The sequence below is a fragment of the Paraburkholderia sp. LEh10 genome (genome assembly GCF_017814945.1).
In the GTDB taxonomy this organism is placed as follows: Bacteria; Pseudomonadota; Gammaproteobacteria; order Burkholderiales; family Burkholderiaceae; genus Paraburkholderia.
Genome location: NZ_JAGIPX010000010.1, coordinates 55968 through 170601 on the forward strand (window position 1 = coordinate 55968; position 114634 = coordinate 170601).

General features: G+C 61.6%; 102 protein-coding genes, 5 pseudogenes and 1 riboswitch (2 of these 108 only partly in view). Of the genes and pseudogenes, 54 read left to right on the forward strand and 53 right to left on the reverse strand.

Going from position 1 to position 114634, the window contains the following annotated elements; translation table 11 throughout:
- The 4 genes in view from J8I87_RS10900 to dhaK are tightly spaced (at most 14 nt apart) and all read left to right on the forward strand, a layout consistent with a single transcriptional unit that may run on beyond the window.
- Positions 1 to 201: the end of an ABC transporter ATP-binding protein gene (locus J8I87_RS10900; protein ID WP_209931464.1), read on the forward strand. It extends 915 nt beyond the left edge of the window; 201 of the gene's 1116 nt are visible here — the last part of the coding sequence; its start codon lies off the left edge, out of view; it ends in the stop codon at positions 199 to 201.
- Positions 194 to 1213: an ABC transporter ATP-binding protein gene (locus J8I87_RS10905; protein WP_209931465.1), complete on the forward strand. Its 1020-nt coding sequence runs from the start codon at positions 194 to 196 to the stop codon at positions 1211 to 1213. Before J8I87_RS10900 ends, J8I87_RS10905 begins: the two co-directional genes overlap by 8 nt.
- The gene (gene dhaL / locus J8I87_RS10910) at positions 1210 to 1848 is read left to right on the forward strand and encodes a dihydroxyacetone kinase subunit DhaL (protein ID WP_209931466.1); all 639 of its coding nucleotides are present in this window, start codon (positions 1210 to 1212) and stop codon (positions 1846 to 1848) included. The genes J8I87_RS10905 and dhaL overlap by 4 nt, the downstream gene beginning before the upstream one ends.
- A 14-nt stretch (positions 1849 to 1862) precedes the next feature.
- Positions 1863 to 2852 carry a dihydroxyacetone kinase subunit DhaK gene (dhaK, locus tag J8I87_RS10915; RefSeq protein WP_209931467.1) on the forward strand — a complete coding sequence of 330 codons (990 nt, stop codon included), beginning with the start codon at positions 1863 to 1865 and terminating at the stop codon, positions 2850 to 2852.
- An 81-nt stretch (positions 2853 to 2933) separates the two neighbouring features.
- Here dhaK and J8I87_RS10920 read toward each other — a convergent pair whose 3' ends face one another.
- Complete coding sequence (locus J8I87_RS10920) at positions 2934 to 3887, reverse strand: LysR substrate-binding domain-containing protein (RefSeq protein ID WP_209931468.1); 954 nt, start codon at positions 3885 to 3887, stop codon at positions 2934 to 2936.
- A 351-nt stretch (positions 3888 to 4238) separates the two neighbouring features.
- Between J8I87_RS10920 and J8I87_RS10925 the strand changes: the two genes are divergently transcribed.
- The 7 genes and pseudogenes from J8I87_RS10925 to J8I87_RS10955 all read left to right on the forward strand — a co-directional run bounded on the left by J8I87_RS10925 (position 4239) and on the right by J8I87_RS10955 (position 8025).
- A complete protein-coding gene (locus tag J8I87_RS10925; protein WP_209931572.1) occupies positions 4239 to 5291 on the forward strand; it encodes a Gfo/Idh/MocA family protein in 1053 nt (350 codons plus the stop codon).
- Between the two features lie 25 nt (positions 5292 to 5316).
- Entirely contained in the window at positions 5317 to 5766 is a 450-nt protein-coding gene (gene aroQ, locus J8I87_RS10930; protein WP_209931573.1) for a type II 3-dehydroquinate dehydratase, read from the forward strand.
- 111 nt (positions 5767 to 5877) lie between these two features.
- A pseudogene (locus J8I87_RS10935) lies at positions 5878 to 6443 on the forward strand (IS630 family transposase); the annotation flags it as partial.
- The gene (locus J8I87_RS10940; protein ID WP_209931469.1) at positions 6440 to 6682 is read left to right on the forward strand and encodes a DUF6429 family protein; all 243 of its coding nucleotides are present in this window, start codon (positions 6440 to 6442) and stop codon (positions 6680 to 6682) included. The pseudogene J8I87_RS10935 and the gene J8I87_RS10940, both read left to right, overlap by 4 nt.
- 130 nt (positions 6683 to 6812) lie before the next feature.
- The gene (locus J8I87_RS10945; protein ID WP_209931470.1) at positions 6813 to 6965 is read left to right on the forward strand and encodes a hypothetical protein; all 153 of its coding nucleotides are present in this window, start codon (positions 6813 to 6815) and stop codon (positions 6963 to 6965) included.
- Between the two features lie 347 nt (positions 6966 to 7312).
- Positions 7313 to 7465: pseudogene (locus tag J8I87_RS10950) on the forward strand (hypothetical protein); the annotation flags it as partial.
- A 113-nt stretch (positions 7466 to 7578) separates the two neighbouring features.
- On the forward strand, positions 7579 to 8025 hold the full coding sequence (locus J8I87_RS10955; RefSeq protein ID WP_209931471.1) for an SRPBCC family protein: 447 nt from the start codon (positions 7579 to 7581) through the stop codon (positions 8023 to 8025).
- 68 nt (positions 8026 to 8093) lie between these two features.
- Here the strand turns inward: J8I87_RS10955 and J8I87_RS10960 are convergent, their stop codons facing one another.
- On the reverse strand, positions 8094 to 9032 hold the full coding sequence (locus J8I87_RS10960) for a PLP-dependent cysteine synthase family protein (RefSeq protein WP_209931472.1): 939 nt from the start codon (positions 9030 to 9032) through the stop codon (positions 8094 to 8096).
- Between the two features lie 310 nt (positions 9033 to 9342).
- A complete protein-coding gene (locus J8I87_RS10965; protein WP_209931473.1) occupies positions 9343 to 10377 on the reverse strand; it encodes a hypothetical protein in 1035 nt (344 codons plus the stop codon).
- 612 nt (positions 10378 to 10989) lie between these two features.
- On the opposite strand from J8I87_RS10965, the gene J8I87_RS10970 reads away from it, so the two are divergent.
- Together J8I87_RS10970 and J8I87_RS44630 are read left to right on the forward strand one after the other, a co-directional pair.
- Positions 10990 to 11955: a hypothetical protein gene (locus J8I87_RS10970; RefSeq protein ID WP_209931474.1), complete on the forward strand. Its 966-nt coding sequence runs from the start codon at positions 10990 to 10992 to the stop codon at positions 11953 to 11955.
- A gap of 6 nt (positions 11956 to 11961) precedes the next feature.
- A complete protein-coding gene (locus tag J8I87_RS44630; protein WP_245253849.1) occupies positions 11962 to 12252 on the forward strand; it encodes a hypothetical protein in 291 nt (96 codons plus the stop codon).
- A gap of 229 nt (positions 12253 to 12481) precedes the next feature.
- Here J8I87_RS44630 and J8I87_RS10985 read toward each other — a convergent pair whose 3' ends face one another.
- The 4 genes from J8I87_RS10985 to J8I87_RS11000 all read right to left on the reverse strand — a co-directional run bounded on the left by J8I87_RS10985 (position 12482) and on the right by J8I87_RS11000 (position 16607).
- Positions 12482 to 14173, reverse strand: a complete 1692-nt coding sequence (locus J8I87_RS10985) for a peroxidase family protein (RefSeq protein WP_209931475.1) — start codon at positions 14171 to 14173, stop codon at positions 12482 to 12484.
- Positions 14174 to 14658: 485 nt separating this feature from the next.
- A complete protein-coding gene (locus tag J8I87_RS10990) occupies positions 14659 to 15402 on the reverse strand; it encodes an SDR family NAD(P)-dependent oxidoreductase (protein WP_209931476.1) in 744 nt (247 codons plus the stop codon).
- Positions 15403 to 15411: 9 nt separating this feature from the next.
- Positions 15412 to 15810 carry a DUF427 domain-containing protein gene (locus J8I87_RS10995; RefSeq protein WP_209931477.1) on the reverse strand — a complete coding sequence of 133 codons (399 nt, stop codon included), beginning with the start codon at positions 15808 to 15810 and terminating at the stop codon, positions 15412 to 15414.
- Positions 15811 to 15860: 50 nt separating this feature from the next.
- Positions 15861 to 16607: an SDR family NAD(P)-dependent oxidoreductase gene (locus J8I87_RS11000; protein ID WP_209931478.1), complete on the reverse strand. Its 747-nt coding sequence runs from the start codon at positions 16605 to 16607 to the stop codon at positions 15861 to 15863.
- Positions 16608 to 16800: 193 nt separating this feature from the next.
- Between J8I87_RS11000 and J8I87_RS11005 the strand changes: the two genes are divergently transcribed.
- The 3 genes from J8I87_RS11005 to J8I87_RS11015 all read left to right on the forward strand — a co-directional run bounded on the left by J8I87_RS11005 (position 16801) and on the right by J8I87_RS11015 (position 21082).
- Entirely contained in the window at positions 16801 to 17682 is an 882-nt protein-coding gene (locus J8I87_RS11005) for a LysR family transcriptional regulator (protein WP_209931479.1), read from the forward strand.
- A gap of 296 nt (positions 17683 to 17978) precedes the next feature.
- A complete protein-coding gene (locus J8I87_RS11010; protein WP_209931480.1) occupies positions 17979 to 19601 on the forward strand; it encodes a hypothetical protein in 1623 nt (540 codons plus the stop codon).
- Between the two features lie 353 nt (positions 19602 to 19954).
- Positions 19955 to 21082: a YbdK family carboxylate-amine ligase gene (locus J8I87_RS11015; RefSeq protein WP_209931481.1), complete on the forward strand. Its 1128-nt coding sequence runs from the start codon at positions 19955 to 19957 to the stop codon at positions 21080 to 21082.
- A 96-nt stretch (positions 21083 to 21178) separates the two neighbouring features.
- Here J8I87_RS11015 and J8I87_RS11020 read toward each other — a convergent pair whose 3' ends face one another.
- The gene (locus J8I87_RS11020; protein WP_209931482.1) at positions 21179 to 21511 is read right to left on the reverse strand and encodes a hypothetical protein; all 333 of its coding nucleotides are present in this window, start codon (positions 21509 to 21511) and stop codon (positions 21179 to 21181) included.
- Positions 21512 to 21653: 142 nt separating this feature from the next.
- On the opposite strand from J8I87_RS11020, the gene J8I87_RS11025 reads away from it, so the two are divergent.
- From J8I87_RS11025 to J8I87_RS11035, 3 genes are all read left to right on the forward strand, one after another.
- On the forward strand, positions 21654 to 21818 hold the full coding sequence (locus tag J8I87_RS11025) for a hypothetical protein (RefSeq protein WP_209931483.1): 165 nt from the start codon (positions 21654 to 21656) through the stop codon (positions 21816 to 21818).
- A 498-nt stretch (positions 21819 to 22316) separates the two neighbouring features.
- Positions 22317 to 22595: an HU family DNA-binding protein gene (locus tag J8I87_RS11030; RefSeq protein WP_209931484.1), complete on the forward strand. Its 279-nt coding sequence runs from the start codon at positions 22317 to 22319 to the stop codon at positions 22593 to 22595.
- A 130-nt stretch (positions 22596 to 22725) separates the two neighbouring features.
- Positions 22726 to 23601 (forward strand): VOC family protein, encoded by an 876-nt coding sequence (locus J8I87_RS11035; protein ID WP_209931485.1) that lies wholly within the window; start codon positions 22726 to 22728, stop codon positions 23599 to 23601.
- Between the two features lie 227 nt (positions 23602 to 23828).
- Here the strand turns inward: J8I87_RS11035 and J8I87_RS11040 are convergent, their stop codons facing one another.
- Positions 23829 to 24080, reverse strand: a complete 252-nt coding sequence (locus tag J8I87_RS11040) for a hypothetical protein (protein WP_209931486.1) — start codon at positions 24078 to 24080, stop codon at positions 23829 to 23831.
- Positions 24081 to 24755: 675 nt separating this feature from the next.
- Between J8I87_RS11040 and J8I87_RS11045 the strand changes: the two genes are divergently transcribed.
- On the forward strand, positions 24756 to 25784 hold the full coding sequence (locus tag J8I87_RS11045; protein WP_209931487.1) for a LuxR C-terminal-related transcriptional regulator: 1029 nt from the start codon (positions 24756 to 24758) through the stop codon (positions 25782 to 25784).
- 65 nt (positions 25785 to 25849) lie between these two features.
- Here the strand turns inward: J8I87_RS11045 and J8I87_RS11050 are convergent, their stop codons facing one another.
- The gene (locus J8I87_RS11050; protein ID WP_209931488.1) at positions 25850 to 26272 is read right to left on the reverse strand and encodes a hypothetical protein; all 423 of its coding nucleotides are present in this window, start codon (positions 26270 to 26272) and stop codon (positions 25850 to 25852) included.
- Positions 26269 to 27018, reverse strand: coding sequence for a hemopexin repeat-containing protein (locus J8I87_RS45955; RefSeq protein ID WP_209931489.1), 750 nt, complete (start codon positions 27016 to 27018; stop codon positions 26269 to 26271). Before J8I87_RS45955 ends, J8I87_RS11050 begins: the two co-directional genes overlap by 4 nt.
- 428 nt (positions 27019 to 27446) lie before the next feature.
- Between J8I87_RS45955 and J8I87_RS11060 the strand changes: the two genes are divergently transcribed.
- Positions 27447 to 28271 (forward strand): helix-turn-helix transcriptional regulator, encoded by an 825-nt coding sequence (locus J8I87_RS11060; RefSeq protein WP_209931490.1) that lies wholly within the window; start codon positions 27447 to 27449, stop codon positions 28269 to 28271.
- Between the two features lie 191 nt (positions 28272 to 28462).
- Here the strand turns inward: J8I87_RS11060 and J8I87_RS11065 are convergent, their stop codons facing one another.
- The 4 genes from J8I87_RS11065 to J8I87_RS11080 all read right to left on the reverse strand — a co-directional run bounded on the left by J8I87_RS11065 (position 28463) and on the right by J8I87_RS11080 (position 32242).
- Entirely contained in the window at positions 28463 to 29164 is a 702-nt protein-coding gene (locus J8I87_RS11065; RefSeq protein ID WP_209931491.1) for a hypothetical protein, read from the reverse strand.
- Positions 29164 to 29646 (reverse strand): glycoside hydrolase family 108 protein, encoded by a 483-nt coding sequence (locus J8I87_RS11070; RefSeq protein WP_209931492.1) that lies wholly within the window; start codon positions 29644 to 29646, stop codon positions 29164 to 29166. The genes J8I87_RS11065 and J8I87_RS11070 overlap by 1 nt, the downstream gene beginning before the upstream one ends.
- 239 nt (positions 29647 to 29885) lie before the next feature.
- A complete protein-coding gene (locus J8I87_RS11075; RefSeq protein ID WP_209931493.1) occupies positions 29886 to 30326 on the reverse strand; it encodes a MarR family winged helix-turn-helix transcriptional regulator in 441 nt (146 codons plus the stop codon).
- A gap of 20 nt (positions 30327 to 30346) precedes the next feature.
- A complete protein-coding gene (locus J8I87_RS11080; protein WP_209931494.1) occupies positions 30347 to 32242 on the reverse strand; it encodes an FAD-binding monooxygenase in 1896 nt (631 codons plus the stop codon).
- A 279-nt stretch (positions 32243 to 32521) separates the two neighbouring features.
- Here J8I87_RS11080 and J8I87_RS11085 point away from each other — a divergent pair, with 279 nt between their 5' ends.
- The 3 genes from J8I87_RS11085 to J8I87_RS11095 all read left to right on the forward strand — a co-directional run bounded on the left by J8I87_RS11085 (position 32522) and on the right by J8I87_RS11095 (position 34596).
- On the forward strand, positions 32522 to 32824 hold the full coding sequence (locus J8I87_RS11085; RefSeq protein ID WP_209931495.1) for a DUF1330 domain-containing protein: 303 nt from the start codon (positions 32522 to 32524) through the stop codon (positions 32822 to 32824).
- A 135-nt stretch (positions 32825 to 32959) separates the two neighbouring features.
- Entirely contained in the window at positions 32960 to 33331 is a 372-nt protein-coding gene (locus tag J8I87_RS11090; protein WP_209931496.1) for a YciI family protein, read from the forward strand.
- On the forward strand, positions 33328 to 34596 hold the full coding sequence (locus J8I87_RS11095) for an RNA polymerase sigma factor (protein ID WP_209931497.1): 1269 nt from the start codon (positions 33328 to 33330) through the stop codon (positions 34594 to 34596). The genes J8I87_RS11090 and J8I87_RS11095 overlap by 4 nt, the downstream gene beginning before the upstream one ends.
- A gap of 290 nt (positions 34597 to 34886) precedes the next feature.
- On the opposite strand, the gene J8I87_RS11100 is transcribed toward J8I87_RS11095, so the two are convergent.
- Positions 34887 to 36293, reverse strand: a complete 1407-nt coding sequence (locus tag J8I87_RS11100; RefSeq protein WP_209931498.1) for a sugar porter family MFS transporter — start codon at positions 36291 to 36293, stop codon at positions 34887 to 34889.
- A 585-nt stretch (positions 36294 to 36878) separates the two neighbouring features.
- Here J8I87_RS11100 and J8I87_RS11105 point away from each other — a divergent pair.
- The 4 genes and pseudogenes from J8I87_RS11105 to J8I87_RS11120 all read left to right on the forward strand — a co-directional run.
- Complete coding sequence (locus J8I87_RS11105) at positions 36879 to 37367, forward strand: cache domain-containing protein (RefSeq protein WP_209931499.1); 489 nt, start codon at positions 36879 to 36881, stop codon at positions 37365 to 37367.
- Between the two features lie 9 nt (positions 37368 to 37376).
- Positions 37377 to 37883, forward strand: a complete 507-nt coding sequence (locus J8I87_RS46285; RefSeq protein WP_209931500.1) for a hypothetical protein — start codon at positions 37377 to 37379, stop codon at positions 37881 to 37883.
- Between the two features lie 47 nt (positions 37884 to 37930).
- Complete coding sequence (locus J8I87_RS11115; RefSeq protein ID WP_209931501.1) at positions 37931 to 38203, forward strand: hypothetical protein; 273 nt, start codon at positions 37931 to 37933, stop codon at positions 38201 to 38203.
- Between the two features lie 406 nt (positions 38204 to 38609).
- Positions 38610 to 38837, forward strand: a pseudogene (locus tag J8I87_RS11120) (DUF3300 domain-containing protein); the annotation flags it as partial.
- Positions 38838 to 38874: 37 nt separating this feature from the next.
- On the opposite strand, the pseudogene J8I87_RS45960 reads toward J8I87_RS11120, so the two are convergent.
- From J8I87_RS45960 to J8I87_RS11140, 4 genes and pseudogenes are all read right to left on the reverse strand, one after another.
- Positions 38875 to 38994 (reverse strand): annotated as a pseudogene (locus J8I87_RS45960) (hypothetical protein); the annotation flags it as partial.
- A gap of 333 nt (positions 38995 to 39327) precedes the next feature.
- Positions 39328 to 40572 carry an NADH-quinone oxidoreductase subunit F gene (locus tag J8I87_RS11130; protein ID WP_209931502.1) on the reverse strand — a complete coding sequence of 415 codons (1245 nt, stop codon included), beginning with the start codon at positions 40570 to 40572 and terminating at the stop codon, positions 39328 to 39330.
- Between the two features lie 19 nt (positions 40573 to 40591).
- Positions 40592 to 42241: an FAD-binding protein gene (locus J8I87_RS11135; RefSeq protein ID WP_209931503.1), complete on the reverse strand. Its 1650-nt coding sequence runs from the start codon at positions 42239 to 42241 to the stop codon at positions 40592 to 40594.
- Positions 42242 to 42256: 15 nt separating this feature from the next.
- Positions 42257 to 42895, reverse strand: a complete 639-nt coding sequence (locus J8I87_RS11140) for a 4Fe-4S dicluster domain-containing protein (protein ID WP_209931504.1) — start codon at positions 42893 to 42895, stop codon at positions 42257 to 42259.
- Here J8I87_RS11140 and J8I87_RS11145 point away from each other — a divergent pair.
- A complete protein-coding gene (locus J8I87_RS11145) occupies positions 42879 to 43256 on the forward strand; it encodes an anion permease (protein WP_245253851.1) in 378 nt (125 codons plus the stop codon). The genes J8I87_RS11140 and J8I87_RS11145 overlap by 17 nt on opposite strands.
- Positions 43257 to 43288: 32 nt before the next feature.
- On the opposite strand, the gene ptsG is transcribed toward J8I87_RS11145, so the two are convergent.
- Positions 43289 to 45058: a PTS glucose transporter subunit IIBC gene (gene ptsG, locus J8I87_RS11150; RefSeq protein ID WP_209931505.1), complete on the reverse strand. Its 1770-nt coding sequence runs from the start codon at positions 45056 to 45058 to the stop codon at positions 43289 to 43291.
- A 23-nt stretch (positions 45059 to 45081) separates the two neighbouring features.
- The gene (ptsP, locus tag J8I87_RS11155) at positions 45082 to 48096 is read right to left on the reverse strand and encodes a phosphoenolpyruvate--protein phosphotransferase (RefSeq protein WP_245253852.1); all 3015 of its coding nucleotides are present in this window, start codon (positions 48094 to 48096) and stop codon (positions 45082 to 45084) included.
- Between the two features lie 260 nt (positions 48097 to 48356).
- Positions 48357 to 48454: riboswitch (glycine riboswitch) on the forward strand.
- Between the two features lie 148 nt (positions 48455 to 48602).
- On the opposite strand from ptsP, the gene J8I87_RS11160 reads away from it, so the two are divergent.
- Positions 48603 to 49856, forward strand: coding sequence for a D-amino acid dehydrogenase (locus tag J8I87_RS11160; protein ID WP_209931506.1), 1254 nt, complete (start codon positions 48603 to 48605; stop codon positions 49854 to 49856).
- 97 nt (positions 49857 to 49953) lie between these two features.
- Here J8I87_RS11160 and J8I87_RS11165 read toward each other — a convergent pair whose 3' ends face one another.
- Complete coding sequence (locus J8I87_RS11165) at positions 49954 to 50868, reverse strand: LysR family transcriptional regulator (RefSeq protein ID WP_209931507.1); 915 nt, start codon at positions 50866 to 50868, stop codon at positions 49954 to 49956.
- Positions 50869 to 51017: 149 nt separating this feature from the next.
- On the opposite strand from J8I87_RS11165, the gene speB reads away from it, so the two are divergent.
- From speB to J8I87_RS11190, 5 genes are all read left to right on the forward strand, one after another.
- The gene (gene speB, locus J8I87_RS11170; RefSeq protein WP_209931508.1) at positions 51018 to 51992 is read left to right on the forward strand and encodes an agmatinase; all 975 of its coding nucleotides are present in this window, start codon (positions 51018 to 51020) and stop codon (positions 51990 to 51992) included.
- Positions 51993 to 52104: 112 nt separating this feature from the next.
- The gene (locus J8I87_RS11175; RefSeq protein WP_209931509.1) at positions 52105 to 53613 is read left to right on the forward strand and encodes an aldehyde dehydrogenase family protein; all 1509 of its coding nucleotides are present in this window, start codon (positions 52105 to 52107) and stop codon (positions 53611 to 53613) included.
- Between the two features lie 83 nt (positions 53614 to 53696).
- Positions 53697 to 55217 (forward strand): cytosine permease, encoded by a 1521-nt coding sequence (locus J8I87_RS11180; RefSeq protein WP_209931510.1) that lies wholly within the window; start codon positions 53697 to 53699, stop codon positions 55215 to 55217.
- A 58-nt stretch (positions 55218 to 55275) separates the two neighbouring features.
- Positions 55276 to 56988, forward strand: a complete 1713-nt coding sequence (gene betA / locus J8I87_RS11185; RefSeq protein ID WP_209931511.1) for a choline dehydrogenase — start codon at positions 55276 to 55278, stop codon at positions 56986 to 56988.
- A 492-nt stretch (positions 56989 to 57480) separates the two neighbouring features.
- Positions 57481 to 58002: a hypothetical protein gene (locus J8I87_RS11190; protein WP_209931512.1), complete on the forward strand. Its 522-nt coding sequence runs from the start codon at positions 57481 to 57483 to the stop codon at positions 58000 to 58002.
- A gap of 160 nt (positions 58003 to 58162) precedes the next feature.
- Here J8I87_RS11190 and J8I87_RS11195 read toward each other — a convergent pair whose 3' ends face one another.
- From J8I87_RS11195 to J8I87_RS11210, 4 genes are read right to left on the reverse strand one after another with little or no spacing between them, the layout of a single operon-like run.
- On the reverse strand, positions 58163 to 58912 hold the full coding sequence (locus J8I87_RS11195) for an amino acid ABC transporter ATP-binding protein (protein ID WP_209931513.1): 750 nt from the start codon (positions 58910 to 58912) through the stop codon (positions 58163 to 58165).
- Positions 58913 to 58915: 3 nt separating this feature from the next.
- Positions 58916 to 59608, reverse strand: a complete 693-nt coding sequence (locus J8I87_RS11200; protein ID WP_209931514.1) for an amino acid ABC transporter permease — start codon at positions 59606 to 59608, stop codon at positions 58916 to 58918.
- A 2-nt stretch (positions 59609 to 59610) separates the two neighbouring features.
- Positions 59611 to 60306 (reverse strand): amino acid ABC transporter permease, encoded by a 696-nt coding sequence (locus J8I87_RS11205; RefSeq protein ID WP_209931515.1) that lies wholly within the window; start codon positions 60304 to 60306, stop codon positions 59611 to 59613.
- 47 nt (positions 60307 to 60353) lie between these two features.
- Complete coding sequence (locus J8I87_RS11210) at positions 60354 to 61199, reverse strand: ABC transporter substrate-binding protein (protein WP_209931516.1); 846 nt, start codon at positions 61197 to 61199, stop codon at positions 60354 to 60356.
- A 967-nt stretch (positions 61200 to 62166) separates the two neighbouring features.
- Here J8I87_RS11210 and J8I87_RS11215 point away from each other — a divergent pair.
- On the forward strand, positions 62167 to 62997 hold the full coding sequence (locus tag J8I87_RS11215; RefSeq protein ID WP_245253853.1) for a phytochelatin synthase family protein: 831 nt from the start codon (positions 62167 to 62169) through the stop codon (positions 62995 to 62997).
- Positions 62998 to 63320: 323 nt separating this feature from the next.
- Positions 63321 to 63506: pseudogene (locus tag J8I87_RS11220) on the forward strand (MFS transporter); the annotation flags it as partial.
- A 294-nt stretch (positions 63507 to 63800) separates the two neighbouring features.
- Here J8I87_RS11220 and J8I87_RS11225 read toward each other — a convergent pair.
- From J8I87_RS11225 to J8I87_RS11235, 3 genes are all read right to left on the reverse strand, one after another.
- On the reverse strand, positions 63801 to 64193 hold the full coding sequence (locus tag J8I87_RS11225) for a hypothetical protein (RefSeq protein ID WP_209931517.1): 393 nt from the start codon (positions 64191 to 64193) through the stop codon (positions 63801 to 63803).
- 513 nt (positions 64194 to 64706) lie between these two features.
- Entirely contained in the window at positions 64707 to 65348 is a 642-nt protein-coding gene (locus tag J8I87_RS11230; RefSeq protein WP_209931518.1) for a DUF1109 domain-containing protein, read from the reverse strand.
- Positions 65345 to 65977 carry a sigma-70 family RNA polymerase sigma factor gene (locus J8I87_RS11235; protein WP_409518746.1) on the reverse strand — a complete coding sequence of 211 codons (633 nt, stop codon included), beginning with the start codon at positions 65975 to 65977 and terminating at the stop codon, positions 65345 to 65347. The genes J8I87_RS11230 and J8I87_RS11235 overlap by 4 nt, the downstream gene beginning before the upstream one ends.
- A gap of 244 nt (positions 65978 to 66221) precedes the next feature.
- Between J8I87_RS11235 and J8I87_RS11240 the strand changes: the two genes are divergently transcribed.
- From J8I87_RS11240 to J8I87_RS11255, 4 genes are all read left to right on the forward strand, one after another.
- The gene (locus J8I87_RS11240) at positions 66222 to 66860 is read left to right on the forward strand and encodes a cytochrome b/b6 domain-containing protein (protein WP_209931519.1); all 639 of its coding nucleotides are present in this window, start codon (positions 66222 to 66224) and stop codon (positions 66858 to 66860) included.
- A 20-nt stretch (positions 66861 to 66880) separates the two neighbouring features.
- Positions 66881 to 67657, forward strand: a complete 777-nt coding sequence (locus J8I87_RS11245) for a molybdopterin-dependent oxidoreductase (RefSeq protein ID WP_209931520.1) — start codon at positions 66881 to 66883, stop codon at positions 67655 to 67657.
- 68 nt (positions 67658 to 67725) lie between these two features.
- Positions 67726 to 67959 (forward strand): pentapeptide MXKDX repeat protein, encoded by a 234-nt coding sequence (locus tag J8I87_RS11250; RefSeq protein WP_209931521.1) that lies wholly within the window; start codon positions 67726 to 67728, stop codon positions 67957 to 67959.
- Between the two features lie 292 nt (positions 67960 to 68251).
- Positions 68252 to 71545: an adenylate/guanylate cyclase domain-containing protein gene (locus J8I87_RS11255; RefSeq protein ID WP_209931522.1), complete on the forward strand. Its 3294-nt coding sequence runs from the start codon at positions 68252 to 68254 to the stop codon at positions 71543 to 71545.
- 290 nt (positions 71546 to 71835) lie between these two features.
- Here the strand turns inward: J8I87_RS11255 and J8I87_RS11260 are convergent, their stop codons facing one another.
- On the reverse strand, positions 71836 to 72837 hold the full coding sequence (locus tag J8I87_RS11260) for an SDR family oxidoreductase (protein WP_209931523.1): 1002 nt from the start codon (positions 72835 to 72837) through the stop codon (positions 71836 to 71838).
- Between the two features lie 341 nt (positions 72838 to 73178).
- On the opposite strand from J8I87_RS11260, the gene J8I87_RS11265 reads away from it, so the two are divergent.
- Positions 73179 to 74978 (forward strand): thiamine pyrophosphate-requiring protein, encoded by a 1800-nt coding sequence (locus tag J8I87_RS11265; protein WP_209931524.1) that lies wholly within the window; start codon positions 73179 to 73181, stop codon positions 74976 to 74978.
- A gap of 176 nt (positions 74979 to 75154) precedes the next feature.
- Here J8I87_RS11265 and J8I87_RS11270 read toward each other — a convergent pair whose 3' ends face one another.
- The 11 genes from J8I87_RS11270 to J8I87_RS11320 all read right to left on the reverse strand — a co-directional run bounded on the left by J8I87_RS11270 (position 75155) and on the right by J8I87_RS11320 (position 86282).
- Complete coding sequence (locus J8I87_RS11270) at positions 75155 to 75940, reverse strand: SDR family NAD(P)-dependent oxidoreductase (protein WP_209931525.1); 786 nt, start codon at positions 75938 to 75940, stop codon at positions 75155 to 75157.
- Between the two features lie 17 nt (positions 75941 to 75957).
- Positions 75958 to 76128 (reverse strand): hypothetical protein, encoded by a 171-nt coding sequence (locus J8I87_RS11275; RefSeq protein ID WP_209931526.1) that lies wholly within the window; start codon positions 76126 to 76128, stop codon positions 75958 to 75960.
- Between the two features lie 168 nt (positions 76129 to 76296).
- Complete coding sequence (locus tag J8I87_RS11280) at positions 76297 to 76539, reverse strand: hypothetical protein (protein ID WP_209931527.1); 243 nt, start codon at positions 76537 to 76539, stop codon at positions 76297 to 76299.
- Positions 76540 to 77182: 643 nt separating this feature from the next.
- Positions 77183 to 78205, reverse strand: coding sequence for a UDP-glucuronic acid decarboxylase family protein (locus tag J8I87_RS11285; RefSeq protein WP_245253854.1), 1023 nt, complete (start codon positions 78203 to 78205; stop codon positions 77183 to 77185).
- Positions 78206 to 78226: 21 nt separating this feature from the next.
- Positions 78227 to 79183 (reverse strand): glycosyltransferase family 4 protein, encoded by a 957-nt coding sequence (locus J8I87_RS11290; RefSeq protein ID WP_209931528.1) that lies wholly within the window; start codon positions 79181 to 79183, stop codon positions 78227 to 78229.
- Positions 79173 to 80315, reverse strand: a complete 1143-nt coding sequence (locus J8I87_RS11295) for a glycosyltransferase family 9 protein (protein WP_409518745.1) — start codon at positions 80313 to 80315, stop codon at positions 79173 to 79175. The genes J8I87_RS11290 and J8I87_RS11295 overlap by 11 nt, the downstream gene beginning before the upstream one ends.
- Positions 80312 to 81289: a glycosyltransferase family 2 protein gene (locus J8I87_RS11300; RefSeq protein WP_245253864.1), complete on the reverse strand. Its 978-nt coding sequence runs from the start codon at positions 81287 to 81289 to the stop codon at positions 80312 to 80314. Before J8I87_RS11300 ends, J8I87_RS11295 begins: the two co-directional genes overlap by 4 nt.
- 65 nt (positions 81290 to 81354) lie before the next feature.
- On the reverse strand, positions 81355 to 83121 hold the full coding sequence (locus J8I87_RS11305; protein WP_209931531.1) for a carbamoyltransferase: 1767 nt from the start codon (positions 83119 to 83121) through the stop codon (positions 81355 to 81357).
- Between the two features lie 5 nt (positions 83122 to 83126).
- Positions 83127 to 84323 carry a glycosyltransferase family 9 protein gene (locus J8I87_RS11310; protein WP_209931577.1) on the reverse strand — a complete coding sequence of 399 codons (1197 nt, stop codon included), beginning with the start codon at positions 84321 to 84323 and terminating at the stop codon, positions 83127 to 83129.
- Positions 84323 to 84955 carry an HAD-IIIA family hydrolase gene (locus J8I87_RS11315; protein ID WP_209931532.1) on the reverse strand — a complete coding sequence of 211 codons (633 nt, stop codon included), beginning with the start codon at positions 84953 to 84955 and terminating at the stop codon, positions 84323 to 84325. The genes J8I87_RS11310 and J8I87_RS11315 overlap by 1 nt, the downstream gene beginning before the upstream one ends.
- Before the next feature lie 34 nt (positions 84956 to 84989).
- Positions 84990 to 86282 carry a glycosyltransferase family 4 protein gene (locus J8I87_RS11320; protein ID WP_209931533.1) on the reverse strand — a complete coding sequence of 431 codons (1293 nt, stop codon included), beginning with the start codon at positions 86280 to 86282 and terminating at the stop codon, positions 84990 to 84992.
- A gap of 370 nt (positions 86283 to 86652) precedes the next feature.
- Here J8I87_RS11320 and J8I87_RS11325 point away from each other — a divergent pair, with 370 nt between their 5' ends.
- On the forward strand, positions 86653 to 89343 hold the full coding sequence (locus J8I87_RS11325; protein ID WP_209931534.1) for an ATP-binding cassette domain-containing protein: 2691 nt from the start codon (positions 86653 to 86655) through the stop codon (positions 89341 to 89343).
- On the opposite strand, the gene J8I87_RS11330 is transcribed toward J8I87_RS11325, so the two are convergent.
- Both J8I87_RS11330 and J8I87_RS11335 read right to left on the reverse strand, forming a co-directional pair.
- Positions 89275 to 90318: a glycosyltransferase family 2 protein gene (locus tag J8I87_RS11330; protein ID WP_209931535.1), complete on the reverse strand. Its 1044-nt coding sequence runs from the start codon at positions 90316 to 90318 to the stop codon at positions 89275 to 89277. The two genes, J8I87_RS11325 and J8I87_RS11330, sit on opposite strands and share 69 nt — an antisense overlap.
- 124 nt (positions 90319 to 90442) lie before the next feature.
- Positions 90443 to 90991 (reverse strand): DUF4142 domain-containing protein, encoded by a 549-nt coding sequence (locus tag J8I87_RS11335; protein ID WP_209931536.1) that lies wholly within the window; start codon positions 90989 to 90991, stop codon positions 90443 to 90445.
- 961 nt (positions 90992 to 91952) lie between these two features.
- Here J8I87_RS11335 and J8I87_RS11340 point away from each other — a divergent pair.
- Positions 91953 to 92195, forward strand: a complete 243-nt coding sequence (locus J8I87_RS11340; protein WP_209931537.1) for a hypothetical protein — start codon at positions 91953 to 91955, stop codon at positions 92193 to 92195.
- A gap of 166 nt (positions 92196 to 92361) precedes the next feature.
- A complete protein-coding gene (locus J8I87_RS11345; RefSeq protein ID WP_209931538.1) occupies positions 92362 to 92616 on the forward strand; it encodes a hypothetical protein in 255 nt (84 codons plus the stop codon).
- Positions 92617 to 92710: 94 nt separating this feature from the next.
- On the opposite strand, the gene phoU is transcribed toward J8I87_RS11345, so the two are convergent.
- The 5 genes from phoU to J8I87_RS11370 form a co-directional block, all read right to left on the reverse strand.
- Positions 92711 to 93418 (reverse strand): phosphate signaling complex protein PhoU, encoded by a 708-nt coding sequence (gene phoU / locus J8I87_RS11350; RefSeq protein WP_209931539.1) that lies wholly within the window; start codon positions 93416 to 93418, stop codon positions 92711 to 92713.
- 637 nt (positions 93419 to 94055) lie between these two features.
- Entirely contained in the window at positions 94056 to 95270 is a 1215-nt protein-coding gene (gene hmpA / locus J8I87_RS11355) for an NO-inducible flavohemoprotein (RefSeq protein WP_209931540.1), read from the reverse strand.
- Positions 95271 to 95470: 200 nt separating this feature from the next.
- Positions 95471 to 96103, reverse strand: a complete 633-nt coding sequence (locus J8I87_RS11360) for a membrane integrity-associated transporter subunit PqiC (RefSeq protein ID WP_209931541.1) — start codon at positions 96101 to 96103, stop codon at positions 95471 to 95473.
- Entirely contained in the window at positions 96100 to 97395 is a 1296-nt protein-coding gene (locus tag J8I87_RS11365; protein WP_209931542.1) for an MlaD family protein, read from the reverse strand. The genes J8I87_RS11360 and J8I87_RS11365 overlap by 4 nt, the downstream gene beginning before the upstream one ends.
- Positions 97392 to 98597 carry a paraquat-inducible protein A gene (locus tag J8I87_RS11370; protein WP_209931543.1) on the reverse strand — a complete coding sequence of 402 codons (1206 nt, stop codon included), beginning with the start codon at positions 98595 to 98597 and terminating at the stop codon, positions 97392 to 97394. Before J8I87_RS11370 ends, J8I87_RS11365 begins: the two co-directional genes overlap by 4 nt.
- Positions 98598 to 99090: 493 nt before the next feature.
- Here J8I87_RS11370 and J8I87_RS11375 point away from each other — a divergent pair, with 493 nt between their 5' ends.
- A complete protein-coding gene (locus J8I87_RS11375; protein WP_209931578.1) occupies positions 99091 to 100125 on the forward strand; it encodes a flavodoxin family protein in 1035 nt (344 codons plus the stop codon).
- 459 nt (positions 100126 to 100584) lie between these two features.
- Here J8I87_RS11375 and J8I87_RS11380 read toward each other — a convergent pair whose 3' ends face one another.
- The 4 genes from J8I87_RS11380 to J8I87_RS11395 form a co-directional block, all read right to left on the reverse strand.
- Positions 100585 to 101196: a recombinase family protein gene (locus J8I87_RS11380; RefSeq protein WP_245253855.1), complete on the reverse strand. Its 612-nt coding sequence runs from the start codon at positions 101194 to 101196 to the stop codon at positions 100585 to 100587.
- Positions 101197 to 101357: 161 nt separating this feature from the next.
- Positions 101358 to 102788, reverse strand: a complete 1431-nt coding sequence (locus tag J8I87_RS11385; RefSeq protein ID WP_209931544.1) for a serine/threonine-protein kinase — start codon at positions 102786 to 102788, stop codon at positions 101358 to 101360.
- A 26-nt stretch (positions 102789 to 102814) separates the two neighbouring features.
- Positions 102815 to 103705, reverse strand: coding sequence for a DUF3365 domain-containing protein (locus J8I87_RS11390; RefSeq protein WP_209931545.1), 891 nt, complete (start codon positions 103703 to 103705; stop codon positions 102815 to 102817).
- Positions 103702 to 104649 carry a hypothetical protein gene (locus J8I87_RS11395; RefSeq protein WP_209931546.1) on the reverse strand — a complete coding sequence of 316 codons (948 nt, stop codon included), beginning with the start codon at positions 104647 to 104649 and terminating at the stop codon, positions 103702 to 103704. The genes J8I87_RS11390 and J8I87_RS11395 overlap by 4 nt, the downstream gene beginning before the upstream one ends.
- Before the next feature lie 454 nt (positions 104650 to 105103).
- Here J8I87_RS11395 and tssB point away from each other — a divergent pair, with 454 nt between their 5' ends.
- The 8 genes from tssB to J8I87_RS11435 all read left to right on the forward strand — a co-directional run.
- On the forward strand, positions 105104 to 105649 hold the full coding sequence (gene tssB / locus J8I87_RS11400; protein ID WP_209931547.1) for a type VI secretion system contractile sheath small subunit: 546 nt from the start codon (positions 105104 to 105106) through the stop codon (positions 105647 to 105649).
- A gap of 8 nt (positions 105650 to 105657) precedes the next feature.
- Positions 105658 to 107151 (forward strand): type VI secretion system contractile sheath large subunit, encoded by a 1494-nt coding sequence (gene tssC, locus J8I87_RS11405; protein WP_209931548.1) that lies wholly within the window; start codon positions 105658 to 105660, stop codon positions 107149 to 107151.
- 109 nt (positions 107152 to 107260) lie between these two features.
- Positions 107261 to 107764, forward strand: coding sequence for an Hcp family type VI secretion system effector (locus J8I87_RS11410; RefSeq protein WP_209931549.1), 504 nt, complete (start codon positions 107261 to 107263; stop codon positions 107762 to 107764).
- A 167-nt stretch (positions 107765 to 107931) separates the two neighbouring features.
- Positions 107932 to 108435, forward strand: a complete 504-nt coding sequence (tssE, locus tag J8I87_RS11415; RefSeq protein WP_209931550.1) for a type VI secretion system baseplate subunit TssE — start codon at positions 107932 to 107934, stop codon at positions 108433 to 108435.
- 5 nt (positions 108436 to 108440) lie between these two features.
- Positions 108441 to 110330 (forward strand): type VI secretion system baseplate subunit TssF, encoded by a 1890-nt coding sequence (tssF, locus tag J8I87_RS11420; protein WP_209931551.1) that lies wholly within the window; start codon positions 108441 to 108443, stop codon positions 110328 to 110330.
- Positions 110294 to 111310 carry a type VI secretion system baseplate subunit TssG gene (tssG, locus tag J8I87_RS11425; protein ID WP_209931552.1) on the forward strand — a complete coding sequence of 339 codons (1017 nt, stop codon included), beginning with the start codon at positions 110294 to 110296 and terminating at the stop codon, positions 111308 to 111310. Before tssF ends, tssG begins: the two co-directional genes overlap by 37 nt.
- 84 nt (positions 111311 to 111394) lie before the next feature.
- Positions 111395 to 114193, forward strand: a complete 2799-nt coding sequence (gene tssH / locus J8I87_RS11430; RefSeq protein WP_209931553.1) for a type VI secretion system ATPase TssH — start codon at positions 111395 to 111397, stop codon at positions 114191 to 114193.
- 82 nt (positions 114194 to 114275) lie between these two features.
- Positions 114276 to 114634, forward strand: the 5' portion of a protein-coding gene (locus tag J8I87_RS11435) for a hypothetical protein (protein WP_209931554.1). Its footprint extends 235 nt past the window's final position; 359 of the gene's 594 nt are visible here — the first part of the coding sequence; it begins with the start codon at positions 114276 to 114278; the stop codon falls past the right edge of the window.

Sequence of the window (114634 nt, forward strand, 5' to 3'; positions counted from 1 at the left end):
ATCCTCGTCGTCGAGACGCCGCTTGGCATCGTGCGCGTGAGGGTTGGCAAGGACGAAGGGCGCGCGGCCGGCTCGCAGGTCGGTCTGTCGTTTCGCAGGGAACGCACGCTGCTTTATGACGCAGCCAGCGGCAAACTGCTTCCGGGCGCCGCGCTTCAAATGGCCGTCAACGGAAACGGCAAAGGGGGCGCGTATGTCTGACATTCGCTTGCAGCATGTGACGAAGCGCTTCGGCGATATCGTTGCCGTCGACGATGTATCGATCGACGTGAAGGAGGGGGAGTTCGTCGTGTTGCTCGGACCGAGCGGCGCAGGCAAGACGACGACGCTGCGGCTGATCGCCGGCCTTGAGCGGCCGGACGCGGGCGGGATATTCATCGATGGGGAAGCGGCGACGGATTCGCATCCGGCCGATCGCGACGTCGCGTTTATTTTTCAGCAGTATTCGCTGTATCCCCACCTCACCGTATTCGGCAATCTCGCCTTTCCATTGCGTTCGCCGCGACGGCGCGTGAGCGAGGCGGAAGTGACGGCGCGCGTGCAAGAGGTGGCGCAGATGCTGCACATGGAGTCCAAGCTCGGCAACATGGCGACGCATCTGTCGGGCGGCGAAATGCAGCGCGTGGCGATCGGCCGCGCGCTCGTGCGTCAGCCGAAGGTCTTCCTGATGGACGAGCCGCTGTCGTCGCTCGACGCGAAGCTGCGCGAAGAACTGCGGATCGAATTGAAGCGGCTGCATCGCACGATCGGCGCGACGATCATCTACGTCACGCACGATCAGGTCGAAGCGACGACGCTCGCGGATCGCATCGGCATACTCGAACATGGCCGCATCGTGCAGATAGGCACGCCGCGCGAAGTGTACGGCAACCCTGCGTCGCTCAGCGCCGCGCAACGTCTCGGCTCGCCGCCCATCAACCTGCTGCCGCCCGCACTGTTCGATCCGGCAGCGATGCCGGCGGGCACCTCGACGGTCGCGATCCGTCCTGAAGACATTGTTCTGCACACGCCCGATACGCGCGACGTGCTCAACCTTCGCGTGCTCGAGTACTCGCCGCTCAGGCATCTATTGATTCTCGACCGCGACGGCACCGCGATCGTCGCGACAACGATGACCGAGCGCAATTTCGCGCCAGGGCAAACGGTCGGCGTGTCGCTGCCGCCGCGCAGCCTTCTCTATTTCCGCTCCGACGGCAGGAGGATTCCGGCATGAACGGCAAAACGGTCATGGCGTGCATCGAGGCTGCGCGTGCCACGCTGAAGGAACACACGGATGAAATCGCAGCGCTTGATCAACAGATCGGCGACGGAGATCATATCTTCAACCTGCTTCGCGGTGCCGATGCGCTGCTTGCAATGCGCGCCGATATCGAGGCTGAGGCGTTCGCACCCGCGTTGGACCTCGCAGCGTCGAAACTGCTGTCGACGGTTGGCGGTTCGTCGGGGCCGCTGTTCTTTTCGTTGCTGCACGGCATGGCGAAGGCCGGCGCGCAAAGCGCGGACGCGCTGAGCGTCGGGGACGCGGCGCGGATGTTCGCGGCAGGTGTCGATGCCGTTGCACAGCGCGGCAAGGCCGGCATCGGCAGCAAGACGATGATGGACGTGCTCATTCCCGTGGCATCGCGCTTTGCCGAACTGGCCGACAGCGAAGCCGCGCCGGAGGTCGTACTCGATGTATTGCCCCAGGTCGCCGAAGCGGGCATGCTCGCCACCCGCGACATGCTTGCGACCAAGGGGCGCGCGTCGTTTCTCGGCGAGCGCTCGCGTGGTCACATCGATCCCGGCGCGCGATCGAGCCAGTTGATGATCGATGCAGTGTGCGCGCGGCTCGCGCAGGACAGAGAATGAAAGGAGCGTAGGCCATGAAGAAATTTATCAACCACGTCGACGATTTTCTGACCGAGAGCCTCGCCGGGTTCGCCGCCGCGCACAGCGATCTTGTCGTGCTCAATCAGGAACCCGTATTCGTGCGGCGCAAGACACTGAAGCCGGGCAAGGTCGCGTTGATCTCGGGCGGCGGCTCGGGACACGAGCCTTTGCATAGCGGCTTTGTTGGCTACGGGATGCTCGATGCAGCATGCCCGGGCCAGGTCTTCACGTCGCCGACCCCCGACCAGATGATGGCTGCGGCAAAGGCCGTCGATACGGGCGCGGGAACACTCTTCATCGTGAAGAACTATTCTGGCGATCTGATGAACTTCGAAATGGCCTCGGAGATGTCGGAGTTGCCGAATGCGATGGTGTTGATCAACGACGATGTCGCCGTCGAAAACTCCAGCTACACGACGGGGCGACGCGGCGTGGCGGGTGCCGTGATCGTCGAGAAACTGGTGGGCAGTCTTGCCGAAAGCGGCGCCGACCTCGAACAATGCAAGGCGTTCGGCGACCGGATCAACAAGAATACGGCGTCGATGGGCGTTGCGTTTTCGAGTTGCACGGTGCCCGCAGCGGGCACCTCGACGTTCAAGATCGGCGACGATGAAATCGAAGTCGGCGTGGGAATTCATGGCGAGCCGGGGCGGCGGCGCGCGCGCTTTGCAGCGGCCGATGCGATTGCGGGAGAACTGCTGACGGCCATTGTCGCCGATCTCAAACCGGGCGCGGATTCGGAATTGCTGGTCCTGATCAACGGGCTGGGTGGCACGCCGCTTGGTGAACTTTATCTGCTGTTCAATTCCACGCGCTCATGGCTGCAACAGCGCGACCTGAAGATCGCGCGCGTGCAGGTCGGTTCGCTTACGACCTCGCTGGAAATGGCGGGTGCATCGATCACCTTATGTGTGATGGACGACGACATGATGCGGCATTGGGATAGCCCCGTGCATACGCCGTCGCTGAGGTGGGGGATGTAGCAGTATCGAACGCTGTGCCGGTTGTTGTTTACTCCAGACGTACGCCACGCCACCTTCGCGGCTTCACGAGCCTTTGAGAACTCAGCGAATCGACGTGTCGAGAGCGTATGGACCTTTGCGCAAGCGCTTGACGATAAATTGCGTGCATGCGCGCAATTTCGGAGAGGTCTGCAGCTTGGCGGCAGTGACCGCCCAGACATTGGCTTCCTGCCGGTATTCGGGCAGCACCCGCTGGAGCTGGCCGGACTTCAGTGCGTGAGCGACATCCCAGCCGGAAAGAAGAATGATGCCGTTCCCCGCCAGCGCCCAGTTGCTCGCAATATCGCTGTGGTTTGAACCGATTGATCCCGTTACCTTGACCGACTCGATTCCTTGAGGACCTTGTAGTCGCCACACGCCAAACGTCTGATGTCGCTCCCTGTAGAGAAGACAATCGTGGTTCGCCAGCTCGGCCACCGTCCTCGGCACGCCACGCCGCGCCAGGTATTCGGGCGCGGCGCAAAGCACCCGCGCATTCTCGACAACGAGATGAGTGACGAGATGCGGCTCGGAGACTTCGCCCATCCGTATATCGATGTCAAATCCCTCAGCTAGCAGGTCGACACTCCGGTCCATCAGTTCCAGCCATATTTCCAGATCGGGATGCTCGCGATGCAGTTCCGCCAGGATCGGGGAAAGGTGATTGCGCCCGAGCCGCAGACTCGAGCTGATGCGCAACTGGCCAGACAGGCGAGTGTCCGTTCGCGACACGCTGTCGTTCAGTCCTTCCACCGCGTCGAGCACCTTGCGCGCCCATGCATAGGCCGCTTCGCCGGCATCACTGATTCGCACATGGCGAGTCGTGCGATGAAACAGCGTCACGCCCAGCGCGCGCTCCAGATCTGCTACGCGCTTGCTGACGTAGGCAGGTGAAATGCCCAGATCCGTCGCGGCCGCGACGAAGCTCGAGCGCCGGGCGACCTGGCAGAAGACACGAAGGTCGACGAGATCCCAATCATTATTCACGATCTGGAAGGATTGAAGTGAACGATGCATGCATTGTAAGTGCAACAGTTGCCTTTAATCTCTGCTGATACGAGGCTGCGCGTCGAGAGTCCGCGCGCAAATAAACAGGAGACGGGTAATGGAGCATCAGGCAAGCAACGCAGCCCGCAACGGGCAAGCCGCGAGACAGCGGCGCTGGGCTGCTGCACGCGGATGGATAGGTTCAATGCTCGACTACAACGACTCCTTGATCTATGCGACGGCTGCGTCGCTCATCGTTCTTTTTTCCCCTATGGCAATTCCGACGTTGCCTTCGCGGTTTCGCTCGCGCTGAGTGCCCAAACATCCGCCAGTTCTTGCGCGAGCACGTGCGTGAACGCATTCATTGAGGAGCAGCAAAGCATGAGCAAGACTCGAATCGCCGTCGCGGGAGCCGGCTACATTGGACAGGCGCATATCGGCGCGGCAGCCGCAAGCAGTACCTGCACGCTTTCGGCTATCGTCGACCCGTCGCCGGCTGCGAAGGACGTCGCGGAAAAGGCGAACGTCCCGCTTTACGCAACGCTGGACGAACTGTTCACGAAAGACAAGCCGGACGGCATTGTGCTTGCGACGCCAAATCAACTTCACGTCGCGCACGCAAAGCAATCGCTTGAAGCAGGTGTGCCGATGCTGCTGGAGAAGCCGATCGCGCCGACTGTCGCCGACGCCGAGGCACTGGTGCATGCCGTGGAGGACGCGGATGTGCCTATTTTGATTGGCCATCATCGTGCGCATAGTCCGATCATGGCGAAGGCCCGCCAGGTCGTCGAGTCTGGCGTGCTCGGACGTCTCGTCGCCGTGACGGGGACGGCGATGTACCTGAAGCCGGATCACTATTTCGCCGATGCGCCCTGGCGTCGGGAGATTGGGGCCGGTCCGATCCTGCTGAACATGATTCATGAGGTGCACAATCTTCGCATGCTCTGTGGCGACATCGTCGCAGTACAGGCGTTCAAATCGCATGCGACGAGAGGATTTGCCGTCGAGGATACCGTCGCTATCAATCTTCGATTCGAAAGTGGCGTGCTCGGTACCTTCCTGCTTTCGGACACGGCCGCCAGCGCGCGCAGTTGGGAGCAGACGTCGCAGGAAAACAAGGCCTATCCGACATATGATGACGAGGACTGTTACCTCATCGCAGGTACGAACGGAAGCCTGGGTATTCCGACCATGCGGCTGAAGACGTATCCTCGCCGCGAGGACCGGTCATGGTGGAAGCCGTTCGAGGTCGGCGTGGTCGGCATGGTTCGGGACGACCCCATCAAACATCAGATGGAGCATTTTGCTGCGGTTGCACGAGGTGAGGTTGCGCCTTTAGTGTCTGCGCGCGACGGTCTCAAGAACTTGCGCGTCACGGAAGCGATTGTCACTGCGGCAACGTCGGGCACTGTCGTCGAAATACCGCGTGACTGAAACTCAATATTGGAGAGAGACGGAAATGAAAGTACTCATGCTTCATGGCATCAACCACAATATGTTCGGCAAGCGCGACCCGGTTCAGTATGGAACGGTCACGCTCGCCGAGATCGACGCAAAGCTGCAGGCGTTGGGCCGCGAGCTTGGTGCGGAAGTCGAGAGTTTCCAGACCAATCACGAAGGCGAAATGTGCGAGCGTATCCATCAGGCTTTTATCGACGGTGTGGACGCTGTGCTGATCAACGCTGGCGCCTGGACGCATTACAGCTACGGTATTCGCGATGCACTGGCGATTTTGACCGTGCCTGTGATCGAGGTTCACATGTCCAACATCCACGCACGCGAGGCATTCCGGCATCTTTCCGTATTCGCCGAAATCGTGAAAGGGCAGATCTGCGGATTGGGCGTGGACAGCTATCTGCTCGCGCTGCGCGCCGCAGTGAGTGCGGTAACGGAGAAGAAGAAAGCTTGACGATTGAAGCTTCTGGTGTGCTGAGTTAAAAATTCATTGAATGATGTCGAGCACGTACTAAAGTGTTCTGTGTGGCGCTCGATACGAGGAGGCATCGGTGAGCGGACGTCCCAGAAGAGCCAGATTCAGGCGCTGGACCGCACGCAACCCATGTTGCCGCTGGCACCCGGCATCCCTGAGCGACGCACGCACGATTACATGCGCCACGGCGCGCGACTGCGCTGTTCGCAGCGCTGGTTATTGCGACTGATGAAGTGATCGCCGAGGTACATCGGCGCCATTGCAGCAGCGAATTCCTGCGCTTTCTGCGTACCATCGAAGCCAGCGTGCCGTCTTACCTGGATGTGCATCTGGTGATGGATAACTATGGCACGCACAAAACGCCCTCGATCAAAGCCGGGTTCGCTCGTCGTCCTCGCTTCCATGTTCACTTCGCGCCTACCTCGGCGTCGTGGCTTAACCAGGTCGGACGCTGGTTTGCCGCGCTCACTGAAAAATATCTTCGACGCGGCACGCATCGGTCGACACGCCAACTCGAAGACTCGATCCGTCATTACCTGGACATCTATAACACCAATCCCCAACCGTTTATCTGGAGCAAGTCGGCTGATGAAATCGTGGCGAGCCTCGAACGGTTTTGTGCGCGGGTCCGAAGCGCTACGGCAGGAGCATCATGAATATCAATACCGATGCAATCGATGAAGTCGTCCTGGCACTTCTCTACCTGACCCTGCACGACCGATACCGCGCATGGAAGGGATTTGACTGGGATGTACTGAACCGGCTCTACGAGCGAGGCTTCATCGAAGATCCCGTCAACAAGACGAAGTCCGTGATCTTTACCGAAGAAGGATTGCGCGAATCCGAGCGGCTCTTTAATGAGCACTTCGTCATTCCGGAGGCAACAGGAAATTGATTCAACGAACTTCTAACTCACGAAACTAGTTCACGAATGGTATCTGACGCGGACGGGGGGATATACACGGCACGTTACGCCTACATGGAAAATCGGATGATACTGCTAACAACTATTCCGAACTTCTGACATGACGTTACTTGCCGAGCGGACGTACTACGATTCTGAAAAGCCAACGCTCGCATGGGCGAAAGACAAACTTTTCTACGGCTCTGAAGATAGCGACGCGATCAGTCTTCCCCCGACGCTTTGGGATCGCCTTTCAGTGCTGCGCGTGCGATGACGCCACCCCGTCAATGAACAGGTCAACGGCCCTGATTCAGCTCGCGCAAGCGGTCGGAAAGCGTCGATTGATGGTCAGACAGTGACACGCCGCCGTGCCAGCCTGTGTCCAATATGCTGTTGCTATCGCCTTCGATATAGCGAACGTGCAACCGTGCAACCAGGTACTCGTCATGGTGGCGCTCTCCATGCGCGGACAAGAATAGAATCAGGCCTTTAATGTAGGCCAGTGTCAATCAGGAACGAGAGCCTCTGGTTTGTCCGACACCGCTGCTCACCCACCCCTGCACATGATCCGCACAGATGCGAGCGTTTGAAAAATCAGATACAGGGTAAGGCGCGGGCTATGTAACTCAGAGCGCATGGTGGAGGGCCGGTTTCCTGATGGGCGTCATCTACATCGTTGTCTGGCTGGTCGTCGGTCCGCTCTGGTGGAAGCTGCTTGCTCCCGGCGGCTCCCGGCTCGCGCCCGTAGCCGGGACAGATTTCCCGACTAAGTGAATAACCTGGCCTGGCTACGTGGGGTTTTCCCTTGTTTCGCCCAATGTCGATTCTGGCTTCGATGCATCGTCGTAGAGGTGTGTCCAATTTCTCCAGTAAAAGGTGAGCACATCATGACTACCGGCACTGTCAATCTCCAACGGGTCGTGCGCGCGACTCCCGAACGCATCTATCGCGCGTTCCTCGAGCCCGATGCGATAGCAAAATGGCTGCCGCCTTACGGGTTCACCTGTCAGGTCCACCACATGGATGCGCGCACGGGCGGTACTCACAAGATGTCCTTTCGCAACTTCGGCACGGGTAACAGCCACTCGTTCGGCGGCGAGTATATCGAGCTGGTGCCGTTCGAGAAGATCCGCTACTCCGACCGCTTCGACGACCCGAATCTGCCTGGCGAGATGCAGGTTACCGTCTCATTGCGGCAGGTGTCCTGTGGAACCGAACTCACCATTGTGCAGGAGGGCGTGCCCGAAGTCATACCCGTGGAAATGTGCTATCTCGGCTGGCAGGAGTCGCTGGTTCAGCTGGCAAGACTGGTCGAGCCCGAAATCCCTGACTGACGACGCCGGCCCGTGGCTCGGGTAGTTGCCCACGCAGACATCTGCGCGAAGGCCGCATTGCGATGGCACTAGTCCAGCGATTGCGCAAACGTCTTCATGTACTTCATTCCGGTGTCGCACATGATCGTGACGATGGTGGCCTTTGGCCCAAGTCGTTCGGCGAGGCGCAGTGCGCCTGTCACGTTAGCGCCAGTGGACATGCCGCAGAATAGGCCCTCTTCGGCAGCCAGTCGAAACGCCATCGCCCTGGCTTCGTCAGTGGAGACACACTCGAGTTCGTCGGCGATCCCATCGTGCCATAGCGGCACGACGTAGCCTGCACCGATTCCGTCGATCTTGTGTGCGCCCGTCGCGCCGCCCGATAACACCGCGGACTCCGCCGGCTCGACGCCGACGACGCGAATCCGCGGATCGTGCTCGCGCAAGCGCTGAGAGATTCCGCGAATCGACGCCGCCGTGCCGACGCTTTGGACGAAGCCGTCCATATGACCGCCCGTTTGATCCCAGATTTCGTCGGCCATCTTCGTATAGGCTTCGAGTTGGTCCGTGTTTTCCATCTGCGCGGTGATGTACGCATCCATATCGCCGGCTATCCGATGTGCTTCGCGGATCATGTCCTTTGTCAGTTTTTCCGTTTGCTTGCCATTGTCGCTTGGGACGATAGTGAGCTTCGCCCCCAGCAGACGCATGTGGTCGAGTTTCTCTTTCGAGAATGCATCGGACGACACGAGATGTAGCGGGTGTCGCTTGACGGAGCAAACGAGCGCCAACGACACGCCCGTGCTGCCGCCCGTGTATTCGACCACGGCGCCTCCGGGCTTGAGACGTCCGTCGCGTTCCGGCGCTTCGATCATCGCGAGTGCGATGCGATCCTTCATGCTTCCCGTTGGATTCTGGCTTTCCAATTTGACGAAAATCCGCGCGCCATTGGACGGCGCGACATGGCGCAACTGCAGCAGCGACGTGTTGCCGATCGTGTCGAGAATAGTGTTGGGAGAACGGTTCATAGGTGCCTCGCGAGTAGACATGCGAATGGATTCAGGCGCTTCGCGGCTAGCTCGACTGACTGAGCAATACGAAGCGCGGATTTGCCACGCAGTCTAGACCAGGCGAGGGGGCGGCACCAGAGTCACAAATGCCATTAATAGCGACATTTGCGACATTTCGCACGCGATGAAACTGATTTTCCTGGTCCCACAGGGCAGTTAGCCCGAGCGGCCGTTGTGGGGCGAGCAGGTTATCGATGCCTCAGGTAAAAGTACTCATGCCCGAGGCATCGTCCATTATTCGTTGTCGGGCCGCAGCGCTGAGGCGATTTTATTGAGGCGACTTAGCCAAACCTGCATTCTCGCCAGCGGGCAACGAGCGATAGAGATCGCGCCATCTTTGCAGGCTCCCGTTCGAAGCTGGATCCATCTCTTTTGCCGGTCCGGTAGCCGAAGCCACCATCGCGGCGTTAGAGTCGCTAAAAACTCGCAGTTCCCGCTTCTCCGCAGGTGAAGCCACAAATGCAGCGAATCCTGACAGGTCCTCGGAATACTCACGCCGGATAGTGTCGAGTGAGTCGCCTTGTGCCGTTGCAACGGCCACCATCATGATGCCGGTCACGGTCGCCGCGCTAGTGTCGCGTCCCGCACTTCGCTCATCTTCTGCGGTTGCGATCTGTGTAGCGAATAAACTCGAAAGCTGGAGCAAGGCAACCCGATCCTTCAGAACGCTGATCGGGGGCTTGTCGCCATTGCGTGATGCGTCCGCGCCGAAAGCCTTACCCATCCCGAATCCGATAGTACGTGAGAGACGCGCCTGAAAATCAAGGAAACGGCGGCCTTCGTTGGACGTGTAATATCCAATCAAGGCGTCTGCATCGGCCGTCGAGAGTCGGGAACGGTAGCCATAAGCGAGCGAATCGCGCAGCGCAGAGTTCATGGCAGGCAATACCTGCTTGAGGATACGATCGTGTTGCGCGACGCAATCCTGGCCGATTGCGTCGCTGACGGCGGCCCAACGCGGATCGCTAGTGTTCCATGCCGGATTGCCGGGGTCGACATTGCGGATATTGCGGGCGACGCAATCCGACACGTCAGCCTTAGCGCCCGATTTCGGCGCAGTGCGAAACTGCCATTGTTGAAAGCCGACCAGTTGAGTTACTTGTGCTTCCGTCGCTCGGGGCCCGCCACTGGGCGTAGCACTCGAACGCAACACGCTGCTGTCCGACGTCGGGTAAGCTGCATTTTGACTTCGAGTTGAAGTCGCCGCAATGATATGGTCCCCAACGGCTTGAGCCGAGTTCGCGTGAACGATACAAGCAGGGGCAAAAAGAATTGAAGCGAGACCCAAGACGAATAAACGCATATTGCCTCCCAGTGATATCTATTCTTCTCCCTGCATACGACGCTCGCGTAGTTCACGCGTGCGTTTGATCGGAATTCGTGTCGCTGCCTAAGCGTCGCTTAGACGTCTTAATCGGGGCGCTTGCGCAGGCAACACGATATAGAGTGAGGCAAGGAGGCGTGTGCCAAACCTCATCGGCGCAAAGAGGTTAAACATACTCGCGTCCTTCTTCTGTTTGGAACTCGTGGACATCGAATACCAGCATAAGTTGTCGCCGCGGAATCCGCAACAGCCTATGGTTGCGCCGGATAACACTTGCGCCATAGTTCGGCAAAAATGCGTGGCTCCCATTTCCGCACTGCTTGGACGATGAAAGTCTTCCGCAAGAAAATTCTGTCGCCGTGCGCGCGGAAAAATCGGCGGATGGGACCATCCGGCAGCCGGGCGAAATCGCGCGCGACCTTTAGGCTGATTCGATTGCCGGCAACAACACGCAAACTGTCTGCTACCTAACAAAGCGGCCTCGGAAATTATTACGCGACCTGTTGCGGGATGCTAATCTTGCGTCACATTTACCGTAGCCGCTGCACCGTAAGAACAATCCAATAAGCCTAAATTCATTCGGGATCGCCCATGCTGCGAAAGGTGGTCGAGCGTGTAAGACGATTTCGGCGCAGTGAAGGATTCAAGCATTCCCTCGCCACGCCAATTCGTTTTTCGCTGCATGCGCGGCAGCGACTGAACCGCGATATATTCGCTATCGAAATCAGGGAAACCTCTGGTTTCTTTTCCGTCATGCAGATGGTGCTCTTCGTCCTCGTGCATTGCGAAGAAAAGCGGCTGACTCCGCGAATCTCCGCGCGCGGTGGTCTGTACGGCGATTCAGAAGGCAAGATCGACTGGTTCGCGGCGCTTTTCGAAAGCGTTCGGCCGTCGATGGGCGCAACGCTGCCGCGCAGGGTTCGGACATCCATCGTGCGCGACCTGGAACAATTGGGCTTCCGGCGACGCTATGAAGCGGGCCTTCGCCTGCAAAGCGCGAGCGAGTTGTTTCGCTCGTACTACCGGCCTGCCGCGTCTGTCCGCAATGAAGTCGCTTCAGCATGCGCAAGACTCAATATCTCCGCATCTACTCTGGGCGTGCATTTCAGAGGCACGGATAAAAAGTTCGAAGCGTTGACGCTGCCCTGGGTCGATTTCTGCCGGCTCGTCGAACAGGTGCTCGCACTGAATCCGCATTTGACCAACATCTTCGTTTCAAGTGACGAGCAGGCTTTCATTGATTTCTTCTGCGAGTGGCCTTTTAACCGCCCGATTGGTGTGGCGCCCGCACGATTGCTAGCCAAAGGTGATACGGCGGTGCACTTCAGCGGCTATCCGGGGTTGCAAATCGGGCGCGAGGCACTGGTGTCGAGCTTGTTGCTTTCAAATTGCGGCCATCTTGTGAAAACGCCGTCTTACTTGTCCGCGTGGTCGAAAATATTCAATCCCGATCTACCTGTTACGTTGGCTATGCCGCCCAGGCCCGACGCGTTCTGGTTTCCCGACAGTCAGATCTGGCTCGCGCAGGAGCAGGCGATGGGCGGCAAGGCGGCCTGAAGCGCGATGGATGAAGTCGAGGCGGGAGGCTCGGCGAGCACGGTCGTCGCCGATTTGACGCGCGAAGCCGATGTGATTCGCCTGTTCGAGATCGCGATGGAGTCAGACACGATTCTCTATGACAGCGCAAGCATCATCGAGTACCTTCACGAAGAGGTCGGCGCCGGGCGCGCGCTGCTGGCGCCATCGGGCGCTGAACGGCGCGACGCGTTGCAGTTCGTCGGCATTGCCTCTGCGATCTATGGAAAGCTCAGTGGTCTTCACGGGTCAGTCCGCGTCGCTGGCGATGATGCCTGACGTCGTGAATGCACACGCATATCCCAAGCTCGCCCGACTGGCTGCGCGCGCGATGGAGTGGGAGGCATTCGACAGTACGCTGCCATTCCGGCAAGCATGAATGCACGTGAAGAACCAGGCAACGGGCGATTCAAAGCCAAATGAAACGTATGCCAATGCGGCCGAGAATGTCCCTGCAAACGGACATTCTCGTGCAACTGTACATCGCGACCATCGCGACCATCGCGGCTCAGCGCGCCGGATTCACAGCAGACGCAGCATCGGGCCTCATCCCACGAGGTACTATAGCGTTGCGCCTGTGGTGCGGTGCGGATGCCACGGGCGGCGACCCTTGAATAAAGACGTGCTGCTGTAGTGCTTGCGTGTCGCTGTTACGCAAGATGATATCGGCAAGTGTCGTGTTCTGAATCATATTGCTGGTCGCAGAATCGAAACCCTGGTTGAGCCAGAAGTATCGATCGCCAGCACGCAGCGCTGAAAACTGTTTGCCGATGATTCTCTGAAACGTTGGCCCGACAACCGCGCCAGTCGCATGCGGTTCAGCGAGCCCGCCAATGAAAAGGTCCACCTGATCGATATTGCCGTAGACGGTCTTCAACCGGGCTTGCAGCGCGGAGTCGCTAGTCAATGCAGCGAACGACTGATACGGCGCGAAGCCTAACGCGCGGCGGACCTGGTTCAGGGTGCCCACGCCCAGGTCGCGTTCGCGCTGGATGTCGATCGCGATCAGATCGATCAGATCGACTCCGCCGCCCACGAGACTGGCGGCCAGCAGATTGCGCAACGTCGCGACCACGTAGACGTCCGTTGCCTGCGCGAAATCCAGACTGAAGGAGCGCAGCAGCGGATCGACCCCGTTCGCCATATCGGCTTGAGGTGAATTGAAGAACGCATCGCTGAGCGCTTCACTGAAGGTGGTGACGCCAGCGTTGTCCACGCCTTCTTGCGTATCCGAGATCTGCGAATGGCCGACGCGGAATGCGGCGGCAGAAAATTCCTGCGAGACCTGCGCGTTTTGCGACGAGTCATACCCGTTGTATGGGCCTACCACTGGGCCGATCAATACCGGCAAATACTCTGAATAGACGATGTTCTCGTATTCGGCCGTGGTGATGGCCCGCGCCATTTCGTAGAGCTGGTCGCCTGACCACGCGGGATGCTGTGTCTTGAGCTGACCCACCCAGCTATTGTGCTCTCGCATGAAAAGCGTCGTGACGGCTGTGAGCTCGGGATTCTCCATCACGCGCGGATCGCCGCTCTCAAAGACGCCCCCGACAATCGGCAGCCAGTGTCCATCGGGCGACGATTTCATGGTGCCATCCGCATTGCGCAAGCTGTCAGCTATTTCGTTTGTCGAGCCGTAAAGCTGCGACAGATCGAGATACCCTGCGGACGTGTTGATGATCGTATTGGTTGCCCGGCTGCGGACCGCGCGGTTCATCGCGATCACTGTGCCGGGCGTCACGTCGGGATCATTCGGGGGAATGGTGATATTGATCGCGTCGGTGGTGGTCGGCGTAAATTCGAGGCTCAGATCGTGATCGACGAACTGCCCCCACACATAGAGCCACGCAGAGGCGACGGAATCGGCACTCTGCCCATCTTGTCCCTGAGCGCCCGTGCCGCCTGAAATCAGGTTCGAAATGGTCCGCGGGTTCGGCCCTCGTATCAAGCCGTCGGCCGTGCCGGGCGCGAAGTTCAACGGCGCCAGGTGCTGTTCCGGGCTACCGGGTGTGGCATTGAAGCCGGGATTATCGAGATTATTACCAGTACCACCAATCGGTCGAAACGACTGCAACAGGGGAATCAGATGAGTGACGGAAGGACTGCGCTGATTGCCGGCTAAAGCCCTCACTGGAAAGACCGTTACGCAGATTAAAAAGGCAAAAAGCCACACCTGCACATGCCGATGGATGCGCATTTTGATTCTCCTCGATGTATCCAATCGAACGGCATTAGCCGTCCCGCCCGCGTTTGCAGGCGGGAGACATGTCGATCGTCGTCGTTGAGACCTCTTCGTTAAAACGGAACCAAGGCGTAACGCACGATGCAGCGAAGAGAAGTGAATTTCAATTGCAAATAATATTACGTTGCGTTGCGCGTGATTTGTTTTGACTATGCAAATGGCGCCACGCGTTTTGTACGACTTTATATGCCGCAATGTTTTTATTGGATTGACTTGAGAAGAAGGCGAAGAGCCTTAATTGGTTGCGACCTATTTGTTTTAACTTAACGGTGGCAGGCCGTCGATAGAAATATATTAAAAAGCTTTGGTTGAATGGTAATGGAGTCTAAACCACAGCGATCATTCGTCAAAAAACCCGACCGGCGTTTACTTCTTTAACTTCATTCGGGCTATAAGTCATCGTTAAAAGCGTTTAATCATGAGCGTCACGCTCAGTGAAATCACCCCGCCGTCCTGCCGCCGTTCACACGCAGCACTTCACCTGTCATAAAGCTTGCTGATGCCACGTACACGATCGCATCGGCGATTTCCTCGGGCGTGCCGGCGCGTTTGAGAGGCACGGTGTCGAGAAACGCGGCCTTGCGTTCGGGCGTTTGCGTGAGGCGGTCGAGCATCGGCGTTTGCACAGGGCCGGGCGCGACGGCATTCACGCGCACGCCGAACGCAGCCGCTTCCAGCGCCGCCGACTTCGTCAGCCCTTCGACGGCGTGCTTGCTCGCGACGTAAAGCGACGCGCCCGCCGCGCCGCGCGCGCCCATCGTCGATGAAACGTTGACGATGCTGCCGCTGCGTTGCGCCGACATGACGCGCAGTTCGTGTTTCATCGCGAGCAAGGTGCCGAGCACGTTCGCGTCGAACACGGCTGCATAGTGTTCGGATGTCTGCTCGATGACGGGCGCCGACTCGCCTTCCGTGCCCGCCGCATTCACGGCGATATCGAGCGTTGCGAAGCGTGCGACGGTTTGTTCGACGAGCGCCTGTACATCGCTTTCCGCGCGCACATCCGCGTGAATGAAATCGGCGTCAGCGCCAAGCGAGCGAAGCGTTGCAGCAAGCGCTTGTCCTTCATCATGGCGCCGGCCCGAGACTACGACGCGCGCTTTCGTGCGAGCGAAGGCGAGTGCGGTAGCGCGACCGATGCCGCTCAACGCGCCAGTGACGAGTACGACGGGTGATGCGTTCATGCCAATTCCTTATTCATGTTCTTCGATCGAGTCGACGCGGTCTGTGTAGAACGCGAGGTGATCGCGGATCGCCCCGACTGCCGGATACGGCGACTCATAACTCCAGATCGCGTTGAAGGCGCGCTCGCCGCCCGTGGGAATCGAAAAGTACGAGGCGTCGCCTTTATATGGGCAGTATGTCGAATGGTCCGTTCGTTCGAGCTTCGTCATATCGACATCCTTTCGCGGGACGTAGAACACGGCGGGATACCTCGCCTCGCTTAAGGTCAGCGCATCGCGCGTGTCGGCGATAACCTCGCCCGCGACTATGACCACGACACGCGAAGCATTGCGCCCGATGGTGATCGGATGATCGGGGCCGGGAAGCTTCACGGTACGCGTCTTATCCTGAAGGTTGATGGTGGACATGGTGTTGCTCCTTGCATGGTTTAAGCGAATACGTGCTGAGACATATAGGTCTAGAGCTTCGAGCCGCCGTCGACGCGCAACGTGTCGCCTGTGATCCAGCCTGCGTTATCCGATGCGAGGAATGTCACGGCGCCCGCGATATCGTCGGGCTGCGCGACGCGCTTCAACGCCTGAAGGCTCAGCGTATAGTCGCGGCCTTCATCCGTGGTCGCGAAGCTCGACATATCCGTTGCGACGACGCCCGGCGCGACGGCATTCACTCGCACGCCGCGCTCGCCTAGCGCGGACGCGAAGTGACGCACGAGCGTATCGACCGCGCCTTTCGTCGCGGCGTAAGCGGCCAGTTCGCCAACCGATGCGCGCGCGGCCAGCGACGACAGCAACACGACGCTGCTGCCCGTGCGCAGCATCGGCAGAAGCTGCTGCACGAGGAAGAAGGGCGCCCGAACGTTGACGGCGAACAGGTCGTCGAAATCGTCAACCGTGGTGTCCTCGATGCTCACGGCCTTCGCGATGCCTGCGTTCGCGACGAGCACATCGAGCCGTTCGCCGACCACGGCGCGCACGCGCTTTGCCAGAAGGTGTGGACCGTCGGCCGTGCGCAGATCGGCGGCCACCTTTTGCGCATGGCCGCCACTCGCGACGATCTCTGCGACGCTCACATCGGCGGCTGCTTCGTTGCTGCTGTAGTGCACCAGTACCCGCGCGCCGGCGCGGCCCAGCGCGAGAGCGACGGCGCGGCCGATGCCGCGTGATGCGCCCGTGACAAGCGCGGTTTTTCCAGTAAGGTCGTTCATCGCATAACTCCTGTTGAATGATCGGCGGGACGGCGAAGCGATAGCAATGAGGTATGGCCCCGGCGGTTGCGACTTGCGCGATGTCCCTGCTGACGGCTAATTTAGCGTCCGCTTGCGCGAAGGAAAAAGACTTTGTAGGCTGGCCCGTATGCTTCGAAAGCATGGCCGGGAACCTGCGGAGAAAGGAGGGAATATGGAGCTGCGCCATTTGCGCTATTTCGTCGCCGTCGCGGAAACGGGCAGCCTGACGGTCGCCGCCGAACAGCGATTGCACACGTCACAACCGTCGCTGAGCCGGCAAATCCGCGATCTCGAAGATGAAGTGCACGCGGAACTGTTCAGCCGCAGCGCGCGCGGCGTCGAACTGACGGCATCGGGCAAGGTGTTTCTCGATCATGCGCGGCTCGCGCTCGCGCAGGTCGATGCCGCGGTCGAAGCAGCGCGCCGTGCGGCGCGTCCAGCCAAGCAGGTATTTGCGCTCGGTTTTCTGACCGGTCAGGAAATGACATGGCTGCCGCGCGCGATGCAGGTACTGTGCGACGAATTGCCGAACATCGACGTGACGGTGTCGAGCGGCTACTCGCCGGATCTCGCCGATGCCGTGGCGCGCGGGAAGCTCGATCTCGCATTCGTGCGCGCGGAGCCGGGGCTGGACCTCGACTACCGTGTCGTGCATCGCGAGAAACTCGTCGTGCTGATGCCGAGCGATCATCGTCTGACGGCGAGGAAAGCGATTCGCCCATCGGATCTCAAAGGCGAGACGTTCATCATGGCGTCGAACAAGGCGCGCGTGCTGCATGACGTCGTCGCACGGTATCTGGAGCAAAACGGTCTCGATGTGAAGGCTGAACACGGCGTCGATAACCTTGCGATGGCGATGTCGCTCGTTGCATCGACACGCGCCCTTTCGCTGATGCCGGAGTACGCGAATAACCTGCTGCCCTGGTCGGTGGTGAGCCGGCCGCTCGCAGGCGAGGCGCCCACCGTCGATCTCGCGATCGGGTACAGCCGCGCGAATACATCAACCGTGCTGCAACTGTTCTTGTCAAGGGCGGACCAGTTGATTGCCGCCTGAGGGAAGGGGCGCTACATGATGTCATCGGCACGGGAACCGGCGAAATAAGGGATGACGCTCTTTCCAGATTGAAATGGTTCGGCGAATTGGCGCAAGGGGATGTTTAAAACCCGCAATTGCACTGAAAAAAGCCGGCCTCACTCTCGTTTTTATAGCTGTACGCTGCACGTACGCGCTCCCTTTCTCAACGAACGGGATTGTTTCCGGTCGCGAACCGTTGAAGGCGCTGTACGCAGTTTATGAAAAAAAGCAGCGCTCACGGGGTAGGCCGTTGAATCATGGCAGCGGAGGTTCCTATGAGTACTGCGTCTTCAGTGGAAGGAACGAACGGCGGTGCGCAGGATAGTGACACGCCAGCCCCGAATTTGAAGAGCGACATTGCGTGCTGCGAGATGTGCATCTCGCTTGCGGCGCGCGCTGGCGTGCGCATTCCTGAATACATGCTCCGCGCCGTCAAGGCCGCACATGCAGAATTGGAAGCGGCCAAGGTCAGCCCGGAAACAGAATCCGCTTTCTATAACGCGATGGCGTATATCGTGGCGCATGCGCCTTATCCGAGCGCGAAAGTTGCGGATGACCTGAGGCATTGTGAGGAAGTCGTGTCGCACGCGGGTCTCGTCGGCAAGCCGATCTCAAGGGCCGATATCGAGGCGCTGTCCGTCGCACGTCAGGCGCAGAGGGATTTCACGTGGTCCGCCACGGTCGAAGTGCCGTTCTACGATGCGATGAGCCGGATGACCCATGCCGTTGCGCCCGTCGTTGGGGAGACGGTCGGCGAAGAAGCGCGCAAAGGCGCGCGCAGGTCGATCAAAAACTATTCGGTCTCCGCGGCGGCACTCACGTTCTTCGTACTGGTTCTATCGTGCCTGTTGTTCGTTATCAAGGAGATATCGGACGACGTCAAGGATGTGATTCAGAAGAACGATCCCATCGCCCTCATGATGCACAACCAGTTGCAGGCCTATGCCGCGGCGCTCACGAAAGCCAATGGGAATTCGTCGGAAGACGTGCTGGCGCAGATGCAGAATTCACCGGAAGCCGTTGCAATCAAAGATACGCTGCAGAAGTTCGCCACCAACAACCGCCAGCTCTATTCCGACATCCAGCGAACGAAAACCATCAGCAGACTGTTCTTCTGGGTGCCCAATTCCATTGGAGAGCAAGTATTTGCCTTCTTTGGGCAACCGTGGGGCGAGGACTGGGGCATGGTGCCCAGCCAGTATGCGAAGGACTGCGGCAAACCGGAAATTGCCGGTGTGCCCGACGACAGCTTTAACTTCTCTAATGGCTTGAAGTACGGATTCCGTTTGCTCTGGCCCACCCCGCCTCCCGCCGCCGATTGGGAATGCACGATCGACTCCGTGCGTCATGCGCTGGAAATCGATTTGCCGCTTTTCGACATTGGCATGACACCGGATAAAAAGGCCATGATTCCCGATGACACGGTAAAACAAGGCTTTCAGAAAATCGCGATCTATCAGCAGATTCGCGCGACCGCGAACTATGCGCGGGACAACATTCTAACGTTCGTCGGAATGACGACGGGCTTTATTCTGCCGATCTTGTACGCATGGCTTGGCGCGACGGCCGCCATTCTCCGCAAGTTGCGCGACGACACCGCCGCCTGCCTCTTTCACCCGGAATATTCGAAAGTCGCCAACCGGTCGCATGTGACCACGGCCGTCATCGTCGGTATTTCCATCGGTTTGTTCAGCGATCTGGTGCACGGCGGAAAAGAACTGTCTCCACTCGCGATTGCGTTCGTCGCGGGATATGCTTCCGACAGGTTTTTCCAGTTCGTCGATCGTCTGGTGCAGGCGTTGTTTCCCTCGGACGCCGGCCAGAAACTGAAGTCGACCGAGCAAAAGCGTGATGGGCAGACGCGCCCGGGCGGCGCTCCTCGACCCGTACAGTCTTGAGCGGGATTCTCGTCCCGCGGAGCATGCCGTGCGCCAGGCTGTGGCGTGACAGGTGAAACAATGGGCGACGGTGTGCTTGAAAAGTGGCGCACCGCGCCGCCATTGCAAGCCTTTGGACAGGATCAAGATCCATCTTGTCAAAGTCGCTTTCGCGACCTATCTTGAATCGAACCTTTCTATGTGATTACACGTGCAACGGCACCGCATCTCTGTAGGCGGCGCGGTTGTTGTTCCTGTTCACATTCAGCCTGCGAAACAACTACGATAGTGTTTCTTCCACGATAGCGTGGATAGCGCCATCTCACACATCAAGGCTCGGCGTGAGCGAGCATCGTCGTGCAACAGGACATCCCATGCTGCAGCCATTTGCGTCATCAGATCCGTTCACGATTGGAGTCGAACTCGAAGTTCAGGTCGTCAACACCCACGACTACAATCTGACGAAGGCGGCGACGGAGCTGCTGAATCGGGTCAGAGAGCGGGACTTTGCGGGCGCGATCAAGCCGGAGACAACAGAGGGGATGATCGAGCTGGCGACAGGCGTATGCGAGAATTTCGACCAGGCGAGGAATCAATTGCTGGTCCTTCGCGATACGCTGGTCCGGGCAGCCGACTTTCTGAATGTCGGGGTTTGCGGCGGAGGTACAAATTCCTTTCAGAACTGGTACGACCAGCGCTCGGATGGGCGCGAACGATCCGAATACCTGATGGGGCTATATGGGGCGCTATATCAGCAATTCACGATTTTTGGCCAGCACGTGCATGTAGGCTGCCCGGATGCTGACTCGGCGCTCGTTCTACTGCATTCGCTTTCGCGTTACGTTCCCCACTTCATCGCGCTGGCTGCTTCGTCGCCGTATGTACAGGGAACCGATACGCAATTCCAGTGCGCCCGACTGAATTCCGTCGCTCCATTTCCTTTGTCGGGGCAAGCGCCTTTCGTGACCAGGTGGTCCGAGTTCGAACAATATTTCGAACGCATGGAGGGCACGGGCCTCGTCCATAGCCTGAAAGACTTTTACTGGGATATACGACCCAGCCCCGGGTACGGCACGATTGAAATACGAGTAATGGACACACCACTACGCGTTGAGTGGGCCGCCGCGATCGCCGCTTATATTCAATCTGTCGCGCGTTATTTGCTAGTTGATGAGCCTGTGCACCTTAGTGAGCGGGATTATGAAGTGTACCGGGCGAACCGCTTCATGGCCTGCCGCTTTGGGCTGGATGGAAATTGCCTGAACCCGGAGACCGGGCATCGCGGTCCGATTCGAGCCGAAATCCTTGCCACGCTGGAAGCAATCGCTGGCCATGCGCGAATACTGGGCGCGGAGGAAGGCCTTGAAATCATCAGGCGGACGGTGACCGATGGTTTAAGCGACGCCATGTGGTTGCGCCGTATTTACCGTGTGCATGATTCGTTGCACGAAGTTGCTCGCCAGCAATGTCAGATCTGGCGTGGTGCGCAAATTCCCGAGTAGAGGTTGGATTTTTTTGAGCCCGGCAGTTCATTGTCGGCTTATCGGCGTGTGCGTTTGTGCGTGCGCTGCCGGGCCCCGTCATGTGTCGGCCATCTTTCAGCCTCCCCATAGTCGTGCCAAGTCGGAATCCGCATAACTTCCGATAGTAAGAACCTGCTGCTTTTCTGAGTCGTAGCTAACGACCCCGCATAGTACATCTCCAAGCTGAGGTCCATAAGCGACGTAGGAGCTCATGGCAGTAAGCTCGACATCGGTCAGGTCAGGCTGCGACGGGACAAGGCTAAATTTCAGGCCAGGATTGTTTTTAAGGAATGAGATGATCTGCTCTGACGTAGAAAAATACCTTGGTGTCACGTCACACTTATCGATGAGGTTAAGGAAAGCAAGCTTCACTTCGTAAAGCTTATTGTTAACCACGTGCAGAATCATGAAAGAGCTCCCGTAGAAAACACGCGCACTTATTTGTCGCGGATTTCGCTCGTTACTCCAGGCGCAGGGCCTGATTCTGCGAGATCCAACATGCAGACTAGTTGCGCTGGCCGCAAGTGCTCGTCGAAAGCTGCGCCAATGTGTGCGTTATCGCACACTCACGCAGACGCCTGAAGCCGTGCTTGATGGGGTGAACTCGTCCGGCATCGCGGCCGTGATCTATCGCAACGTGTGCGACGCTTACGACAACACGCCGGACTTCGAGGCGGGCGTCGATCACTTTATCTTCAGGCGGAGGGAGGAGTAAGCCGGGTACACGCAGGCTGCGCAAGCGTCGTCCACACCTGTTCGGATGAACAGCCCCATAGTTGTCGGACCATGACGGTGCCGCAACACTCACAACGGTAATGTTCAATTGCTGTGACGCCCTCGCACTCACCAATTCCGATTAACGTCATTCCGTCCACGCGGGCGACACCGGCGGGGCGTCCCTGCAGACTCGTGCATACAGTGCAATTGTCCATTGATTCCGCCCCTCATGGCGAACTGCGGGCTAAGTGCGGCTTGCCCGACACGAAGCGGGCGCGTTCAGTATCGCGCAACATTTTTTCGGATGCAGCAGTTATCTGGCCGCTAGCGAGGGAAATAATTGGCGCCGAACCAGAATGGTGCAGATCACGCAAGCGAACGGTGGTGCGAAATCGCTGAACGCGCGCGGCGTCAGCGGGCCGGGTTGCAATTTACTGTTCGCCTGCGGTAGGGTGACCGTCATTCCGCTATTCGCGGACGTTAAAGGAGCACACAAGTGAACAAGCAGGAACTGATTGATGCCGTTGCGGCGGGCACGGGCGAAAGCAAGGCAAGCACGGGTGCAGCTATCGATGCCATTCTTGAGACCGTGACGGCTGCCGTGACGCGTGGCGATACCGTCCAGCTGATCGGCTTCGGTTCGTTTTCGACGGGCGCCCGGGCCGAGCGCGCGGGTCGCAATCCGTCAACGGGCGAGACCATCACAATTCCGGCCGCGAAAACCGTGAAGTTCACGGCTGGAAAAGCGTTCAAGGACGCTGTGAATGGCGCATGAATGACGTATGAATGGCGCACGGATGGTGCATGTCTGCAGCCCGGCACGTGTGTTTCGTGACCAATCTGACAGGCGGCGGCCCTTTGCGGATCTGTACAATTAACGCGTCAAACCCTCGGAAGGTGGTCAGATGCAACGTCCCGATTACGCTCAGGACGACGTAGGCAATCTGGTGCTGCTCGAGCACGTCAATGTCACGGTACCGGACCAGCGCCTCGCGACTGCGTTTTATGTCAGCGGACTCGGGCTCACTCGCGATCCCTATCTGATGACAGGCGTGACCAACATGTGGATCAATATCGGCCGATCACAGATTCACTTGCCGGAGGGCGACCCTCAGCGTCTGCGCGGGCATGTCGGGCTGGTCGTGGGCAAGCGCCAGTCGCTGGTCGCGCGGCTTCGCGCAGTTCAGCCCGTGCTCGATGGAACCGCATTCGGGTGGGCCGAGCGCGACGATCGCCTGGAGGTCACCTGTCCTTGGGGAAACCGTTACGCCTGTCTCGATCCGGATGCGCGCGATGCAGGCGCGCCGTGGTCGGATATCGATCTTGGCATCGCATTTGTGCAGCTCGATGTGCCCGTCGGCAGCGCAGCGCCAATTGCGGGCTTCTATCGCGAGTTGCTCGATGCGTCCGTCGAACTCCGCGACCGCGAAGGTTCGCGGCAGGCGGTCATTGCGATTGGTACGCACCAGCAACTGATCTATGCGGAAACGCCTGCGGCAAGCGTGGAATACGACGGGCATCATATCCAGATCTATGTCTCAAACTTCTCGGAGTCGTACACACGGCTCGCAGCGCGCGGGCTGACTTACGGTGAGGAGCTTCATCAATACCGCTTCGCCGACATCGTCGACCCTGCGAACGGTGCGCGCTGCTTCAGGCTCGAACATGAAGTACGTAGCCTGCGTCATCCGCTTTACGCGCGACCGCTGGTCAACCGGAATCCGGAGCAAAGCAACCGCACTTACCGGATGGGCGCGGACGCGCGCAATGGCGTGTTCTAGACGGTGTGCGCGATTGCGGCATGCTACCTGTTTGAGGTGCAACGTGCCGCAACGGGTCAAGGCTACTTTCCGTTCGCCAGGGAAATCGACTGCCGCTCGCAATTGAAATCGGATTGCCTTGGGTTCCGGTTTATACCCGTGAATGGGGAAGGCGACGCGTGAATTGTCGAAGTGGAAATGTTGATGTGAATTGTTGACCTGCACGCGTCTGCGACGCGTTGGGCCGCTCACGCAGCACAATGCTCGACAGTCATCTGCGGAATGTTGGGCAATGCGGGGAACACCCGCCAGCAGCCGTCGTGGTGATGAAAGAAGAAGAGCACATGGGCATTTACGGAATGGCTGGATGAAACGCACACATAGCGCCTTCCGTCCGAGACGGTCCGGCTGAAGTGCGTAACGTGCACGCGTCTCTTTGTCGTCGGCGCCAGCCATTTTTCGACCTGGTAACGAAGTGACTGCTCTTTAGCGGCTTTCATTTCAAACCTCGAATTAGCGGGTTCTCAATGGCACTCATATTCGTGTGCTCGGCGCACCGTTCGAGACGCTTTCAGAGTAGGACTGCGTGAAGCGCACGCCAATCGGCCAGGCGAACTACATCGAATGTCGGGCGAAGCCGCTTTTAAAGCCACGGACTCGTGCGCTGTGCCGTAACGTCTAATTCGAAGGTCGTAGATCACGCTGCGGGCGGCGCGCGCACCGTGCGCTTCGAGGCAAAATTCACGCTTGATCCTGCTATCAGAAGTGCCGTGCGCTGGGCCGCGCTTCGCGGGAAACGCTCCTTGATAAATGGGCATCGAATTAGTACGTTACCTGTTGTGGCACCCGGGCGATCCTGTCGCGATGCGACAGGGCCAGGACGCCCGGTGCGAACTCTGCACGATCCACCCATACCCTTGTTCCCCGTATCGACGAGGATCGCCTGCTGCATTCGTGAACTCAACAAATCGATCATGCCGCGGGACTGGCCGGTCGACGCGCCGACAACTGTCAAAGAGAGTGCAAAAGCGCTTGCTGAATTCCTGCCGGCAGGCGTCATGTTCTGAGGCGGCGTGATCGCTTGCCGGGCCGGCGGCCCGTATAACATTTCGAAGCGAACGAGCAAGATCCGGCGCGAGCGCGATGCGTGGCGGAAAGTTGCGAGACGAGACAGCATGTATATTTTGCTTACGGGACCGGCGGGACTCTTTCGCGAAGGCGTCGAGGCGCTGTTGTGCCGATTCTCGCAGGATGCCGAAGTGCTCGCGTCGAATTGCCTGACGTCGAGCTGGCCGAACGATCGCAGGCCGGACTGTGTCGTCATGGATGGCGACTGTCTGCGCCGTGAGAGCGATGAACTGGAGGCCGCGCGGCGCCACACTCGCACGACGCCTGTCATCGTCCTCTTGAGCAATGCGCAACGCCAGAACGTGGACGACCTGATCGCAGCGGGTGTCTCGGGTTGCGTGGAGAAATCCGCCTCGTCGGAGCTCCTTTTCAGCGCGTTGCGCCTCGCGTTCGCGGGCGGTGTGTATCTGCCGCGCTCGTTGGTCGCCGCGAGCCTGCATGAGCCACTCACGACAGCCGAGGCCGATGCTCCGCGAGGCCTGCCATACCCGGACGCCCATCTGCACCTCACGCCGCGACAGATCGAAGTGCTGGCACTGCTCGCGCGAGGGCGCTCCAACAAGATGATTGCGCGTCAGCTCGATGTCGCGGAAGCGACGGTCAAGACGCACCTCACAACCATTTTCAAGGCATTGAACGTTTCGAGCCGTGGTGAAGCGAGCGCCGTCGCGGCGCGCATGGAAAGAATCCGCGAGGCGCAGGTCAACAAGGCGGTCAACGGACACGTCTCGATAGGCAGGCTGCTCACCAACATGAAAAGCCAGCGCTTCCGCTCGGGCGAGGTGTTGTTTCGCAAAGGCGACGCCAGCGCCGAACTCTTCTACGTCGAAAAGGGCATCGTCAGGTTGAGCGAGCTTGGCCTCGACATGGGCGCGGGCACAGTACTTGGCGAAATCGGGCTCTTCTCGCCGGAGTATCGCCGCACGTCGACGGCCGTATGTAAGACCGACTGCGAAATGAGGACGGTCTCCGCAGCCGATGCTATACGCCTTTACTACCAGGAGCCGGAGTTCGCGCTTTATCTGATCCAGTTGATCGCGAGCCGGCTCCAGGCCGACAACGCGAGGCGCGCATAGCCGCGACGGCCCCACGGCGCTTGGGCGTGCCGGGGGCTTTCTCCAGCGAGCCACGGTGAGCAGGTTCAGAGTCTGCTGACGAGCGCTTCCCAGCGTTGGCCTTGCTGGACATTGGAGATGCGCGCGGTCAGGTCGCCCACGGTGATGACGCCATCACGGTTCGTATCGAGCATCGGATTCCAGCGAAACGCGTCGGCGTGCGGACCATTGGGCGCCGCGATGATCGACGATTCGTCGGTGCCTGGCAACGTCGCCGGAAGAAAGGTCGCCTGATAGAGCCGGCCTGGCGAAGTCAGATTGCCTACGTAAGGCCGGTAGAAACGCTCCACATAAGGCAACTGCTGTTCCGCGCTCAAAAGCTTGAAAGCGTCCGGTCCATCCGACCATCCCAGCCCCTTCAATATATCGGGCATGAACTGGATCAGTCCTGTCGCCTTTCCGTTCGCATTCTGGCTCCACGGCTGCACGCCGCTCTCGCTCTCCATCACGCCGAGGAGGTCTTCGGGCGCGCAACCGAGCTCGTGCAGACCTCCTTCAGTTGCGAAAAGAAGGCGTCGCTCAAGTAAGAGAAGTCCACGCCGCCCGCCGCCGCTCCCGTGCGCGACCAGGATGCGCGAATCGGACTGCCGGCGCGTGCGGCTCCAAGCCCTCCCCATGACGCATCGATGTCGGCGGGAGAACCCGGGTCGATGGAATCCGAAGCGATGTCGTAGCGAAGATATTGTGCGCCGCGAAAGAAATAGACCTTTCCGTTGCCCCAGTTCAGCGCCGTGTCGATCGCGCTGCCGAACCCCGCGGCGTCGAATCCAGGCCAGCCGTCCGCGATGGAAACGGGGTATCCGTCGTCCACCTTGTCCTGGGCCAGGTCGTAGCGGACGTACTGATTCGCCTTGAAGAAGTAGAGCTTGCCGTTGCCCCAGTTCACCGCGGCATCGATATCCGAGCCGAAGCCGGCCTCGGCGAGCCCTGGCCAATTCCCTGCGATCGCAAGGGGGTAGCCTGAATCGACCGCATTGGCCGCGACGTCGTAGCACAGGTACTGCGAACCCTTGAAGAAATAGACCTTGCCCGAGTCGGAATTCACCGCGGCATCGATGCCGCCTTCAAAACCTGCCGCGGAAAAGCCGGTCCAATTGGCGCCGATCGATTTCGGATAGCCGGCTTCCACCGCATCCGAAGCCGCATCGTAGCGGACGTATTGTGTATTGAAGAGAAAGTAGGCCTTGGTGATCACAGCGCACTCCCAGTTGCGATTGCGCGCGTAACCATCACGATGCGCAGTCCGCGCGAGGCTGGCATCACAGCAAGGGTAGGGTGACGTGGGCACGGGAGGTTATGACGATCGTGCGGTTGCGTTGGACGATCGCGGCGGGTTCGCGGTGCTGGATTATTCGTATGCCGCGCGAGACGATAGCGCGCGCCACGGCTGCGCGCGAGGTCAATGGCGCATATGCGACTTTCGATGTAGTCCGTCTGGCCAATGGAAACTGTCTTCGCAAATCATATTCTTTGTTTGAGGGATCGAAGCGTGTCATTAGCGCAGCGGCGTGGCGGATTGCGGCCTGGCGTACCGGCACATCGACCCGGCTATTCCTTTGTGCGGAACCCACTTTAAGCGGCGACCCGGGGTCGTCGTCAGTGGAACATCGGGAGACGTAGCACATGTCGGACGCACTATCGTTTGAAAGCGCATATCGTGCTTGTGAGTTTCTCTGGGTGGACCTGATGCCCGATCCCGGTACGTCGATCCTGAACGCGGTCCGCGATGTATATGACGTGTGCAGGGTACGGGAGTTGAATCATGTGTCGAGCGCCATTCGCCTTCACGCACCGCCCTTCGTCTGCTTCGAGGTCGACGATCCCGATACGCGCGTTTTCGATTCCCTGATGCGGGTGCGCAACGACCATCCGGAACTGCCTGTGCTGGTGATAACAGGCCGTGATTCGATAGTGGTCGCCAAGTGGGCAGTGCGTCTGAAAGTATGGGATCTGCTCGTCAAGCCGGTCCAGCACGAGGAATTGAACGAGACACTATCGTCGATCTCATCGACAAGGTTGGAGGGCGACGCGGCAGGCATGTCGAGGGCGTTGTCCGCGTCGGTGTCACCCGTTCAGCTACCGGGCGACAAACATCGTCCTCTAAAGCGCACGTCGGCGGCTATTGCGCATCTGAACGCACACTTCGCTTGCCGCATCAGTCTTGCCACCGTCGCGGCTGCTTGTCGGCTCAGCCCGTCACAGTTCTGTCGCGTGTTCAGGAAGGAGCAACACGTGAGCTTCGGGCAGTACCTGCTGTGCTTTCGGATGAACCGGGCTCGCGCACTGCTGGAGCGCGAAAACATGCTGGTCAAGGAGGTTGCTTACGCGGTCGGCTTTACGGATCTGTCGTACTTCACGCGATCATTCAAGCGACACTTTGGCGTATGCCCCGCCGCATACCAGGCGGGTGCCCGTCATATCGACGGCGAGAAAGCCGAAAGAGAGTGACGCAAGCCGTGCGCCAGAATCGAGGCGCACGTAATGACCTTCAGTTTGACCTTCAGTTGACCTTCGGTTCGATGCACCGACGCAAGCAATGCGGCGCAAGCAAGCGCATTGCTCGCGCCGCGCTCACCGCTGCCGGGGCAATATCGGCGCAATATCGGCGCAACGTCGCGCTGCGACGTGCGCCGATCTCATCATGATCCTGCGAACACGGGTCCTTGTCCTCCGGGCGCGAGCGGCAAGAACAGTTCGCTGTGAGCGGCTGCGGCCACGGGAACAGCACCTGCAGCGGGTGAAGCGGTTGCTGGCGCCGGTTCGCGAAGCGTGACCGCGCTATTGGATGAAATCGGGACACTGGGCTTGGCGAGAAGTTCGGTCTTTCTCGCAGACCCCGCCGATGTACCGAAGTAGTATCCGATGATGCTCACCCACGCTGTGCCGAGCGACCCGAGAATGACGTTCATCAGATCGCGATTTTCGCCCGGCAGTCCGTGCAGGGCCATCAGGGCCAGCATGCTGAAGAAGCCGGCCGTGACGGCCATTGCCAGCGCTTTCGGCACCCAGTCACCCGTTTTTTCTTCTTTGTCCCGCGCGTCCGCGCGATCTGCCGCTTCGACGCGGGCAAGCTCTATGTCGTGCGTGAGTTGCGCCTGCGCTGCCGTCACGGCCAATTGCTGAAGCTGAACCGCATTTGCACTTTCTGCCTGCCGCACCTTGTCGAGCGCGGCAGGATCTTCGAGTGCGGCGGATACCGACGTGGGATCGTTGGCGGTTCCGAGCACGTGTGACAGGATCGTTGAGGCGGCCGTGACGCCAAGGCCAACGGGGCCGCCAACGAGCCCGGCGAGAAGCGGCGCAGTGCCGCTGATGGTTGATGCAACTTTCGACCAGTCCATTATGCTGCTCCCATTAAGAGGTTCTTGGCCATCCGGTCCATCCAGCCGCGGCTAAAATTCGGCCAGGTGTGAAGTCCCTTCAGATAGCGAACCCGATAAGCCGCGAAGCGCATGACGAATTTGAGCGGATCGGCAGCCTTCACGGCCGCGACGGTGTCGGAGCCGAACTTGCCGTCCGGCTCCGCGCCCGACGCCTTTTGCATCCAGAGCACGACGAGCCCGCCGTTGTAGTTGGCATCGAAAATCTGGAACGCGACACGTGGATCGAATTCGTCGAGCTTGAGCGGGTCCCAGTACTTCGATCTGGCGATCTGCTTCGCCGTTTCGAGCGGCAGGTCCCGCATGGGCCCGGCGTACCCGGACGCGCGCGCGACGCGCGCGGTCACCCCCCACATCGTTTCCCCTCCCGGGTCGGCGGGATTGAACGAATAGCCGCCTTCACTCCCTATCAAGGCCTTGAACGCGTCATCGAAGCTGCTCATGAGTCCACCTCCTCACCGTGCGAAAACAAATAGAACGCACGTGGAAGCCTAACGCGTACTGCGCGCGTGTCGTTAGGACGATTGGAGCTTTTGCTTGCAAAATCGTCGCGCGCAATGACATCGAGCCGCGCGCCCCCGACTATTGGACGAGACTCGTTCACGGGTGCTTCGTGTGCAGTTGCCCGGGTTGCCCGTGGCCGGACCGAGATCGTTCGATACGGCTTCCCGCCGCATCGCGCTTAAGCCTGGGGCGGCAACAATGCCAAAAGCAGACGCCGCAACTCGGCACATTCCCGCTGCGTGAGCCTTGCAGTCAGAATGCGCTCCACTTCCTCGACGCGCGGCCGCAAGGCCGCAAGCTGCTTCTTGCCGGCCGCGGTGAGGAAAAGCACGTAACTGCGTTTGTCGACGGGATCGTCGGAACGTTCGATCAGGCCATTGCGAACCATGCGCGCGACGAGATCGGCAATCGTCGAACGGTCCACGTCGAGTTCATCGCCGAGTTGCCGTTGGTTCACGCCGGGCGATCGTTGCAGGATATCGAGCGCCGCGTATTGCACGCTCGTGATCTCGTTGGAGACTTCCGCGAGCCATACGGCTACATGGCGTTGCTGCGCGCGGCGCACGAGGCTGCCGGTGAACTTCTGATGCGCTTCGGGATGGTCGTGTTTGTTCGGCAATTTCGCAGTGTCGGAATGGGTTAGCGCATGCGGAATATCGGCCGGAAGAACGCGGTCAGTTCCGCGTATGCGTGCAGTGGCAGAACGTGCGCGACGTATTGATCCGGGCGGACCACGACGAGCGCGCCGCGTTCGCGGTCGATGCCGCGCTCGTCGAAGATATCAGTCGCTGCATCGCTCGTAAATGTTTTCTCGTAGTCGACGAGGCCATAGCGTCCCTTGCGCGGGAGCAAGAGGGCGGGCAGTTCGTCGAGTCGCACTTCGCGATGAGGCTGCTGCAACACTGCGCGCAGGTCGAGAACGCTGTCCGCGTCGGCGTCCTTTGGCGTGGCGAGCCGCAAGACGGAATCTGCAGAGGTCGCGAGATGTTCGCACAGCGCATGAAGCGCACTTCGATTCGCGTCCGAGAAAGCATACAGACGCCACCGGCCGTCCGCGCTTGCCGCGTGCCCGAGATGAACGGGCTTCGCATCCGCGACCCGAACGACGGGTGACGAGTGAAAGCGCATTCCGATCGAAAAGCCCTTGGCAAGAGTTTGATGCGTCGCGTCGCCCGTCAGCATGCCCGGACGGTAATGCGTCGCGACGCCTGCCGTATATCGGCCGGCGCGAACGAAATACGCCTGAAGCTCCGTGGGATCGACGCCGCCTGCTTCGGGCCGGTTAGGGTCCTTCGGCGGAGCAGCCATCATCGCCGACCACTCCTTGTCGAAATCGATCAACTCCTGCGCGATCGGTTGACGCTCATCGGAGTACGTGCGCAACAGTTCGACGTCACTGAGTCCACGCAGAACCTGGCCGATTTTCCAGCCGAGATTGAACCCGTCCTGCATCGACACGTTCATGCCCTGGCCGGCCTTTGCGCTGTGCGTATGACAGGCGTCGCCCGCGATGAACACTCGAGGATCACGAGACGTTCCGTCGGCTGCGACGGCGTCGTCGAAGCGGTCGGTCAGACGCTGTCCCACTTCATAGACCGAGAACCACGCGACTTCTTTCACATCGAGTGAATAAGGATGCAGGATGTGCTGCGCGGTCTGTACGATGCGATCGACCGTGGTCTGTTTGATGGCGTCGCGGTTGTCCGACGTGACCTCGCCAAGATCGACGTAAAAGCGCACAAGGTAGCCTCCTTCGCGCGGAATGATCAGCAGATTGCCCTTGCCCGCGGACTGAATGGCCGCTTTCAGCCTGATGTCGGGAAAGTCAGTCACCGCAAGTGCGTCCATCACGCCCCATGCATGATTGGCCGCGTCGCCGCGCAGCGTTTGACCGATCGCGGTGCGCACGAGACTGCGGGCGCCATCGCAACCCACGACATAGCGCGCACGCAAAGTCACTGTCTCATCGAGCCGTGCTTCATCGGTGCGGCGCAATGTGACACGAACGGGATACTCGCCGCTATCGTCGCGCTGCACATCGACGGCTTCGAAACCGTAGTCCGGTTCGATGCGTTGCGCTGAGCGCCGCATCACATCGAGCAAATAGTCCTGCACACGCGCCTGATTGACGATCACGTGCGGAAACTCAGACAGGCCTGTTTCGACATCCTGAACGCGGCCAGTGCGTTTGATGGCATCACGGTTCTGCGCATCCGGTCGCCAGAATACCGTTTCATTGACCCAATAGGCTTCGCGCAACAGGCGATCGCTGAGCCCGAACGCATTGAACATCTCGACGGTCCGGCAAGCGACACCATCCGCCTGTCCCATCAGCAACGGTCCGCAACGACGCTCGACGATGCGCGTTCTGATCGACGGGAACTGTGACAATTGCGCCGCGAGCACGAGTCCTGCAGGACCGCTCCCGACGATCAGCACGTCGACGGCATCGGGCATCTCATCGCAACGCGCGTTTTCCGCGGCTGGTTCGATGGTCGGGTCACCGACACGGAAACCGTTGAGATGAAATTGCATGATGTCTTCCTCCAGTCTGTGCGCGTAACGGTGATCGCGAATATACTCCGTACACCAACTATTGAAAAGCACTTCGTATGAGGATGGATGTTTACCCTGGTCTCACGCACGCTGAAAATGCTGGGCAGAACCTTGAGAGGCGCTCCTGCTTGACGCAGCTGTTACGGAGGTCATCGAGGTGACGGGGTTTGCGGTCGGTTCTATACTGCAATTCACGGTGCCGACTGCGATACAGCGTGATGGTCGGCGGTGGAACTACACCATGCGAGGGATCGTGCGATGGCTGCCTACCTGATCGCCGATGTCGATGTAACTGACGCCGCTCTTTTCGAAGAGTACAAACGCGAGGTGCCTGCCACCGAGGTGCGCTACGGCGGAAAATATCTGGCTCGTGGTGGGATGACAAAAGTTCTCGAAGGTGACTGGCAACCGCATCGCCTTGTCATCGTGGAATTTCCGGACATGGATTCCTTGATGCGTTGGTATGACTCCCCCGAGTACGCCCGTCTCAAGGCGATTCGTGAGCGATGCGCGAAGACGAGGATTATTGCGCTAGAGGGGATTGCGCCCATTTCGTCGTAGCATGCGGCCCTGAATAAGGGGGATTCGCTGTCCGCGATTTTTTTCGACGCCGCCTGTCCGTCAGCATGCGGGCCGCGCGTCATTGTGATGGCGGCCCAATGCACGGGTCCGCCGCGACCCATGACGGAGGCTCATATGCAATACCTGTTGATGATCTATTCAGAAGAAAACGGCTGGAATCAGATGACGGATAGCGAGCGGCAGCAAGGCGTGGCGGCGTATCAGGCGTATACGGAATCGCTAAAGAAAGCTGGGGCGCTGGTAGGCGCCAACCGGTTGCAGCACACGAACACGGCGACCACGGTGCGGCTCGTCGATGGCAAGCCGCAGGTGCTCGACGGACCCTACTCCGATTCGAAGGAGCAGCTTGCCGGCTACTACCTGATCGACGTGCCGAACCTGGACGCGGCAATCGCCTGGGCGTCGCGTTGTCCTGGTGCAGCGTACGGCACGTTGGAAGTACGCCCTGTCTGGACCGCCCCCTACGATGCGCCATCTGCTGCATGAGTCTGTCCGGCGGCGACCGTTACGCTGACGATGCCGCGCATTCGATTGCCGAGGTGATCGCTCGCCGCAGCTACGGCAAGCTTGTCGCGCTGCTGGCGATGCGCACGCGCGACGTCGCCGCAGCCGAGGACGCACTCGCCGACGCGTTCACGGCCGCGCTCGCGGATTGGCCCGAGCGCGGCTGTCCTGCGAACCCGGAGGCATGGCTACTGACGGTCGCGCGCCGCCGGGCGATCGATGGCGCGCGCCATCGCCGTGTCGGCGACGAAGTGGCGAACCAGCTCACGATTCTCGCCGACGAGATCGACGAGCGTGAAGCAGGCGCGCTACCCGACCGGCGGCTTGCGCTGCTGTTCGCGTGCACGCACCCCGCGCTTGACGCGGCGATTCGCACGCCGTTGATGTTGCAGGTGGTGCTCGGACTCGAAGCGAAGACGATTGCGTCCGCGTTCCTGATGTCGCCTGCCGCGATAAGCAAGCGCCTCGTGAGGGCGAAGAACAAGATCCGCGCCGCGGGCATTCCGTTCTGCGTGCCCGAGCGCGAGGAGTTGCCCGGCAGGCTCGCCGCGGTGCTGGAAGCGGTCTATGCGGCGTACACGGAAGGGTGGACGGACCCGGTCGGAAGCGATACCGTGCGGCGCGATCTCGCCGGCGAGGCGCTGTTTCTTGCACAACTGCTCGTCGAACTGCTGCCCGACGAGCCAGAGACGCTTGGTCTGCTCGCGCTGATGCTGTATGCGCAGGCGCGGCGCGATGCGCGACGCGATGCGGCGGGCGACTACGTGCCGCTATCGGCTCAGGACCCCGCGACATGGAACGCGCCGATGATCGACGCAGCCGACGCATTGCTGCGGCGCGCGAACGCGTTCAATGCGATCGGACGCTTTCAGCTCGAAGCTGCGCTTCAGTCGGCGCACGTGTACCGCTGCCGGACACATCGTTCGAACTGGGACGAGATCGTGCAGCTTTACGATGCGCTGCTTGCGATTGCGGCTTCGCCCGTGGTCGCGGTGAACCGCGCGCTCGCGCTGGCGGAACGGGATGGCCCGCAGGCCGCGCTCGATGCGCTCGCGCCGTATGCGGACGATCCACGGCTCGCCGACTATCAGCCGTACTGGGCCGCGCGCGCCGATCTGCTCGCGCGTGCGGGAGCGAGGACGGAAGCGCTCTGCGCGTACGATCTTGCCATCGGCCTCGAACGTGATCCGGCCGTGCGCCGGTTCTTGCAGCGCAAGCGCATGGAGCTGTCAGCGGCGAGCGGATAGTGCGGCGACTTGCGTTTGACACGCGAGGTCTCACAGCCAGGCATTTCGCTGCCAGCCGTGACCCGTCGCCGAGGCCAATAGTCTGGCCGCATTGATTCTGATCGTATCCACGACACAGCTCGTCAGCTGGATCGACGCGCGCAGCTTCGAGCCTGGCCCCGCACGTTCGACATTGCATCGCGCAACGGGCTCAGGACATATTGCGCGACGCGGCCCGCGCGTTGTAGGTGTGCCGTTCGAGGCGGCTGCTCGCCATTGGCAGAACGCTCGCCTTGACGCAGAACGAATCGCTAGTTCCCGTTGCCCAGATCACGCAGGCGCTTGCCGGCCATCAGGTCGTTACCCAGCTTTTCGAGCGAGACACCGCGCGTCTCGGGTACGTAATAGAACACGACAATTGCGAAGATCACGTTGAGGATCGCATACAGCACGAACGTGTTGGCTTCGCCAACCGTGGACAACAGGCTGAGAAACGTGGCCGCGACGGCCATGTTGGCCACCCAGTTGACCAGCGTCGAGACAGCGATGCCGAAGTCGCGTCCTTGCTGGGGCTGGATCTCCGAGCAGAGAATCCAGACGAGCGGTCCGGCGGACATCGCGAAGCCTGCGATGAAAAGCAGAAGCGCCGCGACGGCGAGAATCTGTGCCGCGAGACCCGCTATCCCCGCATGCAGAAGAAGCCCGAGGGAGCACATCCCGAATGCCATGACTGCGCATCCCGCATAGAGAATCGGCTTGCGGCCCCAGCGATCGACGAAGGCGATTGCCCCAAACGTTGCCAACACATTGACGAGTCCGACGATGACGGTAGCCCACAGTTGCTGCTCATGGGTCGCGAAACCCGCCAGTTCGAAGATGCGCGGAGCGTAGTACATCACGACATTGATGCCCGTGAGTTGCTGAAAGACCTGTAGCGCGATGCCCAGCAGCACCGAACGACGAAAGTTCGGGTTCGTTCGCAGCAGGCTCCATCCCCGCTGGGGCCGCGTGTTGTCGCCGTTGACCTGTTCGAGTTCGGCTTGAACGTCGGCGCAGTTGCCGTAAAGGCGCTGCAGCACGGCGCGAGCTTCCCCGGCGCGGTTTCGCTGAAGCAGCCAGCGCGGACTGTCGGGAAGGGCGAGGACACCTGCGAGGAAGACCGCGGCGGGGATGGCGATCACGCCCAACATCCACCGCCAGTCGGCCACGTACGAAAGGCCTATGTTCGACAGGAAGGCGGCCAGAATCCCGACTGTAATCATCAGTTGGTACGTGGAGATCATCGCCCCGCGCACCTGCCGTGGCGCTACCTCCGAAAGGTACAGCGGCGCGGTGAAGGACGCCATGCCGACGGCAAGACCCAGCAGCAAACGGGCTTCGATCAACTGCGTCGGGCTACCGGCGAAGCCCGACCACAGCGATCCCAGCATGAAGAGTATCGCCGCCAACGCAAGCGCATAGCGGCGTCCGACGCGCCACGACAGCCAGCCGGCACCCAGCGCGCCGATCGCCGCGCCGACCATCATCGAACTGACGATCCATTCCTGCGAGCGGTCGTTCAAGACAAAATGCTTCGCGATAAAGGGCAGCGCGCCCGAAATCACGCCGATATCGAGGCCGAACAGCAGCCCGGCAAGCGCTGCCATGAGGCAGACGAAAAGACCATAGCGTTTCGATCTCGAGTGTGCGAGGACACGGCTGTCAGCGAGAGTGCTCATCTAAGATGTCTCCAGGTAGCTCTTTTGAGCGATCAGGGCGCGGTCTGGCGTTCTCGATCCAACCGTCCCAACTGCGTCAATGATCGAACGCGAGAATTAGCGCTGGATGAGGGCGCTCCGAAGGGAATCTGCGGCTGCGAATCGCGATCGGCGCGTAGGGGGCAGCGCTTGACAAGGCGTCGGCTCGCGAAAGCGCGCGCGGCCGCGAATCGGGCCTTTTGCGGGTTTGCGCCGTTGCCTCGGCGCTCAGCGCGCGAGCAGCGCCTTTGAATGAGCAGCTACGCAAGTACCTTGGTTTGGCAGAACATCGCGCGCGAAGGTCGGGAAATACGCTTCGCGGGCGAGCGGGCAGTCGCGCGACCGTCTGCGGTGCGGCCCTGCGGCGCGGTGTGCCAGTCGCCCATTAGATGCGGGAAAACGACTCTGGCTCGGCCGTGCTTCGTGCACTAGTCTTTGCATACACAGCAGGCGCTTCACCTCCACAAGCCGCTTCGTGCAATGCCGGGAGTGGCCTGTCATGAAGCGCCACGGGAAGAGCGCACGATGTACGGAACAGCGCTGAACTCGGCGGCTGGAGATAGTGCTATGAATGGCAAAGCTCTCGTTACCAGCACCTTGCTACTGGTTGGAATATTCTGCCGCGCGGCGCCTGCATTCCCTCAGTCATCTCCGCCGACTTCCGATGCTGCAACACAAACGGAGGCGCTCGTCGACAAGGCCGCGGCGTTGATCGACAGTGAAGGCAAGGCCGCGTTTTCGCAGTTCCGAATCAAAGGCAGCGAGTGGTTCCATGGGGACACGTACCTGTTCGTCTACGATTTGAAAGAAAATGTCTTGTTGAATCCGGCCTTCCCAGCGCGTGAGGGGACCAACGTCAGGGGGCAGAAAGATACCAACGGCAAACCGTTTCATGACGCCATGATCCAGACGGCTGAGACGAAGGGATCGGGCTGGGTCGATTACATGTTCCTGAGACCGGGACAGACTCAGCCGTCGCACAAATGGACCTACGTGAAGGCAGTCAAGATTAACGGAGTGCCAGGCCTGGTGGGTTCGGGCTTCTATTCGGAGTAGGTTCCGGAGGTGGTCGGTCTGCAAGAGAGCGCGCATCTCGACATCGGGCGAAAGGAATCATTCGCACACCCGTCAATATTTGATGTCCCTGGCGGCCTGACGGCCATGCTGCTTGGTCTGTCGTTTATCTTGCCGGCAATGCGCGTTACTTTGCTGGTTGGCGGCCCGACAATCCTGCTTCGTGTGGCGAGCGCCCTGACGTGTTTCCTGCCGAACGTCACGCCCTGCACGGCGTTGCTGCGCCTGCTCGGTTGCCCACGAATTCCCGGCAGACGCCGCCAGAAAGATCGCGGCGAGCGTAGCGGCGAACCCTCGATTTCGCAAAACCATGATGCGATCTCCTTGTACGTGGCGGTGTGGCGCAATGCCATATCTTCCATGTCATCGTCGTTTGTGCCCCATGGAATGAAGGGTATTGTAATCTCGCGTCGCCGTCCGGTCACAAGCTTCAACGCCGCCCAACCGGACATTGGACCAAAGTCCAATACAACATTCCATTCAACGCGTATAGGCTGAAAACGCTCTGCGGGCACCTAACGACGCGCACCTACCATGGGGGCATTATGAAATCCAAAATTGCGGCCGTAGCCACTGTTTCTTTCGCGCTGTTATCGCCTTCCGGCATCTGGGCTCAAGAAAGTTCTGGAGCGAGCTCATCGACAGCTTCTCAACACCCTGATGAGATCGTCAGAATGCACCAGCAGGTCGCTGCGGCCAATCGCGAGTACAACCGGGAAGTGGCGGCTGCAAAGAAGGTCTACGACCATAAAAAGGCTGAAGCCAAGAAGAAGCGCGACGCTGCTATTGCAGCAGCACATAGTGGCACGACCCAGTAGACGCTTTTTCAATCCGTGTGTTTGTCAGCCGCCCGCTCGATGGCCGGTGTCGACCTACGGTCTATACGAAGGCGATTACGGGGAATCTCGCCCACACGTGACGCGTGTGGCCCTCGTTTCGGCACTCAGCGTCTGATCGGGCGGCGCGATCGGCCGCGAAGTGACGATAATGGCAGACGTCGCTTCCGTCGATCGAAGGCAAAACCCGTCACGGTGAAAGGCCCTGCAGGCAGCGATGTCGACCTCGTCGTTGAAAATCCCAACCGGCTGAAAAATATCCGTAAGGGTGATCATGTCGAAGTGGTGTACACGGAAGCTGTCGCCATTTTGGTAACGTCGGGCACCGGGCAGCATTGCGAGCGGTTCGATTGCCGCATCAGAACGAGAACGATCGAAAGGAGGGCTCATGGCAGCCTGGAACGGCCGACATGCGAGAGTCCTCCTTTTGTGGCTGCTTTTCCTGTTGGCGATGCCCGCCCGCGCAGACCGCGGTCCCGAGACGCCTGCGGCGTTCAAGCCGGAGGAACTCGAGGCGCTGGTCGCACCGATTGCCCTCTATCCGGACTCCGTGCTTGCGCAGGTTTTGATGGCATCGACCTATCCGCTGGAGATCGTGCATGCCGCACGCTGGGTAACGCTATAGCGCACGTTAAGTGGTTTGCGTCGCTTATCTATGGCTTCTTGATGCATGCGATACGATAGACGCCGTCGTCGACTTCGACCCCGTGTGTATCGTGAGTAAAGCCGGGGAAGCGCAAGTCGAACTGTTCGAGTGCTTTCAGATAGCCGAGTCGTTCTTCGCGGATCTCCAGGATCCTTATGCAGTGCGCGCAAAGCGCTTTGGCCAACTCCATGCGCAACTCTGGCGGTCGTCCTCTCCTGATATCCAGCGTCATCAACGAAACACGCACGGCTTCCCGCCGGACTCCGTAATGCGCGATACGCCACCGGCACTGAGCTCGCGTATGGCCACGCTGATTCACCTGATATCTGACAACATTCGTGAATAGGCGCGAGCAGCTTTTTTCTTTTCCACCGGGTAATGGTCGTTGCATCGAGTTGCAGGTAACGCATGACGTCAAACTCCCGGAAATGTCGCCATGATTGATTGCACTCTCGCTGACCTATGCCATCAAAAGCGCCTCATACTCATCCCTGAACTGGCCGATGGAGCTCTCCACCACGGTTACCGCGCCGTCGATAAGACCGCAGCGTCCGCTGCCCGGAAGAATGCGGCATAAGTTCGCGAGTGCATCCAGATCGGCGCGCACACCGCGACCCGTGTCGACCCGATTCAGAAGCCGCATCAGCTGAAAGGTCCCGCCCTTGCAGGAAGGGCATTGCCCGCACGAACCCTGGGCGAAGAAGCTCACATACTCAGCGACCTTGCGCACGATGCTGGTGCCTTCGGATACGACGATCATCGCACCCGTCCCCAGACGCGAACTGCGCTGACGCACCGAGTCGAAGTCCAGTGCAACGTCGAGGTCGCGCCTTGTCAGCAGCGTGTTGGACGGGCCTCCCGTGAAGACCGCCTTGAATTCCCGGTCCAGTAGCATGCCCCCGCCATACTGAAAGACGAGCGTTTCCAGGCTCGTGCCCATCGGCAGTTCGTACAGACCGGGACGCAAGACATCGCCCGATAGCGAATAGAGCTTGGTTCCGGCGGCGTTCCCTATGCCGAGGTCCCAAAACCACTGCGCGCCATGACGCAGGATGCCGGGTACATGTGCCAGTGTCTCGGTGTTGTTCACGATGGTCGGGGCGCCGAACACGCCCTGCTCAGCCGGGAAAGGCGGTTTGCGCCGTGGGAACGGAAATCCGCCTTCGACGCTTGCGATCACCGCGGTTTCCTCGCCGCCGATGTACAGCCCCGAGCTGGGTACGACACGAAGCGACAGAGGCTTGCCGACCCACTGCCCGATTGCGTCAAAAAGGGGATGCTCGTGCCACTGCTGCACCGCCTGGCGGGTGACGGCAAGTGAGCGTTGCTGATGCGGGTTGACGTACAGGACCACATGATTGGCACGGGTGGCCGCGGCGGCGATGAGCGCGCCCTCGATCACCTGATGTGGCGTGTGCTCCAGCAGAAAGCGGTCCTTGAACGTGCCGGGCTCGTCTTCGTTGCCGTTGCAGATGATGTACTTGTCACCTTCAGCAGCGGCGGCGACGGGCGCCCATTTGCGATGTGTCGGAAACCCCGCGCCCCCCATCCCGCGCAAGTCGGCCTGGGCGATCCGCGCAATGATCGCGTCGGGGTCTTCGAGTGCGTTGGCCAAACCTTCGCCGCCGCCACGCGCAAGCCACGCATCGAGGTCTGCTCCCACACGGACATCGTCTCTCAGAAGATTCTGGTTCAGTGGTTCCATCGCGCGCTCCGTGGATTGCCTATCGGATGCCGCTCACCACGCGCCCGTGCGCATTCGGGCGCAAGCCGGCATCGACCCGCAAGTCGAAATGAGCGTACTCGGGGAAGAGTTGTGGTGCCTTGACGTGCAAGGGCAGGCCGGCCAATGTCAGTTCTCGCTGCCACGCGTGCACATGACCGATTCCGGCACGGCTCGCCGTGACAGGGCCGCTCGACCCGGCCGCGCAGGCCCCTGCGCGGCGCCCCATGCTCAGGATATCGAGCAGTGCATTGCCCATTAGCCGGTTGCGTCCGTGGATGCCTCCCGTCACCTCGCCAGCGCAGTACAGGCCGGGCACGCTGGTGGCGCCGTCCTTGTCGATCGCGACGCCGCCGTTCTGGTAGTGGAGGGTGGGATAGACAAGAAAAGGCTCGTGTGCCGGATCGATGCCGCACTTGTGTGCAAGATGGCGCAGTGTCACGAGGCGCTGCGCCAGAATGCCGGGGTTCTCAAGTTCCAGCGTCGGCGTGTCGAGGAATACGCCCGTCTGGCCGTCGCGCACGATTGCGCGCCCTAGCGCGCACTCGCGCAGGATCGCCGACGCCACCACATCGCGCGGCTTGAGTTCGTCCACGAACCGCTCGCCTTCGCCATTGAGCAGCCGGGCGCCAGCGGAACGGGCGGCTTCCGAGATCAGTCCGCCCGCCAGGTGGGGCGGATAGGCGATGCCAGTCGGGTGGTACTGGAACGAGTCCAGTTCGCGCAGGCGCGCTCCGATGCGATAGGCCAGCACGAGGCCGTCGGCAGTGGCGCCATAGTGGTTGGACGTCGGGAAGGCATGGAGGTGCAGCCGCCCGGCGCCGCCCGTGGCGAGGATCACGGCGCGCGCGCGCACCAGCACGAAGGTGCGCCATTCGAGGTTGTAGATCACCGCGCCCGCGCAGCGCCCCCACTCGTCGGACAGCAGTTCGACAGCGGGGCAGCGGTTCCATACCTCGATGCCGGGATCGAGGTCGACGGCTTCGCGCAGCACCCGCATCATTTCCAGCCCAGTGTAGTCGCGATACGAAAGAATGCGCGCGGCCGACGCGCCGCCGGGTTTCTTGCGCAGAAGATCGCTGCCGATGGTCCTGTCCTCTTCCTGATCGAACATCATGCCGAGCTTGATCAGCCAGCGAATCACGTCCGGGCCATCCATCACCATTTGCGCAACGAGTTCGGGCTCGCCGCAGAAGTGTCCGGCCCGCATCGTGTCTTCGAAGTGCAGTTGCGGACTGTCGTCCTCTCCGATGGCCGCCTGGATTCCGCCTTCGGCCATCACGGTGTTGCTGTCGCCGAGGCGCAGCTTGCAGGCGAGGACGACCCGCGCGCCTTGCTGCGCGGCAGTGAGCGCCGCGGCGCACCCGCCGCCGCCGCCGCCGATGACCAGCACATCGGTGGTCATGAGCTGCGCGCCCGCCATGTCGACGTCGTCGATTAGCGCATTGGCCTGAAGATAGCGCGCGAGATCCGGCTGACACGGCTCCCCGCGGTTCACCCCGACGCTCAGCGCAACGCGCGCATTGCGCCCATGATCGGGGTGATAGCCGTTGAGGAGTTCGTCGACGGAACCGTCATCGCTACGTACCGTGGCAGTCATACCGGGGTGGTAGCGCTGGCGCGCCTCTTCGTAAGGGATGCCGGCGGGCATGATCGTGCGTGCCGTTCAGCGCGGCGGATGCGCATTCGGTGCGTCGAGATCGATCTTCATCTCGCCGCTCTCGATCTGCTGCAAACGCCGTATGAGATTGGCCGGACGCAGTGACGTCGAGGCTATCATCCGGCGCACGAACAGGCCGAGATGATTGGGCCGGATATGTTCGGGACACGCCAGTGTGCAGAGGTTGCACATCACACATTCGTCGAAAACCTGGCTCGATGCGGCGAGCTTGCCCTCCACGGCGAGGTTCACGCCGCGCTGCACATCGAGGCCCTTCGGGCAGGCGCGATCGCAGCCACTGCAGTGACGGCAATGCGATGCCTCCGGGAACACTTCACGCATCATTCGCAGCGCCTGCCAGCTGTCGCCCATTTCCTCGATGCGATAGGTGCGGGGAGCAGAACGGGTGAAGTAGTCGAGGAAGGCGACCTGCATGCCATCGGCGACGAGCGTTTCGCAAGCAAGCTCGGTTTTCACCTCCAGCTCGCCGCTGTAGCGGACCATGACGCGGCATGAGCCGCACACTCCCTGGCCCATGCAGCCGACGCCCTCCACAAGCGTTTGTCCCGCATGCACGAACGCTTGCAGGATCGAGCAGTTGGCGGGCGCTTCGATTTCGCGCCCTTCAATGCTCAAGCGCACCATCTCGTCGCACTTTCTCCTTGCGCGGCGCGCGTCGCCGCACTGGCGGACCCATCAGAAACGTCATATGAACCATAGCACAAGGAAGGTGTTCGCCAACGTCACCGCCCACACGACGGCGATGCTCCACGTCATGCCGACCGTCGGCTCGACGATTCCCGGCATGCCCATGGAGGCGTTTTCGCTGATGCTGGCCTTGACGCTGGGCATCATGGGCATCCTGACGCCCTACGGCACAGGGCCGAGCCCCGCTTATTCCGGCAGCGGCTATCTGCCCGCTGGCGACTGCTGGAGACTCGGCGCGATCTTTGGAATCCTCTACAACGTCGTGTTTCTCCTGATCAGCGTGCCGATCCTGCCTTGAGATGCAGATTCACGGCGCTCGCTCAATTCAACTCAACGCATCGCGCCGGCCAGGTTTTCCGCGCCGAGGCCGACGATCAGGTCGAATTCGCCGTTGGCAAAAGATTGCATCGCGGGGACGCCGGCCGCCTTCAGTCCGGCGGCGTCGAGCCGGGTGGCATCGGATAGCGCGACGCGCAGCCGCGTGGCCGCAAGCGCTTCGAGCTTCGTGATGTTGGCGGCGCCGCCGAGCGCCGTGCGGATCTTTTCCGCACGCGCCTTCTGCGTCTGCTGCTGCGCCGGCGCGGCGGCGACGGGAGCCGCCGCGACAGCGGCGGGCGCTTGGGCGGATGCGAGATCGGCGTCGCTGCCCGCCGTCTTCAGGTATTCCTGCATGTCGGTTTTCATGTTCTCCGACAGCGGCCCGAAGATCGCCTGCACGCCGTTGCCCACCCGCACGACGCCCGCGGCGCCGAGCGCCTTGAGTTTGCGGTCGTCGACGAGCGAAGGGTCGTTCACCGAGATGCGCAGACGCGTGATGCAGGCGTCCAGGCTCTGTATGTTGGCGCGGCCGCCAAAGGCGAGCACGAGGTCGCGAGAGCGTCCGCCCGCGCCCGCCGGGCTGACCGTGACGGCTTCGACGGTGTCGTCCTCGCGACCCGGCGTCTTCAGGTCGAACCGGCTGATCATGAAGCGAAACACGCCGTAGTAAATCACCGCGTAGATCGGACCCAGAATGAAGACGTACCACGCATGGGTCGACTTGTTGCCGATCAGGTTGAACGCGAGAAAGTCGATGGCGCCTTGCGAGAAGGTGAAGCCCATGTGCATGTCGAGCGAGTTGGCCACGAACTGCGCGGTCGCCACCAGACACGCATGAATGAAATAAAGGACGGGGGCGACGAACAGGAACGCGAACTCGATGGGCTCGGTGATGCCCGTCAGGAACGAGGTCAGCGCAGCCGACATCATCATGCCGCCGACGGCGACCTTCTTCTCGGGCTTCGCGCAGTGCCAGATTGCGATGGCCGCAGCCGGCAGGCCGAACATCTTGAACAGGAACGCGCCGGCCAGAATGCCTGCCGTACGGTCGCCCGCGAAAAAGCGGTTGATGTCGCCGTGAACCACCTTGCCCGTCGTCGGGTCCAGGTAGCTGCCCATCTCGAAGAAAAACGGCACGTTCCAGATGTGATGCAGGCCAAACGGGATCAGCAGACGCTCGACGAAACCGTAGATCGTCGCTGCCGTGCGCGGATCGGAAACGGCCGCCCATTGGGAGAAGGCCTTGATCGCGCTGCCGATCGGGGGCCACACGATCGACAGGACCGCGCCGAGCACGATCGCGCCGATCGCCGTGACAATCGGCACGAAGCGCTTGCCGGCGAAAAAGCCGAGATAGGGCGGAAGCGCGATCTTGTAGTAGCGGTTGAACATCCAGGCCGCGAGCGCGCCCGCCAGAATGCCGCCGAACACACCCGTCTGGATCGACGGAATGCCCATGATGGTATCGGGCTCGATGCCCTCCGCCTTGGCGATCACGCCCAGTGTCGCCGTCATGACGAGATAGCCGATCGTCGCGGCAATCCCCGACACGCCGTCGTTCTCGGTAAAGCCCAGCGCGACGCCGATGGCGAAGATCAACGGCAGGTTGCCGAAGATGACATCGCCCGCGTTCTTCATCAGCGCGAGCACGATGGCGGGCACGTATCCGTGGAAGTCGGTCGCGCCGAGGCCGAGCAGCAGGCCCGCCACGGGGAGCACCGCGACCGGCAGCATCAACGATTTGCCGACTTTCTGTAAGACTCCGAACGCATGCTTGTACATGGAGCGTCTCCCGGTGAGGTTGCTTACTCCGCGAAGGGCGCGAGGAGCGCGCGGACTTCAGAGGCCGTGCCCAGCCCCAGCACGTCGTTCGCGAGCTGACGGGCTCGGTCCATCGTCAGCCGCGCAAGCTGTGCCTTGATCGAACCGACGGCAGGAACACTGACGGACAGCTCGTCGACGCCGAGGCCCGCGAGCACGGGCACGGCCATCGCATCGGAGGCGATGCCCCCGCAGACGCCAACCCACTTGCCGTGCTTATGCGCGCCTTCGACCGTCATGCCGATCAGGCGCAACACGGCCGGGTGCAGCGCATCGGCCTGTTTGGCGAGCTTCGGATGGCCGCGGTCCATCGCGAGCGTGTATTGGGTCAGATCGTTCGTGCCGATCGAGAAGAAATCAACCTCGCGAGCGAGCCGTTCGGCAATCAGCGCGGCGGCGGGCACTTCGATCATGACGCCGACCTTGATGCTGTCGGCACGATCGCCGGCCTCCTCGAACAGGATCTTCTTCGCCGCGCGCACTTCCTCGATGGCGGCGACCATCGGAAACATCACATGGAGGTTGCCGATCGGGGCTGCGCGCAGAATCGCGCGCAGTTGCGTGCGGAACATGTCCGGACGGTCGAGACTCACACGCACACCGCGCAGGCCGAGGAAGGGATTGTCTTCCTTGGGCAACGGCATGTACGACAGCGGCTTGTCGCCGCCGACATCGAGCGTGCGGACCACGAGGGGACGCTCGCGGCCGAGCGCCTGCGCGACGGCGCAATACTCGGCGGCCTGTTCGTCCTCGGAAGGTGCGGTGTCGCGGTCATCGAACAGGAACTCGGAACGCAGCAGGCCCACGCCTTCCGCGCCCGCCATCACCGCTTCGCGTGCTTCCTGCGCGTTGCGGATGTTCGCGACGACTTCGATGCGATGACCATCGGCCGTCACGGCGAGCTTGCTCGCGGCGAGTTTCTCTTCGTCGCGCCGGGCCGTCTGGCGCTCGATCCGTTCGCGCGCCTTCTGGAGTTCCTCGACGCCCGGATCGCGCCGCAAACTGCCGCGTGAGCCATCGAGCACGACGGGCGTGCCGTCGGGCAGTTGCAGCGCACTTTCGTCGATACCGCAGATGGCCGGAATGCCGAGCGAGCGCGCGAGGATCGCGACGTGGCTCGTTGCGCCACCCGTCGTCGTGCAGAACCCGAGCACCTTGCTGCGATCCAGCGAAGCGGTATCAGACGGTGAGAGTTCTTCGGCGATCAGGATCGAGTCGGCGGGCACGTCCATCTGTGCCTGTTTGACGCCCGCCAGCAGTGTCAGCACGCGGCGGCCGACATCGCGGATGTCGCCCGCCCGCTCGCGCAGAAGCGGATTGTCGAGCTTCTCGAGCATGCTCGCCTGGTTCTGGAAGGCATCGCGCCACGCGAAGGCCGCGCTCTTGCCTGCGCTGATGCCGCTGATCGTCATGTCGTTGACCTCGGGGTCTTCGAGCAGTTCAAGGTGCGCATCGAGGATCTGCATCTTCGACGGATCGGTGAGCCTGGCCTTGAGCGCTTCAATCTGCTGACGTGCTTCGTGTTGCGCCGATTCGAGATGCGCCCGTTCGCGTTGCGGCGATTCGCCCTGTTCGTTGACGTCGATGACCTCGTGGCGGAACTGCACGATCTTGCCAACCGCGAGTCCGGGCGAAGCGGATACGCCCGTCAGTTCGTTGGCGTCGGCGGGCGCCGTGCGCGTTTCGGCGATGGGCGCGCGGGCTGGGGCAGCGGGTGCGGGCGCAGGTGCGTCACCCGGCTTCTCGCCTGAGCCTGCCGCGAGCAGCTGCGCGAGCGCGCCGACGGCTTCGCCCGCATCGGGCCCTGAAGCCTGGACGCGCAGCTTGTCACCGAAGCGGGTCGCGAGTCCCATCAGGGATACGACCGACTTGGCATTCGCGCTGTTGCTGCCGCGCAGCAAGCGGATCTCGGACTTGTACTTCTTCGCCTCGGCAGCCAAGGTCGCGGCGGGCCGCGCGTGCAGGCCAGCGGGGTTCGGTAGCGTGACTTCGCCGGAGACGACTGCGGCCGTCGCGTCACGCGTCTCTTCCTCGGCCGCGCCGCCGACGAGTTCGACGGACAGCGCGGCGTCCTTGCCTGCCGTGACGAGGCCCTTGGCGGGCACGTAGCGCGTGACGAGATCGCCGTTGGCAATCACCATCTGGGTCAGCAGGCTCGTGGCGCTTGCGCCGACGACGACGGGGTCGAACCGGATCAGCGGCTGGCCCATCGCGACGATGTCGCCTTCGTTGACCAGCGGCGCGAACCCTTCGCCGCGCAGCAGCACGGTGTCAAGGCCGATATGCAGCAACACCTGGAGCCCGTTTTCGTCCGTGATCGTCACGGCATGACAGGCGTTGTGCAGTTGCGTGACCTTGCCCGATAGCGGAGCCAGTAGCTCATTCGAAGTCGGGTCGATCGACACGCCGTCGCCGACCATCTTCTGCGCGAAGACGGGATCGGGCACGGACTCGAGCGGCACCATCACGCCCGAGAGCGGCGCGCGCAACTCAACAAGTCCCGTATTTGCCGAGCCTGGCTGCTTGAGTTCGATTTCGAGCAGCACGCTGCGACCGGCTTCGACGATGCCTGTGTGCGGCTTCATCTGACGGACCTGATCGCCATTGGCGACGATGATCTGTGTGAGCAGGCTGCGCGCGTTGCGTTCGACCCGATCGGTGTCGAAGCGGATCACCGGTTGGCGAACCGCGACGCGCTCGCCCTGCATCACGAGAGGCGTGAAACCCTCGCCTTTGAGGCCGACGGTATCGATACCAATGTGCAGCAGGATCTCGACGCCGCTGTCCGTCGTGATCGTCAGCGCGTGGTGAGCCGGGTGGAGTTGCGTGACGATCCCGGCGGCGGGAGCCAGAAGTTCATTCGAGGTCGGGTCGATCGACACGCCGTCGCCGACCAGCTTCTGCGCAAAGACGGGATCGGGCACGGTATCGAGCGGCACCATGACCCCCGAAAGCGGCGCCACCAGTTCGATGCGTACGGGACGTTGAGGTGCTTGCATATGCGCGGCTCCCTGTTCGTCGAAAGGACTTGAGTCAGCTTGAGTTAAAGCATAGGCAACGACTTCGCAATTCGCAGCCCTATGAACGCGGACACCATGCGTCGCGCGTCAGTTTGTGAATGGACGAGGAACGCGCGGCCTGCGATTTCGGCGTGCACGGCGCTCATTCAATCGCTGGGTGAAACAAAGCCATCGATTGAATATGGTTGCAGAAACTGCTTGCCCGCGCATTGAGGTCACGCTATCTTTCGGGTGTTCTGCAAGCTGCAGCGGGAGAGACCGTCATCGCAAACGCGTATGGCGGCGCCGACGGAGCAACCGCCCCGGAAACTCTCAGGCAAAAGGACCCTGCAACTGGAACATCTGGAGAGCGGCGTTTGCGCGCCCACCGAAGGAGATTCCCTGTCGGCCATACGCATGGCTGCACGGAAAGAAACTCTCAGGTACATGGACAGATGGGGCATCGGTGTCGGAAACGACAGTGCTCAATCTATCTGGACCATGTCATGTCACGAATCGCCATCATTGGCGCCGGGATCACCGGCGTCACGACTGCTTACGCCCTCGCACAACGCGGATTTGAAGTCACCGTGTTCGAACGCCATCGCTATGCCGCGATGGAAACCTCGTTCGCCAACGGCGGCCAGCTGTCCGCCAGCAACGCCGAAGTCTGGAACAGCGCCGCGACGCTGTTCAAGGGACTGCGCTGGATGCTGACCCGCGACGCCCCGTTGCTGTTCAATCCCTTGCCTGGCTGGCACAAGTATTCGTGGATTGCCGAGTTCCTGCGGCAGATCCCTCACTATCGCGCGAACACGCTGGAAACGGTGCGGCTCGCGATTGCGGCGCGCGAGCACCTGTTCCAGATGGCGCGTCAGGAGGGGATCGATTTCGATCTCGAGCAACGAGGGATTCTGCACATCTACAAGAGCAAGCAGGACTTCCACGCGGCTCAGAAGGTCAACGTCATCCTGAACGAAGGCGGCCTCGATCGCAAAGCCGTGACCGCTTCCGAAATCCGGCAGATCGAGCCCGCTCTCGATGGAACATTCTTTGGCGGCTTCTTCACGCCGTCGGATTCGACGGGCGACATTCACAAATTCACGCGAGGGCTGGCACGAGCCTGTATGCGGCATGGCGTGGCGTTCCGTTACGACACGGAGATTACCGCGATCAGGCAGGACGCCAGCCACGGATTCGCAGTCGGCACCTTGCATCAGGGCCGCTCGGAGTGCGACACGTTCGACGGGGTTGTCATATGCGCGGGCGTCAACAGCCGGCATTTCGCTGCAATGCTCGGCGATCGCGTGAACGTGTATCCCGTGAAGGGCTACTCGATTACGGTTTCTCTCGACGACGAAGCCAGCCAGAAGGGCGCGCCCTGGGTCAGCCTGCTGGACGACAGCGCCAAGATCGTCACCAGCCGGCTCGGCACGGATCGATTCCGTGTGGCGGGCACGGCCGAGTTCAACGGCTTCAATCGCGATATCCGCGCGGATCGGGTTGCGCCCCTCGTCCAATGGACGCGCCAGTACTTTCCCCAGGTGAACACGTCGCGTGTCGTGCCGTGGGCGGGTCTGCGCCCGATGTTGCCGAGCATGCTGCCGAAGGTCGGCAAGGGTCGTCTGCCTGGCGTGTTCTACAACACGGGTCACGGCCATCTTGGCTGGACCTTGTCTGCCGCCACGGCGGAAAACGTCACCAACCTGATTGAGCGAACCGTTCGGCAATCGAAGGGCGGCCAGCTAATCACCGCCTGAGCGTTCAGGGCGGTCGTACGCTCGCGGCCTTCTAGCCGGCGACGCAGCGACCGCCTTGGGCGGCCGATTCGTCAAGCGCCTGGCGGACGCGATTGCGTCACGCGGTCCGCGGGCGCTCGCAACATTCGTTCAGGTCGACCATGAACACCTTCAGGATCGAGGGCATCGTCGACGCTCTGCGAATGGCCGCGCAGAACGGCCATTGCGCGCCGAACTGCTCGGGATTGATGCGTCGCATCTCGTCGCGCTCCAGCCAGCGGGCGGCGTAGTGATTGGGTAGAAATCCGATATACGCGCCGGACAGGACGAGCATTGCCTGGGCTTCGACGTTGTCGACCGTCGCCGCTGCCTTGCTCGCGTTCAGCATTCGCAGGTCGTTTTCCTGCAGATAGCCGCGCGCGACGATGCGGCTCGATGCAACGCTCTCATTGGGCACGCTGCCTTCCGTCGCGCCTGCAAAAAGCGCGTGCCCTCTGCCGCAGTACAGTCCGTCGGGCTCCAGATAAAGCTCGTTATAGGCGAGCCCCGGTATATGAATCGGGAAATGGCCCACGGCAACGTGCAAGCGGCCATCGAGTACCCGCTCTTCCAGTTCCGCAGGTGTCCCCACGTAGACATCGACGTGCACATCATGCCCGCGCGAAACGAATTTCTGCAGTGCCTCGGGCAGTGGCGAAGTCGTATCGGTGATCATGTTGTCGATGATGCCGAGGTAGAGCTTTCCCGAGATGTGCTTCTTCAGCGCATCCGTATCCATGCAGAAAGCCTCGACCGCGACCTGCAGCCGCTGTGCGGCTTCGTAGGTCGCCATCCCGTGTTCGGTCAGACGGAATCCGCCCCGGCCTCGCTCGCATAGCTTGAGGCCCAGCCGGGTTTCCAGCGTCGTCATCTGTTCGCTGATGGTCGATTGACTGACGTTCAGGCTCGCCTGCGCCGCGGAGAATCCGCCGCAGCGCACCACATTCATGAAAACCCTAAGTAGCTTCAGATCCACGTCCTGCAACTGAACCATTGTCGATTCCTCTCGATCGTCGCTTCGGATCTTCCGATATGAACATCTGATACTTGGGATTTTTATACAAAAAAATTCCATCGATAGTGTGTTCAAACGACGGCTGTGATGAAACCGCGTTTTCTATCGACAGACATATGGAGACAAGGATGCAGAGCAATACGTACGAGACGGGGCGGCTCAATCTGCCGTTCGTGGGCCACTGCACTTTTGCGAAGTCGCCCGTTTGCCTCGACTGGGACAAGATCGACGCCGATGTGGCGATCCTCGGCGCACCCAACGACATGGGTACCCAGTGGCGCTCGGGAGCGCGCTTTGGCCCGCGCAGCATCCGTGAAGCGTCGACGCTGTTCGCGTTCGGTCATTCCGGTGCGTACGATCACGAGGACGACGTTCTGTATTTGAGCCGCGATCAGGTGCGCATGGTGGACGTGGGCGACGCCGACATCGTTCATACGGATATGGTGTCGAGCAACGCGAATATCGAATTCGCGGTGCGCAAGATTCTCGACAGCGGCGCGATGCCCGTGACGCTAGGGGGCGATCATTCGATCCATGCGCCTGTGATCAAGGCTTTCGAAGGCCACGGCCCGATCCATATCATCCACTTCGACGCGCATCTGGATTTCGTCGACGAACGACATGGCGTGCGCTACGGCCACGGCAATCCGCTGCGGCGCGCGTCGGAGATGAACCACATTGCCGGGATGACGCAGCTCGGCATTCGCAACGTGTCGTCGTCGAACCGCGCGGATTACGACGCCGCGCGCGAGGCGGGCTCGGACATCCTGTCGGTGCGCGACGTGCGGCGGCTCGGTCCCGACGGCGTGCTGGCCCGCATTCCCGACGGCGTCGCCTACTACATCACGATCGACATCGACGGCTTCGATCCGTCGATCGCGCCAGGCACGGGTACGCCGAGCCATGGCGGCTTCACGTACTACGAGGTGCTGGAAATCATCCAGGGCCTCGCCCAACGCAGCCGCGGAAACATCCGCGGAATCGACCTGGTGGAGGTGGCGCCTGCCTACGACCCCGCGGGCGTGACACCCATTCTGGCCGCACAACTGCTGATGAACTCGATCGGCTTCATTTTCCACGCGCGCGCGAACAACACGCGATAGACAAGCCGCTTGCGCATCGCCCCGTCGTGCGCCGGCGTGCGCGCGACACCCAGCATCATGACAACACGCGTGGGCTTGCCATCGGCATGACCCGCGAAACACGGAGACAACGATGGATGCCATCGTACGGAACTATCTGGAGCAGTTTGGCGCAGGTGAAAAAACGAGGCGCTTCCTTGACCGGCCGCACGCCATGCTGATCGACGGCGAGTTCGTGGCGGGAGAGGGCGGCGAGCGCCTCGATGTGATCGAGCCGTCAACGGCGGGCGTGATCGCGCAGATTCCATTGGCGACGAAGGGCGATCTGGATCGCGCCGTGGCCGCCGCGCGCAGGCAGTTCGACGGCGGACCCTGGCGGCGTCTGAAGCCGCTCGAACGCGAGCGCCTGCTGCATCGGCTCGCGGATCTGATTGAAGCGCACGCGGAAGAACTCGCGGAAATCGAATCGATCGACGTCGGCAAGTCGGTCACTCAGGCGCGCGAGGTCGATATCCAGGGCACAGTCGATACGTTCCGCTACTTCGCAGGCTGGCCGTCGAAGATTCACGGACGCACTGTCGAGCCGTCGTTGCCGGGCAGTCACGTGGCCTACACGCGCAAGGAGCCGGTCGGCGTGGTCGGTGTGATCGTGCCGTGGAATTTTCCGCTTCAGACGTTGGCATGGAAGGTGGCAGCCGCGCTCGCAGCGGGCTGCACCGTCGTGATCAAGCCCGCTGAGCTCACTTCGCTGTCGACGCTTCGCTTCGCTGAACTGATTCAGGAAGCGGGCTTTCCCGATGGGGTCGTCAACGTCGTGACAGGGCGGGGCAACGTGGTCGGCGCGGCCATGGCCTGTCATCCGGGAATCGACAAGGTGACCTTTACGGGTTCCACCGAGGTGGGGCGCAACGTCGGACGCTCGGCTGTCGGCGGCATCCGGCGCGTGACGCTGGAACTCGGCGGCAAGTCGCCCGTGCTCGTGCTCGACGACGCGGATGTCGATGCGGCGGCGCGCGCGGTGGCGAACGGCATGTTCTTCAACGCAGGCCAGGTGTGCGACGCCGGCAGCCGTGTCTATGTTCAGCGTAAAGTTCATGACCGGTTTCTCGCGGCGCTGCTCGAATACACGCGAACGCTGAAAATTGCGCCAGGTCTCGACCGCGACTGCTTTATCAGTCCGCTGGTGTCCGCGCTTCAGAAGGACCGTGTGATGACCTACATTGAAACGGGACGCCGCGAAGGTGCGGAGCTTGTCTACGGCGGACGCGAGGTGGACGGACGGGGCTACTTCGTTCAGCCCACCATCTTCGCGAATTGCCGCAACGACATGAAAATCGTTCGTGAAGAAATCTTCGGCCCCGTGCTCGTGACCGCGCCGTTCGACGAGGTCAGTGAAGCATTGACGCTGGCGAACGATTCGCCGTATGGCCTTGCGGCCGCGATCTATTCCAACGATCTGAAGCGCGTGCATGCGCTGATTCCGGAATTGCGCGCGGGCAGCGTCTATGTCAACGCACACAGCACGATCGATCCATCGATGCCGTTCGGCGGCTTCAAGGAGTCGGGCTTCGGCAAGGACCTGGGGGCGGAGCAACTCGACTCTCTCACGGAGACCAAGGCCGTCTGGATCACGCTGGATTAAGGACGGATACCGCGCCGCGCCCGCGTGGCGCGTGCGACGCCAATCCTCATTGAATCAACCTTCCGTACTGGGTGGATCAAACGATGAAAGCACAGGACAGGGTTGCGACAGGTTTCGCAGCCGATAGCGAGCACGGATCGATTGAAGGTCACTCCATCGACTTTATTCCGGAGCAGGAGAGAACAGACAGGCTGTCGCGGCAGGGACCATTCTGGTTTCTCGGAAACTTTACGTTCTTCACGATGACAATCGGGTTCGTCGGCCCGAGCGTCGGCCTCAGTTCGTTGTGGACCACGATAGCGGGCACGCTGGGCATCATGTTCGGCACGTTGTTCATGGCGTTTCACGGTTCGCAGGGCCCCCATCTCGGTCTGCCGCAGATGATCCAGTCGAGGGCGCAGTTCGGCTATCGGGGCGTCGTGCTGGTCTTGATGGCGACGTTGTTCGTATTCGCGGGTTTCAACATCGTCAACCTCGTGCTGATGATGCAGGGTTTGAAGACCCTGTATAGCTGGGACCCTGTCAAGGTCGCGCTGGTGGTCACGATTCCGGCAGCCATTCTCGCGATTCTCGGGCACGACTGGATGCATCGCGCGTTCAAATGGGCGCTGTATCTGTCGCTGCCGCTCTATGGCGTCGTGACGGCCGCCGTGTCGTTGCACTGGGTGCCTGACGCGCCGTTGCCGGCCGCCGCACCGGGCGGTACGCCGCCGGCGCCGCTTGGCTTCGCATGGACGGGATTCATCGCCCAGTTTGCGGCCGCCGCGAGCTACAACATCGCGTACGCGCCCTATGTGTCGGACTACTCGCGCTACCTGCCGAAAAATACGCCAAGCGGCAGGCTGATTGCCGCAGTGTTCCTCGGCGCGTCGCTGTCGGGTGCGTGGATGATCGCTGTCGGCGGGTGGCTCGGCGACCACCTGCATGCGACCGACGTGCTCGTCGCGCTGAATCAGGTGGGTAACGATCTGGCGCCGGGTTTGGGGAGCATCGTTGTCGCCGTCACGCTGCTCGCGTTTTTGCCTGTCATCGCGATGAATATTTACAGCGCGAAGTTGACGGCGATTACTGGTGTCGACTCGTTCAGGAAAGTCGAGCCGACTGCGCGAGTGCGCGTCATGGCGATCATTTTCGTCGTGTGCCTGCAATTGGGTGTTGCGCTTAGCATCTACACGTCGGGCAAGGGGCTCTCCGTCCTGAATATCTATCTGGTCGTGATGCTCTACTTCCTGGTGCCCTGGACTGCAGTCAATCTCACTGACTACTTCTTCGTTCGCAAAGGCCGGTACGCGATCCCGCATTTCTTTTTGCCGCATAACAACCTCTACGGCACGTGGGGGGCGCGTGGACTCATTTCGTATGCGGTTGGCTTTGCCGCAATGATTCCGTTTTTCTGCATCTTCGATGGTTCGAATGAAGTCTATGTCGGTGCGCTCGCACGCCAGATGGGCAGTGTCGATCTGGCGTGGCTGGTCGGGCTGCTCGTGTCAGGGATCGCGTACTACGTGCTAAGCCGCTCGCTCGATCTCAAACGCGAAGAAGCCGTGATAGCGCATGTCGAGAAGACCATGCCTCAATACACCACGGGGAATCAGCGGTTCTAGCCGGTTCTGGCCGGCTGTCGCAATCAGGATCACGAATCAGGAATCAGGAAACAACATCATGGCTACCGAGCAATACGATTACATCATCGTCGGCGCCGGATCGGCTGGCTGCGTGCTGGCTAACCGGCTTACCGAAGATCCCGCCGTCAGCGTGCTGGTTCTGGAATATGGCGGAAGCGACCGGAGTGTCATCATTCAGATGCCCAGCGCGTTCTCGATGCCGATGAACACAAAGAAGTACAACTGGAAATACCAGACGGCACCGGAACCGCATTTGAACGGGCGTCAACTGCACTGTCCGCGCGGCAAAGTGTTGGGAGGATCATCGTCGATCAATGGGCTTGTGTACATTCGCGGTCACGCTTACGACTTCGATGAATGGGAGGAACTGGGCGCGAGGGATTGGAGCTATCGTCATTGCCTGCCTTATTTCAGGCGGGCGGAGCACTACAAGTTCGGCGGCGACGAGTACCGGGGCGATGGCGGGCCGCTTTGCACAAACAATGGCAATAACATGCAGAACCCGCTGTATGGCGCCTGGATCGAGGCTGGAGCACAGGCCGGTTACATCAAAACCGACGATTGCAACGGGCACATGCAGGAAGGCTTTGGTGCGATGCACATGACGGTTAAGGACGGCGTGCGCTGGTCCACGGCAAACGCCTATCTGCGCCCGGCGATGACGCGGCCCAACTTGCGCGTCGTCACTCATGCGTTGACGCGGCGGGTACTCCTCGACGGCAAACGTGCAACCGGCGTCGAGTACGAGCAGGGGGGCGTCGTGCACACTGCGCATTGCCGCGCAGAGGTGCTGATTTCGTCGGGGCCGATCGGCTCGCCACACCTGCTGCAACGCTCGGGTATCGGGCCGTCCGACGTGCTGCGGCGAGCGGGGATCGAGGTGAAGCACGATCTGCCAGGCGTGGGCGAGAGCTTGCAGGATCACGCCGAGATCTACATTCAGTATGCGTGCAAGGAGCCCGTCACACTCAATGGAAAGATGGACCCGTTCAGCAAGTTCATGATCGGATTGCGCTGGTTGTTATTCAAGGATGGCCTCGGTGCAAGCAATCATTTCGAGGCGGGCGGATTCATCCGCTCGGAAGCGGGACTTCGCTGGCCGGACATCCAGTTTCATTTTCTCCCCGCAGCCATGCGTTACGACGGCGACAAACCGTTCAAGGGACACGGATTCATGATCCTGACGGGACCGAACAAGCCGAAGAGCCGCGGATACGTGCGCACGGTATCGGCTGATCCCTACGTGCACCCCGAAATACGCTTCAACTATCTGGAGCGCGAAGAGGACCGCGAAGGGTTTCGGCGGTGCGTGCGACTCACGCGGGAGATCATCGGGCAACCTGCAATGGACCGCTTCCGCGACGTCGAGCTTGCACCAGGTCCCGATGTGCAGACCGATGCCGAGATTGACGCGTTTGTCCGGGCGAATCTGGAAAGTACCATGCATCCGTGTGGTTCTTGCCGGATGGGTGAGGACAGCATGGCCGTGGTGGACCCGGAGTTGCGAGTGCGGGGCGTCACGGGCTTGCGTGTCATCGATTCGTCGGTATTCCCGACGGAGCCCAACGGCAACCTGAACGCGCCGACCATCATGCTTGCCGAACGCGCGGCCGATCTTGTGAAGGGCGTTTCGACACTGCCGCCGTCGGATGTGAAAGTCGGACTGGCGCAAGGATGGGAAACGCGGCAACGCACCCATGCGCCGATGCGAGCGTTACGCGAAGTGGGATTGACGGATACGCGGGCTTAGCCGAAGTACGGCAGGAGCGGCGCGCCTCATGCGAGCGTGCGCCGCATTCCCGTGCTTGTTCGCCGCCGACATGATCGCAGTGCCGTTGACGCCACCGTTTCGTCTCGTCGTCGGCAGCCTTGCTTGCTTCGCAGGGAGAACCGCGTGTCACCGCACGCGGCATTGGCGCCAGCGCGGTCATCAAGCGGGGACATCAAGCGGGGACATCAAGCGTTCATCAAGCGCGCTCACCAGTACTGACCCAGCCGGATGACAGCATCGAATGCCGAGCGCGCGCTGACTGTGAAGTTCCGCTTCATAGCCCATCAACATTACGAGGAATAGTCGCTTGCGCGAAGTGATGGTACACCTGGCGTGCGAGTCAGGTGAGGTCTTCGTGCCGGTGGATCATCGGCGCGCCGCTGTCGCTGTTGTCGAAGCGGGTGCGTGAGGCGCTCGACGCGATGCCGGAGCCTGGTCGACACCAGACAAACCTGACAGGAGCCAGCCAACATGTCACCCGAACGTCTCTTTCAGTTGCATCTCGTTTTGGGCTATATCGCCTGGCTGCTTTGCTTCGGCACATACGTCTGGCCCAGGCTCAAGTCGATGGACCTGTTCGACGCGCAACGCGCGATCGCCACCTTGCACAGCTTCCGCTTTTTCGGGCTGGTTTTCATACTGCCGGGCGTCGTCAGTCCCGATCTGCCTGCCAGCTTCGCCGTGTTCGCTGCCTATGGTGACTTCGCAACGGGAGTGCTGGCGATGCTGACGCTACTCACGGCACGCATACGGCCACTCTTCTGGTTGTTCGTTGCAGCCTTCAATCTTGTGGGAGCGATCGACCTTATCGTCGACTATTACCACGCTATCCAGGCGGATCTTCCCGCGCGTGCGGGAGATCTGGGCGCCACGTACGCGATTCCGATCATCTACGTGCCTGTACTGGCCATTACGCATGTTGCCGCCTTCTATCTGCTGCTGCGCCATCAGCCCAAGACGGCTCGAAGCTATTTGCCTCTCCGTAAGCCATGAACTTGCCAACGCGTAGCGGCTTCCCCAGCAGGTAGCGCGCTCTGCGCCGCATTCGAAAAGCGTTGTGCGCGGCGTGGGACCACTGCCTGCGCATCTGTTTCGGCGGTTCTGTCGACGGTGATCGTTTTGGGGCGCTACTCGACATACGGTTCGTGCAGCGCTAGGCAGAGACTGCATGCGCCCACGGCGAGCGAATATCCGATAAAAAGCGCTGCGCACGGGGATGCTCGGGAGACTGGAAAAAGCGATCGGGTCGGGCGCGTTCGAGCACGCTGCCCTGGTCCATGAAAATCACGCGGTCAGCCACTTCGCGTGCAAACCCCATTTCATGTGTCACACACACCATCGTCATGCCGTCGCGAGCGAGATCCTTCATCACCAGCAGCACCTCGTTGACCATCTCGGGATCGAGGGCCGACGTCGGCTCATCAAACAACATGACGGGCGGTCTCATTGCCAGTGCACGAGCGATCGCGACGCGCTGCTGCTGGCCGCCGGACAACTGCGCAGGGTGGGCGTTGGCCTTGTGCGGCAACCCGACACGTTCGAGCAGGCTCATGGCAAAATCTTTCGCTTCGTGGGCTGGCATTTTCTTGATCCGCACAGGCGCAAGCGTGCAATTTTGCAGCACCGTCAGATGCGGAAACAGATTGAACTGCTGAAACACAAAGCCAATTCCGCTGCGCAGCGCGTTCGTATTCACACTTCGCGCATGCACATCCTGGCCGTTGACGACAATTCGGCCGTTCTGAATCGGTTCGAGACGGTTGACTGTGCGGATCAGCGTGGATTTGCCCGAGCCAGAGGGCCCGCACACCACGACAACCTCGCCTTTCGCGACGGTCTCGTTCACATTCACCAGCGCCTGATATTCACCGTACCATTTGTTGACGTTTTGGATCTTGATCATGATTTACACCTTCGACGGGGCGCGCGATGTCAGACGCCTTTCGAGCAGATATGCGCAACGTGTCAGTCCGAAGCACATCACGAAGTAGCTGAATGCGAGCAGCAAGTAGACCTGCGCGGACTGCGTGAGCGCCTGCGTGCTGATCTGTCCTGCGACGAACGATACTTCCGGCAGGCTGATGATGTAACCGAGCGACGTCTCCTTGATCGTCGACACCAACTGATTGACGAGTGACGGCAGCATGTTTCGTAGCGCCTGCGGCAGGATGACGAGCGCCATCGCCTGAATGTAGTTGAGGCCGAGCGAGCGGGCACTTTCCATCTGCCCACGTGGTAATGCCTGAATGCCGGCACGCACGATTTCGGCGAGGTACGCTCCATCGAAGATCACCAGCGCGGTGAGCATGGTGCTGAACTGATCCGTGCGGTGACCTGTCATCGTGGGGAGCAGAAAGTACGCCCAGAAGATCACCATCAACAGGGGCGTACCGCGCACCACGTAGACGAGACCCGTAGCTGGATACCGCAGCACGGAGAACGGGCTCACTCTGCATAGACCGAAGACGACACCCACGGGCAACGCCAGCACGAGCCCTGCTGAAGCGAGCAGCAGTGTGAGCGCGAGGCCGCCCAGGGGCCCATTGGGGTATTGGCCGACGACGTAATAAAGGCCGTAAGTTCGGAGTATGTCGAGCATGGCTAGATGGTCCGTACTGGAAACCGGTGCTGATACCATGCGGAAAACACCGTGATCGCGATCGATACCGTCAAATAGGCGGCCGTCGCAAAGGCAAACGATTCGAAGCCCCGAAAGGTCGCGCTCTCAACTTGCTGGGCCTGGTACATCAGTTCCGCTACGCCGATCACCATTGCAATGCTCGAGTTCTTCCACAGATTCAGTGTCTGGTTGACGAGGGGTGGAACCGTCACTCGTAGCGATTGCGGCAGCACGACGAGCCACATGGCGCGCAGAAAACCGAAACCCAGTGCACGGCTCGCTTCCAGTTGTTCCTTCGGGATCGACCGAATTCCACTGCGAATGTCTTCGCTCATGTACGCGGACGTATAGAGCAACAAAGCGATCAATGCGCTCGCCGCTTCGAAGTTGCTGTTGTATAGCCATGTCTTGACGGAGAGCGGCAACAGTTGCGGCGCTCCGAAATACCAGAACAGCATGTGGGCCAGCAGCGGTACGTTTCGAATGCTCTCGACGTAAGCCTGACCGATACCACGGATGAATGCCAGCGGAGCAAGCCGGATCAACGCGACTCCGATTGCCAGTGGCAGCGAGAGCGCGAAGGCGAGTACGGATAGCTTGATCGACATCGCGAACCCGCTGACGAGCCACTGGTGATACTGTCCTGAGAGCAGCATCGACAGGTTGAAGGTTGGCATGATCTGTCTCACCACCCGGACTTACGCCCGGGTGGCGCCTCGTGAATTTAATCGATCTTGTCGGTGGCGATCTTGAACGTGCGAGGCGGGAAGTTCATTTTGGTGCCAGGCCCGAACCACTTGTCGAACAGTTGCAGTGCCTCGCCATTCGATTCCATTCCGAGCAGTACCTTGTTCACCTGTTCACGGAACGCAGGCTCGTTCTTCCGGATACCCAGCGCAATATGCTCGGTCGACAGGTTCTGCGCGACCAGCGCATAGTCCTTGGACGCCGGGCCGAGCTTCGCGAGATTTCCGACCAGGGTAGTCTCGTCGTTCACATACGCCGCGCCTTTGCCTTGCTGGAGCGCGAGCAGCGCCTGTGGACTGGTGTCGAACGAGACGACGTCTGCGTTCTTGATTGTCTTCGCGATGTTGGTCTCCATCGTCGAGCCCTTGACGGTCAGAATCTTCTTTCCGTCAAGCTGCGCAAGCGTCGCAATACCGGTTTCTTTCCGGACCATCGCCTTCTGTCCGGTTATGAAGGTCGATACCGAGAAATCGATTTGCGCCTCGCGCTCCTTATTGTGCGTGAGCGACGCGGCGAGAAGGTCGACGCGGCCCTGCTGCAATTCCGGAATGCGTGCGGCAACCGCCAGTTGCTTGAGGACAGGCTTCACGCCCAGACTCCGCGCGACGGCGTTGCACATGTCGACGTCGTAGCCGACTATCTCGCGGCTCATCGGATCTTTCATATAGCTGAAGGGCTCGTCTGTACCTAGTACACCGCATACGAGTTCGCCCTTTTGCTTGATGTCGGCAAGCTGATCGGCCTTTGCCGGATGCGCGGCGGCCACCAGTACAGACAGCGACGCGATTCGGAAAACGAAACGAAGTTTCTGGATGGTAACCATGGGGATCTCCTCCTGTTGGTGATACGGCTGGTCTAATGCAGTGGACGCACGGCACCGGACTCGACGCCGGGGTCGGCGTCTCTTCCGGGTTTCCATGTCGGTTTTACAGACGTCGACTGCTTACTCGCAAGTCGTCGAGAGTCTGCGATGGGGTGAACCTTCTCGGGTTTGCGCGTGACAACTCGCCGTGAGGGCCGCCGTGCACTCATGGGTCTCTCGTGTGAAGAGGTTTTTCATACGCACGGGAGTTGACGGCTGCAGGCCGTGCACTCGCCGCAAAAGGGCTAGCTTCGGCTTCGGCGGGTCAGACGACTGCGCCGGCATCGTGAGATTCATACCACTCTCGCCGTCATGCCTCGGGCGAGCTTCAAAGACGCGGGCTAGTGTATTCATGTCGAGCAATGATTCTGCTGGGGGTGTTGTGTGCCGCGCTTGTTGAGTTCCGTAGCGATAATGGTACGGAGCCGAGCTGAGAATTTGTTTCCAAAGAGCCGATTTATTCTTTTAAATTATGGATTCCGTTTTTCGATTGATGCGGATCTGTAGATTTTTATTCCATATTCCGGGTAATCCCTCGGTGAGGCGGCCCGCTTTTCATACTGGCTTGTCAAAGCGTTGTTTGCAAAATCAACAACTTGTGGTAGTGGACTTTTCATCAACCGGAAAACACCTGCATTTTCTGTGGCCGTCGATCAGCAGAGCGATCTCGCGCAAGATCCCGTGGGCTTCCCAAGGCGCCATACGCCGGATATCGGCGGCGAGAGAGTGTGAGGATTCAGTGGATTGGGTGCGTCGGCGGTAAGCTGTTGCAGCGAGGTGGTATGACAAGAGAGACCGCTCGGCGAAGTCCCGGGAGCGGCAGCGCTCACGCATCCCAGCTTCGTGGTTCGAACGGCAGGTCGACCCGGAAACTTGCGCGGTGCGCAGCGCAAACGGGACGCACGCCTGGTCTGTTCATGGACGCCGCTTGGCAAGCGCGATCGCCTTCCTGCTACCGCGGCAGACATCGCGCGATACAACAGCATCGAAGTTCTACGCAAGTGAACACCAACCTGGATCATGGAGGGCCGACATGAGCGTTCGCATCGTCCTGCTCCGTAGCGCCGCAATCATGGTGTTGCTGTTCGCCGCAGCGACGCGCGCCGAGACACTTCCGCTTCCTCCAAACCTGATCAGCTTGAGTAGCGACTCGGGGGAAGAAATTCTGCTCGAAAGCACCGCGCGCCGATCTTATTGGCCGCTCAGCATCCAGTTCGTCACACAGAAAAATCAGGCGTATTGCGGCGTGGCGACGATGGTAATGGTGTTGAATGCGCTCTCTGTTACGGCGCCGCCAACGCCGGGCATCGAACCCTTCAAGACGTTCACGCAGGAAAACGTGCTGAACCCGTCGACGGAACGGATCCTGCCACAGGACGTCCTGCGGGAGAAGGGCATGACGCTCGATCAGTTTGCCGGCCTCGTCGGAACCTACGGCGTCAAGGCCGAGGTCTATCATGCGGACACAATCGATATCGACGGCTTCCGGACATTGGCATCACAGGCACTCGATTCGCGTGGCAGCTACGTTGTCGTCAACTATCTGCGCCGGACGTTGGGCGAAGAATCGGGTGGACACATCTCACCGCTTGCGGCGTTTGATGCAAAGACAGATCGCTTCCTCGTGCTCGATGTCGCACGTTACAAGTATCCGCCTGTCTGGGTGAAGACGGCTGATCTGTACTCGGCGATGAACACGACCGATTCGGACAATCAGGGACGGCGACGCGGATTCGTACTTGTTCGAACGGCTCCGTGAACGAGGCAGGTTTGACCGCGGTGCGAATAAAGCGGTGCGAGATCCGAAGCGCAGCGGCTTCACCGGGATTGAAAAGAAGCCGTAGCCATAGGTATCCACGGACCCTGTGCAAGCCCGTTGCGCGGACGCGTAGCGCATCCGCACAGGTTACAGATACCGCGCCCATCAGACCCGCCCCGTGCGCCAGATTGTTGCTTGCCGGGAGACTCTCCGAACGCTGAAGGCCGCTTTATGTCGGGCCGCACGCGCCCGACAATGCCGACCCTTCAGATACGTGCGGAACTGCACAACCGGTTTGCGCACACCCTCCACGGATTGTCTACATGAGTCATCATGCCAGTTCAAATGGGGCGGAAGGCAACAAGCTGCTGATTCTGGCGGCGGTGTGCCTGGCTGGTCTCGTGTTGCCCTTATCGTTTTCCGGCGGCGCAGTCGCAACGCCCGCCATCGGACGCGAATTGGGCGGCGATCCCACGTTGCTCACGTGGGTGACCAACGCTTTCATGCTCGAGCACTGACGGCGCAAAGCTCATGCCCGCCGATGTGATGATGAAGCCGCCCAGACCGAAGACGAAGAGCTTCTTGCGGCCGAACTGGTCCGCAAGTGCACCGGCTGCCATCAGCAGGCTGCCGAAGGTGCACTGGACTAAAAGACGCGGTCGCTGCGTAAGCTGGAATGGGCGATGGCTTGACCGAACAACAGGCGTCACCCGAATATCTGGTGGCAAAGGATAACGCCTTCGAGCGTGGCGCGCGCAGTGCCCTTGCCTCAGTTCGCAACGCCGTCTCACGAGCGGCAACGATCAGGCTATTTCGGCGGCGTGGCTTTCCGCTTTTCTTTTGGCGTCGTCATACACGCGGCGCCGCTCTGCTTCCACCAGCATCCGCTTGCGCTTGATCGACTGCCGACGAATGGGCGGCCCCATGACGGCCACGTAGTCCTCGTAACGATGCCTCTGGTAGCGGCGGAAGAATTCGGGACCAGGCAGGCCATTGGCGAGCGCTAGCAGCACGCCATAGTCGATGGTCGACACTTCGCCGAGCGAAGCAACGGCCCGTTCGAGCGCGTCATAGCGCGCCGTGAGCGGGTCTCCCGCGCTGAACATTGTGTGAAAGCGCTGATAGGTAAGGAGCCGCTCACGCTCGGCGGCTTTTCGCAACGCCACGACGATACGCTCAACCCGTTCCGCTTCCATGTTGCCCTCCGCGTGCGATGCGCTGTCGTGCGACGGGATACGAACGCCGCGCGACGGCTGGATTACGAATAATCAGCGATGTATCAACAGACCGTAGACATCACGGACATCCCGTGCGTCGTCCGTTGATTTCATAGTGCTGGCAAGATACCTTGAGTGATCAACGGGCGGTATGCCTGGCGCGGCTGAACACGTAAGGCGCCGCCGAACACCCCGGGGCGCTTTGCTGATCACGTGACGGGAGGGTGAAGCCAGTATCGCTGGCGGCTGACTCGCTTTCGCTTGCGTCGCGCTCGCATTGTCTTTGAGTCGATCACCCGGCCGTCTGTGGGGCCGAACCCGAACGCATGCGCAATGCCGGATACCTTCGGTACGGGTTTCCGAAAGCCCGGTTGCGGAGCGCCATGCACTTGCGTCAATCGTGACTGCCAGATGTGAAAAAGCCGGGATCACCGATTCGATGATCCCGGCTTCGACGACGGCTGCATGGCTGTCAGTCTGCTGATGCCCCGTCTACCAGCGCAACAATTTCGGACCCAGCCACGCGCCGATGCCCGCAGGCACCAACATCCCGATTGCATACCACACGCTCCAGAATGCCGGACTCATCTCGGGACAATGCATGCAGTACACGATCGTGGCGACGGAACTTGCAAGAAGTCCGGCGACGGCGCCCGCGAGCCGCAATTGTGTCGGCGCGAGCGATCTGACTGCCCAGAACACGGCTGGAAACGTCGGCAACGAAAGCAGCAGGATGTTGAACGGACATGTGCGCCAGGTGCGGCCCAGCACGAGCGCCCAGCGTCCGGCCGACGGCGCGTTATCGAGCGTGAGCATGCCTGCGGCCCACACCGCGATGAACGGCAGCGCGATCAATGCCCAGCCATAGCCCGTCCGCGCGCCCGGCCGGCCAAGACGCGTGACGGCAAGCAGAGCGCCGATCGCGATCGCAAGCGGAAAGGCAACCTTCGCCCAGAAGAGGGTAGTGCGCGCCACAACGGCGAGGTCGTGCCGCACGCCGAATACCAGGGTCATCAGGACCAGCGAGCCCAGCGCGCCTAGCACCAGCGCCTTGACGAAGCGACGTGCGACGAGGCCCCGGTCGACGCGCGTCACCTGGTTCGACAGCAGGTTGACGAGATCATCGGTTCTCATCGCCGTCCTCCGATCAGTGCTGCAAGCGCCTTGAGGCCACGATGCACGCCGACCTTGACGGCCGATTCGGACAGGCCGGTGAGGCGCGCAGTCTCCGTCACGGACAGGCCTTCGAGCTTCATATGAACGATGGGAAGCCGCTGTTTGTCCGGCAAATGCTCGAGCAGTTTGCCGATGTCATGCCTTGCCTGCGCGGGTTCATCATCTGTGTCGGCAAGGAGGTCGGCGTGGTCGTCGAGGGGATCGTTCAGGGATTCGCGGCGCGCGCGTGAGCGGAAGAAGTCCATCAGCTTGTAGCGGGCGATCGCGTACAGCCAGGCAGTCAGCGGTTCGTCCGGACGATAGGTGTGACGCGCATTGTGCACCGCGAGCAGGATTTCCTGAACGAGGTCCTCGACGTCTTCGCGATAGTGCGGGATGCGCTTGCGCAGATAGCCGCGCAGATGGCGCGTCAGCGCTTGCAGGAAGCTGCGATACGCGTCGGCATCGCCGTCGAGACCGGCGACGAATAACGCTTTCAGGCGGATTTCCGCTTCTTGCAACCTGGTTCCTTGATTGGCGAAATGGCGAGACGGCGACCCGTCCAAACGGCTCGCTGCCGCCAGGGCGCGCGGGCCGCCCAGTTCCAGATCGATCGTTCCGGAGCAGCCGAAGCCGTGTTGCGCCACTATAGCGCGATCGTCTTCCATCGTCGTCACCCGCCTCCTTACAGCCTTAATTCGCTCTTGCGCGCCGGGTGGTTACACCGTGCTCGACATTTTTCGCGCACGACGCGAGCGCCGATCGCACAAGGGCGCGTGACCGCGAACGACGCTGTAACCAAACTCGCGTTTCCGACGAATTGACATGTATCCAACCGTCACGGTGAACGACATGGAAACGATGAAAGCGGCACTCACGCCGGCACGCGAGACTTCTCTGGGCAACAGGCCCGTTCATCCGCTCTGGTTGCGCATCACGCATTGGCTCAATGCATTCGCCGCGCTGATCATGATGTTTTCCGGCTGGCGCATTTACGATGCGTCGCCGGTCTTTCAAAGCATTGTGATTCCGCCGTCGATCACCCTCGGCGGCTGGCTCGGAGGTGCGCTCCAATGGCACTTCGCAGCAATGTGGCTGCTGGTGTTCAACGGTCTCGTGTATCTGGCGCTTAACCTGACGAGCGGCCGATTTGTCGCGAAGTTCTTTCCTCTGTCGCCGCGAGCCGTGTTTCGCGACTTCATCGCCGCATTGAGCGGCAAGCTCTCACACGCGGATTCGAGCCAGTACAACGCCGTGCAGAAACTCGCGTATCTGGCCGTCATCGTTGATCTTCTGGTCCTGGTGCTGTCCGGGCTCGCGATCTGGAAGTCCGTTCAGTTTCCGCTGTTGCGCGAACTGATGGGTGGCTACGACAACGCGCGCGTCGTCCACTTCTGCGCGATGGCGGTGATGGCTGCGTTCGTCGTCGTGCATGTCGCGATGGTCGCGCTCGTGCCGCGCTCGCTCTTGACGATGTTGCGCGGCCGCTGATCTTTGCCCGAGGACCTGACATGAAGACGGACGACAAAAGAATCATCAAGCTTGACCGTGCGGCGATTGTTGCGGACGCGCGCCGCGAACTGGACATGCCTTCGCGCCGACTGTTCGGCAAGCGCTTGCTGACGCTCGGTGGCCTGTCGCTGCTGACAGGCTGCTCGATTACCGACGACGAGTCGGTGAACAAGTTTCTGACTGCCGTCTCGCGGCTGAACGATCGCGCGCAGGCGCTGCTTTTCGATCCGAACCGGCTTGCGCCGACCTATACGGAAGCCCAGATCACGCGGCCGTTTCCGTTCAACGCGTTCTACGGGATCGATGACGTGCCCGACGTCGACGGCAGCGATTACCGCCTGAAAGTGGGTGGCCTCGTGACAGGCCAGCGCGTCTGGACACTACCGGAACTGTACGCGCTGCCGCACGCGGAGCAGATCACGCGGCACATCTGCGTGGAAGGCTGGAGCGCGGTCGGACGCTGGGGCGGCACGCCGTTTCGCGAATTTTTGCGCCGCGTGGGCGCGGACACCACCGCGAAATACGTCGGCTTCCGCTGCGCGGACGACTACTACGAAAGCATCGACATGCCGACTGCACTGCATCCGCAGACCTTGCTCACGTTCGAGTACGACGGCGAGCGCCTGCCCGCCAGATACGGCTATCCGATGAAGCTGCGCATGCCGACCAAGCTCGGCTACAAGAACCCGAAGCACATCGTCGAGATATTCGTCACCAATACCTATCCCGGCGGCTATTGGGTCGACCAGGGCTACAACTGGTTCGGCGGTTCCTGAGTGCTGTCCTTCTTTTTCTGGTTCCGGCATGGCCGGATGCCACTTTCAACCCACCAAGGAGATGAGCAATGAAACGACTGATGACGGTAGTATTCGCGGCAGCGATGAGCATGGGTGTATCGGCGGCATTCGCACAGGCAAGCGGCGCGATGTCAAACGATACGATGAGCAAAGACGCCATGTCTCACGATACGATGAGCAAGGGCGGTACGGCGCACGACTCGATGAAGAAAGGCAACAAGATGAAGAAGCACGATTCGATGGGCATGGATCACCCCGCATCGGGTGCAATGTCGCAGTAGGCGACGCTGACAATCGGGCCGGGCGTGCCCGCACGCCCGGTTGCTTTTTGATGATCACGCAGCCGCCATGCTCAGGCCGCTCGCGAGGCAATCAGTCTGGTTTGGGTCGCGCATGAGGCCGCGACGCAAGCCCAACGCACAACATCTTCTACGCGGTGGACTGGGTTGCGCGTCCAACGCGCCCGAATGAGCGCAACAGCCGACACGCGCGGCCAATCGAGCCGCGCGGCGCACGAGTCCGGCCTCGTGCTATCTTTTGAGCAGGTCGGGCACCTTCCACCCAGGAGAGATCGTGGACGTCGGCACGTGGCTGCGCAGCCTCGGAATGGACCAGTACGAACGGGTGTTTCGCGAGAACGCCGTTGACGGGGATGTTCTGCGCACGCTGACCGCGGACGATCTGAAGGATCTCGGCATCACGTCGGTCGGTCATCGCCGCAAACTGCTCGACGCGCTGGCCGCGCTGCGGGCGCGAGCCGAGCCCGGACAAGCCGCCATTGGCGAGAGCGAGATGAAGGGTGAACGGCGGCAGGTCGCCGTGCTCTTTGCCGATCTGTGTGGCTTCACGAAAATGAGCCAGCGCGCCGATCCCGAGGAAGTGCTCGCGGTACTCGATCGATACTTCGACCAGGTCGATCGCATTGTCGAGCAGCATGGCGGGCATATCGACAAGCATGTCGGTGACTGCGTGATGGCGGTTTTCGGCGCGCCTCTTTCGCACGGCAACGATGTCGAACGTGCCGTGCGGGCAGCGCTGGCGATCAGCGAAGCAATGCCCGGCCTGTCCCGGACCCTCGCATGCTCGCTCTCTGTCCATATCGGCATTGCCGGGGGCCAGGTTGTGGCAAGCGGCACCGGTAGTGCGACGCACAGGGAGTACACCGTAACGGGGGAGACGGTCAACCTCGCCTCGCGTCTCACCGACGCGGCCGGACCGGACGAGATCCTGATATCGGAAGCCGTGTGGCAAGCCCTCGCTGACCGTATCGAGCGCGTGGAACGGGATGCCCTTGTCGTCAAGGGATTCGCGGATGTTGTTCCCGTATCGCGTCTCGTCGGTTTCCGGCGCACGGTGCCGGGTCGACCGTTCGTTGGTCGCTGCGACGAACTTCGCCAGTTTCGAGCCGTGCTCGAAGCATGCCGCGAAAGCGGGTGCGGGCGCATCGTCCATGTACGCGGTGAGGCAGGCATCGGCAAGACCCGCCTTGTCGAGGAGTTTCAACGCGAGGCGCGAACGCTGGGGTACGCGTGTCACAGCGGCCTCGTGCTCGACTTCGGCGCGAGAACCGGACGGGACGCTGTCCCGTCCGTTGTGCGCAGCCTGCTCGCGCTCGACGACGCGAGCGATGAGCGTGCCGGCACGACGGCCGTGGCACAGGCGATCACTGAAGGCCTGATCGACGCAGGCGACGCTCCCTTCCTCTATGACATGGTCGATGTGCGACAGGCTGGCGATGACCAGACCGTCTACGATGCGATGGACAACGCGACACGCGTTCGCGGCCGACGGAAGGTCCTGAGCACGCTTGTGCAACGCGCGAGCCGCCTGCAACCTCGCTTGCTTGCCGTCGAAGATATTCACTGGTCGGACGCGCCGACGCTCTCGGACCTGGCAGGACTCGCCGCGTCGGCGGCGACGGCTCCCGTGGTGCTGGTGCTGACATCGCGCGCCCAGGGCGATCCACTCGACTCGCAATGGCATGCAGCCGCCGACGCGCCGTGTTCGGTCTTCGACCTCGGTCCACTGAACGTCGACGAAGCGCGTCAGATGGTGAAATCGTTCGCAGGTACAGCGGCGGATCTGGCGCAGCGTTGCATCGAACGGGCCGCGGGCAATCCGCTGTTTCTCGAGCAGTTACTCAGCAACACGGAGAAGCGTTCTGGAACGGGCGTGCCGGGCTCGGTGCAAAGTCTGGTGCAGGCACGGCTGGATCGACTCGATCCGATGGACAAGGCGCTGTTGCAGGCGGCTTCCGTGCTCGGTCAGGTCTTCGAGCAGGAGGCGGTCGTTGACCTTCTCGACGGAGCCGACGCAGCATTGGAACCCCTTGTGCTGGAGCGCCTTCTGCGGCGCCAGGGCAGCGGATTCATATTCCATCATGCGCTCATCCGCGATGCCATCTATGACGGCGTGCTGAAAAGCCGGCGCCGTGAATTGCATCTCCGCGCCGCGCGCTGGTACCGCGAGCGTGATCCCGTCATACGTGCTCAGCATCTCGATCGGGCAGCCGACGCCGAAGCGCCATGCGCCTATTGCGAAGCAGCCCGATCGCAAGCGGCCGCGCACCGTTATGAATTTGCATTGCGGCTAGTCGAACGGGGGCTCGAACTGGCCGCCGAACGCAACGACATCGTCTCGCTCGAATGCCTGCGTGGAAACATCCTGCATGACGTGGGTGACATGACGTTGGCGCTTCGCGCCTTCGAAAATGCACTCGAAGTTGCGACGACGGACGCGCAGCGTTGCCACGCATGGATCGGGCGGGCCACCGTGAAACGGGTCATCGATGATCTCGACGGGGCATCGGCCGATCTCGACAGCGCCGCCGCAGCGGCCGCCGCGCTGGACCTCCGTCACGAAGAGGCACGTGTTCACTTTCTGCGCGGCAATCTGTGCTTTCCGCGCGGCGATAGTGACGGCTGCGTCCGTGAGCACGCACGCAGTCTCGCGCTTGCGCGGGAAGTGCACGACCACGAACAGGAGGCGGCCGCGCTCGGCGGACTCGGAGACGGAGAGTACATGCGCGGCCGCATGATGAGCGCGCACGACGCCTTTCGTCGCTGCATCGAAGTGTGCCGACGTCACGGCTTCGGACGAATCGAGGTTGCCAATCTGCCCATGTGCGCGATCACGGCCTGGTTTGCTGGCAGGGCAGCGGCTGGACTCGATATTGCGCTCGCTAGCGTCGCGGCAGCAGCGAAGGTGGAGCATCTGCGGGCGCTCGCCGTGGCCCATCATGCCGCCTGGCACTGCCTGCACGACCTTGCTCAGTGGGATCGTGCCTGGGAGCATGTCGGCCCGGCGCTACAGTGTGCGCGCGATCTGAAATCGAAGCGGTTCGAAGGCGAAGCGCTCGCGTTGCGTGCAGAGTTATATCGAGTCGCTGGCCGCCAGCGTGAAGCGCTCGACGATATCGGCGAAGCGCTGGCGATTAGCCGGGAAACGGGCATGACTTATTTGGGCCCGTCTTATCTCGGCATTCTTGCGCGCGCGACGGATGACTCCGTTGTCTTCGAGAAAGCGCTCGAAGAGGGGGAGGCGCTGCTCGCTTCCGGCGCGGTGAGCCACAATCATTATCTCTTTCGACGTGATGCAATAGACGCATGCATCGACCGGGGACTGTGGGATGCAGCCATGATCCATGCCGCGGCCCTTGAAGATTACGCCCGCCGTGAGCCTTCACCTTTTTCCGCCTTCTTCGTCGCACGTGGACGCGCGCTCGCCTCATACGGGACGGGCAACGCGGACATGGCATCGCTGCACGAACTCCGGCGGCTCAAGGCAGAGGGTGGGCGGTTGGGCTTTCTGCATGCTGTCGGGGCAATCGACTCGGCGCTCGAAGTTCTGGAGAGCAGAATGCGATGAGAACCGATGGGGATTCGCGCAAGACATCGAGGCGATCCTCGTCGCGTTCCCATCCCCGGCTTCAAGCCGTTCCAGGGACGGGTGCGGGTCCGTGCCGGAGGGTGCCATCTGGCCTTGTGCAGTCCATCGCGTGATGGTGGGTCTGCTCAGACCTTGGCTCCCTCTTTGACACGGTCTGCGTCTGAGGCTCGCGCAACGCGCCGTCTGGAATTGCATTCGCGCGATACCCGTCAGGGCCGCGCTGTGGCCATAGGCGAGCAGCGCGTAGTCCTCGATGCGCAACGCCATAATCAGACTCGGCGGCGCATGGCGCCGACGCACAGCGTAGCGAGGGCCGCAACGGCGAGCATCGCGAGCCCGCGATGAGTATCGAGCCAGAAAGCAGGGCTCGACGACGCGGCGTCGGCATCGAAGCGCCCATGCACGCGATGCAGTTCGCTCACGGGCTTCCACAAGTTGGAGGGCTGTGCTGCGTTCGACACCTGCGTATCCTGCTGCGCGGCGACGCCCGTTCGCCCCAGATAGCGGTCGAGCCAGCCCGGTATCCATTGGTTGGCAACGATCGCCTTGATCGACGACGCGCCCACCCACACTTCGCGACGCCGATGGGTAGCGGCCCAATAGATCGCGCGCGCCGCGACCTCCGGCTGAAAGATCGGCGCAACGGGCCGCGGAGCATGGGTCATATGATTTTCGGCCCAGTCGAACTGGGGTGTATTCAACGCGGGCATCTGGACCATCGTCACGTGCACGCGGCTCTTGCGATGATGGAGTTCGCAACGCAAGGCGTCGGTGAACCCGCGTATCGCATGCTTGGCGCCACAGTAAGCGGATTGCAGCGGGATCGAGCGGTATGCGAGCGCGGAGCCGACCTGGACGATCACGCCCTTGTCGCGTTGGATCATCCGTTTCAACGCAGCCGTGGTGCCCCATACGAAGCCGTGGTAAGTCACGTCGGTGATGCGCGCGAAGTCGTTGTGCGAGAGCCCGTCGACGGGCGCGAAGGCTGTCACCATCGCGTTGTTGATCCACACATCGATGGGACCCAGTTGCGATTCGATGGAAGCGGCTGCCGCGTCCACTGCGTCGGCGTCGCTCACATCGACCTTGATAGGCAGCGCGCGTACGCCCGAGTTACGGATTTCCTCGGCGGTTTCGTTCAGCGCGCTGGCATCGCGTGCAAGCAGCGCCACGTCGGCACCATGTCGCGCGAATTCCATCGCGGCTGCGCGGCCCACGCCCGCAGTGGCGCCCGTGATCACAACTATTCTGGGTTTGCGGATGCTGCGCATGCTTGATCTCCTTGCCTTCGCGAGCCATACCTATCCATTCGAACGTGCCATCCGCCTCTGGCGCATCCGTCGGAATGACATAGGCATCCGCCGTGATTCGCGTGATGGGCGCAGCAGCGGCACGATCCGTCGAGCAATGCGAGGTGGGGTCTTGCATGGTTGGCGATGTTGAATGACGAGAGTTCGGTTCCTGTCCGACTACTGACCCGTCAGCAATGAATGTACCTTACAGCGGGGTTTCGCCTGAGCGGGGCGCAAGTCTTGCTGTCTCGTCAGATGCTCTCAGATGCTCGATGTCCGGCAGACGGCATCCACCAACGTATCTTTCGCAGGAGGCTTTCATGGCAAAGACAGTGGGCGACTTCATCGTCGACAGGCTGCATCGCTGGGGCGTGAAGCGCATGTACGGCTATCCGGGTGATGGCATCAATGGCGTGTTCGGCGCGCTCAATCGCGCGGAAGGGAAGATCGAATTCGTGCAGGCACGTCATGAAGAAATGGCGGCATTCATGGCGAGCGCGCACGCCAAATTTACCGGCGAACTCGGCGTATGCATCGCGACGTCCGGGCCCGGCGCATCGCATCTGATCACGGGGCTCTACGACGCGAGAATGGATCACATGCCCGTGCTCGCGATCGTAGGCCAGCAGGCGCGCGCGGCGCTCGGCTCGCACTATCAGCAGGAACTCGATCTCGCGGCGATGTTCAAGGACGTCGCGGGCTCGTATGTCCAGCAGGCGAGCGTGCCTGCACAGGTGCGGCACATGGTCGACCGCGCAATACGCATTGCGCTGTCCGAGCGTCGCGTGACGGCGCTGATTCTGCCGAACGACTTGCAGGATCTGGAATACGAGCCGCCCGCGCGCAAGCACGGCACCGCCCATTCCGGCATCGGCTATTCGCGGCCAACCATCGTGCCCGCGCAAGACGATCTGCAGCGCGCAGCCGACGTGCTGAACGCGGGACACAAGGTCGCGATCCTGGTTGGCGCGGGCGCGTTGGATGCGACGGACGAAGTGATCGAAGTCGCGAACCGGCTCGGCGCCGGCGTCGCGAAAGCGCTGCTCGGCAAGGCTGCGCTGCCGGACGACCTGCCGTGGGTGACGGGCTCCATCGGTCTGCTCGGCACGAAGCCCAGCTATGAGCTGATGACGTCATGCGACACGTTGCTGATGATCGGCTCGGGCTTTCCCTACTCGGAGTTTCTGCCGAAGGAAGGCGATGCGCGCGGCGTGCAGATCGATATCAAGGCGGACGTGCTGAGCCTGCGGTATCCGATGGAGGTGAATCTCGTCGGCGACAGCGCGCAAACCCTGCGCGCGTTGCTGCCGTTGCTGAAAGAGAACGACAGGCACGCATGGCGCTCGCGTATCGAACGCTGGACCTCGCGCTGGTGGGAGACACTCGATGAACGCGCGCGTCAGCCGAGCAGTAACGGCGTGAATCCGCAACGCGCTTTCACGGAACTGTCACCACGGCTGCCCGACAACGTCATTCTCACCAGCGACTCGGGTTCGTGCGCGAACTGGTTTGCTCGTGATCTGAAGATCCGTCGCGGCATGAAGGCGTCGCTGTCGGGCGGACTTGCATCGATGGGGGCGGCTGTTCCGTATGCAATCGCGGCGAAGTTCGCCTTTCCCGGACGTCCCGTGATCGCGATGGTCGGCGACGGCGCGATGCAGATGAACAACATGGCCGAACTGATCACCGTCGCGAAGTACTGGAAGCGTTGGGCGGACCCGCGCTGGATCTGCATGGTGCTCAACAATGAAGACCTGAACCAGGTGACGTGGGAGCAACGCGTGATGGAAGGCGATCCGAAGTTCGATGCTTCGCAGCAGATCCCGAATGTGCCGTATCACCGGTTCGCGGAAATGCTGGGCCTCATGGGTCTCTACGTCGACGACGCGGAACAGTTGGCGCAGGCGTGGGAGACCGCGCTGGCCGCCACACGCCCCGTCGTGCTCGAAGTGAAATCCGATCCCGAAGTGCCGCCGTTACCGCCGCACGTGACGCTGGCGCAGGCGCGCGCGTTCGCGCGGACCTTGATGGCGGGCGACCCGAAAGAGGGCAGTGTAATTGCGAATACGGCGCGTCAGGTGCTCAGCTCGGTCATTCCGGCCGGAAAGGACGAGGACTGAGTTGTGTGGCTGCTGTCATGCTTGCTGATGGAAATGTCACATCGTGAAGTAAATTCGTTCGCAACCTGGAAACTGTCGCCTCAGCAAAGGAGGCACCGTCTGGCCGCACAAAATCCGGCACTGGAACGCAAGCAAGCATGAAGGCCGCGGTGGCAATCGCGTGGCGGGTCCTGATCCTATCCCACCAGAAGCGATTGGCCACCGTCGATCCAGACAGGGGTCCCCGTGATGTATCTTGCGCGGTCCGAAACCAGAAAGGCCACCATCTCGGCAATATCGTCGCCTGTGCCCGCTTGACCATTGGTCAACGGAATTTTCCCTTGAGGGTATTGCGCGGGCTCGGACGCTTCTGCGCTCGAACGCGCGCGCGTGTTCTCGTCGATCTTCGATTCGATCTTGCCCGGACACACGACGTTGACGCGAATCTTGTGCTTGGCAAGTTCGAGCGCGATCATCTGGCCGAGCGCGAGCAATCCGCCCTTGGTCGTCGAGTACGCGGATGCGCCGCCGTGACTGAATACGCGGGTGCCGTTGATCGACGAAATGATGACGATCGAACCCCGGCCTGCGCGCTTCAGATAAGGGACCGTGTAGTGAAGCGTCAAATAGGTGCCGCGCAGATTCGTGTTCACGGTGTTGTCCCATTCGTCGGGCAGCAACTCGTCGATAGGCGCCCAGACACCGTTAATCCCGGCATTGGCGACGACGGTGTCGAGCGCGCCGAAGGTCTGGATGCCAGAATCGATGGCTTTCTTGAGGCCCTTGTCATCGCGCAGGTCGGCAGTAATGCCGAACGCGCTGCCGCCGCCCTGATTGATCGCGGCGACGGTGGCCTGAGTTTCCTCGACCTTGTGAGCATGGGCGATCACGCGCGCGCCTTCGGCCGCCAGCTTCAGCGCGCACGCCTTGCCGATGCCGGAACCAGCGCCCGTCACGAGCGCCACCCTGTCGCTCAAATGCATTCGAATCTCCGTTTCGGCTAACCGCCTCCTATTCCCTGCAACACCTTGCCCGTTCCGTTGCAAACGGTACAGCGTTGACCTTCGACGCTGCCCGTTCCCTGGCATGCGCGGCAGATGTCTTCGCCGACGCCCGGCGCGTCGGGCGGTCCTTCGTCACCGGGTTTGAGGGGTGTGTCATCGGGCTGCATGTGGGCCTCCGTCGAGTTGGACTATGTCCACGGATCCGCAAGTCGTATTCCCGCGTGTTGGTCGTTTTCCAGCGTCCGTACAGCGGCGGCGTCTACCGGGTGGCGGCGCGCTCGAACTGCACATATTCCTGGTCTCGCGCGGGCCGCGTCAGGTTACCGAGGCAGGAATCACATCGCCGTATCGCCGCCGAGAGACGGTGAAATCGTGCTGTCGCGGTTCGGATCGTCGATGCGCTCGTCGGGCCGCGCGGGTCTCATCGACACGGGCGGATGATTGCTATGACAGCCTTCCACGCTGCCGTTCACGAGGCATTGCTGGAACGCATCCGCCTGTTCTTTCGCGGCGAATGTGTACAAGGTCTGCTCGACCTGGACTTCCGTATCCGACTTGCGAATCGTCGTGATCGTCATGATTTGCTCCTCGATTGGCGCGTATCTCTAGCGCGGCTGACAGCCGATCTGAAGATGGCGCGGCAATCGGTGTGCCCGTGCAGCACCGCACCGGGCGGTCGACGTCCCTCAGCTCCGAATATGAAGCAACCGCAGAGGATGCTTCTCCGTACGATAACCGTGAGTTACGGACGCGTATGGGGTCTTAACAATCGAGTGCGCGGACGTTAATCTGCTTACCGGAATCAGTCGGATCTCTATTCTTTCGGCGGTCGCCAGCGGATGCTTACAAGCTGTGCGAACGCTTGCCGCACTCTCATCATTTAGTGTCGGGGATTTTTCGCATCGGTTTGGTCGCACTTTCTGCGCGCGTCGCTCGGAGGAGTGAACGGCTTTCGGACGATAACGATGAGCCGCATCCGGCAGTTAAGTGTCGGCGGTATAACGTGACGAAGCGTAACGGCAGCGACTTCCTCATCGATGTCGCTGCAAGACATTCCGTTGCTGTGTGCAACGGATAGCCGGAGTCCCCATCTCCGGTGTCCGCGCGACCGGCATGATTCCTTGTGCCGGTCGCTTTTTTATGGCGATCATCCGTTGATGGTGGTCGAGCGCGCCGGCCGTGTTTGCCGCCATGCTTGCGGCTTCGCACGCAGGCGAAGCCCTATGACAGCAGCGGCCGCACTATCTGCAACTCCGTCCTCGCGTTGCCATTTCCGGTGTCGTTCAGATGCGAAGCCGAATGCAGCGCCGAGAAATAGCGGGCGGTTTGGGCGAGCCCGTCATCGAGCGATGTCGTGGGCTGCCAGGCAAGCAGTTGCGTGGCGCGGGTGATATCCGGTTGACGATGCCACGGATCGTCGATGGGGAGCGGGCGAAACGCGACAGGCGACGGCGAGCCCGTGATGTCGACAATACGCCGCGCAATTTCGAGCATCGATACTTCATGCGGATTGCCGAGATTGACGGGGCCGCCCGGGTACTCGGGCAGGTTCATCAGCCGGATGAATGCGTCGATCATGTCGTCGACAAAGCAGAACGAGCGGGTTTGCGAGCCGTCGCCGTAGACGGTCAGCGGCTCGCCGTTCAATGCCTGCATCACGAAGTTGGACACCACGCGGCCATCGGCGGGATGCATGCGCGGCCCATACGTATTGAAGATACGCGCAATACGGATATCCAGTCCATGTTGACGTCGATAGTCCATGAAAAGCGTCTCTGCGCATCGCTTGCCTTCGTCGTAGCAGGAGCGCGGACCAATGGGATTCACGTGACCCCAATAGTCTTCCGTTTGCGGATGCACGCGCGCATCGCCATACACTTCGCTGGTCGATGCCTGGAAGATTTTCGCCTTCACGCGTTTCGCGAGCCCCAGCAGATTGATCGCACCGTGCACGCTTGTTTTGGTCGTCTGGACGGGGTCGTGCTGGTAGTGAATGGGAGACGCGGGACACGCAAGGTTGTAGATCTCGTCGACTTCGACATAGAGGGGAAACGTTACGTCGTGCCGCATCAGCTCAAAATTCGTGCAATCGAGCAGATGCGCGATGTTGTCCTTCGTGCCCGTATAAAAGTTGTCGACACACAGTACGTCGTGCCCCTGCGTGACGAGCCGCTCGCACAGATGCGAGCCAAGAAACCCTGCGCCGCCCGTCACGACGATGCGTTTGCGCGATACCTCTTTCATGGTCGTGCTCCCAGGCAAATGTCAGGCCGCCACCTGCGTCAGCGTGTCGTGCCAGTCCTTCACGAAACGGTGAATAGGGAAACGCTCTAGCGCGGTGCGCCGCGCGTTCGCACCCAGCTCGCGCGCAAGCGATGGGTCGCGCAGCAACATGTGCATCGCCTCGGCGAGCGCCTCTGTGCTGGTGTGAATGAAGCCGTTTTGGCCATTGCGGATCACCGTCGATAATTCCGTCGTAGCCAGACCGACGATCGGCATGCCGATCGTCATTGCCTCGACGATCGCGAGCCCCAGGCTCGTCCAGCGGATCGGATTGAAAAAAAAGCGGTAGCGCGCGATAAACGCGGCGAGTTCCATGTTGGAGATTTCGCCGATCCCGCGGCAGCTTTGCGCATCCATGCCGACGAGATCGAGCGGCACGCACGCGCGTAGATGCGTGAATATGTCCGCGCCAAGCCGGCGTCCGCGTTGCGCGAGATGATTGACGACGACAATCCCGCATTGGCGCTCGCCGCTGTAGCGCACGCCTTCGGGAACGACAACGCCATGCTCGATGACCCGAGTGGGCGTGACGCCGCAATCCCACATCAGCTGGTTGAAGGGCGTGACGTGCACGATCAGCGTGTTGGGGTCATCGACCCAATGCCGTTGCTGATACGGATTCTCCATCGGCGGGTCGTGCTCGACATACACGCGCGGCAAGCGGCGCTGATGAGCGGACAGCACATGCTCGCGGTCGTGTTCCCAATGCTGCCGGTGCTGATACAGCACGACATCGAATTCTTCCGACGCCACTTCGTCGATATCGACCTCATGCAGGTTGCTGCCCCACGGCAACGTACCGTTCGCGCCCGCGTAGCCTGGCGGATTGCCAGGCTTCGTGACCAGGTAGAATTCGTGCGGCGCCTGCGTCAGGTAGTACAGGTAGTTGCCATGCACATGCCAGGTCAGCACGCGAAGCCGTCGGCAGTTATGCGACATCGCGAGCCTCCTCGTGAATGGCGACGACTGTCGCTCCCCCTCTGTCGTGCAGCAGGTTGGGGGCAGCGGGGTGGGCGTTGCGGTCGCTCGCAAGCATCGCGCGGGCTGTGTCCAGGACCTGCCGCACAGTGATGTTCAGCGCGCACTCATGCCCATACGGGCACTCCCGGAACGCACAGGGACGGCAAGGCGGAAAGTCCGCGAGCACGCGATGTCGTTCGCGGTTCAGCGGCGCCCATCGCCGCGTGTCGCTGCCCGAAGCGATGACGACGCTCGGCGTGCGCATCGCGGCTGCGATATGTGAGATTCCCGTGTCGTTGCAGACCACGAGCCTTGCACGTTCGACGAGCGCCGCCAGCGAACCCAACGAAGTCGAGCCGGCCAGGTGCAACGCGGGCGCGGCCATCAGGCCGAGCACGGCGGCCGTCAGTGGCGCCTCGGCGGCCGTGCCCGTGACGGCGATTTGCCAGCCGTCGGCGGCGAGCGAGTCGGCGACGTGAGCGAAGCGCGCCACGGGCCAGCGCCGCGACGGCAATTGCGCGCCTGGATGAACCAGCACGAGCCGGTGCGCTTCGATCCCATTCGCGGCGGCGAGGGCAGCATAATCGTCGTCGTCCGCGGCCGTCAGATCGAATGAGAGCGCATCGGCTTCGAACGGTGCGCCCATCGCATGGGTCAGCGCGAGATAGCGATGCGGCTCGGGCAACGTGTCTGGCCATTCGATGAAACAGCCGGCGCGCTGGATTTCGTCATGCTGAACGAAGCCCGCATTTGCACGTGCGTTGAAGCTGCACACGATGTCGTTCGCAATTGCGCCGCTACCGTGCAGTTGAACCGCGAGATCGAAGCATCGTTCGCGCATCGCATGGGTGAATGCAGGCAGTGCGCTGTCGTCTTCGCGCTGTTCGGGAAAGCCGGTCGCGCCAGGAAACACGATCAGTTCATCGAGCAGATCGCTGTAGCGGTCGATAAATGTCTGCGCCCATGGCAACCCGATCAACGCGATATGCGCATGGGGCGCCGCGCGCCTGAGCGCCCGCAATGCAGGGACGCTGCACAGCATATCGCCGAGTTGCAGCGCGCGGAAGACCACGATGCGCTGCGGGCCGAGTCGTTCGATGAATGAAGTCACAGGAAGAACACCTTGTAGCGAATCGCGCCGCGCAGGCGCCAATAGATCGACAGAAATGGAATCAGCACCGACGTCCATGCCATTTCGGCAACATGCGTCGGATCGCGGCGCGTATGGCGCAACCGCATCATGCAGAATGCCGCTGTCAAAAGCAGCCATAGCAGAAGCGCGGCCGCCGCGATCACTGGTTGTCCCGCGCATGCCGCAACGCATCCAATGACGACGCTCGCCACGATCGCGTAATAGCGCAGCGGCGTGCCCGGGTTGATCCGCTGCCGATACATCACAGGATGCTTGCGATACAGCAGCGCCTCGAACTGGCTCTTCCTCTGTTGCGATAAGCTCGCGCCCCAACGAGCAGGGCGCACGGGATGGACAACGATCGCATCGTCCGCGCGCACGATCCGTCCGCCCGCCTTGAGCATCGCAAATTGCAGGTCCGAGTCCTCACGCCACGCGGATGTGAACCGTTCGTCGAAGCCGCCCATCGCGGCAAGCCGCGAGCGGCGCACGAAGGCGCTCGCGGTCGCGAACTCGGCGCGCGAGAGGCCGCTTGCGTCGAGTTCGTAGTCGGTCGGCGCATCTGGCAAGGGCACCGTGATCGTGCCCGCTGCCGCGTCCGCGCCCTTGGCGAGCGCGGCGGCGCCTGCCGTGAGCCAGTGCGGATCGGGGATCGTATCGTCGTCCGTGAAAGCGACAAGCGGCGAACGGGCTGCGCGCCAGCCCGCATTGCGCGCGCCGGCGGGACCCTGCGTGGCAATGACGGGAACATAGCGCACCACGAGACCGCGTTCAGATGCGCGTTGCGCGAAGCGGTCGACTGCGGCTCGCGTGGCGTCGTCGGGGCCGTCATCGCACACGATGATCTCGTAGCGCGTCGCGTCGAAGTCCTGCGCGGCCAGCGCATTCAGACAGGTTTCGAGCAACACCGGCCGCCTGTAGGTGGGCACGACGACGGAGATGTCGAATAGCATGCATTGCTCCGTCGTGGCGCTCACGCCGACAGTGCGCGCTTCGTTTGCGTCGAAGGTTCGCGCGTTCATTGTGCGCACTCCGCAGCGCACGCGCCTGAGAGGGCGGCACGCGCTTTCTCGATGATGAACGGGCCGATCACGAGTGCGTCGAGCGGCGACGTCCAGAACGATTCGACGGCGTCGCGCGGCGAATTGACCATCGGCTCGCCGCGCGTATTGAACGACGTGTTGACCAGCACGGGCACACCCGTACGCTGCCGGAAGGCGACGAGCAGATCGTAGTACAGCGCGTGCTGCTGCCGGTTCACGGTCTGCACGCGCGCGGTCCCGTCGACATGGCGCACGGCCGGAATGCGCGCGGCCTGTTCTTCGCGGACGTCGAACACGAACAGCATGAACGGCGCGCGATGGCCGCCGACGAACCAGTCAGCCGCGTGTTCTTCCAGCACGACGGGGGCGACGGGCCGGAAGTCCTCGCGGTCCTTGATCTCGTTGAGCCTCGACTGCATGCCGGGATCGATCGGCGACGCGAGAATCGAGCGCGCACCGAGCGCGCGCGGTCCGAACTCCGTGCGTCCCTGATACCAGCCGATTACCTTGTCGGCGGCCAGCATGTCGGCTGCTTCGTTGACGACGTCGGATGCGCGTCGATACGGAATCTTCGACCATTGCAGGAAACGCTCTATTTCATCGTCGCCATAGTCGGGGCCGAGATAGGCGTGATCCATCGTCCAATGGCGTGTACCGTCGCCGCGTTCGCGATAGTCGGTCCACAAGGCCGCGCCGAGCGCCGTGCCTGCGTCGCCTGCGGCGGGCTGGACCCATACGTCGTCGAATGGGCCGAGGTCGCGAATTTTCGAATTCATCACGCAGTTGAGCGCGACGCCGCCCGCCATACAAAGCCGCGTCAAACCCGTTTGCCGGTGCAACCACCGCACGAGATGCAGCACGGTTTCTTCAACCACGCATTGCAGTGAATGCGCGATGTCGTAGTGGCGCTGCTCGAGCGGGCCGCCGCGCTCGCGTGGCGCGCCGAAGCGTTCGACGAGACGCGGCGCATCGACGGTATACGTGCCGTCCTGCCGGACCTTGACGATCTCGCGGAACTGGTCGGCATAGACGGGCTTGCCGTACGACGCGAGCGCCATCACCTTGTACTCATCTGACGAGTGAAGAAAGCCGAGCCACGCGGTCACGGCTTCGTAGAGCAGACCGAGCGAGTGCGGCAGTTCCACCTGACGCAGCCGCCTATACGCACCGCCGACAAACTGGCCCATGCTCGTCGTCACACCTTCGCCGCGGCCGTCCATCGTGAGCACGGCTGTGTCGTCGAAGGGACTGGCGAGAAACGCGCTGGCTTCATGCGCAAGATGGTGATCGACGAAGTGCCAACGGAAGGCGTCGTTGCGATCAACAACCTCGAATCGCTTCGACAGATGATGTGGCGCGCCGTCCAGCAGTTGTGCCCTTGCATGCGCGATATAGGTCAGAAAAAGCGGGTCCCACGGTGATTCGGACGGGTTCGCCGACTTGTGCTGCATGGGATCGAACGGAAGCTCAATGGTCGCGCGCGGCTCATTCGGCATGCCGGCGAACAACGACGGGTCATAAGAGTACGCGACATGATCGATGTCCTTCAATGTGATGCCGGCCGAGCCGAGACAGTAATCGATCGCATCGAAGGGCAATTGCCAGGTCGAGAACGGCACAGGCCGCTTCGCGTGCTTGACGTGCGTGAAGCGCTCGTCTTCCGCCGCGGCCAGCACGACGCCGTCACGCACCAGAACGGCGGCGCTGTCGTGATAGACGGCATTGATTCCCAATGTGTACATGAGCGTCATTCCGTATAAGTTGCATTTCGTCGAGTGTCGGGTTGCGCACGACGCGCTGGCCGGCTCGTTGCCTCGATCAGATCGAGCGCCGCATTGGCGACTTCGGCGGCCGGTATTCCTCGCAGGCAAGCGTGATGTTCCTGAGGGCAGACGCTTCGATAGCACCAGCGGCATTCGACGTCGTTGAAGAGGACACGGTGCGGCGTTTGCCATGGCCCATGCTGCGGGTTGGTGAGCGCGTACAGATCGACGACGGGGGCACCGAGCGCTGAAGCGATATGCACCGGTCCGCTGTTGTTCGAGATGAGCACCGTCGCACGTTCGATCAGCGCCGCAAACGCGCCGAGTTCGAAGGCATTCGACAAGTCGTAAATGAAAGGCCGCACGGACGGACCCGCCATTTCGATCAGCGCGCGTGCGAGCGGGGCTTCGCTCGCGCCGCCCGTGACCAGCACGTTCATGCCCGTCGCGTGGACGAGTCTCGCGGCCGCTTCTCCAAAGCGCTCTGCCGGATAGCGGCGCGATTCGGCGCTGGCGCCGGGATGCATCACGACGTAGGGCAGCGCCGGGTCGATGCTTCTTCGTGCGAGGGTCGCCGCAAGCGTCGCGCGGTCGATGTCTCGCAACTGCATGCGCATGCGCGTGTCGCTCGTGCTTGCGCCGATCGCGCCGACGAGCGTCAATTGCCGTTGAACCTCGTGCTGTGTGCCGTGCTCCGGTTCCGTCTCGCGCACCCAGTCATTGAGCAGCGCATACGGATTCTCGCGGCAACGCGCGAGTCGTCGATGAATGCCCGCGAGATAGCACAGCGTCGCGGCTGACATCGGGTTCTGGCTATACACCGTAAAGATCACGGCGGCGTCGAACTGACGCTCTTCGATCAGCGCGCGTATCGCCAGGTCGGCGGCATGCGAACGAGGCGGGCGGGCGCGGACCCATGGCGCGTCGTAGCGGATCACGTCATCGATGTCGGCGAGAAAGGGCGCAACGGCCGCGCCCGCGGACGAAGTCAGCAGCGTCAGGTGCCGGTCCGGGTTGCGCAACGCGTGAAGGGCGGGCGTCGTCATCAGCACGTCGCCGAGATTGTCGGTGCGCACGCAGAGAATGCGCTTGATGTCTTTACCCCACGATGCAAGCGGCGTCGATGCCGCCCCGCGTGCATGCGCGGAAACGGGCTGCGGAATCAGCGCGAGGCTCTTCATCATGCCGCCCGCTGGGAGGCAGTGGGCGCGCTACCCTTCGCATGGCAACGCTCCTCATAGCGCAGGATCATCAGCGCCGCGCGATGCAGGTCGGGCGCGCAGGCGGTCGGCATGCGCATCTGCGTGCGCTGCCATACTGTTTCGTGGCCGTTGTCGAGCAGGATGGTCTTGCAACCAGCGACGTTGCCCGCTTCGACGTCGTCCAGAATGTCGCCGACGAACCACGACGCGCGCAGATCGATGCGATGCTCGCGGGCCGCACGCAACAGCATGCCGGGCGCGGGTTTGCGGCAGTCGCACGCATGCGAATAGCCGGCGACCTGGCCGGCCGGGTGATGCGGGCACCAGTACACGGCATCGAGCGTTGCGCCGCATGACGCGAACATCTCGCGCAGTTTCGCTTCCACGGCGTCGAGCGCGCCGATCTCGAAGCGTCCAAGCGCGACGCCGCTCTGATTGCTGATGACGATCAGTTTGAACGAGCAGCATGCGAACTCGGACAGCGCTTCGCAGGCGCCGGGCGCGAGCCGCATGCGCTCAGGATCGACGTTATAGGGCTCGTCTTCGAGCAGCGTGCCGTCCTTGTCGATAAAGACGGCCGCCCTTCGTTGTGCGGCAGCAGGCGTGAGCATGGCAACCCCGGCTGAATGAGTTCAATGGTTTCGACTAGCGCGCGGCGCCTCCTGCCGCCGAACGCAGAGATTCGGCCCGGTCGCTGCTGGGGCAGACCGTGTTCACGTCGGCAATGCGTCCATAGACGGCCTCCAGCGATTTCGCTACGCCACGCCAGGTGAACTCCGCCCGTGCGCGAGCGAGTCCCGCCTCACCCATGCGGCGCGCGAGCGCAGGATCGCGCTGCAACGTCGCGAGTCGCACGGCAAGCGCGGCGGGATCACGCGGCGGCACGAGCCAGCCCGTTTCGCCTTCTTTCACCGAATAGCGGATTCCGCCGACGTCGGCGCCGATAACGGGCGTGCCGCATGCCATCGCTTCAACGGGTGTGATGCCGAACGGCTCGTACCAGGGCGTCGTGACGAACACGTTCGCGGCGCTATAGAACCGGCGCAACTGCTCGCGCCCCCGCCGTCCGACGAAGGTGGTGGTCTGCTCGACGCCCGCCTGACGCGCGATGCCCCGCAGGCGGGCAATCTCGGGCGTCGCGATTTCGTTTGGCGTATCGGAGTTGCCGCCAACGATAAACAACTGCGCGTCGATGCCGTGTTGTGTCTTGAGCACGCCCACGCCGCGAATGACGTTGTCGATTCCTTTGCGCTGCACGATGCGCCCCAGCTGCAGCACGATGAACTGCTTGCGCGGCCAACCGAGCGCTTTGCGCGCCTCATCGCGGCTCATGGGATGAAGCTCGTCGGCATCGAAGCCGCAAGGAATGATCTCGATACGGTCAGGGCCCGCATGATAGAGATCGATCAGATCGGCTTCGTCTTGCGGGCATTCGGCGATGATCGCGTCCGAATGCCTGACCAGCTCGTCTTCGATTGCGAAGCGTTCGTCGGGAAAGCCATCGTCGCTTCCCTGATGAATCCGGCGCACGCGTCCGAGCGCATGAAACGTCGTGACGAGAGGGATGCCGAGCGCGCGCCTCACCTTCAGGCCCGCGAGGCCGGACATGAAAAAGTTCGCGTGCATCACGTGATACGGTGTGCGCTGGCGGCGACAAAAGCCGATCAGGAAATCCGCGAACTCGCCCATGTAGGGCAGCAACTGCTCTTTGGGCAGTTGCAGCGGCGGCCCCGCCGGAACGTGAATAACGCGCACGCCCTCCATGTTCGAGATGGCCGGCAGCAGCGCGCGGTCGCGCCGTGTGAAGACATCGACGTCGTGACCGCTTCGTTGCAAATACCGGGCGACATTCGCGACATAGATGTTCTGTCCGCCGCTGTCGACGCCGCCTGCAAGGGCAAGGGGAGACGCGTGTTCGCTAACCATGGCTATCTTCATTGTGGTCCCTTTGCAGGTGGACTGATGCCAGTTGACGGGAATCGCGCTGCGTTAGTCGTGTCGTCCGATGGGGCAGAGCGCGAAACTCTTTCAGCATCCGCTGTGCCGAACGATGAACGCGGCTTGTCATGGTCGAATCGTTGCACATCACACAGAAAATTTTTTCCAGGATCGCGCGCGCCTGGCAGCGCTGTGGCGCGCCCTTAATTACAAGCGGCATGTAAAAAGCGCCGGGGCGATGAGCGTCGCCCACGCAGGCGCGTCGCATGCTCGCACGGCCGCGATATGAACAACGGGCCTGTCACTGCCGGGAGCGAATCTGGCTCGCCCCACGTCGCGCACATGGACGCGCCGGCAACCGGGAACGAAGATGACGACGACCGATGCAACGACTGTTCGAGCGCAACTTAAAGGGCTGATCTTCCGCGACCTGCTCGCTGCCGTTCTCAGGTACCGCGCTGTCACGGCAGCGTCTTTCGCGCTGATGATCCTCGCGAAGCTCTCCGCGGTCGCGATTCCGCTGACGCTCAAACACATCGTCGACGAATTGAGCCATCCCGAATCGCCCGCCGTATTCCCTGTGTTTCTGGTACTGGCCTATGCGCTGCTGCGCTTTTTTGCGGATGCACTGAACGAGGCGCGCGACGTCGTTTTCAGCGCCGTCACACAGCGCACCGTTGCCGAATTCGCGCAACGGACTTTCGGGCATCTGCACCGGCTTGGCGCGCGCTTTCACGCGCGGCGCGAGACAGGCGCAATCGTGCGCGACGTCCAGAAGGGCACCGAAGGGATCGGATTTCTGCTCGGCACTGCGCTGTTTTCGATCGTGCCGACCTTCATCGAGATCGGCACGATCGTCGCGATCGTGATGCGCAACTATTCGGGGACGTTCACGATCATCATCGCGGCAACGTTTGCCTGCTACGCAATCTGTACGTACATCTTTACGCGGCGGCGCCTCGTCGTGCAGCGGCGCGTGAATGCGATCGAAGCGCAGTCGGACGGGCGGCTCGTCGACAGTCTGTTGAACTATGACACCGTCAAGTTCTTCGCGACGGAGGACACGGAAACCTGGCGTCTCTCGGAGGTGCTCGCGCACTGGATCGATGCGCGCATTGCAAACCAGCGCGCGCTCACCGCGCTGCATGTCGGTCAAAGCGGCGTGATCGCGACAGGTATCGCCGCCGTAGTGCTGCTCGCAGTGCAGCACGTGATAACGGGTGCGATGAGCGTCGGCGATCTGGTGCTGATCAACGCGTACATCATCCAGGTCTGCATGCCGTTGAACACGCTCGGCTTCGTGTTCCGCGAGACCAACGATGCAAAGGTCAATGTCGAGCGCATGTTCGCGATTCTCGTCGCGCGCGGCGTACCGGGCGAAGACATCGACGTGCCGGATGCCCAGGCACTCGCCGTGACGGACGGCGCGATCGAGTTCGAGCATGTGAACTTTGCCTACGATCCGGCGCGCCTGGTGCTGCGCGACGTAACGTTCCGCGTGCATCCGGGGCACCGGCTCGCCGTGGTGGGCGGCAGCGGCTCGGGCAAGTCGACGCTCGTGCGGCTGCTGTTTCGCATCTATCAGCCGACGTCGGGTCGCGTGCTGATCGACGGCCAGGACCTGCGCGCGGTCACGCAAAAGAGCCTGCGCGAAGCGATCGGCATCGTGCCGCAGGATACCGTGCTGTTCAACGACACGATCGCCTACAACATCGCCTACGGACGGCAGGGCGCGACACGCGCGGACGTTGTGCGGGCGGCGAGGGCGGCGCAACTCGACGAGTTCGTCGAGCGTCTACCCGATCACTACGATACGCGCGTCGGCGAACGCGGCGTGCGCCTGTCGGGCGGCGAGCGGCAGCGGATCGCGATTGCACGCGCGATTCTCAAGAATCCGCGCATCATCGTCTTCGACGAGGCAACGTCTGCGCTCGACACCCGTTCTGAACGCGCGATCCAGACCGAGCTGAACCGGCTGGCGCGAGGACGCACGTCGATTTCGATCGCGCATCGTCTTTCGACCGTCGTCGACGCGGACTGGATTCTCGTGATGGAGCACGGGCGCATCGTCGAGCAGGGCACGCACGACGAGCTGCTCGCGCGTAATGCCGTCTATGCCAGGATGTGGGCGCTTCAGTGGCAGCAGGGCGAACTGGAGCATTGGCAGCGCAAGGTATCGGCGGAACCCGTTCGCATCGGTTCGCTGATCGCGGATGCGCTGAGTCCGCTGCAAAGCGCGATCGCGCAACGGCGGATCACGTGGCGGACGATCGTGCCGCCGGAAGATCTGCGGATCACGGGCGACCCCGTCGAGTTGCAGCAGGCGTTGGGCGTGCTATGCCAAAGCGAAATCGATCAGACGCGCATCGGCGGGCTGATCGAACTGCGCGTCGAGCATCAGGGCAACCATGCATGGATCAGTGTCGTCGGCACGCACGACAAGTCTGTCGAACTATCGCAAGAGGCCGCGCGGATGATCGAAGCGAAGCTGACGGCATCGGGCGGCAGCTTGACCGTGATGCCGGTCGGCAGCCGCATTGCATATGTGATGGTTTTGCCGCTGCGCCCCGTACTCGACGATGATGCTGCGAGAGCGCAAACCGAAGCACCGTCCGGCGTGCAACCGATTCACGATGACGCGCAGGCACCCCTCAATGGTTTGCGGGTGCTCGCAATCGACGATCAGGAAGATGCGCGCGACGCGCTCGAAGCCGTACTGAGCGCGAGCGGCGCGCACGTGCAACTGGCGGCTTCTGGCGACGAAGCGCTCGCCGAGCTTGCAAAGGCTAGCGCGCACGAATGGCCGCAGATCGTGTTGTGCGACATCGTGCTTGGCGCAGAGGACGGATATCAGGTCCTCGAACGCATCAGGGATTTCGAGGCGCGACACGCTTTGCCAACGCAAAAGCGCATGCCCGCCATTGCATTGACGGGGTACACGCACCCGGACGATCAGGATCGCGCGCGTCGGGCCGGATTCAGCATGCACCTGTCAAAGCCCGTCCCGGCGCCTGCATTGATAGACGCGATTCTTGAGGTGGCGGGGAAAGAAGGCCGATGACGCGGCGATGTCGCCGTTATCGGCCAGCCGTCTCGCGGTAGTTTCCTTCGTGCGGCTGGGCAGCGTAGATGTGCCGGGCGAGCTTGATACGAAATCCTGGCGACGCGCGTGACGCCTGACTTCACGCAGCATCGACAGCACATGCCGGGGTACGCGCCGGCGTTCTCTGACAGCCCATTCCAGTCCGCGCAACATCTGCCAGCCGTCGCGCAGCAATGTGCGTTCGCGCCTGAATGCGACGAACGCATGCAGCGTCCGGATAAGGGCTTCGCCAACGGGAAGACGCAGCCATGCAATCCATGCGGCGTTACGCGCCAGCACGCGCCTGCGCAATGCGCTGTCACGCGCGGGCGATGGATGATGCACGACCGTCAGTGCATCGCAGTAGCTGATCGCATGACCGCGCGCGAGCACGTCGAGCGCAAGCAGTTCTTCTTCGCCGCCGATGAAGAGGCGCGCGTCGTAGCCGCCCGTCTCGCGGAATAGCGAAGTCCTGAATACCGACGCGCCCGCCATGTAGCCGACAAGTGAAGGGCCGGGCAGCCCGCGCGAATCGAGCGGGCTGTGCCGCATCACGAGACAGGTCGGGTCCGTCTCGCCGGGGGCGCCGACCAGGATTCGCGCATTGAGCACGCCGACGCGTGGAGTCGCGTCCAGCACGCGGACGGCCTGCGCGAGCGAACCCGGCTCCCACCAGGTGTCGTCGTCACAGAAGGCGACATATTCGGTGTTGATGTGCGCGACGGCACAGTTGCGGCCTGCCGCGCCCATGTTGCTCCCGCACTGCACGATGCGCACATCGGGGTAGGAGAGATCGGCCATGCATACCGTCCCGTCCGTGGACGCGTTGTCGGCGACGATGATTTGCGGCCGCTCCGGCAACGCGCGCAGACGCTCCAACGTTTCTCGCAGGCGTTCTGCGCGGTTATGCGTCAATATGACGACGGTGATTCGCGATCCCGCGTTCCGCAACATGGAAGCGTGCGGCCTTCCGTTCGGCGTTTCCGTTGGAAGCAGCGCGAACCGCGTTGCCGCGCCGCGACCCGCAAGCGGAGTACTTGCGCTTGCGGCATGCTGGCTACGTTGGGTAACGAACATGTTATTGCGTCACGCCCTTCTTCGCGGCGAGGTCCTGCGCCATCTGGTAGTGCTTCTGGATGGTCGGCAACGCGCTCTCGGCTGCCTTCTTCAGCTTCGCGTCCTGCCCCTGCGCAACCTCCTTTTCGAAGGCGGCGACCGCTTGCTTGTGACCTTCCACGCCGACCTTCGTTATGTATGCCTCGTCGAATGCCTTGCCCTTCAGCCCCTTCAACGAGCCGAGCAGGGCCGTGTCGGAGTTGTCCTTGGGAACGGTGACGCCATGCGGCGCGGCCATTTTTAGTTGCGCCGTCAGCTTGGTATGGTCGAGCATCATGTGATGCGCGAATGATTTCACATCCTTGTCTTCTGAATTCGCCGTGGCGAGCTTGGCAGCGTCGATCTCAGTCGACGATGACATCGAGGCCGACTGCACAAAGTCCTTGTCGGCTTGCGCTAACGGATTCGCAGCAGTCGTCGAAGCGGCCTCCGTTTGCGCAGCGGCGAGGGGCGAAATGACGAGCGCGCCTGTTAGTAAGATCGCGCCAATGACTACCTGTTTGAGGTTCATACGTTTTCTCCATGACCCATGCGTCTGGCCTCATCGTCAGCAAGCGGCGAGCCTCGCTTGCCGGGTGTCCGTTCATGCTTGCGGGGGGCACGCGTAGGACGCCGGCACGGTAAGCGCGCTTATGAACGTGAAGTCATTTGCAAGGCTGCATGAAGCGTTCAGCGGGCCATACGCCGACTGATTCGACCAGGCCTTTATCGGAGAGGCTGTTTGTCGCCGGGCGTGAGCCGTGCGGAAAAGGTGGGGTAACGGACGCTCGAATCCGACTTCGTGGCTTCGCGCGGTCGCTTCAAATCAGCGTGACGAATTGCAATGGTGTCGTGCTCGCGGGTTCGAAGCGCCGGGTGCGGATGGCGCTGTCTTCCAGGCCGCCAGTATGGCGGCCGCATCGGGCCTGTTCCGTCGCACCAGTCGCTCGGTGAGCAGTTGTATAAAGACGTTGAGGTCCCTCGCCCCATGCACGCTTATGAACCCGGTGATCGTCTCGGCAATGGCCGTTGTCACATTCTCGATGCTAAGCATGCTCGCAATTATCGATGCGCCACGGGCGAGCTCAAGCTGGTAGTCAATCTCCGGGTGAACGCCAGCATGGTCAGTCCTGGTTCGTCCGTGAGTCATGTGTTGCCTCACTCGCAAGTTCCCGATTGGTTTAGACACCAGCAGGCATCGCGATACGATACCGTTATAAAACTGCTCTCTGAATAAATTGCCGAATGCTTGCAAAACGCGTAGAAATGCCCGGCGCCCGACGCGAGATTGCGAGTCAGTTTCAGTTTCGCAACCTGGCTTGCGTGCCGGTTCCTATCATAGGTCAAAGCGGCTGTCATCGGGCATGTTACGACTTGGTCGCATCCGTAAGATTTCCTACACTTCTATCGTGTTCGTTGTTGTGAATGTGCTTGCATTCGCAGGAAAAATCCGTTTAATAACGGTGGTCATGGCCGGACCTAACGGAGGCGTCATGCTTTTCTATCATCACGGGGTGGCAATTCAACCGTCTGTAGCACGAAACGGCAATACGTTTATCGCACGCGTGTCGATACTTGAGGAAGACGGTGAAGCGACCTCGCTCGGCGATCTGGGGCATTTCGCGAACCGGCAATCGGCATTCGCATTCGCCGTGCGGTGCGGCACTGCATTTGTGGACGATGAGCCGCTGCCAAGAGCTCCCCTCTCATATCAGGTTCAGTCAAAGCATTATTGAACGCCAGAGAGGCGCGGGACGCTCACGCCGTTCATCCCAAATGGCGTAACCGACGAAAGAAAAGCGGCTATTCCTGCCAGCAGGCGACTCGAAGGTTCAGGCCAATGTCACTGTGATTGCTTGAAAGCGGTCGATTTTCTCGTCGGTCAAAACGCGGGGCTGCATCATGATTCATTCAGAGATCTACAAATTCCCCTACACCCGGGCGGCCGGAATGAAGCGTACGTACGATGTAACCGTCAACCTCGTTCGCCGCGATTCGGGCGTGTTCGCCTACGAGGCGTGGGTGCACTGTGCCGGAAAATTCAAGGGTAATGGGCTGGTCTTTCCGCTCGTTTCACAAACAACGGCATTGGCCGCGGCTGAGGCGCGGGCACGCATCGAAGATCACATTGAATGTCTGCTTGGGGTCGAGGAATAGAGCCGCTTAGGGGAGGGCATGCCCGGCCCGATGACCATCGACAAGGATAGTCATCTCATCAAAAGTGCTTGCTGACTGCAGTTGCCAGGCTGCGTCAGTTCAACAATGCCTCCCGTTCCAGTTCGACCAGCGGGATGTGACGGACATCCCGTCCTTTGACGACAAATACGACAAATTCCGCGATATTTTTCGCGTGGTCTCCGATCCGTTCGAGCGCCTTGGCGATGAACAGATACTCGAGCGCGACAGAGACGATCGCGGGAGTCTGCGTCATCTGCGAAACCAGACTGCGGACGTACGCGCGGAAAACGTCGTCAATAGCCTTGTCGTCCCGGACAATATGTGCGGCCGCTACGGCATCCATACGCGCGAATGCATCGAGCGCCCGACGAAGGATAGACGATGCCATTTCACCGCATTGTCTCAATTCGATGGTTTCGATGGCGGGTGTAGTTCCCGTGTCGTAAATGCGGCGCATCCGTTTGGAAATCTTTCGTGCTTCATCGCCCATGCGCTCGAGGTTCGTGACGCATTTCGACATTGCCATCAGCAGCCGCAGATCGCGGGCGGCAGGCTGCCGGCGGGCAATGACGCGATGTATTTCTTCGTCTATTTCAATTTCGAGCGCGTTGAGCTGTCGCTCGCCCGACCGAATCTCCAGAACGAGCGAGGGATCGTAATCGTTTAGCAGCGTAAGACAGTGATCAATCTGTCTTTCGACAAGGCCGCCCATTTCGAGCAGATTGGTCGAGAGTGCGTTGAGCGCGGCGTCAAATTGGCTCGAGAGATGTTTGTCGGGCATGATATTCCCCCCTGCAGGCGGAGGCTGCGGTTACCTGACGGTTGTCTCAGGCTTGTTCATTGCGGCGATAAACCGTATATACCGTTTTATGGTATCGCTGCAATCTTCGAAGCGCAAATGTTTCGACTCACGCTTCAGGCTCTTCCAGGTCTGTCGGGCACACTACAGAAAGCGTCTGGGGTTAGCTCGTGGGGTGATGCCTCTTCCGTCCACGGCACGCCGTGCGTCCGTAAGGCTGGGGTTTCGGACCGGGCCGCGAGGTCAGGCACGAGCCTACTGCAGGTCATATTGCGTCCCGCGGGTATGAACGTTGCACGCTCGATGTCGTCGGCGTGGGTATCGTCGCGAGGGAGGCGTCAATGGGAAATGCGACCGGGGAACCGGACAACACAATGGACGAACCGGGAGGGCCGGAAGCGCCGCTCCCTGACAAGGACGCGCGTCCGGAGCATCCAACTCCGACGGGCCGCAACAGGCGAACGGGCCTCGCAGAGCATGGCGAGCCGACTGATCCGGATTTCCAACCGCCCATCGTTACGGGCGGTGGGTCGCGAAGCTGAAGGGAAGCATTCCCGGCTCATGTCGCGACGCAGTCGCGCTTCCGTACGATCATTGCAGCGCGGCGCCGCAAGAAGGCTTATTCCTCGAACAGATCTGGTCCGAATACCTCGTAATGGATGTGGGACTCGTGTATGTCCATACTCTTCAGTTTGTCGTGCTGCATGCGCATGAACGGTATCGGACCGCAAATGTAATAGTCCGCGTCAGGCAACAGCACTTCGCGGCTAATCAGATCGAGATCGACGAAGCCGGGGTGGTCGTAGTCGCTCCCCTGAACATCGTTCGACAAAGGCGAGTCGTAAAAGATGATTGCCCGAAAATTGGAGTGCGTCGCAGCCGTCTGTTTCAGCCGGTCGCGCATTGCATGCACGGCGCTGTTACGGGCCCCATGCACGAACACGACCTGACGCGCGGGGTCCTGGATTGCCCGCTTGAGCATGCTGATCATCGGCGTGAGGCCGACCCCGCCGCTGATCAGGACGATAGGTGTCTTCGCATCGACGTCGATATAGAAGTTGCCGTAAGGGGCGGCGACCAGCACTTCGCTGCCGACCTCGATTTCATCGTGAAGCAGGGATGACACATAGCCCGCCGGACGTTGTCCGTCAGCCGATTCGCGTTTGACGGTGATGCGATAGGTCTTGCCATTCGCCATATCCGAGAGGCTGTACTGGCGAATCTGCTGCAAGTCCAGCACCGGCACGCGCACGGCGACGCTGATGTACTGTCCGGGTTCGAAGTTGACGACGGGCTTGCCGTCGGCGGGTTCCAGCACGAACGACGTGATCACGCTGCTTTCCGGATGTTTTTCCTTGACGACGAACGCACGCCAGCCGTTCCAGCCGCCAACCTGCGCTGCCCTTTGCTCGCGCAGTTGGCTTTCCATGCCCATCAGGACATCGGCGAGATTGCCGTAAGCCTGCGCCCACGCGGAAATGATCTCGTCGGTGGCCGCGTCGCCGAGGACGTCCTTGATGGCGCCGAGCAGATGTTCGCCCACGATTGGATACTGTTCGGGGCGCACATCGAGGCTTGCGTGCTTGTTCGCGATGTTTTGCAGGACCGCTGAGAGGCTGCCTGGGTCGTCGATATTTTCCGCGTATGCGTAGACGGCGCGTGCGAGCGCCTGCTGTTGTTGCCCTTGTTCCTGATGCGCGAGGTTAAACGTGTTCCTGAGTTCGGGGTGCGCGTCGAACAGCCGCTTGTAGAAGCGCTGGATGATCGGGTATCCGTGCTCGGCCAGTACGGGGGCCGTCGCCTTGACGATATCCTTCGTGCGCTGTGTAAGCATGCTTACCTCCATCGTGCAATGATGAGATACGTACCGCGCGCAGCGCATATCGGGTTGGCCCCCGTACTGACCGTAAAGCGACTCGCTTCTCGTGCGCATGCATGGCCCGCCTGCTGCTGCGGCAACGGCAGACCCAACCGCGAGCGCGCGGACGCGGCAGCGCCGGCAGGCAAGCTCGACGTGGCTATGGGTTGCGCATGTCAGTGTACGACGATCGACGCGGCAATGCCGTCTGCCAACTCCCCTAGCACGCGGCTCATTGCAGCCGCTTGCGCCTCCGCATCGTGCCCTGTGGCTTGCGACTTGAGCGTCGCCTCGCGCGTCAGCATGACGCTGGCGGGGTGTCCCGACAGCAGCGTCCATGCCGCCTGCAGCGTCAATGTCCCGCCTGCATCGGATTCGGAATCGAGCACCGTGACGACGAGCGTTCGGGTGTCGGGTGGCGCCGGGGCGTCTGGAAAAACGAACGAGCCCGGAGGCAGTCGCGTCAACAGGTCCTGAGCAAGGGTGCGCCGCGCCAATTGGGCGAGGGGGGCGCCCCATCGGTCGTTTTCATGGATCGTCAGGCGGTTCTGCGAGGCCAGCGTGACGACTTCAGGCCGATCCAGCACGGCCGGCATATGCACTGCCGTCAATTGCACGGGCTGTATCGGAGCCGTCGCGCGTGGCGCGTTGGCGGGCAACGCGTTCAACGTGACATAGCGCACGGGCATGCTATTCCCGCATCCCGTAAGCGCGGTCCCGGCGAGCGATACGACAAGCGCTGCCGATCGAACGGCTGCAGCGGCAAACGCCGCAGCAAGTCTGGCTGAGTGTGTGCAACGGCGCGTCATGGATGCTCCTCGCGTCTGCCGCGTACCAGCGCCTCGGGATGACGATCGAGATAGTCGGCGAGCGAGCGCACCGAGCGCGCCGTATCGGTTAGCTCGCGCAACGCCGCAGGCAGGTCGTTCTGGCTCGCCGCATCACCCCCGAGCGTGCGGTCCGCCGCAGCGACCGCGTGCTCGGCAGCATTCGCAGTCTCGCGCAGTTGCGCGACGAGCGGACCGATTTGCGGCGACACTTGCTGCAGCGTGCGGTCGATCTGCGTCACGGCCTGGTCGATATGTTTGAGGCTGTCGCGGATCTGCGGCGAAGCGCTCAGCGCGTTAATGCGCGCTGCAAGGCTACGCACTTGTTCTCCCGTCTCCTTGATAGGAAGCGCGCTGACTTTCCCGATGACATCGCTTGCCCTGGACGCGATGGCATCGAAGTCCGCAGCCGCTACGCTCGGAATCACCGGTACGCCGTTTTCAGAGGCAAGCGTCGCGCTCGATGCGTCCGCGACGAAATCGAGCGTGACCTTGCGAGGCCCGACGAGCGGCGGATCTTGCGAAAGCCGCGCGCGCAGGCCAGCGGCGATGAGGCGCTCGATCATGCTATTGACGAGGGGGCGCCAATCGCCGTTCGCGGGCGGCGGTACACCGACAATGCCGAGTTGCGACGGGTCAAGCGCGATCTGCACGGGGGTGCTCAGCGCGCCCGTGCGTGCGTCGTAACTGAGGTGAACGCTGGTGACGGTGCCAACATGAAAGCCGCGCAGCTCTACATCGGCGCCGTCCTTCAGTTCCCCCGCAGCGCCGCTGAAGTGCAACGCGTAGATGACGATCGGGCCGTGCTGGGGCGTGAGCGCAGGTCGGCGCTCGCCTCCGTCGAAGCGGTTTTCCGGCTTGCCGGGCCCCGGCTCCATGACGATTTCAGGTCCGGAGAGCAGTGCTTTCATCGAAGAAGGATCGCTCAAATCCGCTTGTGCGCCACGCAGAAAGAACTTCGTGCCGCTGCGCAAATATTGCTTTTCGGCGCGATCGATCTTGAGCTCTGCCCTCACGTGTCGTCCGTCGGGCGCGAGTGCGACGTCCGAGACGTCCCCCACCTTGACACCGCGCAGCGTGACGATCGTGTCGTTGGGCTTCATCCCGTAGGCGTTGTCGAACGTCACCGTGACCGTCTCGCCACCATGAGCCAGCGCCCGGATGCCGAGCCATCCTGCCACGCCGAACGCAGCGAGGGGCACCGACCAGATCCAGCCCGGCCATGCGCTGCGCCGCACGTCGGCCTGCGTGCGTTTCGGATGTGTGCTGTTCATTGGCGTTTCCGGATGTGGACGTCCCACATCGTTCGCGGGTCGAAGGCACGCGAGGCCGCCATCGTCAGAAAGACGACGAGCGCAAATGCCGTCGCGCCGATAGCGGGCCTGGCCGACGCTACACCGTCGAAGCGGATCAGCGGCACGAAGGCGGCGATCGTAAAGACGTCGACATTCGACCATCGGCCCAGCTCGTCGATCCAACGATACAAATGCGCCTTGATCCGCAGATGTCTGCGCGAGCGGCGCCGTACAGAGGCGATGAACCAGGCCATGCCCGCGATTTTCCCCACCGGAATGACGACGCTCGTGCCGATGATGAGAATGCCGAGCGGCCAGAGGCCGGCGTGGAAGAGCTGGTACACGCCATCGACGATTCGTTGCGGTACGTCATGGCCGAGTTCCGTCGAAATGGTCATCGGATAGAAGTTGGCGGGCAGCGTCAGCACAAGCGCCGCGAGCGACAAAGCGGCTGCCCGCACGGCGGAGTCTGGCCTGCGCGTGCGCAGCTTGAGCCCGCAGCGGGGACACGGCTGTCCATCACGGCAGACGGGTTCGACGAGATCGCAGACAGTGCAGGAAAGCGTGGGGGCGCCTGTCGACAGCGTTCGCTCAGGTTCGATCGCCCGCCAGACAGTGCGGCGATCGAGCGATGCGCGCGTTAGCATCGACAACAGCGCCGCCGCAATGAAACAGTAGCCGCCCGGTCCGATGCTGCCCGTCAGGTCTTGTGTCACGCGTGCATATCCGACGAAGCAGCCAACGAGGTATACGTCGGGCATTGCCCAGATGTCGAGCCAGAGCGTCCAGCGGAACAGCGCGCCGATGCCCTTGAACCGCCAGCCCATCCTGATCGCGCCAAGCACGAGCGAAAGCATGGCAAAACGCACGAGCGGCAAAACGATGCCGAAGGTGCCGAGCAACAGCGCGAGGATGATCCAGCCTTCGCGCCACATGGCCACGATGCCCGATGAGAGCACCGACGAGCGTTCGGCGCCTAACATGTGCACCGTCATCAGAGGCGCCAGGTTGGTGGGGAACAGCAGCGCGAAGGTCGCCAGCGAGCACGCTAGCGCTGCGTCGAGGCTGCGGCCGCTGCGCCGCTCCAGCGGATAGTGGCACACACGGCATCGTGCGAGCATGCGAGACGTGAGCGGCGGGATATCCTGGAGCGCGCCGCACTCAGGGCAACCGATCGTCATGCGAGCGCGTCCGTTGGCGGTCTGCCGTCAGACGACCTCCGTGCTGTGAATGTGTTTGGCTGACCGTCGTCGTGATACCGGAAAGCGCTCGTCGTGTGTCGCGCACGCATTGCCGCGCTCGCTGAAAAGTGGCTCATCCAGATCAGCACGGTTTGTTCCCGTACGCCGAACGGGGGCACCGTAGTTTCCCCCAGAATGCGTGGCGCAAGCATTGCTGCCGCTAATCGCGATACGCGGCGCGATGAACGGAAGGAAATGGCAGACCTCGACGTGTCGGCGCTTTTACCCTGAAATATGGCTTACCGCGTGGCGGGCAACGCTCAGCTCTGTGCTGATGTGCAGCATTGCTCGCGCGTTGGGAATGGCGCTTGCAAACGGAAATGTGCCGCGCTGTCGCGCGCACGCCGTTCGAGGAGAGATTTTCGTGGCAAGTCCGAAGTCAACGCGTGGCGTGGGCCCGCCGGAAGTGCGGAAAGGGCAGGTCACGGAAAAGATGTCGCGTGAAGCATTTCACGAGCGTTTCAGCGCGCGCTTTTACGATCCCGCTTTTCGCGCCGAAGACCCCGCGATTGCGCGACTCGAAGCGATCGCGTGGGAAGCATACGAGCAGGGCCGCAAATCGCCCGTTACGGAAAAGGCGGGGGCCGGCTTCGCGGACCCTGACTATGAATTGTCGGTCGAGTGGCGCCGCGCATCGAATCGCATCAAGGCCGCGCAGGAACGCCAACAGAACGCTTCGACGCGCTCGCGCATTCTCGTCATCAACGCGTCGTCGCGCAACGACTATACGTGTCCGGGCGAAATGTCGAAAAGCTTTCGGCTTGCGAAGCGCATTGAAGCCGTCGTCACGGCCGCGCATTTCGATGCGGATTTTCTCGACCTGTCGCTGCTGTCATCCGACCACGACTATCACATCCATCCGTGCAAGGGATGTGTATCGACGGCGATGCCGCTGTGCCATTGGCCGTGCAGTTGCTATCCCAATCATTCGCTCGGCCAGGTCAATGACGGGATGAACGAGATTTATGAGCGCTTCGTCGCGTGCCACGGCGTGGTGATCGTGACGCCTGTGTATTGGTACCAGACACCCGGTCCGCTGAAGCTGATGATCGACCGGCTGGTCTGCGCGGACGGCGGCAACCCCGATCCAACGTCGACGCACGGCAAGGATGCGCGACGCGCAAAGGAAATCGAGCTGGAAGGCTGGTCCTTTCCAAAGCATCTAAAGGATCGTGCATATGGGCTCGTCGTGCACGGCGACGTCGCCGGCATCGAGAGTTCGCGCGCGGCGCTGGCGGACTGGCTCGACTGGACGGGCTTTATCGAAGCAGGCGCGCAGGCGCGGCTCGACCGCTTCATCAACTATTACGCGCCTTATGCGACAAGTCACGATGCGCTCGACAACGATCTCGACGTTCAGGCCGAAACGGATAACGTCGCACGCGCGGTCGTCAATGCCGTGGCCGCGATCCGGGCTGGCGAATTACGGCGGCCTGACGACACGCTCCAACCGCCGCGCGCGAAATGAAGCGCCCGCGCTGATGAAATCGTTGCCGCCTCAGGCGGAGCATGTCAACCGTGAACGCGCCGCCGCTGCGCCTCGACGCATACAGCGGCAGTCAAAAAAATGCACGACCAGACGGACTCGCCGCCGACCGTGCCAACATTCCCCAGTACGAGGGGCGCTGGGGGTGTCTCTAGCACTTGCTGTTGCGCGAAGCAGCGCACCAAGCCTGGCCGCTCTTCGGAAACGCAAGCTACCTTAACCTGAGAGCTTGTTGTATACGGCTTACATGTCCGAAATGGAACCATTGTGAACGGCTACGCACTGGCAGCAAGCCAGCGGTTCAGAAATGGCGAAACGCACAGGCGGCAGCGGGAACGTTGCCGTATAGACGAGGGTGAGCGGCGTGCCTATCTCCGGCACCGTGCGGTGTGCGCCGACGTCGTGCACGGCGTCTAAACGTGTGCCGTCGTCCCCTTACCGTCAGGATTCGGCGGCCCGTATCCGCAGAACAGTCTGCCGCGAGGTCCCGAATCTGCGCGCGACCTCGCTGACCGTCAGCCCTTTACGCAGCGCCTGCATGACCCGCAGGCGGTCCTGGTCCGACAGCGAAGGCGGGCGGCCCGTCCGCCGTCCGTTGGTGAGCGTGGCGGCGAGCCCGTCCTTGCTGCGCAGGCTCCGGATCGAGACTTCCATCCGCACCAATGCCCGAAGCATCTTCGCGGCAGGCCCGTCGGGCTGGCCGGCGAGATTCGCATTGCCGACTTCGAGGCAGCGGACCTGTATGCGCGCTTTACGGCATTGCATCAGCGTCGCCAGCACGTCGCGAGCGCTGCATCCGAGCGCGGCGAGCTCGAGCACGACCACGATATCGTCGGCCGCGACGCGTCGCAACAGCCTGCGCAATCCCGGGCGGTCGGCAGCGGGGACATAGGGCGGCAGAGTATCGACGACGATGCGGTTGAGCGCGACGGTGTAGCCGGCCTGGTCGAGGAGAATCATCTCGCGTTCGGGAAAGCTGTCTTCGCCGACGCGGTTGACGTACATGTAGGTTTGCCGCAATCCCGCCTCCTGCGAATCCGCATTGGCGCGCATCACCCATGCGCATTTTTCTCTAAACACTGTCCTGCAAGGAATGGATGATATTCGAACCAGCGCCGTTTCACAGAGGCGTGCATCGTACCGCAGCCAGGTTGCGTATGGATCGATTGATCGCGGCGGGCCGACGATCGATCGCCGGGCGCGAGCCGCTCGATTCAGCGCGTCGGCTCGTCGAGAGCCCGCAAGAATGCCGTTCGATCCACCGACGCGGGCAGCGCGTCAGCCAGTCGCGCACGGAAGGTCGCCTCGTCGGCGCCACGCGCGGCGCGCTCGGCGATGATGCGCGCGATGGGACCGACATACGAGGCGAGCCGTCGCGCTGCCGTTTCGATCTGCTCGGGGCCGAGCGGCACGTCCGCGACGGACGCCGGCTCGACAGGCAACGTGCGGTGCATCGAGCCACCCGTCGAAGCGATCGCGTGCTGCTTGAGCAATGTATCAAACTCGCGCCGGGACGAGTCGTCGGGAAAGTGGCGTGCAAGCTGGGCCGCCAGTGTGCGCGAGTCGGTCGCCTGCGAGGCGGCACGCCGCACCAGCAGCGATGCAATCGGTCCGACATGGCTTGCGAGCCGTTGCTCCAGCTGGGCCAGAAACGCCGGCGGCCAGCCGGATGCGACACCGGCAACGGGCGGCGCAAGCGCCTGACGGGACGGCTGCGCGCGCACGACGGTATGGTCGGGATCGAGCCGCATCGTCAATGTGTGTTGCAGCTTGAACAGCGCGCTCTGCCAGCTTCGCGCGCACGCGTATCGATCGTCTGGCCGTTTGGCGAGCGCCTTCAGCACCATCGCATCGAGCTCGGCAGGCAGGCCAACGACATGCGTCGATGGAGGCGGCGGCATGTCGTTCATCACCTGATGCATCACGGCCGCGGACGCGCCGCTGAACGGGCATCGTCCGCTCAACATCTCGTACAACACGACGCCAGCAGAAAACAGATCGCTGCGTGCATCGATCTGGCCGCCCGCATACTGCTCCGGCGACATGTAGCTGGGCGTGCCGATCATCATGCCCGCCTGCGTGAGACGTCCCGTATCGAGTTGCGCGATGCCGAAGTCGGTCACCTTGCATTCGCCGCGCGGCGCAATCAACAGATTCGCGGGCTTGATGTCGCGATGGATCACGCCAAGTTCGTGCGCGTACGCGAGCGCGTCGAGCAATTGCGCGAACCACGCGAGCGCATCCATTAACGGTATCGTGCTACCGTCGCGACGATGCTGCGCGAGCCGTTGCGCGAGATTTTCGCCACGCACGTATTCGAGCGCGATAAACGCGACGTCTTCTGCTTCCCCATAATCGAACACGCCGACGATGTGCGGATGCACGAGCCGTCCAGCGGCGCGCGCTTCGTTAAGAAAGCGTGCGGTCAGCTCCGCGCCGGATGGCCCTGCCGTGCCTTGTCCGTCGTTCAGTAACGTGGCGTGAATCGTCTTGAGCGCCACCTGCCGCTGGATATGCGGATCCGTCGCGAGATAGACCGTGCCCATCGCGCCGCGGCCGAGCACGCGCTCGAGCTGATAGCGGCCGATCTGGCCCGGTGTCGCGTTTGTAGTCGCGCTTGTAGTCGCGTTTGCATCCGAAGTCATGGGGCCGTCCACGATGTATCGCGCGCCTATTCGTGGCGCTCTTCGAGAATCTCGAACGCGGCGACGAGGCTCGTGCGCATCCGTCCGAACGATACGGCGAGCGATGCAATCTCATCAGTGCCGCCGGCGGGCAATTCGATGTCGTCGAGCTTGCCGAGACTCACTTCGTCCGCTGCGCGCGACAACATCTGCAAACGCCGCGTGACGAGAAAATGCACCATCGCGTTCAGCACGACGAGCACCACCGCGAACACCGCCGTTAGCGACGCCATCAGACTGCGCCAAACCGCATGGCCGCGTGCGATCGATTCCGACATCGGCACCGACACGAACTCTGCACCGATCACGTCGTTCATGGCCCAGCCGAAACCATTGGCCGGTCCGTACTTGTCGAGCATCGTGCGCGGGGCCGCGGACGGCGTGCTGTGGCATTGCATGCACGCGGCGTCGGTGATACGGCTCGGATGCGCGAGAAACAGCAACTGGTCGCCGCCCGGCGTGCGGCGTTGCCCCGTCGCTTCCTTCAGTTCCGGATGGTCGTGCAGATGGGCGATGACTTCGTTTTCCCAGTCGGTTGGCCGGTCGCGCGGGTTGGTCGGATTGAGCATCGTCGACTTGTACGAGAAGTTCGGAAACGCGCTCTGCAAGGAGTTCAGCATTTCTATCGCCGAATAGGCCGGCACCGACTCTGGCACGAACGAATACTTGATCTGCGTCGCGAGCAGCGGCGTGATGTGTTGCGCGGTGTAGTTCTGCATCGCGCTGGCTGCGTTCAGCAGCACGTCGGCGTCGTGACGCGTTTCGTCGAGCGCCTGCTGTTGCAGCACCCGATCCGCGACAAAGCCGATGGCGGTCAGTCCGATCGCAAAGATTGCGATGAACACGAGATTGAACTTGATGGCGAGCGACAGCTTCATGGGAGAACCGGGTCGGTGGGGTTGGCGTAACGAGTCTGGATGGCGGTGCTCCGTATCACCGCATGCTGCGGCGGCGGAAAGACCAGCGGGCGCCAGTCAGGCAAGTCGTGAATGTGTTGCACGATCGCGCGGTGAAACGCCGGATCGGACAGGCGTGCGCGAAAGCGCGCAGTGAAGCGCGTCGATGGGCTCCGGCGCGCCGCGAGCCCGCTGCCGAGCCAGTCCGATATGTCGTCGTACACGACGGGGCGGAGGTTGTTAGGCGGATCGTTGCGCAGGCGGGCCGGCATCGGCAGCACACGCAGCGCGTCGCGGAATGTCACCGGCATGGCCGCGACGAAGGCGGCGTCGGGACGGAGCGTCACCGCAATCGTGTCGCTTGACACGGGATGCGTGGCAAAGCGATGCATATCGAGGGTGACGGGTGCAGCCTTGCCGCGCGAACTGCTGATTGCGAGCACGCTGACCGTGCCGCTCTCGCTGAATACGGCGTCGATGTCATGCGCGTCGGTGCTTTGATAATTCGCTGTCGTCGCGGCGATCACCAGTGCGGTGTCGTCGGACGGCGTGAATGTCGTGCGCGCGGTTTCGATCACGGGCGCAGTGCAGTTCGCCATGTTGCCGGCGCACGCGTGCAGCACCTTCAGCCAGCCGCTGAGCAATGCGATATGCGCGTCGCGCATCAGCAGGACGCGCGTGTCGTGGCCCAGCGCGGCGATGTTGCCCGCGTCGTCCTGAATCTGTACGCCGCCGTTCGCCGGCGTTTCGACGATGTCGTCGAGTGCGAAGCGCTGCCCCGCATCCGTCTGATAGCGTCCCGACTCATGAATGACGGTGGCGGGCGCATCCGCTTGCACGAGCGTCCACGCCGCATTCGCATACGGTGCAAGCAGCAGCAACGCGTACGGCGTGAGCCGGCAGAGGCGGGCGCAGAGCATCCGCATGAATTTTGTCGAGTATTTCATATCACGAAGGCCGGTGAATGCGGCGCGTTGTATCGCGCGGGTATTTACAGAACAACCGGCCCGCGGGTTTATTCCATGCATTGATGGGCGCCACGGCCACGCCCCGCGGCGCTCCCACAGATTGAAAGTGCGAGTGAAAGTTGCGAATGAGCGTGCGCGCGTGCGACGAACACAAAAAACACCAGGCCCGCGACATCGACGGAATATCCGCCCAGCTGGGGTGTTCTGATTTACGCAGACGATGACGGGCGTGAAGCTTGAGCACAGCGAATTCGTAGACGCGGAATAGATCCCGATGCTGTGCTGTTGTGGATGCATGGACGACGCGTCTGCAACGCTGAACGTCGATCGCGTCTGTCGATCGATAAATCAGCACCTTTGGATATCGTCGAATCCATGACCAATCAGTTACGGATACCTAAGGAACAAACACATGGCAACGAGGCAGAGCAGTCAGAAATTCATCGCGCGCAATCGGGCGCCGCGTGTGCAGATCGAGTACGACGTGGAGCTGTACGGCGCGCAGAAGAAGGTGCAGATCCCATTCGTGATGGGCGTGATGTCGGATCTGTCCGGTGCGAATGCCGGCGATCTTCCCCCCATCGAAGCGCGCAAGGCGCTGGAAGTGGATGTCGATAATTTCGACAGCCGCATGCAGTCGATCAAGCCGCGTGTGAGCTTCAGCGTGCCCAACACGCTGACGGGCGAAGGCCATCTCAACGTCGATATCACGTTCGAAAGCATGGATGACTTTTCGCCTGCCGAAGTGGCGCGCAAAGTGGATTCGCTCGCGAAGCTGCTCGAGGCACGCACGCAGCTCGCCAACCTGGGCACGTATCTCGACGGCAAGGCGGGCGCCGAAAAGCTGATCGCGCAGGCGATCAAGGATCCCGCCTTGCTGCAATCGCTGGGCGCGGCACCGAAACCCGTCGATCCCGGCACGGGCACAGACACCCGCGAAGAATCCGGACAGGAGTGAGCGCGATCATGGAAAGCCAGAACGAGATCGAACAAAGCGTTGACGGCGCATTGAGCGAAGTCAGCGATTTCGCCGCGCTGCTCCACAAGGAATTCAAGCCGAAGAACGAGCGCGCGAAGGAAGAAGTCGAGGCAGCCGTGCGCACGCTCGCCGCACACGTGTTGCAGGATTCGCACATCGTTTCCGACGACGTGACGCAGACGATCAACGCGTATGTCGCGGAGATCGACCGCAAGCTGAGCGAGCAGTTGAACGGGATCATGCATCACGCGGACTTCCAGAAGCTGGAAGGCGCGTGGCGCGGGCTGCACCATCTCGTCACCAACACCGAAACGGATCCGATGCTGAAGATCCGGGTGATGAACGTTTCGAAGAAGGAACTCGCGAAGAACCTGAAGCGCTTCAAGGGTGTTGCGTGGGATCAGAGCCCTGTGTTCAAGCGCATCTATGAAGAAGAGTATGGCCAGCTTGGTGGCGAACCGTATGGCTGCCTCGTCGGCGATTACTACTTCGATCACAGTCCGCAGGATGTCGAGCTGCTGCGCGGCATTTCGCAGATCGCCGCTGCGTCGCACGCACCGTTCATCTCGGCGGCGGATTCGACGTTGCTCGGCATGGAAAGCTGGAACGAGCTGGCGAATCCGCGCGATCTGTCGATGATCTTCACGACGCCGGATTATGCAGGCTGGCGTTCGCTGCGCGAAATGGACGATGCACGTTATCTCGCACTGACGATGCCGCGCACGCTCGCACGCCTGCCGTACGGCGCGAAAACCGACCCGGTCGAAGAGTTCGATTTCGAGGAGGACACGCAAGGCGCGGATTCGTCGAAGTACACGTGGCAGAACGCGGCCTATGCGATGGCGGTGAACATCAACCGTTCGTTCAAGCACTACGGCTGGTGCTCGCGGATTCGTGGTGTCGAGTCGGGCGGGGCGGTCGACAGTCTGCCCGTGCATACCTTCCCGAGCGACGACGGCGGCATCGACATCAAGTGCCCGACTGAGATCGCGATCACCGACCGCCGCTCGGCGGAACTCGACAAGATGGGCTTGATGCCCCTCGTGTATCGAAAGAATTCGGACATCGCGGCGTTCATCGGTGCGCAGTCGGTCGCGAAGCCGGAAGAGTACGACGATCCCGCCGCGACGGCCAACTCGAATCTGTCGGCACGTTTGCCGTACATGTTCGCGTGCTGTCGTTTCGCGCACTATCTCAAGTGCATCGTGCGCGACAAGATCGGTTCCTTCAGCACCCGTGAGCAGATGGAGAGCTGGCTGTCGAACTGGGTCATGAACTACGTCGATGGCGATCCCATGAATTCCAGCGAAGAGACCAAGGCCCGCAAGCCGCTGGCTGCCGCGCAGGTCGTCGTTGAAGAAGTCGAGGGTAATCCTGGCTACTACACATCGAAGTTCTTCCTGAAGCCGCATTACCAGCTCGAAGGATTGACGGTGTCGCTGCGACTCGTGTCGCGTCTGCCTTCTGCGCAGGCGGCCTGAAGTTTCTGTTCTGCATCACCTTGAAGGAAATCATCCGGGGCGGCAGCGCTTTCGTCCTGATCATTCGTCGCTACGGCGAGCACACTTTGGCTCATTAATAGAGGTCACTATGGCATTCGACATGCATCTGAAATTCGGCTCCGGAACGGTCACGATCCAGGGCGCTTCCAACCATTCGAAGCACAAGAACGAGGTTCCCATCATCGCGTGGTCGTGGGGCGCCAGCAATACCGGCAACCTGCATACGGGCGCGGGCTATGCATCGGGCGGCAAGGCCAACATTCAGGACATCACCATCACGAAGTACATCGACAGCTGCTCGAACGCGTTGCTGAACGCGTGCTGCACGGGTGCGCGCGTCGACAATGCGTATCTGTACGTCACCAACGCAACCGGCCAGCAGACCGACTTCCTGACCATCGAGTTGAGCGAAGGCGTGCTGATCACGTCGGTATCGACGGGCGGCAGCGGGGGCGACGAACGGCTCATGGAGAACATCACGTTGCACTTCGGCAAGTTCAAGTATTCGTTCCAGCCGCAGGACGACGAAGGCAAGGCCAACGGCGGTACCAAGGATTTCACATTCGATATCCAGCAGGTCGCCAAACAGTAAGCAGCCGCCATCACACGCTACCGGGCTGCGTTGCAGTGGCCCGGCTTTCCTTCATTGAACGGAGTCCAGCCAGTGACGATTACTTCAGTCGATGTCGATCCCGAAACGCGGCTCGCCAACGGTCGTGCGAACGATCACATTCGAGACGGCTTGAAGGAGCACACGAGATGGCAGAACTGATGCCGCAGGAGCGTTTGCAGCCGTCGCTGCTCGACCGCCTCACCGATCTCGATCCCGCCCGGCGCGAGGAGAGCCGCGAGCAACGTGTTATTACGGCGGCGCGTCTGCGCGAATACGTGACGCGCGACATCGCGTGGCTGCTCAACTGCACGCGGCAATGGAGCAGTGACGAGCTGACTGGATTCGCGCACGCAAGCCGTTCCGTGCTCAATTTCGGCATCCCCGATCTGGCGGGCGCGGCGTTGTCGGGCATCGATGCCGCGCTGCTGCAGAACCGTATCCGTTCGGCGCTCCTCGACTTCGAGCCGCGCCTGATCGCGAGCACCGTGCAGGTGAGCGTCGACGTCGACGATGCGCGCATGGACAGCCGTTCGCTGCGCTTTCTGATCGAAGCCGACATGTGGGCGCAGCCGATGCCGCTCGCGCTCTATCTGCGCACCGACGTCGATCTTGAGACGGGCGAGTTCCACGTGTCGCAACACTTCGGCTGATCGTCATGGACCCACGACTCTTGCGTTATTACAACCGCGAGCTGCAACACGTCCGTGAAATGGGCGCGGAGTTCGCGAGCGAGTACCCGAAGATCGCCGGCCGTCTCGGGATGGAAGGTTTCGAGTGCGCGGACCCGTATGTCGAACGCTTGCTCGAAGGCTTCGCGTTTCTCGCCGCGCGGGTGCAACTGAAGCTCGACGCGCAGTATCCCGTGTTCACGCAGCATCTGCTGGAGATGATCTACCCGCATTACCTGACGCCCGTCCCGTCGATGGCGGTCGTGCAGTTGCATCCGGATCAGGCCGAAGACTTGCCGCCCGCTGGGCATCCCGTCGCGCGACATACGGTGTTGCGCAGTCTCGTCGGTTTTGGCGAGCGTACCGCGTGCGAATACCGCACCGCGCACGACGTGACGCTGTGGCCCCTCGCGATCACCGACGCGCGATACTTCGACACGCCCGCAGCGCTCGCCGCCGCTGGCCTCATGCCGCCGTCGAAGGCTGGCCAGGTCCGCGCGGGCTTGCGCGTGAAGCTCAAAACACTGTCCGGCGTGCAGGTGAACACGCTCGCACTCGACAGCCTGCCGGTTTATCTCGCCGGCGCGGACGATTTGCCGCGCGCGATTTACGAGCAGCTGATGGCGAACCGTATCGGCTATACGGTGCGCACCACCGCGCAGGATGGGCAAATCGTCGAAACACATCATCAAGCAGCGGCGCTGCGTGCCAAAGGTTTCGACGAAGACGAAGCGATGCTGCCCTACGGTGGCCGCTCGTTCAGCGGCTACCGGCTGTTGCAGGAGTACTTTGCGTGTCCGGAGCGCTTCCTGTTTGCCGAGTTCACGGGGCTGCACTCGCTGCTCGCGCGTTCACGAAGCAACGAGTTCGAGATCGTGGTGTGGCTCGACCGCAGTGTGAGCCGGCTGCATAACGCCATCGACGCAGGCAACTTCCGCCTGTTCTGCACGCCCGCCGTGAACCTGTTCGAACGACGCGCGGATCGCATTCATCTGCAGCGGGGCGACACCGAATACCACGTGCTCAGCGACCGGACCCGGCCGATGGATTTCGAGGTGCACAGCGTGATGGAAGTGCAGGGCTATGGCGATCGTCAGGAGCCGGAGCAAAGCTTCCTGCCGTTCTATGACAGCACCGCGCGCACCTGGCACAGTTCGCAGGCGGCGTTCTATACGCTGCGCCGCGAACCGCGTTTGCTATCGAGCCGCCAGAAGCAGCGCGGCGCGCGTTCCAGCTACATCGGCAGCGAGACGTTTATCGCGCTCGTCGATGCCAATGACGCACCCTATGCGACCACACTGCGTCAGCTAGAGCTGCGGCTGCTGTGTACGAACCGCGATTTGCCGCTGCATATGTCGGTGGGCAAGTCGTACACCGACTTCACGCTCGATACCGATGCGCCCGTGTCGTCGATCCGTTGCGTCGCTGGACCGACGCGTCCACGCGCGTCGACGGCGACGGGCGAATCCGCGTGGCGCCTGATCAGCCATCTGCAATTGAACTATCTGTCGCTGCTCGACCAGGAAGGCGATACGGGTGCAGCGGCGCTGCGCGAAATGCTCGGCCTGTATCACGACCAGTTCGACACGGCCGCGCGCCGGCAGATCGAAGGCATCAAGCATGTCGCGGCGAAACCCGTGACGCGCCGCGTGCCGGCGCCCGGTCCAATCATGTATGGGCGAGGGCTGGAGATCACGCTGACCTGCGACGATGCCGCGTTCGAAGGCAGCGGCGCGTTTGTGCTGGCGTCGGTGTTGCAGCATTTCTTTGCGCGCTATGTCTCGCTGAATTCATTCGCCGAGACAGTGTTGCGCACGCTCGAACGAAACGAGGTGGCCCGATGGACCGCGAATCCCGGCAAGCGCCCGATCCTGTAGCGCTCGAAGCCGCGCTGCGCGCGAGTCCCGAAGACTATGAGTTCTTCGAGGCGATGCGCCGCCTCGAATGCGCGTATCCCGAGCGGCCGCGATTCGGTCATTCGATCAAGCCGGCTGAAGATCCCGTGCGTCTCGCGCATGCTGCGGCGCTTGAGTTTGCGTCGCGCAGCATCGCGCGTGTCGAGCCTGGAAAAGATGGCCGGCCGGCGCGCGTGGTTGGGCTGTTTCTCGGCCTGTTCGGACCGAACGGGCCGCTGCCGTTGCATCTCACGGAACACGCCGTCGATCGTGAGCGGAACGCGAAAGACCGGACGTTCGTTGCATTCGCCGACGTGTTTCATCACCGGATGCTGAGTCTTTTCTATCGTGCGTGGGCCGATGCACAGCCGACCGTGCAACTGGACCGTCCGGAGCAGGACAGGTTTCGCACGTGGATCGGCGCGCTGATCGGCATTGCGACGCCGCACCTCGACGCACGCGACGCGCTGCCGGACCAGTACAAGCGCTTCTTCGCCGGGCGGCTCGTGCCTCAGGCGCGTAATGCCGAAGGGCTGATGCGTTTTCTCGAACATTACTTCGGTGTGCCCGTGCGCGTGATCGAGTTCGTCGCCGGGTGGATGCAGTTGCCTCGCGACGCGCATTTACGCATGGGCAAGAGCATGGCGGCCATCGGCCGCGATGCATTGCTTGGCGCGCGCGTGCGCGGTGCGCAGCAGCGCTTCCGGCTGCGTGTCGGTCCGCTGACCCGCAACGAGTTCAACCGCTTCATGCCGGGCGGCGACACGCTCCGGCAACTGGTCGCGGCCGTCAAGCTGTATGTGGGCGAAGAAAAGGGCTGGGACGTGCAGCTCGTGCTGAAGAAAGAGGAAGTGCCGCTGACACATCTGGGCCAGGCTGGCCGCCTGGGTTTCAACACGTGGATGGGCCGCTATCCGAAGCCCAGCGATGCCGACGAAGTCGTGCTGAGCCCCGTCGAATGAAGACCTTCATACGCGCGCTCAAGCATTTTTCAACTGAACCGGCGACTGCGTTGCGGCCGCCTCACTTCACACAGGATTGAAATCATGGCTGAAATCAGTCGCGCCGCCCTGTTCGGCAAGCTCAACGCGCTGGCCTATCGGGGTATCGAAAGCGCTACCGTGTTTTGCCGGCTGCGCGGCAATCCCTATGTTGAACTGGCGCACTGGATACATCAGATCCTGCAGTTGCAGGATTCGGATTTGCATCGCATCGTCAGGCATTTCGGGTTGAATTCGTCGCACCTTGCACGCGATATCACGGCCGCGCTCGAACGTTTGCCGGGTGGCAGCAGCAGTGTTTCGGACCTGTCCGCCGAAGTGGAAGAAGCCGTCGAGCGCGGTTGGGTATTCGCGACGCTGATGTTCGGCGAAAGCCAGGTGCGCACCGGCTATCTGATCGTTGGACTGTTGCGCACGCGGCATTTGCGCCGTGCGTTGCTCGACGTATCGGCGCAATTCGACACGCTTCGCGCCGAAACGTTGGCCGACGATTTTGCGAGCATCGTCGAAGGTTCGCCGGAGGACGGTCAGAGCGCGACGGATGGCTTTCGCTCTGACGATGGTCGTTCGAGCGCGGAAAGCGGCGGCACGATCGCGCCCGCACCACTCGGCAAGCAGCAGGCGTTGCAGCAGTTCACGGTCGATCTGACGGCGCAGGCGCGCGACGGCAAGATCGATCCCGTTGTCGGTCGCGACGTCGAGATTCGTCAGTTGGTCGACGTGCTGATGCGTCGGCGGCAGAACAACCCGATGCTGGTCGGCGAAGCGGGTGTCGGCAAGACGGCAGCGGTCGAAGGATTGGCGCTGCGCATTGCGCGTGGCGACGTGCCGCCGCCGTTGCGCAACGTGCAGGTCCGTGCGCTCGATATCGGTCTGCTGCAGGCCGGCGCGAGCATGAAAGGCGAGTTCGAAAACCGCCTGCGTCAGGTGATCGACGAAGTGCAGTCTTCGCCGAAGCCGATCATCTTGTTCATCGACGAAGCGCATACGCTGGTGGGGGCGGGCGGTGCGGCGGGCACGGGCGATGCGGCGAACCTGCTCAAGCCCGCGCTCGCGCGCGGCAATCTGCGCACGATCGGCGCGACCACGTGGGCCGAATACCGCAGGCACATCGAAAAGGACCCGGCGCTCACGCGGCGTTTTCAGCCGGTACAAGTGGACGAGCCCAGCGAAGACAAGGCCATTCTGATGATGCGCGGCACGGCGAGCGTGATGGAGCAGCACCATCGCGTACAGATTCTCGACGAAGCGCTCGAAGCGGCCGTGAAGCTGTCGCATCGCTATATCCCGGCGCGTCAGTTGCCGGACAAGGCCGTGAGCCTGCTCGACACCGCTTGCGCGCGGGTCGCGATCAGCCAGCACGCGGTTCCCGCGGAAATCGACGATGCGCTCAAGCGGATCGACGCGCTGAAGACGGAGCAGGCGATCATCGCCCGTGAAAAGAGCATCGGCATCGAAGTGGAGTCGCGCGAGTCGCAGACTTCAGCGGCGCTTGATCGCGAGAGGCAGCGTCTGCAGCAACTGGAAGCCGCATGGGACAGCGAGAAATCGCTCGTCGAGCGGATTCTCGCGTTGCGCGCCCGGTTGCGAGAGGAGGCTGCGCCAGTCGAAGGAACCACGGCCGCGTCGGAGCAAACGGCGGACGCAATCGTAAACGCGAGCGCGGACGCCTCGAACCACGCGCACGTGTCTGTGGCATTCGACGATGCCACGCGAGCCGAGGTGCTCGCCGAGTTGAAGCAACTGCAGACGCAGCTCGCCGGGCTACAGGGCGATAACCCGCTGATCCTGCCGAACGTCGACTATCAGGCCGTCGCATCCGTCGTCGCCGACTGGACGGGTATCCCCGTCGGCCGCATGGTTCAAAGCGAGTTGCAGACGGTGATGAACCTCGGCCACCTGATGTGCAAGCGTGTCGTCGGGCAGGACCATGCGATGGAGATGATCGCGACGCGCATCCAGACATCGCGTGCGGGTCTCGACAATCCTGATCGTCCCATCGGCGTGTTCATGCTTGCCGGCACGTCGGGAGTCGGCAAGACCGAGACCGCGCTCGCATTGGCTGAAGCGCTCTACGGCGGCGAGCACAACCTGATCACGATCAACATGAGCGAGTTTCAGGAGGCGCACACGGTTTCGACGCTGAAGGGCGCGCCGCCGGGTTATGTCGGCTATGGCGAAGGCGGCGTGCTGACAGAGGCCGTGCGGCGCAAGCCCTATTCGGTGGTGTTGCTCGATGAAGTAGAGAAAGCGCATCCCGATGTCCACGAGATTTTCTTTCAGGTGTTCGACAAGGGCGTGATGGAAGACGGCGAGGGCCGCTCGATCAACTTCAGGAACACGCTGATCCTGCTGACGACGAACGTCGGCACGGATCTGATCGCTGGGCTATGCAGCGACCCGGAGCGGATGCCGGATGCGCAAGGTCTTGCCAAAGCGCTGCGCGAGCCGTTGCTCGAGGTATTTCCGCCTGCGCTGTTGGGCAGGCTCGTGCCGATCCCTTATTTCCCGCTCAGCCGCGACATGCTCGCGAGAATTGTGAGACTGCAACTGGACCGCATCAAGCGGCGCGTCGAGGAGCGCTATCGCGTGCCGTTCAGCTATGACGACGCAGTGGTGCAGCTCGTCGTGAGCCGTTGCACGGAGAGCGAATCGGGCGGCCGGATGATCGACGCGATTCTCACCAACACGATGTTGCCGGCGATCAGCCGCGAGTTTCTCGATCGAATGATGCGTGGCGAGAATGCGGCGCGGGTGGACGTCAGTGTAACGGGCGGCGATTTCACTTACTGCTTCGCAACGAACGACCAACCCGCTGCACACACGCTGGCGTCAGTCGACTGACGCACGCACCGCCATCACGGAAGTGAACCATGCGGGTTCGCTTGCGCTTCGAACCACTGGTAACCATTCTGGAGTGACACACATGCCGACGACATTGACGCTCAAACTGAAATCGAACGCCTATTCGCAGTTCCTGACTGAGTTTCGGAAGGCAGACCGAGACCAAAGCGCGGGACACGAAACGCAGGTCACGTATACGGACGACGAAGGCGCGTCGCATACCTATTTTTTCCGTTCGAAGAACTTCTCGTTGATTGCCTACGCTCACAACGGCGCGAGGATCACGTTGACAGACTACAACCACGTGAGCAGCCCTGGCTCCGCAGGCCTCAATGACTTTATCGGTTCTCTGAAACGAGGTGGCTCAGGCGGGACGAACATGAACGCCGATCTGACCCGGGTGGTCACGCTGACCTCGGAAGCCGCTCGCTCGAAGCTGGT

What these genes read in the sequence shown, in the direction of transcription:
- J8I87_RS10905 (WP_209931465.1), top strand. Translation starts at nt 194, where the DNA reads ATGTCTGACATTCGCTTGCAGCATGTGACGAAGCGCTTCGGCGATATC.
- dhaL (WP_209931466.1), top strand. Translation starts at nt 1,210, where the DNA reads ATGAACGGCAAAACGGTCATGGCGTGCATCGAGGCTGCGCGTGCCACG.
- dhaK (WP_209931467.1), top strand. Translation starts at nt 1,863, where the DNA reads ATGAAGAAATTTATCAACCACGTCGACGATTTTCTGACCGAGAGCCTC.
- J8I87_RS10920 (WP_209931468.1), bottom strand. Translation starts at nt 3,887, where the DNA reads ATGCATCGTTCACTTCAATCCTTCCAGATCGTGAATAATGATTGGGAT.
- J8I87_RS10925 (WP_209931572.1), top strand. Translation starts at nt 4,239, where the DNA reads ATGAGCAAGACTCGAATCGCCGTCGCGGGAGCCGGCTACATTGGACAG.
- aroQ (WP_209931573.1), top strand. Translation starts at nt 5,317, where the DNA reads ATGAAAGTACTCATGCTTCATGGCATCAACCACAATATGTTCGGCAAG.
- J8I87_RS10940 (WP_209931469.1), top strand. Translation starts at nt 6,440, where the DNA reads ATGAATATCAATACCGATGCAATCGATGAAGTCGTCCTGGCACTTCTC.
- J8I87_RS10945 (WP_209931470.1), top strand. Translation starts at nt 6,813, where the DNA reads ATGACGTTACTTGCCGAGCGGACGTACTACGATTCTGAAAAGCCAACG.
- J8I87_RS10955 (WP_209931471.1), top strand. Translation starts at nt 7,579, where the DNA reads ATGACTACCGGCACTGTCAATCTCCAACGGGTCGTGCGCGCGACTCCC.
- J8I87_RS10960 (WP_209931472.1), bottom strand. Translation starts at nt 9,032, where the DNA reads ATGAACCGTTCTCCCAACACTATTCTCGACACGATCGGCAACACGTCG.
- J8I87_RS10965 (WP_209931473.1), bottom strand. Translation starts at nt 10,377, where the DNA reads ATGCGTTTATTCGTCTTGGGTCTCGCTTCAATTCTTTTTGCCCCTGCT.
- J8I87_RS10970 (WP_209931474.1), top strand. Translation starts at nt 10,990, where the DNA reads ATGCTGCGAAAGGTGGTCGAGCGTGTAAGACGATTTCGGCGCAGTGAA.
- J8I87_RS44630 (WP_245253849.1), top strand. Translation starts at nt 11,962, where the DNA reads ATGGATGAAGTCGAGGCGGGAGGCTCGGCGAGCACGGTCGTCGCCGAT.
- J8I87_RS10985 (WP_209931475.1), bottom strand. Translation starts at nt 14,173, where the DNA reads ATGCGCATCCATCGGCATGTGCAGGTGTGGCTTTTTGCCTTTTTAATC.
- J8I87_RS10990 (WP_209931476.1), bottom strand. Translation starts at nt 15,402, where the DNA reads ATGAACGCATCACCCGTCGTACTCGTCACTGGCGCGTTGAGCGGCATC.
- J8I87_RS10995 (WP_209931477.1), bottom strand. Translation starts at nt 15,810, where the DNA reads ATGTCCACCATCAACCTTCAGGATAAGACGCGTACCGTGAAGCTTCCC.
- J8I87_RS11000 (WP_209931478.1), bottom strand. Translation starts at nt 16,607, where the DNA reads ATGAACGACCTTACTGGAAAAACCGCGCTTGTCACGGGCGCATCACGC.
- J8I87_RS11005 (WP_209931479.1), top strand. Translation starts at nt 16,801, where the DNA reads ATGGAGCTGCGCCATTTGCGCTATTTCGTCGCCGTCGCGGAAACGGGC.
- J8I87_RS11010 (WP_209931480.1), top strand. Translation starts at nt 17,979, where the DNA reads ATGAGTACTGCGTCTTCAGTGGAAGGAACGAACGGCGGTGCGCAGGAT.
- J8I87_RS11015 (WP_209931481.1), top strand. Translation starts at nt 19,955, where the DNA reads ATGCTGCAGCCATTTGCGTCATCAGATCCGTTCACGATTGGAGTCGAA.
- J8I87_RS11020 (WP_209931482.1), bottom strand. Translation starts at nt 21,511, where the DNA reads ATGATTCTGCACGTGGTTAACAATAAGCTTTACGAAGTGAAGCTTGCT.
- J8I87_RS11035 (WP_209931485.1), top strand. Translation starts at nt 22,726, where the DNA reads ATGCAACGTCCCGATTACGCTCAGGACGACGTAGGCAATCTGGTGCTG.
- J8I87_RS11040 (WP_209931486.1), bottom strand. Translation starts at nt 24,080, where the DNA reads ATGAAAGCCGCTAAAGAGCAGTCACTTCGTTACCAGGTCGAAAAATGG.
- J8I87_RS11045 (WP_209931487.1), top strand. Translation starts at nt 24,756, where the DNA reads ATGTATATTTTGCTTACGGGACCGGCGGGACTCTTTCGCGAAGGCGTC.
- J8I87_RS11060 (WP_209931490.1), top strand. Translation starts at nt 27,447, where the DNA reads ATGTCGGACGCACTATCGTTTGAAAGCGCATATCGTGCTTGTGAGTTT.
- J8I87_RS11065 (WP_209931491.1), bottom strand. Translation starts at nt 29,164, where the DNA reads ATGGACTGGTCGAAAGTTGCATCAACCATCAGCGGCACTGCGCCGCTT.
- J8I87_RS11070 (WP_209931492.1), bottom strand. Translation starts at nt 29,646, where the DNA reads ATGAGCAGCTTCGATGACGCGTTCAAGGCCTTGATAGGGAGTGAAGGC.
- J8I87_RS11080 (WP_209931494.1), bottom strand. Translation starts at nt 32,242, where the DNA reads ATGCAATTTCATCTCAACGGTTTCCGTGTCGGTGACCCGACCATCGAA.
- J8I87_RS11085 (WP_209931495.1), top strand. Translation starts at nt 32,522, where the DNA reads ATGGCTGCCTACCTGATCGCCGATGTCGATGTAACTGACGCCGCTCTT.
- J8I87_RS11090 (WP_209931496.1), top strand. Translation starts at nt 32,960, where the DNA reads ATGCAATACCTGTTGATGATCTATTCAGAAGAAAACGGCTGGAATCAG.
- J8I87_RS11095 (WP_209931497.1), top strand. Translation starts at nt 33,328, where the DNA reads ATGAGTCTGTCCGGCGGCGACCGTTACGCTGACGATGCCGCGCATTCG.
- J8I87_RS11100 (WP_209931498.1), bottom strand. Translation starts at nt 36,293, where the DNA reads ATGAGCACTCTCGCTGACAGCCGTGTCCTCGCACACTCGAGATCGAAA.
- J8I87_RS11105 (WP_209931499.1), top strand. Translation starts at nt 36,879, where the DNA reads ATGAATGGCAAAGCTCTCGTTACCAGCACCTTGCTACTGGTTGGAATA.
- J8I87_RS11115 (WP_209931501.1), top strand. Translation starts at nt 37,931, where the DNA reads ATGAAATCCAAAATTGCGGCCGTAGCCACTGTTTCTTTCGCGCTGTTA.
- J8I87_RS11130 (WP_209931502.1), bottom strand. Translation starts at nt 40,572, where the DNA reads ATGGAACCACTGAACCAGAATCTTCTGAGAGACGATGTCCGTGTGGGA.
- J8I87_RS11135 (WP_209931503.1), bottom strand. Translation starts at nt 42,241, where the DNA reads ATGCCCGCCGGCATCCCTTACGAAGAGGCGCGCCAGCGCTACCACCCC.
- J8I87_RS11145 (WP_245253851.1), top strand. Translation starts at nt 42,879, where the DNA reads ATGCTCAAGCGCACCATCTCGTCGCACTTTCTCCTTGCGCGGCGCGCG.
- J8I87_RS11140 (WP_209931504.1), bottom strand. Translation starts at nt 42,895, where the DNA reads ATGGTGCGCTTGAGCATTGAAGGGCGCGAAATCGAAGCGCCCGCCAAC.
- ptsG (WP_209931505.1), bottom strand. Translation starts at nt 45,058, where the DNA reads ATGTACAAGCATGCGTTCGGAGTCTTACAGAAAGTCGGCAAATCGTTG.
- ptsP (WP_245253852.1), bottom strand. Translation starts at nt 48,096, where the DNA reads ATGCAAGCACCTCAACGTCCCGTACGCATCGAACTGGTGGCGCCGCTT.
- J8I87_RS11160 (WP_209931506.1), top strand. Translation starts at nt 48,603, where the DNA reads ATGTCACGAATCGCCATCATTGGCGCCGGGATCACCGGCGTCACGACT.
- J8I87_RS11165 (WP_209931507.1), bottom strand. Translation starts at nt 50,868, where the DNA reads ATGGTTCAGTTGCAGGACGTGGATCTGAAGCTACTTAGGGTTTTCATG.
- speB (WP_209931508.1), top strand. Translation starts at nt 51,018, where the DNA reads ATGCAGAGCAATACGTACGAGACGGGGCGGCTCAATCTGCCGTTCGTG.
- J8I87_RS11175 (WP_209931509.1), top strand. Translation starts at nt 52,105, where the DNA reads ATGGATGCCATCGTACGGAACTATCTGGAGCAGTTTGGCGCAGGTGAA.
- J8I87_RS11180 (WP_209931510.1), top strand. Translation starts at nt 53,697, where the DNA reads ATGAAAGCACAGGACAGGGTTGCGACAGGTTTCGCAGCCGATAGCGAG.
- betA (WP_209931511.1), top strand. Translation starts at nt 55,276, where the DNA reads ATGGCTACCGAGCAATACGATTACATCATCGTCGGCGCCGGATCGGCT.
- J8I87_RS11190 (WP_209931512.1), top strand. Translation starts at nt 57,481, where the DNA reads ATGTCACCCGAACGTCTCTTTCAGTTGCATCTCGTTTTGGGCTATATC.
- J8I87_RS11195 (WP_209931513.1), bottom strand. Translation starts at nt 58,912, where the DNA reads ATGATCAAGATCCAAAACGTCAACAAATGGTACGGTGAATATCAGGCG.
- J8I87_RS11200 (WP_209931514.1), bottom strand. Translation starts at nt 59,608, where the DNA reads ATGCTCGACATACTCCGAACTTACGGCCTTTATTACGTCGTCGGCCAA.
- J8I87_RS11205 (WP_209931515.1), bottom strand. Translation starts at nt 60,306, where the DNA reads ATGCCAACCTTCAACCTGTCGATGCTGCTCTCAGGACAGTATCACCAG.
- J8I87_RS11210 (WP_209931516.1), bottom strand. Translation starts at nt 61,199, where the DNA reads ATGGTTACCATCCAGAAACTTCGTTTCGTTTTCCGAATCGCGTCGCTG.
- J8I87_RS11225 (WP_209931517.1), bottom strand. Translation starts at nt 64,193, where the DNA reads ATGGAAGCGGAACGGGTTGAGCGTATCGTCGTGGCGTTGCGAAAAGCC.
- J8I87_RS11230 (WP_209931518.1), bottom strand. Translation starts at nt 65,348, where the DNA reads ATGAGAACCGATGATCTCGTCAACCTGCTGTCGAACCAGGTGACGCGC.
- J8I87_RS11240 (WP_209931519.1), top strand. Translation starts at nt 66,222, where the DNA reads ATGGAAACGATGAAAGCGGCACTCACGCCGGCACGCGAGACTTCTCTG.
- J8I87_RS11245 (WP_209931520.1), top strand. Translation starts at nt 66,881, where the DNA reads ATGAAGACGGACGACAAAAGAATCATCAAGCTTGACCGTGCGGCGATT.
- J8I87_RS11250 (WP_209931521.1), top strand. Translation starts at nt 67,726, where the DNA reads ATGAAACGACTGATGACGGTAGTATTCGCGGCAGCGATGAGCATGGGT.
- J8I87_RS11260 (WP_209931523.1), bottom strand. Translation starts at nt 72,837, where the DNA reads ATGCGCAGCATCCGCAAACCCAGAATAGTTGTGATCACGGGCGCCACT.
- J8I87_RS11265 (WP_209931524.1), top strand. Translation starts at nt 73,179, where the DNA reads ATGGCAAAGACAGTGGGCGACTTCATCGTCGACAGGCTGCATCGCTGG.
- J8I87_RS11270 (WP_209931525.1), bottom strand. Translation starts at nt 75,940, where the DNA reads ATGCATTTGAGCGACAGGGTGGCGCTCGTGACGGGCGCTGGTTCCGGC.
- J8I87_RS11275 (WP_209931526.1), bottom strand. Translation starts at nt 76,128, where the DNA reads ATGCAGCCCGATGACACACCCCTCAAACCCGGTGACGAAGGACCGCCC.
- J8I87_RS11280 (WP_209931527.1), bottom strand. Translation starts at nt 76,539, where the DNA reads ATGACGATCACGACGATTCGCAAGTCGGATACGGAAGTCCAGGTCGAG.
- J8I87_RS11285 (WP_245253854.1), bottom strand. Translation starts at nt 78,205, where the DNA reads ATGAAAGAGGTATCGCGCAAACGCATCGTCGTGACGGGCGGCGCAGGG.
- J8I87_RS11290 (WP_209931528.1), bottom strand. Translation starts at nt 79,183, where the DNA reads ATGTCGCATAACTGCCGACGGCTTCGCGTGCTGACCTGGCATGTGCAT.
- J8I87_RS11300 (WP_245253864.1), bottom strand. Translation starts at nt 81,289, where the DNA reads ATGCTATTCGACATCTCCGTCGTCGTGCCCACCTACAGGCGGCCGGTG.
- J8I87_RS11305 (WP_209931531.1), bottom strand. Translation starts at nt 83,121, where the DNA reads ATGTACACATTGGGAATCAATGCCGTCTATCACGACAGCGCCGCCGTT.
- J8I87_RS11310 (WP_209931577.1), bottom strand. Translation starts at nt 84,323, where the DNA reads ATGAAGAGCCTCGCGCTGATTCCGCAGCCCGTTTCCGCGCATGCACGC.
- J8I87_RS11315 (WP_209931532.1), bottom strand. Translation starts at nt 84,955, where the DNA reads ATGCTCACGCCTGCTGCCGCACAACGAAGGGCGGCCGTCTTTATCGAC.
- J8I87_RS11320 (WP_209931533.1), bottom strand. Translation starts at nt 86,282, where the DNA reads ATGAAGATAGCCATGGTTAGCGAACACGCGTCTCCCCTTGCCCTTGCA.
- J8I87_RS11325 (WP_209931534.1), top strand. Translation starts at nt 86,653, where the DNA reads ATGACGACGACCGATGCAACGACTGTTCGAGCGCAACTTAAAGGGCTG.
- J8I87_RS11330 (WP_209931535.1), bottom strand. Translation starts at nt 90,318, where the DNA reads ATGTTGCGGAACGCGGGATCGCGAATCACCGTCGTCATATTGACGCAT.
- J8I87_RS11335 (WP_209931536.1), bottom strand. Translation starts at nt 90,991, where the DNA reads ATGAACCTCAAACAGGTAGTCATTGGCGCGATCTTACTAACAGGCGCG.
- J8I87_RS11340 (WP_209931537.1), top strand. Translation starts at nt 91,953, where the DNA reads ATGCTTTTCTATCATCACGGGGTGGCAATTCAACCGTCTGTAGCACGA.
- J8I87_RS11345 (WP_209931538.1), top strand. Translation starts at nt 92,362, where the DNA reads ATGATTCATTCAGAGATCTACAAATTCCCCTACACCCGGGCGGCCGGA.
- phoU (WP_209931539.1), bottom strand. Translation starts at nt 93,418, where the DNA reads ATGCCCGACAAACATCTCTCGAGCCAATTTGACGCCGCGCTCAACGCA.
- hmpA (WP_209931540.1), bottom strand. Translation starts at nt 95,270, where the DNA reads ATGCTTACACAGCGCACGAAGGATATCGTCAAGGCGACGGCCCCCGTA.
- J8I87_RS11360 (WP_209931541.1), bottom strand. Translation starts at nt 96,103, where the DNA reads ATGACGCGCCGTTGCACACACTCAGCCAGACTTGCTGCGGCGTTTGCC.
- J8I87_RS11365 (WP_209931542.1), bottom strand. Translation starts at nt 97,395, where the DNA reads ATGAACAGCACACATCCGAAACGCACGCAGGCCGACGTGCGGCGCAGC.
- J8I87_RS11370 (WP_209931543.1), bottom strand. Translation starts at nt 98,597, where the DNA reads ATGACGATCGGTTGCCCTGAGTGCGGCGCGCTCCAGGATATCCCGCCG.
- J8I87_RS11375 (WP_209931578.1), top strand. Translation starts at nt 99,091, where the DNA reads ATGTCGCGTGAAGCATTTCACGAGCGTTTCAGCGCGCGCTTTTACGAT.
- J8I87_RS11380 (WP_245253855.1), bottom strand. Translation starts at nt 101,196, where the DNA reads ATGCGCGCCAATGCGGATTCGCAGGAGGCGGGATTGCGGCAAACCTAC.
- J8I87_RS11385 (WP_209931544.1), bottom strand. Translation starts at nt 102,788, where the DNA reads ATGACTTCGGATGCAAACGCGACTACAAGCGCGACTACAAACGCGACA.
- J8I87_RS11390 (WP_209931545.1), bottom strand. Translation starts at nt 103,705, where the DNA reads ATGAAGCTGTCGCTCGCCATCAAGTTCAATCTCGTGTTCATCGCAATC.
- J8I87_RS11395 (WP_209931546.1), bottom strand. Translation starts at nt 104,649, where the DNA reads ATGCGGATGCTCTGCGCCCGCCTCTGCCGGCTCACGCCGTACGCGTTG.
- tssB (WP_209931547.1), top strand. Translation starts at nt 105,104, where the DNA reads ATGGCAACGAGGCAGAGCAGTCAGAAATTCATCGCGCGCAATCGGGCG.
- tssC (WP_209931548.1), top strand. Translation starts at nt 105,658, where the DNA reads ATGGAAAGCCAGAACGAGATCGAACAAAGCGTTGACGGCGCATTGAGC.
- J8I87_RS11410 (WP_209931549.1), top strand. Translation starts at nt 107,261, where the DNA reads ATGGCATTCGACATGCATCTGAAATTCGGCTCCGGAACGGTCACGATC.
- tssE (WP_209931550.1), top strand. Translation starts at nt 107,932, where the DNA reads ATGGCAGAACTGATGCCGCAGGAGCGTTTGCAGCCGTCGCTGCTCGAC.
- tssF (WP_209931551.1), top strand. Translation starts at nt 108,441, where the DNA reads ATGGACCCACGACTCTTGCGTTATTACAACCGCGAGCTGCAACACGTC.
- tssG (WP_209931552.1), top strand. Translation starts at nt 110,294, where the DNA reads ATGGACCGCGAATCCCGGCAAGCGCCCGATCCTGTAGCGCTCGAAGCC.
- tssH (WP_209931553.1), top strand. Translation starts at nt 111,395, where the DNA reads ATGGCTGAAATCAGTCGCGCCGCCCTGTTCGGCAAGCTCAACGCGCTG.